The sequence below is a fragment of the Hymenobacter chitinivorans DSM 11115 genome (assembly GCF_002797555.1).
Classification (GTDB): Bacteria; Bacteroidota; Bacteroidia; order Cytophagales; family Hymenobacteraceae; genus Hymenobacter; species Hymenobacter chitinivorans.
Genome location: NZ_PGFA01000001.1, coordinates 1,661,754 through 1,777,096, shown reverse-complemented (window position 1 = coordinate 1,777,096; position 115,343 = coordinate 1,661,754). Strand labels below are relative to the sequence as shown.

Below are 115,343 nucleotides of genomic sequence, written 5' to 3'. Positions count from 1 at the left end.
GCTGGTAGCGGCCGTTCAGGATTTCGGCCACCGACGAGCCCAGGTTGTAGCTGGCCGGGTTCCACTGCCACTCCCGCAGCGTGTCGGCGTACCACCGGGCGCTATTGAGGTAGTTTTCAATCAGCCGGAAATCGGTCTGGTTATTTACCGACAGCTCCCCGACCGGGAACGTGCCCAGCTGCCGGCGCACCCGGGCTTGGTCCTTGGCTTCTACTTGGCGGCGGGCCGCGTTGGGCACCACCAGCAGGGAGTCGTAGCGGTGGTAGCCCTGGCTGCTGGCCCACTCGGGGTTGTAGTACCAGAGCGAGTCGATAAACTGGGTTTTAAACCGCTCGAAGTTGGCGTCGGCGGTGGGCGCTTCGGCCGAGCCGGCGTGCTGTTCCTGCCCGCAGGAGGCCAGGCCCAGGGAAGCCGCGCAGGCGGCCAGCAAGAGCAGTTTGGGAGTAGAAGTTGGGGTCATATAAGGGATTTAAAATCAAGAAAATGTAGGGCGCCTTAGCCGTTCGGAGGGGCCGCCAGGGCGTACCAGCCAAATCTAGCCGGTACGGTGGCGCAGCTATGGACAAACGAGGTTATGCGAAAGGGAGTAAGCTTATTAATCAGCAGTTGAGCAATGTCGCCACGCAACTTGAGCTGGGCATCCTGCTTCAGCTTTTGCCGCGTTTCGCGTCGGTCGTCCGCATTGGGAGTAGGGTCTTCTTCCAGCAACAATACTACCCGAAGGTCGGTGTCGTTTGCCAGTAGCGCGGGCGAAAATGGGCCAAGCTCCGGGTGGCGGCTCCGCGGCCATAGCGCCAAGGCGGCCACAGTATCAAGGGCTTTGCGCAGTACTTCCACGGCCAGCTCTCCCGAAAGCAGGCGTGGCCGGTTGGCCACGGCGTGGCCGCGAAAGTCCTTTACCTCTATCAACAGCAGCACGGGGGGCTGCTGGGGAGCGGCCACGACAAAATCGACGGCGGCCATATCGGTGCCGGTGCGCACTACCGGGCCGCGGTAGTACTGGCAATCATCGTATTTCAGCACCGACCACTCCAGCGGAAAGAAAAGCCGTAGCGCGCCCTCCTCAAATGTCTGCATCTTCCTGATTCAAGACGTTCAGGAACTTGTCCGACTGCTCCAACTCCGCATCCAGGGCCACGATATCGGGTAAGTGCTCCAGGTTGTCGGCAGCGGTGACGGTAGTAGCCTGGCCCGGCTCGGCACTCAGCCCGAAATAGCGCACCGGCGTTTTCAGCTCCCGCGAGAGAATGTGGAATTCCTTGAGCAGAAACAGGCTGTGCGTAGCCAGAATAATCTGGAAGCCCTGCCCGGCCAGCTGCACCAGCAGCGCCGCCAGCTTCTTGAGCAGCGCCGGGTTGAGGTTTGCCTCGGGCTCGTCCCAAAATAACGTAGCACGGGGCGTGAGGCTACCGTTGCTCAGCAGCTTTTGCAGCGTACCAAACTTGCGTAAGCCTTCAGCTACGAGGTTCATTTCCATGCGTTCTTCCTTCGGATAAACCAAAAAGAAAGAGCCATTCTGTTCCTCTACTTCTCCACCTAACAGTTTGGTTAGCGCTGAAATTGCTGCTGCTGCTGCTTGCTCAGGGTTCTGAAGGGCCAAACCACTGAGTTGGCCGAGTACATCCAAATATGTCTCATCCATCGGCAGCTTAAACTGGCGGGAAGCAGACAGCATCCACCCGAGCGTCAATACTTCTTTAGCCGGGATAAATACTGGTGGAGCAAACCATTGCACAACATTTTCCCAAGAGTTTAACCCAATATTGGACTCATGAGAACGGTTGGATTGAAAAGAAAGAACTCCTGGTGAATATGACTGATTATGAAAATCATATTCTATTCGAGCCTCTTGAGGTACTGCCTCCCGACGAATGAGCTGTCTTAAACGAGCGGGAGATGGCCGGAATACTGTGAGCAGCTTCTCGTGTATAGTTATTGTTTCCTCCTTTCGAGGTAGTGAAACATCGTTGGAATTATTGGATGCTTGATAATCTTCCAATAGATGCTTGCTTCCAAAACTATTTAACACCGCATACCCCAGCTTCAGCACGTGGCTCTTGCCTGTTCCATTCGTCCCCACAATAACATTCAGCCCGCGACTGAACTCAAACTCGGCCTCGGCGAAAACGGTGAAATTCTTAACGTGCAGGCGTTTTAACATGGTGCGAAGCTAAGGCTTTCCCGTCGTTACGCAGAACTCGCGACTGGGTATGGAGCTAACCCGCCGGCATAACCGCTACGGCAGTCATCTGTCACAAAAGTGGAAGGGCTGCCTAATCTTGTGACAACAACCTGTCACAAAGTACGCCTGTCACAATTTTTTTGTGACGCCGGTAATCTGTGACAAGTTGGTGTCACAAACTTTGCTAGCTTGAGAAAACTTGTGACACCGGCGCTACCGGCGGCATTTGTCTTCCCTATTTACTTATTGTTATGCCCCTCTCCTCCGGCCGCGGGCTGCTCCGTCAGCAGCTAGCCCTGTCCCAGCACGATTTGGCCATCTACCTGCGCGTGTCCCGTGAGCAGCTGGGGCAGGTCGAAATTGGCCGCCGCGGCCTGCCCCCGGTGGCTGCCGAACGCATGGCCCGCCTGCGCCAACTACTGGCGGTACCCCATGATTCGGTTCCTGCCGAGCCCCCGCTGACCCCGGCGGAAACCGACCCGGCGCACACCGCTAACATCGAGGTGGTCGACGAGATGCGGCGGCGCCTGCGGATCGTCCGGCACGAGGCCGGCAATGCGCGCTATGAGCTCAGCCTGCTCCGGGACCAGGCCCCGGCGCTGCGGCGGCGGGTGGCGGTGCTCAGGGCGCTGCAAGCCACGCTGCCCGCCGTGCCCCCGGCTGGGCAGGACGACCCCGACGGGTTGGACCGGCTCTGGTACGAGCACCACATCGACGTGGCGGAGCACAAGCTGACCAAGTGCGGCCGGCTGCCCCAGAGCCTGCTCGAAAACCGGATCCGGGCCCTGGACCTGGAAATTGCCACCCTGGAAAGTCTCCTGCCCCCGGCCCCGGCGGAATAGTCTTATCAGGAATGGCAGTAGCGCGAACTTTGTAGTTCGCGTGGCTGAACGACCATCGTTGCAACGATTCTAACGGCGTGGAGCACGCGAACTACAAAGTTCGCGCTACTACTGCTGTTGATTGAGACGCAAGTAGGCGTCTCTACCGCGGCCTGCCGCGCATTTATTACCTTCGCCCTATGTCCCGCCTCCTGTTTCTGCTGCCCGCCGCCCTGCTGGCTTGTTCCCAGTCCTCACCCGAAACCTCCCGCCCGCCCCTGCCCGACGGTCCGCCGGCCATTCCGGTGGAATCGGCGGGGAATGCCGGCCCGGCGGCCCAGACGCCCACGGGCAGCGGCCTGCTCGAAACCTTCGAGGCCGGTAGCAAGGGGGCCTACTCCACCGCCGATGAGACGCTGACCACCGGGGCCTGGCACTTTGAAGACGCCTTGATTGGCTCAGCCGACGAGGACCACAAGAACGGGCAGCACGCGGCCCGCCTGCGCAATCAGGGCAAGCTGCGGATGAACTTCGACGCCCCGGCCGGGGTGCGCAGCATCCGCATCAGCGCGGCGGCCTACGGCAACGACCCGGCCAGCACCTGGGAGCTGTGGGGCAGCGTGGACGGGGGGCGCAGCTTCCGCCGCATCGGGCAGCCGGTGCGCACCCAGGGCCCGCGCCTGGCGGTGAATACCTTCAGCGGGGGCACTACCAACCGCCTGCGCCTGGAAATCCGCAAAACCGGCGGCAGCGGCCGACTCAATATAGACGACGTGCAGCTCGAAACGACGGGCGGCAGCGTGGCCGCGGGCAATAGTAACGCCGGCCCCGCACCTACCCCGAGCAGCAGCGCCGGGCAAGGCACTTCCCTGCCACCGGCCACCACGCGCAAGGCCACGGCCGTGGTAACCAGCCGCGACGATAATATGGCCCTGGGCAACCCCAGCGGGGCTACCAGCAGCCCCGACAACCTGACCAACTACCTGCTCGTCAAGCCCCAGTTCAGCATCGGCTACAACGCCAACCGCGGAATTCCTACCTGGGTGAGCTGGCACCTGAACCGGGCCTGGATGGGCTCGGCCCCCCGCCAGGACGACTTCCGCCCCGACCCGGCCCTGCCCCGCGGGTTCTACGCCGTGACGCCGCGCAGCTACTCGGGCTCGGGCTTCGACAAGGGCCACAACTGCCCCTCGGCCGACCGCACCACCGAGCTGGACGACAACTCGGCCACTTTCCTGATGACCAACATGATTCCGCAGGCCCCCAACAACAACCAGCGCACCTGGAGCAGCCTCGAAGAATGGGGCCGCACCCAGGTGAGCCGGGGCCAGGAAATTTACGTCATTATGGGCAGCTACGGCAAGGGCGGCACCGGGGCCAAGGGCTTCACCACGACCCTCGACGGGGGCCGCGTGACCGTGCCGGCCCGGGTCTGGAAGGTGCTGGTGATTCTGCCCGAGGGCTCGGATGATCTGAACCGCGTGGCCACCCAGGCCCGCATCGTGGCCCTGGACACGCCCAACGACAACTCGGTCAGCGCCGACTGGAGCCAGTACCGCGTCTCGGTCGACGCCATCGAAAATGCCACCGGCCTGGATTTGCTCAGCAAGCTGCCCGTGGAGGTGCAGGCCCGCCTGGAAGCCCAGGTAGACCAGGGCCCGACGCGGTAAGCTGGATGCAGGAGCGCTACGTTATTCCGGATCCGAAGCCGCTGCCCTCGGCGGCGGAGCTGCTCGAACTGCTGCAAGAGTACCGGGAAGTAGGCTTTCGATACACTTTTCTGCCCGATGGGTATTTAGATAGGCTTTTCGAAACGCTGGAAAACCACGCATTCCGAAACTGGGACGCAGAATCCGGCGGGTTTATTACCATCATTCCGGCAGTGTCAACCCCCAGTATTCTAGCCCGCAAGGCGGCACTCTACGCCTGCGCCAAGGAGTTTCGGCGGCAGGCATTCGAGTTGATGGACGGGCTGTATGAGGCCCTATCCATCCCGCCGGAGAAACGGGATGATTGGAAAGGGCTAATGCGGACCAAGATGCTACATATCCGACGCGGGCAATCCAGCGGAGTCCTTAAAGCCGGCTGGTCATATTATCTGCACGGCTACGAATGCCTGTTTCGAAATAACCGCACCGGTCAGGAAATTGACGTCATTCTGATCAACTGCCCAGAATTTGGCTGCCTGGACCCCTGGTTCTTTCTGCAGTACATCAACACGACCAAGGAGTTCATCGAGCTCCGGGAGTGGCTGGGTAACGAGCATGAAAACGCTAAAAAGGTCTTGACCGTGCTAGCCAAAGCCGGGATGCTGAGTCAGCTCAGCTCAGCTCGGGACGACAGGCCCCTGTTTGCTCCCTAAGGCTGCGGCCAAATACGCTAAAATTCCTATATTTAGAGAAGGCCGCCGTTCTTGGCTTCACCTCTACACCAGTTGGGTATGCAGCGCCGCACTTTCGTCCGCACCACCTTGGCCGCCCTGCCCCTGGCCGCCGCCTTCCCCACCCCACGCTGGGCCGAGCGGAGCCCGAAAGGCTTTAAGATTCCGGCCGGGGAAGGGCGCTACCACGGGCACATGCAGCTCAAGGGCGTGAACCAGAACGTGCTGGACGTGAAAGTATCGGGCAAGGACACCAACGGCGACCTGGCCATTTTCGAGCAAACCAGCCTCTCCCAGGGCCGGGGCACGCCGCTGCACATTCACCCCCATCAGGACGAAATCTTTACCGTGCTCGACGGGGAATACGCCTTTCTGGTCGGCGACGACAAATACCGGCTCAAAACCGGCGACTCAATCTTCCTGCCCCGGCAGGTACCCCACGCCTGGACCCAGGTCAGCGCCCGGGGTAAGATGCAGGTGACCCTGCAACCGGCCGGCAAGCTGGAAGATTTTTTCGTGGCCATGGCCGCCTTCAAAACCGAGCCCACGCCCCAGCAGGTCGCCGACGTATTTGCCGCCTGCGACATGCAAGTAGTAGGCCCGCCGCTGAAGATTGACTGAGCTGCCTACCAGGCCAGGACAGCGCCGCCGGGCAGTTAAAGCAGTGGAATAACCTCCGCTATAGCCCCGCCGCAAGCCCCGCTAAAGCCTTGCTCATCAATAACAAAGCAGCAAAAAGCAGGGTAGAGCAAGGATAAACCTATATCCTTACGACCATGCGCGTATTCAAACAACTTCTGGCTGCCGGCCTGCTGCTGAGCCTGCCCGCCACCATCGGCTGCTCCCTCCTGAACTCGGGTTCGGGCGGCAGCGGCGCTTCCTCCACCTCGGGCTCCTCGACTTCGGGCAGCTCGATGGAAATCGAGGGCCTGCGCAGCGAAATCCGGGAGCAGGAGCGCGTAACCGAGGAAGCCAAGCTGCGGGCCAAGAGTGAGCAGGAGCGCCTCGAAGCCAAGCGCCACCAACTCAAAGCCGCCGAGCGGGAGCAGAAAGCCAACCAGGTCCGCTCCGGTAGCTAAGTGCGAAAGTTGCCGAAGCAGTTTTTCCGGAACATCGTTAGAGCGGCTCGCCAAAGTCTGGCGAGCCGTCTTCGTGCCAGGTGAAGGGCTTATAACGAATCTGCCGGGCCCAGCCGGCCCGGCTGCGGCGGGCGGCGTGGTAGATGATGTAGTCCTGGCCCCCGAGCTCCACGAACGACGCATGGCCGGGGCCGAAAATGGTGCTGGTTTTGGCAAATACCGGCCGGGGCTCCTTGCGCCAGGCGGCGGGGCTCAGCGGGTCGCCGCCGAGGTAGGTGAGCTGGCCCAGGCAGTAGTCGTCGGTCCAGCTACCGGAGGCCGAGTAGATGACGAAGGTGCGCCCCTGGCGCTGCAATACCTGCGGGCCTTCGTTGACGTAGGGGTAGCCCTGTTTTTCCCAGTCGTGCTCGGGCCTGGATATGCAGACCCTATCCGAGCTGATGGTCCAGGGGTTGCTCATCCGGGCAATGTAGAGGTTCTGGCTCACGTTGGTAGCCCCCTCCCAGCCCGACCAGAGAAAGTAGAGCTGCTCATCATCCAAGCGAAGCACGGTGCCGTCGATGGCCCACCGGTCGGTAGGCACTGCGAGCTTGCCCTTGAACTCGTACTCGCCCTGGGGGTCAGCGGAAATGCCCTGCAGGGCGTAGAGCCGCTCCTCGCCAAGCCGGGCGTTGTAGAGCGCGAAGTACACGTACCACTGCCCGTCGATGAGCTGCAGCTCGGGCGCCCAGATTTCCACGAACTCCGGCGTGGCACCCTGCAAGCCGGGCCACACTTCCACCAGCTCGGCGGCGGCCATGTCCTGCAGGCGGGAGAATTTCGCCACCAGAATTTTGCGCTTGAGCCGGTCCACGGTGCAGTAGTAGAGCTGGCCTTCGTGGCTAATCACCCAGGGGTCTTCGCCGTCGGGCACCAGCACGTGGGTTTGGTCGGCGCTGGGCGGCTGGGCCCGGGCAGCCCGGGTCAGCTCGTTGATTTCGGCCACCGTCATGGGCGCCAGCTGAGCTTCCTGGTAGATATGGTCGTCGTCGGGCGTGGACATGGGTTGAGCAGCTTTCTTGTCGGGCATTTTTACTCGTCTGTCATCCTGAGCTTGCGAAGGACCTTCCTCGCCTACCCCACCACGGCTCCTGCCAACGCGACAAAGCCCTTACTACCGCACGATGGAAGAGCTTCGTCACATTGAATGACGTTTGCCACGCAGGTGAGGAAGGTCCTTCGCAAGCTCAGGATGACAGAATAAATAACATCGGCACATGAGATTCCTCGTCTCTGCTTGAATTGCAGAATGCTCCGAATGACGTTCAGCTACATCGTTCTGACTGGGTCAACCACCCCGCCCTTCGGGCACCCCTCCTCATCAGAGGAGGAGAATAAAAACTGCTATTTTACCTTTTATGCTTCGCCCATCATCAGGCCTTCGATGGTGTGGCCCTGCACGATGGGCTCGAGCTCATCGACGAGGCGGCAGGTCAGGTGCTGGCGCAGACTCTCGGGCAGCGTGGCGTAGAAGCGGTGGGTGAGCTGCAGGTCGTGGCGCTCGGCATTGTTGGCCGTGGGCGCATCCACGCCCAGCACCAGGGCGGGCCGCGACTTATCCGAGTGGTTGGCCGTGCCGCGGTGAATGGTCAGGGCCGAGCGGGCGGAAATGTCGCCCATCTGGGGCATCTTGCGCTGGGCCCGGGCCTCGTAGCGCGGACTGTTCGTTTTGGGCGGAAACATCTCGTGCGCGAAGCCGACGGGCAAATCCCACTGGGTGCCGGGCGCAATTTCGAAGGGGCCCATGTCCTCGGTGACGTCGACAGTGGTCAGGTTGAAGGCCAGCGAGTTGAGCCGCCGACCCCGGATGGTGTCTTCGTTGGCGGGAAAGTCGCGGTGCCAGGGCTGGTTCATGGCCCCGGGCCCGGGCACGTCGAAGCCGATTTCCACGATTTTGTAGTCGGGCCCCAGCACAGCTTCGCACACAGTGGTTACCCACGGATGCGTGGCCAGCTCCACGAAGCCGCGGATGTTTTCGGGGTGAATTTCGACGTAGTGGCGCTTGGGGCCCCGACCCAGGGCGCCGCCGGGCCGCTGCAGGGCCTCAGCGTACAGCCGGGTGATGTCCTCGCCCAATTGCTGGGCCCACTCCCGACTGAAGGCGCCTTTGAGGCCAATAATACCGTCGCCGTAGAGGCCGCCCATAATCTGGGCAATGTCGTAGGTGGTCTGCACTGGGTTGGCTTTTTCCACTGTTTCCATGCTGCGCTGCGGTTAATACTACACTCGTTAGGGCCCGGCGGCCTCGCTCCTGGTGGGCTCATACCCGGCGGACATCTGCTTTCTAACGAGTTTTGCCGGTGGTGGGTGCCATTATAGCCCGTTTTTGGCCTAGCTCAACAGCGCCGGAAACAATAGGCTCTTCCGTATATTCGGACTGCTATCCGCCTCTTCTCCCCCCTTTGTCGATGCTACTCCGCCCCCGCCTGCTCAGGACGGCCGCCCGCCACTTTCCCACGTCCCTGGTCCTATTTGGCTTGCTGCTGGGCGCGGGGGCCTGCTCCACGGCTCACCTGCCCGCCACGGCGGCGCAAGTTCCGGCCGCCTATAAGCCAGTCGATGCGGCCCTGTACGCCACCATTGCCCGGCAAGACAGCCTGCTGTTCGTGGCCTTCAACCGCCACGACCTGACCCAGCTGCAGACCTACTTCGCCGACGACCTGGAGTTTTTTCACGACCGGGGCGGCCTGGCCAACTACGCGCAAACCATGCAGGGCTTCCGCACTATGTTTGAGCAGGCCCGCACCAACGGCCTGAACCGGCAGCTGGTGCCCGGCACGCTGGAAGTGTACCCCATCAGTGGCTACGGGGCCGTGGAAACCTATCAGCACCGCTTCTGCCACGTTGAAAATGGTAAGGACGACTGTGGCACGTTTAAGAACATGATGGTGTGGCGGCTGCGGGACGGGCAGTGGAAAATTACCCGGGTCGTCAGCTACGGCCACTAGCACTGTTCCAGCCAGGCTCCGGCTCCGTATCTTAGTCCACTCCGCTATGCTTCTAGCCCTGCCCGCTTCCTTCAATTGCCGCGTACTTGCCCTGCTCCTGCTGGCTTTGCTGGCGCCCCCCGGGGCCCGGGCCAAGTGCATGAGTACGGGCCTGAGCTTCTGGCCCCGGAGCCAGACCATTCGGCAAAATTCCCTGCTGGTCGTGGATGCCTACTACCAAAGCCAGGTTCTTCTCACAGGACTAGGCACTACGCACGAGGCGTTTTTGCGCGCCGGCGACCAGCGGATTCCGCTGGAGGTCGTGCAGCTGTTGCCCGGTGAGTTTGCGGTAACCCAGGCGGTGCTCCGGCCGCGGCGGCAGCTGGAAGTCGGGAAGCAGTATGAGGTAGTCATCGTCGCCGCGGGGAAAAAGGCCACGGGGAAAACCAATCTGGTATTCCAGCACCACCGGGGCAAGGCCGTGTATACCGTCGTGGCGGGCCAGGACGACACCGCGCCCCAATGGCTGACCTTACCTACCGAGAAAGGTCAGCAATACCAGGAATTTGGCTGCGGCCCGGAAGTATCGGTCGACTTCATGGGCCGGGTGCAGGATGACTCGGAGTATCTGGTTAAGGCCACGGTGCAGAATCTGACTACCGGGCAAGCAACCAGCTACTACCTCCACCCCGACGAGCAGGGCACGATTTACATCGGCCACGGTATGTGCGGCGGCGCGTTTCGGCTGCAAAACGGGAAGTCGTACTCCGTCACGTGTGCCCTCATGGATGCGGCCGGCAACACCACGGCCTGGACCCAGCCGGCCCTGCCGTTCACCGCGCCCGTGCCCAACCATAAGGCTCTGGTAAAGCCCGAGCCCCGCTTACCCGGCGAGTAAAGTGCCAAGCCGTCCGCGTAAACACGCTACCTTTTTAAGGCCCGCCTCTTTGGAACTTGGAAAGGAGCTCCGGGCTGCACTATTCCGCCGCAGCCAGCTTGTGGGTACAATGCCGCTTGAGCCTAGCCGCCGGCACCTATAGAGACGAAACCAGCACCGGGTACCGGGCCGGCTCATGCGGCGACAGGTGGCTTGTAGCCCGGGTAGAGCCAGTCTTCGGGCGGAAATTAGCGTCGTCGGCGGGCATGTTTTTTATCTGTTTGAAATAAAGCACCAAGCACCAACGAATTACGCCCAGGTGAACGGCAGTACGCCTTACTACGTGTGCCGTAAGCGTATTGACCCTGCGCAAAAGGCTAACCGGCCGGCTTTTATCCCATTTAAAAGCTTGCTTTCTCCAATTCAGACGGAATAAATTAGGGCACAATACTCCTCCTTCGCGGGCCTCTGGTATACTGTCGGCTGATTTTTGGCCGCCCCGGCTACCGGGCCCCGAATGCTTCCTAAGTCACTACCAGTTGCCCCGGGCTTATCGGGCGGCTGCTCCTTCCCACCCTTTCCCGTTTAGCTATGACGTCCCGTCGTGCCTTCGTAAAGTCCGCGGCCTTGTTGTCGGCCGGCGCCCTGATTTCGCCCACCCTACTGGCGGCGCCCAAACAGTACATCGGCCTGCAGCTCTACACTGTGCGCGAGGCCATGCAAAAAGACCCGGCCGGGACGCTGGCCCACATTGCCAAGCTGGGCTACACCTCGGTAGAAGGCGCGACTTACACGGGCAGCCAGAAGTTTTACGGCATGGAACCCGCCGCCTTTGCCAAGCTGCTCAAGCAAAACGGGCTAATTATGCCCAGCAGCCACTACCGCCTGGGCGAGGAACCGGAAAAGGGCCAACCCGTGCTGGGCACCATGCTCCATGGCTGGGACAAAGCCGTGGACGATGCCGCCCAGGCCGGCGTGAAATATATGGTGTGCGCCTACCTCTCGGAGGCCGAGCGCGGCAATTTGGACCACTATAAGTATGTAGCGGAGCAGCTCAACAAAGCCGGGGAGCGAAGCAAAAAGGCCGGCATCCAGCTCTGCTACCACAACCACGACTTCGAATTCGCGGCCCAGAACGGCCAACTGCCCTACGATTTGCTACTCAGCAGCACCGACAAGAGCTTAGTGCAGATGGAGCTGGACCTGTACTGGGCCACCAAGGCCGGCCACGACCCGGTGGCCCTGTTTACGAAGCACCCCGGCCGCTTCCCGCTCTGGCACGTGAAGGACATGGACAATACGCCCAAGCATGACTTCACCGAAGTAGGCAGCGGCACCATCGACTTCAAACGCATCTTCGCCCAGGCTAGCAAAGCCGGCTTGAAGTACTTCTTCGTGGAGCAGGACCAAACCCCCGGCTCCCCCTTCGACAGCATCCAGAAGAGCATCACCCACATCAAGCGCAGCTTGGTGTAGTTGTCAGTTGTCAGTTGTCAGTTGTCAGTAAATAAGAAAGTTAGAACGACCTAACAACTGACAACCAGCAACTGACAACTAAAAATCCGCCCTACCATTTCCCACCCTTTTTATGGAAAAGAATACCTACGACGCTATAGTCATTGGTTCCGGTATTTCGGGCGGCCTGGCTGCCAAGGAATTGACTGAGAAAGGTTTGAAAACCATTCTGCTGGAGCGGGGCCGCAACGTGGAGCACATCAAGGACTACGTGAATGCCAACAAGGCACCCTGGGAGCTGCCCCACCGCGGGGGCAAAACCCAGCAGATGATGGCCGACCACCCCGTGCTCAAGCGCGACTACACGCTCAACGAAAGCAACCTGGAGTTCTGGGTCGATGAGCGGGAAAGCCCCTACGTGGAGGTCAAGCCCTTCGACTGGTTTCGGGGCTACCAGGTGGGCGGCCGCAGCCTGATGTGGGGCCGGCAGTCGTACCGCTGGAGCGACTACGACTTCGAGGCCAACGCCAAGGACGGAGTGGCCGTGGATTGGCCCATCCGCTACAAGGACCTGGCCCCGTGGTACAGCTACGTGGAAAAATTTGCGGGTATTAGCGGCAACCGGGACGGCCTGCCCCAGCTGCCCGACGGCGACTTTATGCCGCCCATGGAAATGAACTGCGTGGAAAAGGACGTGGCGGCCCGCATCAAAAAGAACTACAAAAACCGCCACATGGTGATTGGGCGCACGGCCAACATTACCGTGGCGCATAATAACCGCACCAACTGCCAGTACCGCAACAAGTGCTGGCTGGGCTGCCCATTCGGAGCTTACTACAGCACCCAGGCAGCTTCCTTGCCCGCTGCCGTGGCCACCGGAAATCTGACGCTGCGGCCGTTTTCGATTGTTACCAAAATCCTCTACGACAAGGATACGAAGCGGGCCAAGGGCGTGGAAGTACTGGACGCGGAAACCAACCAGACCTACGAGTACTTCGCCAAAATCGTGTTCCTGAACGCCTCCACCCTGAATTCGGCTTGGGTGCTGATGAACTCGGCCACCGACGTGTGGCCCGAGGGCCTGGGCAGCAGCAGCGGGGAGCTGGGCCACAACCTGATGGACCACCACTTCCGGGCCGGGGCCCACGGCGAGATGCCCGGCTACGAAGACAAGTACGTGTACGGCCGCCGGGCCAACGGTATTTACGTGCCCCGCTTCCGCAACCTGTTTGGCGATAAGCGCGACTACATCCGTGGCTTTGGCTACCAAGGCGGGGCCGGCCGGGAAGGCTGGAGCCGGGAAATTGCCGAAATGAGCATCGGCGGCGACTTGAAGGACGCGCTGTCGGAACCCGGCAACTGGACGATGGGCCTGGGCGCGTTCGGCGAAACCCTGCCCTACCACGACAACCGCGCCTTCCTGGCCAAGGACAAGAAGGACAAGTGGGGCCTGCCCGTGCTGGCCCTCGACGCCAGCATTCGGGACAACGAGCAGAAAATGCGCATCGACATGATGCAGGACGCCCAGGAAATGCTGGAAAAGGCCGGCCTCCAAAACGTGAAGACCTACAACAACGGCTACGCCATGGGCGGCGGCATCCACGAAATGGGCACCGCCCGCATGGGCCGCGACCCAAAAACCTCGGTGCTCAATGCCCACAACCAGGTTTGGGACGCCCCCAACGTGTACGTCACCGACGGGGCCTGCATGACCTCCTCGGCCTGCCAGAACCCGTCGTTGACTTACATGGCCCTCACCGCCCGCGCCGTCGACCACGCGGTAAGTGAGCTGAAAAAGCAAAACGTCTAATCCGTACCACGATGAACAGAAGAGACGCCCTGGCCCGGGTAGCTATTATCATGGGCGGCACGCTTATCGGCGGCGAGTATTTTTTGAGCAGCTGCTCCTCGCCCGCCGAAGAAAAGGACCAGAAGGCCACGGCGGCCGTCAAAAAGGAAAAGCCCTTGCTGAGTCCGGACCAGGTGGCTTACCTGAACGAAGTCGGGGAAACCATCCTGCCCACCACCACAACGCCCGGGGCCAAAGCCGCCGACGTGGGCTCGTTCATGGCCGTTATGGTAAAAGACTGCTACAAGCCCGCCGACCAGCAGATTTTCCTGCAGGGCCTGACGAAACTCGAGCAGGCCAGCAAGCAGAAAAACGGCAAAGGCTTCCTGGAAAGCACCCCGGAGCAGCGCACGGCCCTGCTCACGGCCCTGGATGCCGAGCAAAAGCAGTACAGCAAAACCAAGACCCTGGAAGCGCCCAACCACTACTTCCGTATGCTCAAGGAGCTGACCTTGCTGGGCTATTTCACTTCCGAAGTGGGAGCCACCAAGGCCCTGCGCTACCTGCCCGTGCCCGGCAAATACGACGGCTGCGTGCCCTACAAAAAAGGCGACCGGGCCTGGGCCACCACTTAAGTTGGTAGTTGGTAGTTGCTCGTTGTTAGTTGTCAGAAGAACTGTATCAGCTACTAACAATCAACAATTGACAATCAACATCTAATCCTGAATGAAACTACGACTAGCCATGATAGGTGGCGGGCAGGGCGCCTTTATCGGGGCCGTACACCGCCACGCCGCCGCCCTGGACGGGCTCTACGAGTTGGTAGCCGGGGCCTTTAGCAGCGACCCGGAAACTTCCCGGGCGAGCGGACAGCTGTTGGGCCTTCAGCCCGAGCGGGTGTATGGTTCCTACGAGGAGCTGATCCAGCGCGAGAAAGAGCTGCCGGCGGCGCAGCGGGTGCAGGTCGTTTCCATCGTGACGCCCAACCACCTGCACTTCGCCCCGGCCAAGCTGGCCCTGGAAAACGGCTTTCACGTCATCCTCGACAAGCCCATGACCTTTTCTTTGGCCGAAGCCAAGGAACTGCAGGCCGTAGTCGAAGCCAGCTCCGCCCGCTTCTGCCTGACCCATACCTACACCGGCTACCCCATGGTGAAAGAAGCCCGGCAGCTGGTAGCTTCCGGGGCGCTGGGCAACATCCGCAAGGTGTACGTGGAGTATCCGCAGGGCTGGCTGAGCACGTTTGAGGAAGGCTCGGCCAACAAGCAGGCCGCCTGGCGCACCGACCCCAGCCGCAGCGGCGTGGCCGGGGCCATGGGCGACATTGGCACCCACGCCTTCAACCTGCTCGAGTACGTCACGGGACTCAGCGTCAGCCAGCTCTGCGCCGACATCCACACGGTAGTACCCGGCCGGCAGCTCGACGACGACGGGGCCGTGCTGCTGCGCCTCACGAGCGGGGCCAGCGGCTTGCTGGTGGCTACGCAGGTGGCGGCCGGGGAGGAAAATAACCTGCGCCTGCGGGTATACGGCGAAAAAGGCGGCCTGGAATGGCAGCAGACCGACGCTAACACCCTGCTGGTAAAGTGGCTGGACCGGCCCACCGAAATCCGCCGGGCGGGCACGGGCTACGTCAGCTCCTACGCCCGTCACAACACCCGCACCCCGGCCGGCCACCCCGAAGGCTACCTCGAAGCCTTTGCCAACCTCTACCGCAACTTCGCCCTGACGCTGCAGGCCGACCTGACCGGCGCCCCCGCCCCGCCCGAAGCTCTGGACTACCCCGGCATCGAGGAAGGCGTACGGGGCATGGCCTTTATTGAAAACGTCATTGCCTCGGGCCGCTCCGAGCAGAAATGGACGGACTTTACCATCTAAGCCGCGCATGAAAACCATTAAGGGACCCGCTATTTTCCTGGCCCAGTTCATTTCCGACCAGCCGCCCTTCAACAGCTTGGAAAGCATCTGCGCCTGGGCCAGCGGTATGGGCTTCAAAGGTGTGCAATTGCCCACCCTGGACAAACGCTTTATCGACCTGCAATTAGCGGCCGAAAGCCAGACCTACGCCGACGAACTGAAGGGCAAAGTGCAGGCCGCTGGGCTGGAAATCACCGAGTTGTCGACTCACCTACAGGGGCAGCTGGTGGCCGTAAACCCCGTCTACGATTCGCTGTTCGACGGCTTCGCGCCCGAGGCGTTGCGCGGCAACCCCACGGCGAGGCAAGCGTGGGCCGTGCAGCAGCTCAAGTACGCGGCTAAAGCTTCGCAAAATCTGGGGCTGACCGCCCACGCCACCTTTAGCGGGGCGCTGCTCTGGCCCATGGTGTACCCCTGGCCCCAGCGTCCGGCCGGCCTCGTCGATACGGGCTTTACCGAGCTGGCCCGGCGCTGGCTGCCCATCCTGCAAACCTTCGACGAGTGCGGGGTGGACGTGTGCTACGAGGTGCACGCCGGCGAGGATCTGCACGACGGCATCAGCTACGAAATGTTCCTCGACAAGGTGCAGCACCACCCCCGGGCCTGCCTGCTCTACGACCCCTCCCACTTCGTGCTCCAGTGCCTGGATTACCTGGAGTACATCGACCTCTACCACGAGCGAATCCGGGCGTTTCACGTCAAGGACGCCGAGTTTAACCCCACCGGCCGGCAGGGCGTGTACGGGGGCTACCAGAGCTGGGCCGACCGCGCCGGCCGCTTCCGCTCCCCCGGCGACGGGCAGGTCAACTTCAAAGCTATTTTCAGTAAGTTGGCCCAGTACGACTACCCCGGCTGGGCCGTGCTGGAGTGGGAATGCGCCCTGAAACACCCCGAGGACGGCGCCTGCGAAGGGGCCACGTTTATCAAAGACCACATCATCCGCGTCACCGACAAGGCCTTCGATGATTTTGCGGCTTCCGGCATCGACGAAGCCAAAAACAAAACCCTGCTGGGCCTTTAATTACCGCTGTATACCCATGAAAAAAGTCTTCCTATTCCTGAGCTTCGGCGCATTATTGGCGGCCTGCTCTTCCGGGTCGGAGAAGAAAGCCAAGGACGAATACACCCTGGCCGGCTCCGAGGAAACTCTGGCTACCGACTCGACTACTGGCGCTAACCTGACGGCCGTGGCCCACCAGCCCCAGATTGATACCAGCGCCACCAAAATCGGGACCGGACCCACGGGCGGAGCCGTTGCCAAAGGCGCCAAGCTCATCGAGGGCAGCGACTGTCTGGGCTGCCACCGCGAAAACGAGAAGCTCCTGGGCCCCGCCTATAAAGCCGTGGCCGAAAAATACCCCAGCAACGACGCCAACGTCAGCATGCTGGCCGGCAAAATCATCAAGGGCGGCAAGGGCAACTGGGGCGACGTGGCCATGACGCCCCACCCCGGCCTCTCGGAAGCCGACGCCCAGGAAATGGCCCGCTACATCCTGAGTTTGCGGTAGCCGTTTTCCACTAACTCGGTTCTTCTCGCCTGTCATCCTTGATCTGCCGGTCATGCAGCGTAGCGGAGTGAAGGACCTTCCTCGCCTACCCCACTGCAGCTAAATGCCAACGTGAAATGCCCTTTGCTCTAACAAGGATAGAGGGCTTTGGTACTTTGAATGAAGCTTGTCACTGAGGCGAGGAAGGTCCTTCGGCTCGGCCTCAGGATGACAGAGCTAACAACGGACAACTAACGACTAACAACTACGCTTCAACCCCACCGCCCATGAATACCACCATCCGCATCAAGCTGTCCATCATGATGTTTCTGGAGTTTTTTATCTGGGGCGCGTGGTTTGTAACGCTGGGCACCTACCTGCTGCGCAACCTCTCGGCCACCGGCACTCAGGTGGGCGTGGCGTTTCTGACCCAGTCCATCGGGGCCATTGTGGCGCCCTTTATCATCGGGCTCATTGCCGACCGATTCTTCTCGGCCCAGAAGATTCTGGGGGTGCTGCACCTGGCCGGGGCGGCCCTGCTCTGGCACGCCTCCACCGCCCCCGACTTCAGCTCCTTCTACCCCAACATCCTGACCTACATGATTCTGTACATGCCCACGCTGGCTTTGGTGAACTCCATTGCCTTCCGGCAGATGCAGAACCCGCAGAAGGAGTTTGCCACCATCCGGGTGCTCGGCACCCTGGGCTGGATTGTGGCCGGCCTCACTATTGGCTGGCTCAACTGGGAGCAAAGCGGCAGCCTGCAAAGTACCTTTCTGATGGCGGCTGGGGCCTCGGCGTTGCTGGGTGTGTTTAGCTTTACCCTGCCCGCTACGCCGCCCGTCAAAACCGGGCAGGCCAGCTCGTTAGGCGACATGCTGGGCCTCGACGCCATTGGGCTGCTGAAGAACCGCTCCTACCTGATTTTCTTTCTGGCCTCCATTGCCATCTGCATTCCGCTGGCCTTTTACTACGGCTTTACCAACCCCTTCCTCAACGAGGTGGGCATGAAGGCCGCGGCCGGCGTGCAGAGTTTGGGCCAGGTGTCGGAGCTGCTGTTTATGCTCCTGATTCCGGTATTTTTCAGCCGGCTGGGCGTCAAGAAGATGCTGGCCATCGGCATGGGCGCCTGGGTCATGCGCTACGTGTGCTTCGCCTACGGAAACGCGGAAAGCAGCTACTGGATGCTGATTGCCGGCATCGTGCTGCACGGCATCTGCTACGACTTCTTCTTCGTCACGGGCCAGATTTACACCGATAACCTGGCCGGGGAGCGGTTCAAAAGCTCGGCCCAGGGCTTCATTACCCTGGCTACCTACGGCGTGGGTATGCTCATCGGCACCCTGCTCTCGGGCCGCATCTTCGACGCCTACCAAACCACGCCCACGACCCACGACTGGCGCATGATCTGGCTGATTCCCGCCGGCATTGCCGTCGTGGTGCTGCTGCTGTTCCTGCTGCTGTTCCAGGACCGCGCCCAGCCCCAGACGGCAACTGCCGAGGCCCCGGCCCTGGATGCCGCTCCCACCCTGGCCCAAGCCAACTAGCGGCCGTGGCTACCTGGAATCGGCGGGCGGCGGTGAAAGGGCTGCTGGCGGGCACCGCGGCCGTAAGTGCGCTGGGTGTGGCCGGGGCCTGCGTCGCCGAGGGTAAAAAGGCCGACCAAGCTCCGCCGCTGAAGGGCAATATCAAGCAGTCGGTGTGCCGCTGGTGCTTTCAGGATCTGCCCCTGGACCAGCTCTGCGCGGCGGCTAAGGCAATGGGCATCCGGGGCATCGATTTGGTGGGACCTCAGGATTGGCCGACGCTGCAGAAGTATGGCCTCGACTCGCCCATGTGCAACGGGGCCGAAATCAACCTGACCGACGGCTTCAACGACCCGCAGTTTCACGCCCGCCTGCAAAAGCAGTACGCCGAGATGATTCCGCGGGTGGCCGCGGCCGGCTACACCAACCTGATTTGCTTTAGCGGCAGCCGCCGGGGCTTGTCGGATGCGGCGGGCTGGGACAACTGCGTGCGGGGTCTGGCGCCCTTGCTCAAGCTCGCCCAGCAGCACAAAGTAGTGCTGGTCATGGAGCTGCTTAACAGCAAAGTCGACCACAAGGACTACCAGTGTGACCGGACAAGCTGGGGCGTGGAGCTGGCCCGTAAGCTGGATTCGGAGCACTTCAGGCTGCTCTACGACATCTACCACATGCAAATCAACGAGGGCGACGTTATCCGCACCCTGACCCAGCACCACGAGTACATTGCCCACTACCATACCGCCGGCGTGCCCGGCCGCCACGAACTCGACGACCAGCAGGAACTGAACTACCCGGCCATCATGCGGGCCATCCAGGTCACCGGATTCAAAGGCTACGTGGCCCAGGAATTCATGCCCCGCCAGGCCGATAAGCTGGCGTCCCTGCGCCAGGCCGTGCAGCTCTGCGACGTATAAACCCACGGTTTTTATCTTGCTCCCTCCGACTCTGCCCTGACCCCGCCCCGTATGAAGCTGCCCCTCCCGCTGCTGTTGTCCGCCTTTCTCCTCGGCTTTTCCACCATGACCCAGGCCCAGCAAACCGGCCAGCCCGAAGCCACCGAAGTGTGGGAGCCGGTGCCCAAAACCGTTACGGCCAGCCCCAACTTTACCCCGCCGCCCTCCGACGCCGTCGTGCTCTTCACCGGCAAGGACCTCCGCCAGTGGGTTTCGACTGATGACCACACGGCCCCGGCCCGGTGGAAAGTAGCCGGCGGCCTGCTCACCGTCGACAAGGCCACGGGCAACATCGAAACCCGGCAGGCTTTTACCAACTACCAGCTTCATGTGGAATGGCGGGTGCCGGCGGGCATCAGCGGCACGGGGCAGGCCCGCGGCAACAGCGGCATTTTTCTGGCTTCGCTCGGCAAGGGCGACCTGGGCTACGAGCTGCAAATCCTGGATTCCTACCAGAACAAGACCTACGCCAACGGCATGGCCGGCAGCATCTACAAGCAGCATATTCCGCTGGCCAACCCCGCCCGCAAGCCCGGCGAGTGGCAAAGCTACGACGTGCTCTGGACCGCCCCCACTTTCAAACCCGACGGCGCAGTGCTGACCCCGGCCCGCGTAACGGTGCTGTTCAACGGCGTAGTCGTGCAGCAGAACGTGACGCTGGCCGGCCCCACGGTCTACATCGGGGCGCCGCGCTACGAGCAGGCCCACGGCCCGGCCCCCATCAAGCTGCAGGCCCACGGCGACAAGAGTGAGCCCATCAGCTTCCGCAACATCTGGGTGCGGGAGCTGTAAAGTCGGCAGCCGTTAGTGACAGGTTTTAGACGGCAAGCCCGGGCCGCGCCTATTTAAAATACTGGGCGTACTGCTTGGGCATGGCGTCCAGAGGCTTGATCATAATGCTTTTGTAGTAGACTTCGGCCGCCTCGCTCTGCAGCTGAATCTTGCCGTGGGTCAGGGGCTGGCGCTGGCCGTTTACGACGAAGGAGGAGTTGTCGACGGCCAGCACCACGTGGCCGTTGACGAGGTGAATGCTCTTGCCGTTCACGTTGATCAGCTCCAGCTCGTTCCATTGGCCGTTGGGCAGCTCGTAGTTGGCCGCGGCCTGGCAAAAGCCTTTGCCGCCCTTGCCCATCGTAACCGGGGCGGCGGCGGGATTAAACTTGAGCGTGTCTTTCGTAGCGTCGAAGGAGGCGCGGATGTCGGCGGCCGAGTTGGCAATGCACCAGAAGTCGCCCATGGCGTTGCCCTTCTGGTGCTCCGAGACCTGGAATTCCTGGCTTAGCATCCAGCTGTGCCAGTAGTCGACGCCGCACTCCCCCTGGCTGTTGTAGAGGATGCCACTGTCGCGGGGCTCGTCGAGGCGGGGCACCCATTTCTTGCCGCCCCACTTCACCTTGAGCTTGAGGTCGTAGTTACTGTAGTCCTGTTTGGTAAACACGCAGCCGTAGATTTCCCCGCTGATGCGCAGCACCGGCTCCCCATCCTGCATTGCCACGGAGAAGACATTCGCCTCGTTCTTGTCGTAGCCGATGGGCGGAATCACCTGACCCTGGGCATCGGTGGGTGCCTGCCCCCGGTAGCCGAGCTGGTGCCGGTAGCTTTGAAACGTGCGCCACTTGCTCAGCTTCTGGTCGAGCAGGGGCTCCCAGCCCTTGGCCGGGGTAAACGAAACGGAAGTCAGCAGCAGCGTAGCACCCAGCACGAGGGCCGTGGATTTTCTCATCGGAGGAAGTGGGTAGGTTTTTTTGGGTGTTCTAATCTACTGGTTTTGAGTTAGGGCAAGTAGCTGGCGGCAAGATTTGTCGAAAATCAACCTGCGGCCTGATGATACTACGCCTGTCATCCTGAACGCAGCAAAGCGGAGTGAAGGACCTTCCTCGCCTACCTCACCGAAGTTTATACCAATGTACCAAAGCCCTTACTACCGCATAGTGAGAGGGCTTTGGTACATTAAAAAACACTTGTCACATAGGTGAGGAAGGTCCTTCGTCGCCGCTTAATACGCGGAATGCTCAGGATGACAGAGGAAACAAAGACCTCAACCACGCCCTTAGCCAGCGGTGAAATCGGCCAGCAGGCGCAGGCAGACCGGGGCAGGCAGCTCCGCCGAGAAGCCGGTGGGCGTGAGCTGGCCGGTTTTGGGGTCGACGTGGTAGCTGAAGATGCTGTTGGAGTTCTGGTTGGCCACCAGCAGCAGACGGCCGTCGGGTGCGAGGGTGAAGTTGCGCGGGGTTTTGCCCTGGGTGCTGGCGTGCTGCACCACACTCAGCCGGCCGCTGCCTTTATCCACGGCCAGCACCACGATACTGTCGTGCCCGCGGTTGGAGCCGTATACGAAGCGGCCATCGGGCGAGACGTGGATGTCGGCGCAGTAGCTGGTTTCGGCGTAGCCGGCGGGCAAAGCCGACACCGTGTGCAGCTCGGTGAACGTACCCTGGGCCGCGTCGTAGCTCAGGGCCGTGACGGTGGAGTTCAGCTCGTTTATCACGTAGGCCCAGCGGCCGCCGGGGTGAAAGGCCAGGTGGCGGGGCCCGGCCCCGGGTTGGCCTGTAAAGGCCGTTTGGCCCGGCAGCTGGGGCAGGCCGGTGGCCGGGTTCAGCGCGTAGCTCAGAATTTGGTCGTTGCCCAGGTCCACGGCCAGCGCAAAGCGGCCGGCGGGGTCAGGCAGGATGCAGTGGGCGTGGGGCTTGTCCTGGTTTTTGTGTGGCCCCGAGCCCTGGTGCTGGTCGACGACGGCGGCCGGGGCCAGCTGCCCGCCCGCCTGCACCGGCAGCGCGCCGATGGTGCCGCCGCCGTAATTGGCCACCAGCACGGCTTTATCCCCCGGCGTCAGGCTCACGTAGCACGGCCCCGCCCCGGCCGAGGGCTGCTCGTTGAGCACGGTCAGGGCGCCGCTGCGCTGGTCGATGCCAAAGGCGCGGACCGCGCCGCTGCCGTTGCCCGGCACCTCCAGGGTGGCGTAGAGGTAGCGGTGGTCAGTGGAAAGGGTCAGGAAGCCCGGCTTCACCCCACCCCGAAAACCCGCCACCCGGGTCAGGGCGCCGGTGCGCGGGTGCAGGCGGTAGAGAAAAATATTGTCCTGCTCAGCCGGGCCGTAGGTGCCGATGTAGAGCAGCAGTTCCTTGCTGGCCGCTGCGGCCTGGCTCGTGACGCAGGCCGCCAGCAGCGGGCCGGCCGCCACCAGGACGGTACGTTGGAGAAAGCTGCGGCGGGTAATAGTCGGATTCAGCGTCATAAGCAAAGGAAGTAGCAGAAGCCGCCAATATACGCAAGCCGCCGGGTGCGACAACCTGCATCAGGCGCGCGACGAGCTACGGCGAGCGTGCGAGAGGGATGGTCGGCCGTGCGACGCCCCGTGACGCGCGTGCGAAGGGCCGTGACGCGCGTGCGACACCCCGTGACACCCGTGCGACGACCTGTGTCAGCCGTGCGACGAGCGTGACGGCCGTGCCAGAGGCTTGGATCGGCGTGCGAGAGGCTTGGATCGGCGTGCGACAGATACTACCACGGCTGCGACAGTCCAGGGACGCGTGGGGACTATCTTGTGCCCCTTTGGCCGGCGGCCGAAATGCAGCAGGCACCGCCCGCTACACTGCCGCCGGCCATAACGCGGCCCTTCCCAAGCTGTGCTACGCAGGAAAAAGTCGTTACTTGGGCCCCATCCTTCCTTTCAACCACCCCAGCATGGCCCAGCAAGCCCAGCTTCAGAACGAAGCCGCCCGCCAGTATTCCTTCCTGGCCGAAATGTACCAGGACTCCTACTTCCCCAATAACCTCGTCGATAAGGGCAAGGCCATTCTGGTGCAGCTGTGCTTCGACATCGAGCAGCAGCAACCCAAGAGTCTGGAGGAGCTCTACGCCCTGACCCACGCCGCCACCGACCAGTTCAACGACCTGCAGGAGGAGTTCTACGAAGCCGACAGCGAAATTGAAACCGCCGCCCGCGACTGTATCGGCACCGACTTTGACTTCGTTGCCACGGCGTATGGGTTTGAGGCCGACATTGAAGAGCTGATTGCCACGCGGGACTGGTGAGGGATTAATCGGGCCAAGTCATCTTCAATCAGCGCCCAGGTCCCTCCCCCGGCAGTCGCTCGGCTGTGCCGAGTGATGACTACGCGTGAGCAGCTCTGCTGCGAATTGCACCGCACCAGCAGAACGACCACGCGGCGCGGGACGCTCGGGGCGCAGCCCCTCCAGCATAGTGAGTCACTCGGCAATAGCCGAGCGACTGCCCGGTGCCGAGCGACTGCCAGGTTTGCTGAGCAAAGCTTCCTAAAAGGCTTTAGCAACGCTCAAAGGCGACTTATCCACCTTCCTTTCCTACCTTCCCGGCTTCAACCCCGAAGCTGATGAAACTGCCGCTCCTTCTTGCCCCGCTCCTGCTGGCCGCTACTACTACCTTCGCTCAGAAAGCCGCGCCGGCCGAAAACCTGGTGCAGTACGCCCGGCCCATCATCGGGACCCAGAAGATGGGCCACACCTACCCCGGGGCCACGGTGCCCTTCGGCATGGTGCAGCTCTCCCCCGATACCGACACGCTGCTCTACGCCAAGGACGGCAAGTACAACCCCGACATTTACCGCTACTGCGCCGGCTACCAGTACGACGACCCCACCATCGTGGGCTTCAGCCACACCCACTTCAGCGGCACCGGCCACTCCGACCTCGGCGACTTCCTGGTAATGCCCACCACGGGGCCGCTGCAGCTCAACCCCGGTACCGCCCAAAAGCCCGAATCCGGCTTCCGCTCCCGCTTTTCGCATAAGAACGAAACCGCCGAGCCGGCTTATTATAAGGTCAAGCTCGACGACCACAACATTGGGGTGGAGCTGACGGCCACGACCCGCGTGGGCATGCACCAGTACACGTTTCCGAAGTCCGACCAGGCTCACGTCATTCTGGATTTGATGGCGGGCATCTACAACTACGAGGACAAGAACACCTGGACTTACGTGCGCGTGGTGAATGACTCGCTCATCACCGGCTACCGCCAAACCAACGGCTGGGCCCGCACCCGCACGCTGTACTTTGCCATGGCCTTTTCCAAGCCCTTCAAGCAGTACGGCTACCGTAATTATTCCAAAAAGCAGGTTTACCGCGGGTTCTGGGGCAAGTTTGACCAAGCCCACAACTTCCCCGAAATGGCCGGGGAGCAGCTGCGCGCCTACTTCGACTTTAATACTACTGAAGGCGAGAAAATCAAGGTAAAGCTGGCCCTCTCGCCGGTCAGCCAGGAAGGCGCGGTGGCGAATATGCAGGCTGAGCTGCCGGGCTGGAACTTCGAGCAGACCAAGGCCCAGAGCCAGGCGCTGTGGCAGCAGGAGCTGAGCAAAGTCACGATTCAAAGCCCCAAAAAGGACGATAAAATCAACTTCTACACCGCCCTCTACCACACCTTTCTGGGCCCCACCGTGTACCAGGACGCCGACGGGCAGTACCGGGGCCTCGACCAGAACAACCATAAGGCGGAAGGCTTCACCAACTACACCACCTTCTCGCTCTGGGACACCTACCGCGCCCTGCACCCACTCTTCAACCTGGTGCAGCCCAAGCGTAACGCCGACATGATTCAATCCATGCTGGCCCACTACAGCCAGAGCCCCGAGCACATGCTGCCCGTGTGGAGCCACCACGCCAACGAAAACTGGTGCATGATTGGCTACCACAGCGTCTCGGTTATTGCCGATGCCGTGCTCAAGGGCAATGCCACCTTCGACGCCAACAAGGCCCTGGACGCCTGCGTGGCCACCGCCCGCCACGATTCCTACGACGGCGTGGGCTTCTACCGGCAGCTGGGCTTCGTGCCCGAAGACAAAAACTCGTCGTCAGTGAGCAAGACCCTGGAGTACGCCTACGACGACTGGTGCATTGCCCAGATGGCCCAAAAGCTCAATCGGCCCGATATTTACCAGGAGTTCAGTAAGCGGGCCTTGAACTATAAGAACGTGTACGACCAGCGCATCGGCTTTATGCGCCCCCGCCTGGCCGACGGCTCCTTCCGCAAGGAATTCGACGTGCTCAGCACCAACAACCAGGGCTACATCGAGGGCAACTCCTGGAACTACAGCCTCTACGTGCCCCAGGACCCCAAAGCGCTGATCCAGCTCATGGGCGGCTCGAAGCGCTTTACCGAGCACCTCGACTCGCTCTTCACCATGCACCTGCCCGACAAGTTCTTCGCCGAAACCGAGGACATCACCCGCGACGGAATCATCGGCAACTACGTGCACGGCAACGAGCCCGCCCACCACGCGGCCTACCTCTACAACTGGACCGAGCAGCCCTACAAAACTCAGCAGCGGGTGCGCATGATTCTGCCCAAGATGTACCGCCCCACCCCCGACGGCCTCGGCGGCAACGACGACTGCGGGCAGATGTCGGCCTGGTACGTCTTCTCGGCCCTGGGCTTCTACCCCGTGGCCCCCGGCTCAGCGGAGTATGCCCTGGGCAGCCCCGCCATCCACGGCGCCACGATGCAGCTCGAAAACGGCAAGACCTTCCGCATCACCGTCAAAAACCAAAGCGACAAAAACGTCTACGTGAAGGAAGCCCGCTTAAATGGGCAGAAGCTGACCCGACCGTTTTTGAATCATCAGGATATTGTGCAGGGCGGGGAGCTGGTGTTTACGATGGCCGGGAAGCCGTAATAAATGGCTTAGACTTGTAGGTAAGGATGATTGAGAAATGAAAAAGGGCCTTTTATTATATGCTGCTGCCGTATTTAGTATATGGATATTTCATGTGCTGGATTATGCCTATGCAACTAAGTTGAAAGCCCCTTTTTATAGCACCCACTTTTCAGAAAAGAGGTTTGTGCGGTTCCAGGGTACGGATGTAACGCACATTGAATATGAATTTGATGGCAGCGAATTGCAGCGGGTAAACGACGGCTTGAACACTATTGACATGGAGTCATTCCACCGAATTAGCAATGACCATGTGGCTGATGTTCAATATAGGGATAAGAACTATTCGTATACCATTCACGATGGTGAAGAAAAGTATATAATCAGACACAAGCCGTAATAGCAGCTACTCATCTGCATAGCCCTCACCGGCGCGCGTTTGGCAGCCCACGCCAATGAGGGAATACCCGAGAAACCTGGCATCCTTCGCCACAAGTGTAGCGGGGCACCCGAGAAAGTCAGGGTGGTCCGCTACAGTCTTTCCAGACCGGCCTAGAAACTTCGGATGCCTCACTACACTTGTCCCGGACCGGTCGAGAAACTTCGGGTGCCCCGGCACAGGTGTTCCGGACCGACCTAGAAAGTTAGGATGGCCTAGCACACCTGTTCTGGGGCATCCGAGAAAGTTAGGGTGGTCCGGAACAGGTGTGCTGGGCTGACCTGGAAACTTCGGGGGCTCCGGAATGGGTGGCGCAGCCTGCCGCGAAACCTGGGGCCAGCCCTACGATGAGGGCGCACCTCCCCTGCTGTATTAAAGGCGGGCTGGGAATAGCTGGGGCTCGGGGGTCGAAAGGTCCTGCTTACTTTTGCGCCTTGGCACCCTGAACCCGGGGTGTGCCCCTGCCCCCGCTATGAACCGCATTGACCGCCTCTTTGGTATTACCACCCTGCTGCAAGCCAAAAAGTACGTGCCGGCCGAGCAGCTGGCCGAGCAGTTTGGTATCAGTGTGCGCACGGTGTACCGCGACATTAAGGCCCTGGGCGAGCAGGGTATTCCGGTGAGCTTTGAGCAACACAAGGGCTACTTTCTGGTGCAGGGCTACTTCCTGCCGCCGGTGTCCTTTACCCCCGAGGAAGCCAACGCCCTGGTCCTGCTCGAAACCATTGCCGCCACCCTGGCCGACGCCTCCATTCAGGCCCAGTACTCGGCGGCCCTGACCAAGGTGAAAGCCGCCCTGCGCGAGCGGGACCGGGACCGGCTCGAACAGTTTACGAGCCGCATCAAAATGCACCTGCCCGAGTACTTCCGCGGCCCGGCCGACTACCTGGCCGCGTTGCAGTCGGCGCTGGCCGACCGGCGGGTGATTGACATGGAGTACTGCGACAAAGCCGGACAGAGCAGCCGGCGCCTGGTGGAGCCCATCGGGCTGGCGTTTTACAACCTGGCCTGGCACCTGATTGGCTGGTGCCAGCTGCGGCAGGACTACCGCGACTTTAAAGTGGCCCGCATCCGGCAGCTCACCGCCACCACCCGGCCCTTTACCAAGTCCGACCACCTCCTGCTCACCGAGTACATTGCCGGCCTGAACCTGCCCTACGTGCCGTAATTATTTTTTCGGGGCGGAATTCGGACTGCCATAGGGTTGTCAGTGGGCGGGCGGAGCTTTGGGGCATCATTCACTTTTTACCGAATACCCCCATGAAATTCGACTCCATCCGCGTAATTACCAACGACCTGCCCCGCCTGGTACAGTTCTACGAGCAAATCAGCGGGCTGCCCGTGCGGCAGTACACCGAAGACTTTGCCGAGCTCCAGACGCCCACCGCCACGCTGGGCATCGGCAGCACGCGCACTCTGCAATTTGGCGGTCAGCACGTGGTCCGTGCCGCCCATAACCACTCGGCCATCCTCGAATTCCGGGTCGCCGACGTGGACGCCGACTACCAGCGCCTGGCGCCCATGCTTGGCGAGGCCCTGGTGCAGGCGCCCACAACCATGCCCTGGGGCAACCGCTCCCTGCTTTTCCTCGACCCGGACGGTAACCTGGTCAACTTCTTCGCCCCCGTTACCCCCGAAGCCCGGCAGCGCTACGACGGGTAAGTGCCGCAAGGTCGGGCACTGACTACCCGGTGCCGCACCGCCCTACCTGAAGCCCGCCGGGCTACTTTAGCTTACCCGGGTACTCCGAAAAACGTCGGGGTATTCGGGTAAGCTTATGTTGGTTATCGGAAAAACAGCACCCCGCTCGGGAAACGTTTCGCGGGTACTTCGCCAAACGTCGGGGTATCTGGGAAACATTTCCTGGGTCGTTGCGGAAAGCGCGGGGTAGCCGGGAAACGTTGTGTGGGGTTTTGGTAAAAGCGCGGGGCCACTTATTGTCTGCTAGTAGGCAGACTGGTACTTTAGCCAGCCCGAGGAAGATTCGTGTCGTTGTATTGCCTTCAGTACGTATCCGTTACCCCGCTACTATGGAATCTTCCCCCGTTCTTACGGCCGCACCCGTCACGCCCCTCGGCACCAAGCCCCACTACGCCATCCTCGACGGCCTGCGGGGGGTGGCGGCCCTCACGGTGGTGGCCTTTCACCTCTGTGAGCCCCACGCCACCAGCCACCTCGACCAGGTCATCAACCACGGCTACCTGGCCGTGGATTTTTTCTTTCTGCTCTCGGGCTTCGTTATTGGCTACGCCTACGACGACCGGTGGGGCCGGATGACGCTCAAGGAATTCTTCCGCGCGCGGCTGGTGCGCCTGCAGCCCATGGTGGTGCTGGGCATGGTGGTCGGGGCCCTGTGCTTTTACTTTCAGGCCTCGCCGGTGTGGCCCGGTATAGCCGGGGTACCGGTTTGGAAGATGCTGCTGGTGATGCTCGTGGGCTTTACCCTGCTGCCCCTGCCGGTGTCGCTGGACATTCGGGGCTGGCACGAGATGCACCCGCTCAACGGGCCGGGCTGGTCGTTGTTTTACGAGTACGTGGCCAACCTGCTTTATGCCCTGGGCGTGCGCAAGTTCTCCAACACCGCCCTGGGCATCCTGGTGGCCCTGGCCGGCGCCGCCCTGATTCACCTGGCCGTGACCAGCCAGGCCGGCGACGTTATCGGGGGCTGGTCCCTGGACCCCGAGCAGCTGCGCATCGGCTTCAGCCGGGTATTGTTCCCGTTTTTTGCCGGGCTGCTGCTCTCCCGGGTGGCTCCGCTGGCCCGGTTTACGTCGGTGTTCCTGCTGTGCAGCGGCTTGCTGTTGCTGGTGTTGGCCTTTCCCCGGGTGGGCGGGGCCGAGCAGGTGTGGCTCAACGGCCTTTACGACTCGCTGAGCATCGTGGTGGTGTTTCCCCTCATCGTATGGCTCGGGGCCAGCGGGCAGATTGCCGGCGCCCGGTCGGCCCGGCTCTGCAAGTTCCTGGGCGACATTTCCTACCCTATCTACATGACCCACTTCCCGCTCATTTACATCTATACCGGCTGGGTAGTGGCGCACAAACCTCCGTTGGGCCAGGCCGTGCTGGTGGCGGTGCTGGTTTTTGTTACGGCCGTGGGGCTGGCCTACGCCAGCTTGAAGCTGTACGATGAGCCGGTGCGGCGCTGGCTGAAAACCCGGTTTATGGAACGTCGCGCCGCGTAGGTCTTACCGCTGCCCAGAGGCGGCAGAGGGATGCTCTGCTACCAAATTCCAGAATACCAAAAGCCCCACCATCGGCTCCTAAGGGCCGGCGGTGGGGCTTTTACGTGGTGGCAGGCTAGGGCTTACAGGTTCGGGGTGAAGCTGGGTACCGAGGTGCCTTTGTTCTTGTTGCGGTTGTAGAGGTAAGCCGCGCCGGCAGCCAGCAGGGCGCCGGTGGCTAGCTTACGGCCCATGCCCGCGGGGCGGGCGGCAGTGCCATACGTACCGGCGGCCGGGTTGCCGCCGCCAAAAGTGCGAAACAGGCCCGACAGCAGGCCTCCCATAGTACCGCTCGGGCGGTCAGAACCGAATATGCTCATGATTGACAAGGGAAGATGGTGGAGCCCTTTGGTACGCAAGCAGCCCCGCGGTGGTTATCCGGCGCGGCCATTGCTTACGGGTAGTTGGGCGCCGGCGCAGTGGTTTGACAGTACCCCGGGCCCTGTCTAGCTCTGCCAGGTTTTCGGCAGGACCTGGCAGAGTTCTGGAGATGCCACCGAAGTTTTCACGGGCACTCTCCAGAGTTCTGAAATACCCACCAAAGTTTTCACGAAGGCCCGGCAGAGTTCTGGAAGGCCCACCGAAGTTTTCATGAGGGCCTGGCAGAGTTCTGGAAGGCCGGCCGGAGTTTTCGGGAGGGCCTAGCAGAGTTCTGGAGAGGCCACCGAAGTTTTCGGGAGGGTCTGGCAGAGTTCTGGATGGTCTTTCGAGGTTTTGAAGAGCCTTATTCCGACTCCTGGAAGGCCCACCGCGGTTTTCCGGGGTATTTCCTTGGGTTGGGTCCGGGCTTTCCGAAAACCGGGGCGGGGGCCTTCCGCTACTGCGGCACGGCACTGGCGTGGGCTTCCACGGCTTCTATTTCCTGGTCGGTGCTGCTGTCCTTGGTTTCGGGCACGAAAAACCAGTAGAACAGCAGGCCCAGCCCGCCAATGGCGGCCAGGGAAGCAAAGCCGATGGGGTAGCCAAAGTGCTTGACTACGAAGCCCCCCAGGATGCTGCTCAGGGCCGCGGCCAGCCCGATGGCCGAGTACACCACGCCCTGCAGCAGGTTGAAGCGGCCGGTGCCCTTGCTCAGGTCGGCAATCATCAGGATGCTGAGCACCCCGAACAGGCCGGCCCCGATGCCGTCGAGCAGCTGGATGGCGGTCAGGGCGTAGGGGTTGTCGATAAAGGCGAAGAGCAGGGCCCGCACCGGCAGCAGCAGATAGGCCAGCACCAGCACTTTCTTGCGGCCGTTTTCGGCGGCCCGGCCCGCGTAGTTGGCCACGAACACCATCACGCCCTGGGCAATGATGATGGCCGCCGACAGGTACAGGGACGAGTTCTGGGGGTCGACGAGGCCCATTTTCTGGCCTACCAGCGGCAGCATGGCCCCGTTGGCCAAATGAAATAAAGCCATAGCCACCGTAAAGACCAGGATTTTCCGGTTCGAGAGCAGCGTTTTGACCCCGGCCGCATCGGCTTCTTTTTCGTCTTTTTCGGCGCCCCGGGCCAGGCAGTGGTCAATGTCCTGCTCGCGGATGATGAACACGGCCGCCACCAGGGCCAGGCACTGGGCAATGGAGAAGTAGAAGATGCCCTCGTAGGAAATAAACCGCCCGATGAGGCCCGCGGCAATGGCGGCCAGCATGTTGCCCAGGTGGTTGCAGCTCTCGTTGCGCCCGATGCGCTGGGCAAGCAGCGAGTGGCCCACGATGCCCAGGGTAATGGCCGCCACGCAGGGCGCGTACACCGACTGGGTGAGGCCCACCACCAGCTGGGAAACGAGGATGGGGGTAAAGCCCGTGCTGAGCACCACCACCAGGCAGCAGGCGGCAATGATGAGAGAAGCCCCCACCAGCAGCCACCGCTTGTAGGTGGTCCGGTCGATGAGGGCGCCGGCGGGGGCCTGCACCAGGATGCCCACGATGCCGGGCGCGGCAATGACGATACCGATTTCGTCGGGCTCCCAGCGGCGCACCGTCAGCAGAAAAACCGACAGGTAGACCCCCACCCCGTCCTTGACATCGGCCATCAGCAGGCTCACCCAGTCGAGGCCTTTCACACTCCGCCCTTGCGCTTCCATAGCTCCCCCCGGTATAGTTCTACGCCCCTTTTAACGGCGGCTACTTGGGGAGGATATGGTCGGGATTCGCAGACGATGAGCTTGTTACGCCCACTGAAACAGAGCTCTAACCCATGCCGGGAAGCGGCAACGCAGGAGTTCTGGCGGCGGACTCAATTGCGTGGAAGACACGGAAACGGCCCCGGCGGCGTTGGGCCTGGTAGGTGGGCCCGAACACACGCTCTACCTACCGCCCAGCCATGCAGCACCTGGTACATAATACGGGTATCGTCGTCAGCGGCTTTCGGCTGCCCCCGTTCAAGCTTACTCCCGGCAAGTGCATCCGCATATACGTGCCCAATTTTTCGGTCCTCAACGAGCCGCTCGGCGCTGATCTGGCCCTGGAGCTCATCGCGCTGCTGCGGGGCCAGAGAGCAGGGGCCGGCCTCGCTCTGGCCGACCCCCTACCCTATGCCCGCAACTTTCCCCTGACGTTCTGGGAGTCGTTGCTTTTTCCCATCTCCCTGCGCACGTATCTGCACCGCAAATGCCAGGTATCGTACCCGCAGGCCGACGAGGTTCTGCGGAGGCTGAGCATTCCCCCGGCCGGCCGGTGGGGCTCGATTGGGCTCGGCCGGCAGCGCATGGCCGTTACGCTGGCCCTGCTGGCCCGGCACGAGGCCGTGGTATTCGATTATTATGGGCTGAGCCCGGTGAGTACGGAGCAGCTCAACGTCCTTATCACCCAGGAGCTGGCGCAAGGGAAATGCCTGATTGGGTTTGACAACGCCCAGTACATGGAGCCCACGGAGCCGGATGCGGGCTTCGAACGAATTGTCCTGGAATACGTGGGCGAGTAAGGGGCCGGGCCGGGTTATTGGGCGCGGCGCTTTTCGTCCTCGGCCCCGGAGCGGCGGGTGGTGGAGGTGAGCTTGTCGTTGCCCAGCCGCCAGCCCAGCGACAGGGTAACGACCCGGGAGTCGCGGCGCAGGTAGAGGTCTTCCTGGTAGTTGTTGTAGTTGGAGCGGGCCCGCAGCGGGGTGGTCAGCAGCACGTCGGTGGCGGCCAGCTTGAGGGTGGCTTTCCGGTCCCAGAGGGCTTTTTGCACGCCCAGGTTGAGCTGCCCGTAATCCTGGAAGAGGAAGAAGCCCACGCGCTGCCGGGAGTAGTAGTTGCCGCTCAGCTCGGCGCCCCAGCCCTTGCCGAAGGTAAACGTGCTATTGCTGCTGAGCGTGAAAGCGCCCTGCCCGCGGTTGAGGGCGGTATTGGCCAGGGTGCCCTGGTAGTGGATGTAGAAGAATACGGCGTTGTTGTACACGTTCCACCACTTGGCCGGGGTCAGCGGGGCCGTCAGGGTCAGGGCCCCGTAGTGCTGGCGGTTCAGGTTCACGTACATCGACACGGTGGACGTGCGCGACTCGGGCTGGGCCACGTCGGTAATCGGGTCCTGGGTGAGGCTGTAGCTCAGGGTGGCGGTAAATTTCTGCTGGAAGGTGTGGGCCACTTCCAGGTTGTAGCTCGTTTCGGGGCGCAGCTCGGGGTTGCCCTTGCCGGTGGTGGTAGGGTCGACGACGAAGCGGAACGGGTTGAGCTGCCGGTACGAGGGCCGGTTGATGCGCCGGCTCAGGGCGGCCGTCCACTCGTGCACCGCGCTGGGCGTGTACTTCACCGAGGCCGTGGGAAAGAGCTGGTAGTAGTCGCGCCGGAAGTTGTCGGCCGCCACCACCTGCTCGCCGGTGGCGTGGGTTTGCTCGCCGCGCAGGCCCGCCTGCAGGTTCAGCTTGCCCGCCGTGTGGCTCAGGTTGACGTAGGCGGCCGAAATCAGCTCGTCGTAGCGGAAGCGGTTGGTGCGGCCCTCGTCGACGGTGGTGATGCCCTCCTGGGTGTTGAGAAACAGGATGTCGTTGTCGGAAAACACCCGGCTGGCCTTGGCCCCGGCTTCCAGGGTGGTTTTCTCGCGCAGGGCCTGGGTGTAGTCGACTTTGGCCGCCTGAATCACCAGCTCGCCGGTCTGGTCGCCGTTGAGCAACGTCGGGGGCCGGCCCGCCTGCTCATTGAATGTCGTCAGGCTTTGCAGGCGGTGGGTGTAGTAGCGGGCGTAGTCGAGGTCGGCCGTCAGCTCGGGCTTGCCCACTTTGGCGGCGGCAAAAACGTGCTTGAAGTTGAGGTTGGCCGTGATGTTGGGGTTGTAGCCCAGCCCCGTGCCCTGGGCCGTGTAGTAGTCGGTGAGCTGCCCGCCGCCGTCGTAGAAGTAGCTCGTGTTGCTGCTGCTGCCTCCGGGCCGGGGGTTGGGCACGGCAAAGCCCGTGACGACGCCGCCCAACCGGGTGTTTTTCGACAGGTCCACGTCGGCCCCGGCCCGCCAGATCAGGAAATGGTCACTGCCGGTTTGGGTGTTGCGCTGGTCGGCCACGCCCACGAGCTCCGGCTGCCCGTCCCGGGTTTCGTAGAAGCGGCGGTAAGTGTTGCGGATGCCCAGGTTGCTGCGCCGGGTGTAGGTGGTGGAGGCAAACAGGTTGAGGCCCGGCTGGCGGTGGTTGCCCGCGGCACTGGTCGTGAACCGGCCGAACTGCCCGCGGCCGTAGCTGACGTTGCCGCTGCCGTTGGTGCCCTGGCGCTGGTCCTTTTTGAGCTTGATGTCGATAATCCCGGCGCTGCCCTGGGCATCGTACTTAGCCGGCGGACTCGTAATGAGCTCAATGCTCTTGAGCTGGTCGGCGGGCAGGGCCCGCAGGTAGTCGGCCAGCTCGGCGCCGGTCATGGGCTGGCGCTTGCCGTCAATCATAACCAGCAGGCCCTGCCGCCCACGCAAGGCCAGGTTGTCGTTGGCGTCCACCGTCACGCCCGGGGCCCGGCTCAGCACTTCCAGCGTGGAGTTGCCGGTGGCCAGCGTCGAGCCTTCCACGTTGACCACGGTGCGGTCGGCCAGCCGCTCGTACAACGGCTTTTGCCCCACCACCTGCACTTCCTTGAGCTGGGTGGCCGCATTCACGCGCAGCGTAAGGGTGGGCCCGGCGCTGCTGCCGGGCAGCTCGAAAACGGTGCTCCAGGCCCGGTTATAGCCCACCTGCGCCGCCGACACCCGGTACTTGCCCGCCGCCACCTGCTCAAACCGGTACTCACCCCGGGCGTCGCTAAACTCGGTTTTGAGTAGCGTCGAGTCGGCCGCCCGGTGCAGGGTCACGGTGGCGTAGTCGATGGGGGCGCCGGCCTCGGTCTGCACCCGGCCCGTGGTGATTCCCGGGTTTTGGGCCAGGGCGCCGGAAGCGGCCAGCAACGGCAGCAGCCCGGCCACCAGGCACCACGTTACGCGGGGAAGGGCGGAGTAAAAGTAGTTTTTCACGGTGCGGCAGTGGTTAAGGCTGGGGAGGTTCGGAACGGGCAATACTTTCCCGCGGCGCCAAAAAATGGCGTCGAAAGGGAGTAGAAATCGGTAAGTGGTAAGAATCAGACCCTGCGCAGCCGGGCTGGCAAGGAGAAATTCAGGCGTAGACACTGCGCCACCCGGGGAAGGTTACAGCCCGGCGCAACTTTTTTTCGCAGCAGTCAAACGGCGGGGTGGCCGGCCGCTTTTCAATTCCACTGGCCCCGCCGGGCCAGCGCGAAGAAAGGCTGTCAACCCGCCGCAGTTGGGAAATACCGCTTAATTTGGGCACCGCTAGCCTCTACCCCACTTCACCCTATGAAATCCTACCTCCTGCTGGCCTTGCTGGCGCTTACCACTACTGCCCAGGCCCAAACCGGCCCCGTCAAAGTTGAAGTAAAGCAAACCAACGGCCGTTACGAGCTGCTGCGCGGCGGCAAACCCTACTTCATCAACGGCGCGGGCGGCGGGCAGTTTCCCGAGCGGGTGAAGGCCTACGGCGGCAACTCCATCCGCACCTGGAGCACCGACCACGCCGATAAAGTCCTGGCCGAAGCCAACAAGAACGGCCTCACGGTGATGGTGGGCCTCGACGTGGCCCGGGAGCGGCACGGCTTCGACTACAACAACCCGGCGGCCGTGGCCCAACAGCTGCAGAAGGTGAAGGCCGAGGTGCTCAAGTACAAGGACAACCCGGCGGTGCTGTTCTGGGGCATCGGCAACGAGCTGAACCTGGAGTACACCAACCCCAAAGTCTGGGACGCGGTGCAGCAGATTGCCCAGATGATTCACGAAGTCGACCCCAACCACCCCACCAGCACCGTGCTGGCCGGCCTCAATCAGAAGGAAGCCGACTACATCAAGGCTAAGTGCCCGGCCGTGGATATTCTGAGCATCAACACCTACGCCGGCCTGGCCGAAATACCGCAGCAGGTGCGCAAAACCGGCTGGACCGGCCCCTACGTGGTGGCCGAGTGGGGCCCCACCGGCCACTGGGAAAGCCCCGTCACGTCCTGGAAAGCCTCGGTGGAGGAAACCAGCAGCCAGAAAGCCGCCGTGTACCAGAGCCGCTACGAAGCCTCGGTGGCCAAAGACAAAACCCAGTGCCTGGGCACCTACGTGTTTTTGTGGGGCCAGAAGCAGGAACGCACGCCCACCTGGTACGGCATCTTCACCGAGGACGGCAAGGAGTCGGAAGTGGTGGACGTGATGCAGTACCTGTGGAGCGGCAAGTGGCCCCAGAACCGCGCCCCGCATTTGGCTTCCTTCACGCTGAACGGCAAGAAAGCCACCGACAACGTGTATGTGCAGCCCGGCCAGAGCGTGCCCGTGGTAGCCGCCGTGTCGGACCCCGACAAGGACCCGCTCACCTACCGCTATGAGCTGCTGCCGGAAAGCACCGACCTGAAAACCGGCGGCGACCGGGAAAGCCGCCCCGCCGCCATTCCGGGCCTGCTGCCGGCCGGCGCCAAAGGCCAGACGACGCTGCAGGCCCCGACCCAGGAAGGCGCCTACCGGCTGTTCGTGTACGCCTACGACGGCAAAGACAACGTGGCTACGGCTAATATCCCGTTTTACGTGAAGGGGAAATAAAGCTTCCCAACGTATAGAATTGAACCCGTGAGCTTATTCACCATGAAACGTGGGTGGCCCCGCAACCAGCACCTGCTGCTGGTTGCGGGGCTTACGTCCCTCCTGTTTGTAGCAGATGTTACCACTCCCCTGAACATCAATAGCCTGCAGCTGAGTTACCTGGTGCTTGTCGTTGCTTTACTGTCCGCAGTTACCTATTTGTGCCGGGCCTTATTTGCTCAGCACCGAGCCGCTTACACCGGAACCGTACTCGTGCTGGCGGTTCTCCTCAGCTTGGTGGAGTTCCTGTTCATCTACCGCGGCGGTTGGCATACGCAGTCCATTAATTACGTAAATCGGGAGTCCGCCAATACGGTCATCGAATTCCAAATGAAAGACGTTGGCGCTTTTGGCTACCAGAAACGTACCGTTGAGAAGCTGAAGCTGCTGCCAGGAATAAGCTGGATGAAGGAAACTGACCCCGAAAAGGTTGATACGCTGCTTTGGCAACCGGTAAACATCGACGTAAATGAGCTAGGCCTTATATACCCTTAAATATATACTTAGATTACCGAGCAAAAACCAATACTTCGACATGTCCTTCACCCTCCGCCCCTGGCGCCCCGACGACCTTGCCAGCCTGATCAGCTACGCCAACAACCCGGAAATTGCCCGGTTCATGACCGACCAGTTTCCCCACCCCTTCACCGAGGAAAAAGGCCGGGACTTTATCGACTTTGCCACCGGTCATACGCCCCAGCGCATCTTTGCCATCGAGGTGGATGGGCAGGCGGCGGGCGGCATCGGCATTCACCCCCAAGCCGACGTGCAGTGCAAAAACGCCGAGCTGGGCTACTGGCTGGCCCAGCCGTTCTGGGGCCGGGGCATCATCACGCAGGCCATTCAGCAGGTCGTGGACTACGGCTTCCGCACCTTCGACATTACCCGCATCTTCGCCCGGCCCTACGGTACCAATATTGGCTCCCGGCGCGCCCTGGAAAAGGCCGGCTTCGTGCTGGAAGGCCAGTTTGAGAAGACCTTGTTCAAGAACGGCGAGTTTCTGGACGAGCTGGTGTATGCCGTGCGCAAAACAACGAATGGGCAAACTCCGGACTAGCCGAAATTTGCCCATTCGCAGGAGCCTGGCCGGGCTAGGCAGAACCGCCTTTACTGCGGCCGAGGAGCGTAGATCTGCTCCAGAATTTTGCGGCCCACCAGCGGCCGGTAGTGGTCCTGCTCGTAGTAGTTGCCGACTTCTTTGGTAAACTCGTTCACGCCGCTGTAATCGTGAATGTGGCTGGCCCCGAACGTGCGCTGCAACAAGGCCAGATCCGCCGGATTGAGCTGCTGCTGCTTGAAAAGCGGGCTGATGACGATGTGGTAGTTGGTATTGTGGCGCTTGAAAATGTTGCGCATTGCCACCAGTTGCCGCAGCTGCTCGGGCCCGATTACGGCATCCGAAACCCCAGCCTTGCGGGCCAGCCGCAACGAGCGGTTGCGGGCGTAAAAACCCACCGAGTCACGCTTGATTTCGGCGTTGATATCGGGCAGCACCATGTCGTTGGTCACCGGGTCGTAGTAGATGCGGCGGTCTTCCAGAATCCCGAACATCTCGGGCGTAAACTTGCCGGTGACGCGCTGCTTGAGGTACTGAAAAAAGAAGGTATCGGAAAAGTACGCCTTCAGGAAAGCTAGCTGGAAGGCAAACGAAAAGTCGCCCGTCGTGCGCGGATCTTTGCGGTAAATATGGTTGTCCACGTCGCCCACCATTTTCAGCAGTTCCTGGTCGCAAATAATGAGCACGTTTTTTAGGCTGGAGTTGTGCTGCTCAACAAACTGCAGCTTCTGCCCCACCCCGTACAGCGACTCGCCGGAGGCATCGTAGTGAAAGGCCAGGGAGTCGCCGGTGTACTTCACCCAGTCGCGGGTCAGGAAGCTCATCGTGCGGGAGTTGCCCAGAATAAAGCTGCTGTAGGGCCGCTGCTGGTAGGTGTTCAGGTACATCTGGGTGCTGATGTAGTCGCGGTTGGGCACCACGGTCAGCGGCTCATCAAACTTTTTGTAGTCGTACAACACCCGAAATGGGTCAAGCACAAAGTAGCTCACCACAATCGGCAGGTAGGGAATGACCAGCAGCAGCGACTTGAGCAGCAACCGACTAACCGCCTTGGTGTCGGAGGCGGGCTTGGCAGTAGAGACAGAGGCCATGGCTAGAATTGAAAGTAAATGAATTGTACGTGCTCAAAGGCCCCCAGCAAGACGATATAGAGCACGATGCCCTGGTAAATGGCCCAGCGCACGGGCGTGCTCTGCCGCACCAGCCAGTTGTTGATAGAAAGCCGGAATTGGGCTTTTTCCACGGCAAAGAGCAGAATCAGGGCCCCCAACAGCGCCAGCCACTCGGTGCGGGTGTAGAATATCTTGACGGTGGACAGGCCCGTGAATACGGTATCCTTCCAGTAGGCCGAGCTGGTCGTGAACAGGTTGTTGATGACGTAACCGGCATCCTGCAGGGTATTGGCCCGGAAGAAAATCCAGGCAAAGGCGACCAGCACGTACGTGAGGCCCGTGTTGAGCAAGGGGTTATTGAGAAAGTGCAGATTGGTGCGCTCAATAAAGGCAATGCGGCGGGCCTTGGTCAGCCGGCCTACCACCAGGAACAAACCGTGCAAAGCGCCCCAGACAATAAAGGTCCAGTTGGCCCCGTGCCACAAGCCGCTCACCATAAAGACGATAAACGTGTTCAGGCAGGCCCGCAGCAACGGAACGCGGTTGCCGCCCAGGCTGATGTAGAGGTAGTCCTTAAACCACGTGGACAGAGAAATATGCCAACGGCGCCAAAACTCCCCTACACTTTCCGAAAAGTAAGGCCGGTCGAAGTTTTTCATCAGCTCGAAGCCCATCACGCGGGCCGCCCCCAGGGCCATGTCGGAATAGCCGGAAAAGTCGCAGTAAATCTGGATGGAGAAGAACAGCGTGGAAACCAGCACGGGCAGGCCGTGGAAGTCGTGGGGATTGTTGTACACGGCATTCACCATGTAGGCCAGCCGGTCGGCAATGACGACCTTCTTGAACAAGCCCCAGGCCATCAGACGCAGGCCGCTCACCACCCGCCGATAGTCGAAGTATTGCTTTTCGTGAAACTGGTGCAGCACGTTCTGGGGCCGCTCAATAGGGCCCGCCACCAGTTGGGGGTAAAACATGACGTAGAGCGAGTATATCCCGAAATGTCGCTCGGCGGCCTGATGGCCCCGGTATACCTCAATGGTGTAGCTCATGGCCTGAAACGTGTGAAATGACAGGCCGATGGGCAGAATAATAGCGAGCAGCGGCAGCGAGGCAGTGGGGTTGCTCAGGTGCAGCAGCGCATTAACGTTGTCAATAAAGAAGTTATAGTACTTAAAGACGGCCAGCACCCCGATGTTGGCCACCAGGCTCATGGCCAAATAGAACTTACGCTGGGCCCCTTGGGCATTTTCAATCATAATCCCGGCGATGTAGTCGATGACAATCGTCAGGAACAGAATTAGAATATAGGCCGGAATAAAGGCCATGTAGAAGGCACAGCTCGCCAGCAGCAGATGGAGCCACCGGAAGCGGTGCGGCAACAGAAAGAACAGAATTGTTACGAGCGGAAAGAATACGAGAAACTCGAACGAGTTAAAAAGCATGCAATGGGTAGATTTTTTTCAAATTGGACACAAAGCTACCAATAAAGGGCGAGCAAGGACCAGATCCACTGGAACAATTGCGGACTTGTTCGGCAACCAAGTACCTGTCGATATATAGCCCCAATTGATTATAAAGCGCCTTTTGAGCGTCTCACGCTTGCCAATTCGTTTTAGCAGGGCACTCGTTTTGCACGCTGGTCCGGTCAACAAATGGTCCCGCTGAGTGATTTAAATATTATAATAATTCCGAGAATATAGAACGTAGCCAAAACGGCTGCCCGGCCGAGAGAAACTCAGCCGGGCAGCCGTCGAATGGTAGTTAAGACGAAGGTAATTACATCTTCCCGGCCAGTTGGGTCAGGCTTTTGGCAGCCTGGGTAAACTCCGAGGGCACCATCACAATGGTGGTAGTATTGTTGTCGATGCCGATTTCGGAAAGCATCTGCAAACGGCGCAATTCCAGGGCAATAGGGCTTTCCTCCATTTGTTTAGCACCCTGGGTGAGCTTGATGCTGGCTTCCAGCTCGGCTTCGGCCTTGATGATGCGGGCCCGCTTCTCGCGGATGGCTTCGGCCTCCCGGGCCATGGCCCGCTGCATGGACTCGGGAATCTCCACGTCCTTGATTTCCACCATCTCAATCTTGACGCCCCAGGGTTCGGTGGCGGCATCGACCAGGCCCTGCAGGGTGGCGTTGATTTGCTGACGCTCTTTGAGCACGTCGTCGAGCTGGTGCTGCCCGATAATGTTGCGCAGGGCCGTGACGGAGAGCTGGTAGACGGCCTGGTTGAAGTTGGCCACCTTGATAATAGCGCCGGCCGGATCCACGACCCGAAACCAGAGCACGGCATTCACCTTGATGGTCACCGAGTCCTTGGTAATGGTTTCCTGCTGCTCCAGGTCCACGGTTTTGGTCCGGATATCAATGGTTTGCTGCCGCTCGATAAAGGGGATAATCCAGTAGAGCCCGGGGCCGCGGGTGCCCACAAACCGGCCGAGCCGAAAGACAATGGCCCGCTCGTATTCCTGGGCGATGCGCAAGCCCAGCAGCAGAAAAACGACGAGGATGATAAGAACGGAATAGAGTGACATGGCAGAAGAATTAAAGGCGCAGAAAATACCGCGTTGCCGACTTGGCAACACGCGCCGTGCCAGCTTCCCACCCCTGGCTGCCGACCTGCCTTGCCCGCGTTGAAACGCCATTTATATCTAACTCCGCCCTTTTTCGCGAGCTGCACCCGTTTCCGCACCTTATCATTTTGGAGTGGCCTACTTCCTGTTTTGGGGCACCCGAAAAAGCATCGGCCCACTGCCGGATTGGGCAGTGGGCCGATGCGTTTCACCAACTAACCGGTTTTTTGAGCCGATGTCGATTAGCGGGAGAACTTCGAGTCTTGCGGTGCCGGGCGCCGGCCCCGGGTGTCGTAGGATAGATAATCCGCGCCCTTTATTAGCTTATTCCCTTTCGAGAAGCTGTGCGTCACCACGGCCGTATCCTGCGGACTGGTGCGCGTGAAGTACACCATCCGGGTTTCGGTCACCGAGTCTCCGTTTAGCACGGCCGGCAGCGAATACAGAATGAAATCCAGGGAGCCATCGGGCAGGTATTCCCGCCAGTAGGTGTCCCGGCTTCCAGGGTTCGGGTAGTAAAAGTCGGCCTGGAGCTGGCCTTGTTTCGAAAGCCGCTGCCAGTGCCCGTAGGGCGTGAATTTGTACGTCTTACCCCCACGTGATTCCACGCGCAACGGGCCCTGATCGTAAGATGAATGCCACACGTCCTGGTAGGCCTTATGCACCTTGCCAACCGTATCTCCCCGGGCCAGAATGGCCTTTTCGGATGCGGTGAGGTGACGGCGAAATTCGCCGTCCTGGAAATTGGGGCCGAGCGGAATATGCTGGAGCAGCAGGATACTGCCGCCCACCACGCCCAGCGTTACCAGGGCAATGGTCAACGTCTCATTCATACGACAGAGCGGTTTGGGATGCCGAAAACTGGTTGCTTACCGCTTAGGTTTCGGTCAGCACGGTTTTGAAGCCGGCCAGTTTGCCATCGGTGGTCCGGCCCAGGGCGTAGGCTTGCACCTGGGGGCCGGTGCCCACACGGTATACTTTGGTTTCGTCCAACTCCTGCTTCAGAAACATCTGCAGGGCCTTGTAGCGGTTCGCAAGGGCCGGGTCGCCCAGCACCCCGTCGTCGGCGGTGTGGTTGCGCAGGAACTGCATTACGTCCACCGTTTCAACCTTGGTACCAGCCGGCTGGCCCGTGAGCTGCAGCAGCTCGGCGTCGGTCAGCGCCCCGGCTGGCGCGGCGAAGCTGACTACTTCCAGCGGTGCGTCCGAATCACTGACGAAGTGCAGGCCCTTGGTCAGGCTTTGGAGCTGCTGACTGGTGGCGTCAGTAGCGGCCGGAGCGGCGGAAGCTTCTTTGTTTTCGGTGGTTTCATTGGCTTCGATGGTTTCCCGCTCGGCCTTGCTGGCCAGGGGTTTCACCTCGTTATTCTGGGCGGAGGTGCCGCCAGCTTTGGGCACCTGGGCACTGATGGCAGCGGCCAGCTCATTCATGCGCCGCTCTTCCACCTTGATTTTGGGGTTGGCAAAGTTCATGTCCGCCACCTTGGTCATCGGAATCAGGTGAATGTGGGCGTGGGGCACTTCCAGGCCAATAACAGCTACCCCAATTCGCTTGCAGGGCACGGCCTCCTTCACGCCCTTGGCCACGCGCTGGGCAAACTGGTGCAGGGCCGCCAGCTCGTCGGGAGCCATGTCGAAAATGTAGTCGACCTCGCGCTTGGGAATCACCAGCGTGTGGCCTTCCACCAGGGGCGTGATGTCGAGAAAAGCCAGGTGGTGCTCGTCTTCGGCAACTTTATAGGCGGGCAATTCGCCCGAAACAATGCGGGAAAAGATGGAAGGCATCTGTGAATGAGTGAGTAAGTGAATGAGTGAGTTAACGCAGGAGTGGGCAAGCGAAGTATTGTTCCAGTACTTCGCTCATTCACCTGCCCATTAACTGCTGGCCAAAGTACGGGGCAAAACGCAAAAGGGCGAAGCCGCCGGCTTCGCCCTTTTGTGTAGGAATGAAAACTCACTCATTCACCACTTCACTCATTCGCCACCTAGCGGCTTACTTCCAGGATTTGGAATTGCAGCTTGCCGGCGGGCACGGTGATTTCGGCCGTGTCGCCGGCCGACTTGCCGAGCAGGCCTTTGCCGATGGGCGACTTCACCGAAATCTTGCCCGCGGCCAGGTTGGCTTCTTCCTCGGCCACCAGCAGATAGTCGAGAATCATGTTGTTCTTCAGATTCTTGAGCTTCACTTTGCTCAGAATCAGCACCTTGGTCACGTCCATGTTGGTATCGTCGATAACGCGGGCGTTGCCGACAATTTCTTCCAGCTTGGAGATTTTCAGTTCCAGCAGGCCCTGTGCTTCTTTGGCGGCATCGTACTCGGCATTTTCGCTCAGGTCGCCTTTGTCGCGGGCTTCGCGCAGGTCCTCAGCTGCTTTGGCCCGGCCGCGGATTTTGAGGTCCTGCAACTCGTCTTTGAGCTTTTGCAGGCCTTCGGGGGTATAGTAATTTACGGTAGCCATGTCGGGGGATGGGTTTGCTAAAAAACAAGGAGAACGGTCAGCGGGGCCGACCGTTCTCCGGAACAGGTTTAAGACAAATATACGAACCCGCGGGAATTTCTGCTAGTGGGCCGCTCCCGCCCCGCGCAGAAATTCTCCGATTTTACGGGCCAGCACCTCATTTATACGGCGGTACGACTGAAAGCTCCAGCCCCCGATGTGGGGCGAAAAAATGACGTTGGGCGAGGTCTGCAGGAAGTCCAGGTTGGTCCGCTGGGTTTCCGTGAGCGTGGCCAGCTTTTCGTTTTCGAGCACGTCGAGGGCGGCGCCCCGCACCTGTCCGCTCTGCAGGCCGCGCACCAGGGCGGCGTGGTCGAGCACCTCACCCCGGGCCGTATTCAAGAGCCAGATCGGGTTGCGGAAGCCGCCCAGCAGCTCATCGTTCACGAAGTGCTTGTTGGCCGCCTCGTAGGGAATGTGGATGCTCAGCACGTCGGCCCGCTCCTGCAGCTCCCGCAGGCTCACCGATATGGCGTTATGGTCGCCGGGGTGGTCGGGGTTTCGGTCGTGGGCCAGCACGGTGCAGCCGAAGTTGCTCAGGCGCTTGGCAAAAGCGGCGCCCATGTGGCCGTAGCCCAGGATACCGACGACTTTGCCGGCAATTTCCTCGCCCCGGTTGGCTTCGCGCTGCCAGAGGCCCTGGCGCACTTCCCGGTCGGCCCGCACAATATTGCGAAACAAGGCCAGCAGCAAGCCCAACGTGTACTCCCCCACCGCGTCGCGGTTGCCTTCCGGCGCGTTGAGCAGCGTCACCTTGGCCGCCGCCAGGGCCGCTTCGTCAATATTGTCGACCCCGGCCCCGGCCCGGGCCACGTAGCGCAGGTGCGGGCCGTGGGTTAGCAGCTCGGCGGTGATGCGCAGCTTGCTGCGCACAATCAGGCCATCATAGGGCTGGGCGGCCAGGGCGGCCGGAATTTCGGCCGCTTTCAGATCGGGCCGGAAGTGCAGCGTCACGCCCAGGGGCTCGAGCAGCTCGGGCAAGGACGGGTGCATTTCATCGACGCAGAGGCAGAGCGAGGCGGCAGCGGCGGGGCGGCGGGCTTGACTAGGTTCGGGAGGCAGGGCAGGTTCACTCATCCTTACAGCGGGGTTAGCGAAGCTTATTCTTCTTCAGTTTCGTCGACTACGTTCTTTTCGCGCCGGGACTTAGCATTGTTCACCGACGGCGGAGCAATAACGCGGTGCTGCTCCACGTGTTTGGTCAGCTCCACGAAATCGGCCACGCTGAGTTGCTCGGCGCGCTTCTCAAATACGGGGTTGGTTGTCGCCTCGGCCCCCATGCCGAAGGGCTTCAGGGCGTTGCGCAGGGTTTTGCGCCGGGTCTGGAAGGCCTGCTTCACCACCTGGAAAAACAGTTTCTCGTCGCAGCCCAGATGCTCGGTGGCGTTGCGGGTAAGCCGCACCACCGCCGACTGCACCTTAGGCGGGGGAATAAAGACGTGGGGCGGCACGGTAAAGAGCATTTCCACGGTGTAGAAAGCCTGCAGCAGCACGCTCAGAATGCCGTAGGTTTTGGAGCCCGGGGGCTCGGCCAGCCGGTCGGCCACTTCCTTCTGAATCATGCCCACTACCTCGCGCACCTGCTGGCGGTGGGCCAGCACCTGGAAGAAAATCTGGCTGCTGATGTTGTAGGGAAAGTTGCCGATAATAGCCAGCGGCTGCTCGGGAAAGAGCTTACTGAGGTCCTGCTTCAGAAAGTCGGCCGACAGAATGCGGCCTTCCAGGGCCGGAAAGTTGCGGCCCAGGTACTCCACCGATTCCCGGTCAATTTCGACCACCGTGGTGCGGTATTCCGGGTGCTTGAGCAGGTCGCCGGTCAGCACGCCCATGCCCGGCCCGATTTCCAGCACTTCCGTCACGCCGTCGGGCAGGCGCAACGACTCCACGATGCGCCGCGCAATGTTAGGGTCGGCCAGAAAGTGCTGGCCTAAATGTTTTTTGGGGCTAACGTGGTCCATGTTGCAGAAATGTGCGCCGATGCAGCGTAAAAGGAAAAAGAAAGAGCCGCCGCTGCCGTTGGGAAGATAAAGGAGTCGAACCGCCCGGTTCGGGGTTCTTATACTTCAGTTCTACCAAAGGCTGCCTACCTTGCGCGCCCTAACTCGCCCCAAAGATACGCCCGTCTATGTCGATTCAACTAGCCACCGCCGCTGCCCTGCCCGAGCACGCCACCGCCGTCTTCCTGCTGCCCGCCGGCACCAAGGAACTTCCCGCGCCTATCCAGGACCTGCACGAGGCTGCCCGCCAGTACGTTGCCACGCAGCTCGCCGCCGACAACAAGCTGATTACGGTCAACCACTTTTCCCACCAGCACTACTTCGTGGTAGCCGCCGAAAAGCCCACGGTGCACCTCACGGCCGAAGCCGTGCGCAAAAGCGGCCACCAGCTCCACGCCCAGCTCAAGGCCGCCAAGGTAGCCGAGCTCTACGTGCAGGACTTGTCGGGCCACGCCGATTCGACCCTGGCCCTGGCGCTGGTGGAAGGCCTGGCCCTGACGGCCTACCAGTTTGAGGGCTACAAAACCGACGAGAAATCCAAGGAAGCCGCCGCGCTGACCCGCATCCACGTGGTGGGTGGCGCTACCGACAAGGAATTGCAGGAGCTGGATGGCGTACTACAGGGCGTGTTCCTGGCCCGGGACCTGATTAATATGCCGCTCAACAAGCTCAACGCCGAGCAGTTTGCCGAGCGCATGGCCACCGCCGGCGAGGAAGCCGGTTTTCACACCGAAATCCTGGATTTGGTCCGCATCGAGGCGTTGCGCATGGGCGGCCTGCTGGCCGTGAACCAGGGCAGCCCCGAGCCGCCTACGTTTACTATAATGGAGTACAAGCCCGAGGGCGCCACCAACGCCAAGCCTTACGTGCTGGTCGGCAAGGGCGTGGTATTCGATACCGGCGGCCTGAGTTTGAAGCCTACCCCGGCCTCGATGGACATGATGAAGTGCGACATGTCGGGCGGGGCGGCCGTAACCGGCGTGCTGTACGCCTTGGCCAAAAACCAGGTTCCGCTCCACGTCATCGGCCTGGTACCCGCCACCGACAACCGCCCCGGCGGCCTGGCCTTTGCCCCCGGCGACGTGCTGACGATGTACAGCGGCCTGACCGTGGAAGTGCTCAATACCGACGCCGAAGGCCGCCTCATCCTGGCCGATGCCCTGGCGTTTGCCCAGAAATATGACCCCGAGTTTGTAGTCGATATTGCCACGCTTACCGGCTCAGCGGCCCGCGCCATCGGCAAGGAAGGCATCGTGGCCATGGGCACGGCTTCGGAAGACCAGATGGCCGAGCTCAAGAAGTCCGGCAACCGGGTGCACGAGCGGGTCGTGGAATTCCCGATGTGGGAGGAATACGCCGAGCACATCAAGTCCGACATTGCCGACATCAACAACCTGGGCAAGGCCGAAGCCGGCGCCATTTCGGCCGGTAAGTTTCTGGAGCGTTTCACCGGCGGCTACCCCTGGGTTCACCTCGACATTGCCGGCCCGGCCTACCTGCTGGCCCCCGACTCCTACCGCGGCAAAGGCGGCACCGGCACCACCGTGCGCCTGCTGTATGATTTCCTCAAAAACCGCGCGTAGTCAGCTGCTCGTCATGTCGAGCAACGCGAGACATCTCGCGGGCTGACGTTGTAATGGCATCCGTCATGCTGAGCGGAGCAACGCGCAGTCGAAGCATCTCTCCCGCCAAAGTAATCCATTACCATTGCAGTAGAGATGCTTCGACAAGCTCAGCATGACGTTCCTAATTAATCCAGTACCAAGCTTCTCCCCCAAGCACCAAATCCCATGAGTACTCTTCCCCGCCTCGGTATTTCAGTTGGCGACCTAGCCGGTATCGGGCCGGAAATCATTTATAAAACCCTGCTCGACAGCCGCCTGCTCAAGTACTGCACGCCGGTGGTCTACGGTACGGCCACGGTGCTCTTCGACGATTTTCCCGCCGATAAGCAGCAAAGCGCGCCCCTCACCTTCCGCCAGGTACGCTCCGCGGCCGACATTGACCCCGGCAAGCCCAACGCCGTGACCTGCTGGGACGAAGACTACACCCTCACACCCGGCCAGCCTACCGCCGCCTCGGGCCGCGCCGCCCGCGAATCGTTGCTGGCCGCCGCCCGCGACCTGAAGGCCGGCCTGCTCGACGGCCTCGTCACGGCGCCCATCAGCAAGGAAAACACCCAGTCCGATGAGTTCCGCTACCCCGGCCACACCGAGTTTCTGACCAGCTTCTTCGACGCGCCCGAAAGCCTGATGCTGCTGGCCAGTGAGGACCTGCGCGTAGCCACCGCCACCGGCCACATGGCCCTCAAAGACGTGCCCGGCCGCCTGACCAAGGAGCTGCTCACTACCAAGCTGCGGATTCTGCTCAAGTCGCTGAAAGGGGATTTTGGCATCGACAAGCCCCGGGTGGCCGTGCTGGGCCTCAACCCCCACGCCGGCGAAAAAGGCCTGTTGGGCTCCGAGGAAGCGGATACCGTGACGCCCGTCATCGAGCAGCTGCTCAGCGAAGGCCACCTCGTGTACGGCCCCTTCCCGGCCGATGGCTACTTCGGCACCAGCCAGTACCGCTCCTTCGATGCCACCCTGGCCTTGTACCACGACCAGGGCCTGATTCCGTTCAAAACCATTGCCTTCGAGCGGGGCGTCAACTTCACGGCCGGCCTCTCGGTTATCCGCACCTCCCCCGACCACGGCACGGCTTACGGGCTGGCCGGGCAGTTTAAGGCCGACGAAACCTCCTTCCGCGAAGCCGTTTACATGGCCTGCGACCTGATTCGGCAGCGCCAGAAGTATGCGGGGCTCAAGCCGTTAGTACCCGGCCCGGCGCCGCGGGGGGGACGCACGGAGTAGGCATTGTTTCGCTTTGGAATAGATTCTTTTCAAAAGCGAAATTTTGTTTGCCAAATCAAAACTGTGTTGTAGCTTTGCAGCTCCTAAGCGGGTAAGTGTTGCCCGCGCCAACCCGTTTTAACTCCTGTTGCATGCTGCTCCACACTCCTGCTGACTATCGCACGGCCCTACGCCGCCTCGATGCGCTGGCAGCGGCTGGAGTAGAAGGCAATCCGGCGCTGGAAGCCGAGTTTCGGGAGCTGATTGTGGCCCTGGATGCGTACGAAGGCCAACTAGGCTTGCTGCCCATCCCGACGCTGCCGACCTCTTTGGCCGAGATGATCGAGCTGAAGCGGCAGCAGATGCGCCTCAAGCAGAAGGAGCTGGCCGAGCTGCTGGAAGTGCCGGCCGGGCGCCTGTCCCAGATCCTGAGCGGTAAGCGCCGCGTCACGCTGGACCTCGCCAAGCGCCTGTACGAGCGGCTCAATATTCCCTCCGACTTCATCCTCAAGAACGCCTGACCGCCCCTCCACTCGGCTTTCTATTTTCTTAAAGCGGGTAAATCTTTCTACTTTTGCCCCCTTGCAATAAATTCCCTGTGAAAAAGGACTCGCAATACGACTTGAACATTGCCAAGCTGGCCAGCAAAACGCACCATTTCGCGTTTGAGCTCGGCCCGGCTTTCTTTGAGCAGTTCGAGCAGAACCTGATCCAGGAAGGCCAGCTTCACGCCGACGTGGACCTGACCAAGACGGATCTGCTCATCACCCTGGATTTCCACATCTTCGGCACTGTGCGCCTGATCTGCGACCGGAGCCTGGACGAGTTCGACCAGCCCATCGACGTGCGCCACTCCCTGCGGGTGCGTTTCGGCGACCAGAACCTGGAGCTCGACGACGACGTGCTGCAAATCACGCCCGAAACCCAGACCCTGCCCATTGCCCAGCACTTGTTCGACTACATCGGCCTGGCCATTCCCATGAAGAAGCTGCACCCGCGCTTTCAGAATGAGCCCGACGAAAACCCCGATGCCGAAACCAAGCTCATCTTTACTACCCGCCAGCCCGGCGACCCGGAAGATGACGACGAAGGCACCGACCCCCGTTGGGATGCCCTGCGCAACCTCAACTAAGGCCCCGGTTCCGGCATTTCTGATTCAATAAATTCAACTTTTAATATTTCCCCTTACCCATGGCACATCCTAAGCGCCGTCAATCCTCGACCCGCCGCGACAAGCGTCGCACCCACGACAAGCTGACCCCCAAAGCAGTAACTATCTGCCAGAACACGGGTGAGCTGCACTTGCGTCACAAGGCGTACGTAGTAGATGGCGACCTGTACCTGCACGGCAAAGTAGCTATCAAAGACTACGCTCCCGTAGCTGCCGCGGCTCCTGCTTCCGACGAAGAATAAGCCCCGTGCTGCCGGCTTCGGCCGGCCCGCCTTCCCGACTCCCTACCCCTTGACACCTCGTACATGAAGATAGCCCTGGACGCAATGGGAGGCGATTTCGCCCCCCAGGCTGCCGTGGACGGCGCCGTGCTGGCAGCCCAAAAGCTTGCCGGCGCGGCTCAGATTGTGCTCATTGGCCAGGAAGATGCCGTGCGCCCCTTGCTCCAGCAGCACGGGGCCGCGGCCGACGGCCTGATTCTCGTGGCTGCCTCGCAGATCATCGAGATGGGTGAGCACCCTGCCAAAGCCTACCAGCAAAAGCAGGACTCCAGTATAGCCGTCGGCTACCGCATGTTGCACAACGGCGAAGTAGAAGCCTTCTGCTCGGCCGGCAACACCGGCGCCATGCTCGTTGGCGCGATGTTCAGCGTGAAGCCCGTGTCGGGCGTGATGCGCCCGGCCATTGCCAACTTTGTTCCCAAGCTCAAAGGTGGATTCGGCATCCTGCTCGACGTGGGCGCCAATGCCGAGTGCAAACCCGAGATGCTGGAGCAATTCGGCGAGTTAGGCTCGCTCTATGCCCAGTACGTGCTGGGCATTGAGCACCCCAAAGTGGGCCTGATGAACCTGGGCGAGGAAGAAGGCAAAGGCACGGCCAATACCCAGGCCGCGCACCAGCTGCTGAAGGTGAACCCCCATATCCACTTCATCGGCAACATCGAAGGGCGCGACCTGTTCAACGACAAGGCCGACGTAATTGTCTGCGACGGCTACACGGGCAACGTGGTGCTGAAAATGGCCGAATCGGTGTACGACATCCTGGCTGAAAAGCAGATGCACGACCCCTTCTTCGACAAGTTCAACTACGAAGCCATTGGCGGCAGCCCTATCCTGGGCATCAACGACAACGCCATTATCGGGCACGGCGTGAGCACGCCGGAAGCTATTTGCAACATGCTCTTGCAGGGCTACCAAATGGCTAAATCCGGCATCGCCGACCAGATAAAAGACACTTTCAAGTCCTAGCGACTAAGTCCGGCTGAGGCCGGACTTTTTTTGCCTATTTTTCCCGTTTCCCCGAATGAAAATCACTGCTGCCATAACCGGAGTGGGTGCCTACGTGCCCGACTACGTGTTGACCAATCAAGAGCTCGAAAAGATGGTGGACACCACCGACGAGTGGATTACGACGCGCACTGGCATCAAGGAACGACGAATTCTGAAGGGCGAGAACCAGGGCACTTCGGTCATGGGCATCAAGGCCGTGCAGCAACTGCTGGACAAGACCGGGACCCGGGCCGAGGACATTGACCTCCTCATCTGTGCCACTACCACCGGCGACATGGTGTTTCCGGCCACGGGCAACATTATTTCGCACGGCGTAGGCGCCATTAACGCTTTCAGCTACGACGTGCAGGCCGCCTGCTCGGGCTTCCTCTTCTCATTGGCCACCGGCGCGCAGTTCATTCAGAGCGGCATGTACAAGAAGGTTATCGTCGTGGGTGCCGACAAGATGTCGAGCATCGTGGACTACACCGACCGTTCCAACTGCATTATCTTCGGCGACGGAGCCGGTGCTGTATTGCTCGAACCCAGCACCGACGGCTATGGCATTCTGGACCAGGTGTTGCGCACCGACGGCAAGGGGGAAAACTACCTCTACCAGAAAGCCGGGGGCTCGCGCCGCCCGCCGTCCATCGAAACGGTTACCAACCGGGAACATTTCATATACCAGGAAGGCGCTACGGTCTTCAAGTTTGCCGTAACTAACATGGCCGACGTGGCCGCCCAGGTTATGGAGCGCAACAACCTCACCAAGGAGGATGTAGCGTGGCTGGTGCCCCACCAGGCCAACAAGCGCATCATCGACGCCACGGCCAACCGCATGGGCGTGGGCCCGGAAAAGGTGATGCTCAACATTCAGCGCTACGGTAACACGACCAACGCCACGATTCCGCTGTGTTTGTCGGACTATGAGCAGCTGCTGCACAAGGGCGACAACCTGGTGCTGGCCGCTTTCGGGGGCGGATTTACCTGGGGCTCCATCTACCTTAAATGGGCCTACGACCCCAAACCTGACCCGCAACACGCGTAGATAGGCGGGCTGGACGCGGAAAACTCCTATACTTGCACTCCCAACGTGCCGCCCCGCCACTCTCCGGGACGGCACGTTGCGTTTCCGCCCAGTACCTGAAATCCTGAAACTTAAGTAGGTAGAGCGTTTAGCCCGTTTCCGTCGTCTAGCCTCTTCCTGTCAGCATATTCCTCTCCAAATTCCCAAGCATGGCCACTACCGCAGATTTTCGCAACGGTCTGGTACTCGAGTACAACAATGACCTCTACGTCATTACCGAATTCCAGCACGTGAAACCGGGCAAAGGTCCCGCCTTTGTGCGCACCAAGCTCCGCAACATCAAAACCGGCAAAGTGCTGGACAACACCTTCAACGCCGGCGTGAAAGTAACCACGGCCCGCGTGGAGCAGCGGCCCCACCAGTTCCTCTACAAGGACGACTACGGCTACACGTTCATGGACAACTCGACCTTCGAGCAGGTGTCCTTGCCCGAGGCCATGGTGCCCTTCGCCGACCTGATGAAGGAAGGTCAGGAAGCCACCATCCTGTTTCATGCCGAAACCGAGCAGCCCCTGACGGCCGAACTGCCCACCACCGTGGAGCTGATGGTGACCTACACCGAGCCCGGCCTGCGCGGCGACACCGCTACCAACACGCTGAAGCCCGCCACGGTCGAAACCGGGGCCCGCATTCAGGTGCCGCTGTTCATTGAGCAAGACACCAAAATCCGCGTCGACACCCGCGACTACTCCTATGTCGAAAGAGTCAAATAAGCAGCCGAAACACCCCACCGAAGCCGCCATGAAAGCCAAAGAACTCCAGGACCTGATTGATTTTATCGCCAAATCAGGGTTGAACAAAGTCAACATCGAAACCGAGGAATTTAAAATCTCGGTGCAGCGCGAGCCCAATACGAAAGTGGTCAGCAGCCACGTAGCCGCCGCCCCGGCGCCGGCCCCGCAGGCAGCGCCGGCTCCGGCCGCCGCGCCAGTTGCCGCTGCGCCGGCCGCCGCTGCTCCCGCTGCCCCGGCTGCCGCCAGCAGCAACCATCAGCCGCTGAAAGCCCCGATGATTGGCACGTTCTACCGCAGCAGCGGCCCCGAGGCTCCGGCTTTCGTGAACGTGGGCGACGTAGTGGAGAAAGGCCAGGTTATTTGCATCATCGAAGCCATGAAGCTCTTTAACGAGATTGAAGCCGAAGCGTCGGGCCGCATCGTGAAGGCGCTGGTAGAGAATGCCACGCCGGTCGAGTACGACCAGCCCCTGTTCCTGATCGAGCCGATGTAATTTGAGAACCGAGAAGTAAGAGCTTAGAGCTGAGACTGAACCACGGAAAACCCCGTCTAAAGTCTCAGTTCTAAGCTCTTAGTTCTTCCATTCCACCCCAGACCTGTGTTTAAGAAAATACTGATTGCTAACCGGGGCGAAATTGCGTTGCGCATTATTCGTACCTGCAAGGAAATGGGCATCAAAACGGTGGCCGTTTACTCTACTGCCGACAAGGAAAGCCTGCACGTACGCTTCGCCGACGAGGCCGTCTGCATCGGGCCGCCCAGCAGCGCCCAGTCCTACCTGAACATCCCGACGCTGATTGCGGCGGCCGAAATCACCAACGCCGACGCCATTCACCCCGGCTACGGCTTCCTCTCGGAAAACGCGGAGTTCTCGCGCATCTGCCAGGAAAACAACATCAAGTTCATCGGGGCCTCGCCCGAGATGATCAACCAGATGGGCGACAAGGCCTCGGCCAAAGCCACCATGATTAAAGCCGGCGTGCCCTGCATTCCCGGCTCGGTGGGCCTGCTCGACTCGCTGCAGGATGCCCTCAAGATTGCCCACAAAATCAAGTACCCGGTGATCCTCAAGGCCACGGCCGGCGGGGGCGGCCGCGGCATGCGCGTGGCCCACAACGACGAGGAGCTGGAAAAAGGCTGGAACGACGCCCGCACCGAAGCCAAAGCGGCCTTCGGCAACGACGGCATTTACCTGGAGAAATACGTGGTAGAGCCCCGCCACATCGAAATCCAGATCTGCGGCGACCAGTACGGCCACGTATGCCACCTCTCGGAGCGCGACTGCTCGATTCAGCGCCGGCACCAGAAGCTGGTCGAAGAGGCTCCCTCGCCCTTCATGACCGACGAGCTGCGCGAAAAGATGGGCAAAGCCGCCATTGCCGGCGCCGCGGCCATCAACTACGAAGGCGTGGGCACCATCGAGTTCCTGGTGGATGCCAACCGTGACTTCTACTTCATGGAGATGAACACCCGGATTCAGGTGGAGCACCCCGTGACGGAGGAAATCATCAACTACGACCTGATCAAAGAGCAGATTAAGGTGGCAGCCGGCGTCCCGATTTCGGGCAATAGCTACTACCCCAAGATGCACGCCATGGAGTGCCGCATCAACGCCGAGGACCCCAAGAACGGCTTCCGCCCCTCCCCCGGCAAAATCACCGTGCTCCACATTCCCGGCGGCCACGGTGTGCGCGTCGATACCCACGTGTACGCGGGCTACACCATCCCGTCGAACTACGATTCGATGATTGCCAAGCTCATTACCGTGGCCCAGACCCGGGAGGAGTGCATCGTGAAGATGAAGCGCGCGTTGTCGGAGTTCGTGGTAGAAGGCGTGAAAACGACCATTCCCTTCCACCTCGCCCTGATGGACAACGCCGACTTCAAAGCCGGTAACTTCAACACCGGTTTCCTGGAGTCCTCGTTCGACTTCTCGACGCTGTAGGGTTCCGGTTTCCGGTTTCCGCTTTGCCTAAAGCCGCTCATTCCACGCTGGAATGAGCGGCTTTTGTGTATCTATACTTATGACCTATCCGGATCAGGTTGCCGGCTGCATACTTGGCGGGGCCATTGGCGACGCCTACGGCAGCAGCTACGAGCAGGCAGCCGCCCAACCAGCAGTCAATACCTACTACCCTTTCGGTCGGCCCGCCGCCAAGCCCTTCTGGGCTATTACCGACGACACCCAGCTTACCCTGGCCACCTGCGAGGCCATTGTGGAAGCGGGCAGTGTAAAGCCGGAGGTAATTGCCCGAAGATTTCTGACCTACTTCCAGGCGCGTAAGCTGACTGGGCTGGGGGCCGGTACGCTGGGGGCACTGCGGGAACTGGCCGCGGGCGGGCACTGGAGCCAAACGGGGCGCAAGGGCGAATCCGGGGCCGGCAACGGGGCGGCGATGCGCATTGCCCCACTGGCCCTGGTGCCCGGGTCGGTGGCGCGCAGTACCGTGGAAGACGTCTGCCGCATTACCCACCAGCACCCGGAAGCCTACGTCGGGGCCCTGGCCGTGTTTCTGAGTATCCGGGCCGGGCTGGATACCGCTGGCCCAAGCCTGCCGGAACTGCTTCCGTTTATTATCGACCAGCTTCCCGATACGCTCGTGCGTGACCGGCTGCTGGAGCTGCGGGCGGCCGGCAGCTGGAGCTTGCCCGAACTAGCGGCCCGCTTCGGCAGCAGCGGCTACGTCGTCGACTCGGTGCCGCTGGCTTTGGTGGCCGCTAGTCGGGCGGAACAGCTGGGCTTTGTAGGGATGCTGCAGGAGCTGGTGCAGGCCGGCGGCGACACGGACACCAACTGCTCCCTGGCCGGGCAGATTGCCGGCACCTGGTTGGGCACTACCGGCTTGCCGCCGCAGCTGCTGGCCCAGTTGCAGCAGCTACCCGATTATCCTTGGATGCAGCGCAGCGTGGCGCAGTTTGCTGGTGCCGAGCTACTCTGATTGGCGGATTTGATGGGAAACGAATCCAAGTTGCGGCCTTTTGCCGGGTTGCTAAGTACTTGACAGAAGAAAAATTCAGACTTTTTCCGCATCCTTCAGGGTTATACTAAACCCATTTAGCAACAATTATTTCTTGCGTAATTTATTACGATTACTTCCTCAAAAACAACAACTCAACTAGCTAACTAACTTGAAATTGCAAATTCCGTATTGAAAATGACTTTTTATTAACAATACCGAAATCATGTTGCATCATTTTTAGAATATTGCTTTATACTTGCCCTACAATTCTGCACTAACCAAAACTCCCACAGTATGAACAATCTTACCGCAGCGGCCCTTACGGGGCTGCTTGCCGCAGGCATGCTTTTGCCCTCCTGTACTAAGGACGGCGTCCAGCCCGGCTCCACTTCCTTGCCCGTAGCGGCGGCCACTACCAACAGCGCCGTTGCCGTCAATGGGGTGATGATGCAGGCCTTTTATTGGGACGTGCCCACTTCCACTGCTTCCGGCACATGGTGGCAAAACCTGGGCGCCAAGTCCCAGGAGCTGAGCGACGCGGGCATCACGGCCCTGTGGCTGCCCCCGGCCTACAAAGGTGGCAGCAGCACCGACGTCGGCTACGGCGTGTATGACCGCTACGACCTGGGCGAGTTCAACCAGAAAGGCACCGTAGCCACCCGCTACGGCACGATTAGCCAGCTGCAGTCGGCCATTACGAGCCTGCACGGCAAGGGCATTCAGGTGTACGAGGACATGGTGATGAACCACCTGACCTGGGCCGACGCCCAGGAAACGGTGAACGGCAACACGGTCTACACCCGGTTCAACTACGCCGGCCGGGGCAGCACCTACAGCACCTACCGCTGGAGCTCGGCTAACTTTACCGGCACCCAGCAGGCCCCCAACAACGGCTGGTACCAGTGGAAAAGCTGGGACTTCCAGCCCTACGCCAACAACGACGCCTACGACAACCTGCTGGGCTCGGAAATTCAGTACAACGGCAACACCGCCAACCAGAACGAGACCATCAACTGGGGCAACTGGATTACGACTAAGCTCAGCCTGGACGGCTACCGTCTCGACGCCACCAAGCACATTTACACGCCCTACGTGAACCAGTGGCTGGACGCGGTGAAGGGCACTTCGGGCCGCTTTGCCGTGTCGGAGGCCTGGTTCCGCAACCTGACGGACCTCAACAACTACGCCGCCGCCACCGGGGGCCGCACCAGTTTGTTTGACGTGCCTCTGCACTACACTTTCCAGGACATGAGCAACGGCAACGGCAGCTGGGACATGCGCGGGTTGCAGTTTGCCGGCTTCACCGAAGCCAACGGGGCCCTGTCGGTATCCTTCGTCGATAACCACGACACCGACCAGCAGGGCGGCGCGCTGTACTCGCCGGTTACCAACCTCAAGATGCTGGCATACGCCTACATCCTGACCCGGGCCAAAGGCTACCCCTGCGTGTTCTACCGCGACTTTTACGAGTACGGCCTGGGCGCCCAGATCAAGAAGCTCATTGCCATCCGCAAGGCCAACGCCTACGGGGCGGCCAACGAGTACACCACCGTCAATGACACCGACGTGTACGCCTACTCCCGCGCCGGCGACTCGACCCACCCCGGCTTGCTGGTAATGCTCAACGACGGCAGCACCGGCCGCTCCAAAACCATTACCACGCCCTTTAAAAGCGCCACGCTGACCGACAAAACCGGCAACAGCACCGCCACCGTCACCACCGATGCCAACGGCACGGGCGTGTTCCCCGTCAATGCCCGTAGCTACTCGGTGTGGGTGCCCGGCACTGGCGCCACGACCCCGCCTACCACGGGCACCACGGCAGTTTCCTTTAACGTGACCTACAGCGGCACCGTCTCGGGCCAGGATGTGTACGTGCTGGGCAACACCGCCCAGCTCGGCACCTGGAACACGGCCAACGCCATTAAGCTCAGCGGCGCCACCTACCCCGTCTGGAAAGGCACCATCAATCTGACCAGCGGCACGGCCGTGCAGTACAAGTACATCCGCAAGGACGCGGCCGGCAACGTGCTCTACGAAGGCGGCACCAACCGCAGCTTCACGCCCAGCGGCACGAGCATGACGCGCACCGAAACCTGGCAGTAAAGAGTTGATAGAGTGAGGTGAATGCAAAAGGTCCGGCTACTGCTAGTCGGGCCTTTTCATTTTCAGGCAGCTCTACTTCTGCGGTGGACTTGGCCCGCATCGGACTCCTCTGGCCGTTTCTTCCCTCCTTCCCCGGTAGAGGACCGGGCGCGGGCGTTTTACAACGACTTGTCGTCAGCTTTGCGAAGCCTCTATGCGCTGGCCTAGGGCACCGAACGTTACTTCGGGCAAAGCGTAAGGACCCAGGATACGCACCGGCTGAGCATCGGGCTCCCCAAACTCCGTTTCACTATCATCGGCCAGGTAGCTCACGCCCTGCCGGAACACGATGTCGTAGTACGGGTCGTGGGGCTTGTCGGGGTGGGTGAAGGGCACGAGCACGGCCAGGTCGAAGCGCGCCGAAAGCTGCCGGCCCAGCCACAGGGCCCGGGCTTCGTCGTCGGCGCCGGGCGTGCGGTAAATGGCCAGGTGCCAGCCATACTCCGGCACCTCGGCGGGCAGGGCTTCAAAGAAAATATGCGTTGGATTACTGGAATCGAATTCCACGGGTGCTTCCTCGCCCAGCAACAGCGCCCACGGAAACACCGTTAGGCCCAGCATGGCTTCCTGCAAAAACGCCTGAATCTGCGCGTCGGGCAACTCCTGGCTGAGGTACGTTTCTTCCATTGCCGGCAGGGTTTTGCCTACGGTTAGCGCCGCATTTGCCGAGGTGGCTAGCGAGGCTCCCAGAGCTCCAGCTTGTTGCCGTCGGCGTCCAGGATATGCACGAATTTGCCGTAGTCGTAGCTGACAATATCGTCGAGGATGGTTACCCCGCTGGCTTGCAGCTGATCAACCAACGCCTCGATATGCTGCACCCGGTAGTTGATCATAAACTCCTTGCGGGAAGGAGCGAAATAGTCGCTGCCGGTTTGGAAGGGGCTCCATTGCAGGGAATGCACCTCGTCGGGCCGCTCCACGCTCCGGGATTCGAAGGTCGAGCCCCATTCGTTGACGTCCAGACCCAAGTTGCGGGCGTACCAGTCCCGGGTTTGCTGGGGGTTGTCAGAGAAAAAGAAGATACCCCCGATGCCAGTCACCTTCGGGGTAGAGTCGGCGGCGACGGGAGTTGGGGCAGGGTTGGGTTGCTGGTCTTCCACGGGGGTCTGGTTTGGAGGTAAGGAGCCGCAACTTATCATTCCTGGCTTCGCCCCGCAACCCGGTGACCCATTGATTTACAGCACCTAGCGATTTTGTCGCAAACCACCCGGGCGGGCGTAAAAAAGGCCGGCTTGGCAGCCGGCCTTTTTTACTTCGTTTAAAATCAGCTACGTTTTGTTGCCAGTTCCGTGCCTGGTGTAGAGACGCATAATTGCGTCTCGTCGTTGAACGACAATCGTTATTACGGCGCAGCCGATGAGACGCTATGCGTCTCTACAGCTTTCCCACGCCCTTAGGCATTCACCGGCGGACTATTCGTCTCGATTTCGGTGACCAGCTCCTCGTACCATTCTTCCCCGTACTTGCGCACCAGGGGTTCCTTGAGAAACTGGTAAATCCGCACGCCCAGAGTAGCGCCGAAGCTACAGGCCGGGTTGCAGATGTTCCACCGGTCGTAGTTCAGGGCCTCGAAGTCTTCGTACTTGGTAATGCGAATCGGGTACAAATGGCAGCTGATGGGCTTTTTGAACGTGGTGACGCCGGCCAGGTAGGCCTGCTCGATGCCGCACTTCAGGATGCCCCGCTCGTCGTACAGCGCGTAGGCGCACTCCCGGTCGTTGATGGTGGTGGTGCTGTAGTCGCCTTCCCAGTCCTTGATATAGAGGCCCTGCTGCTCAATGGCCTGCTGCCCGGCCTCGGTAATGAAGGGTTTGATCTTGTGGTACTCGTCCTGCAGAATCTGCAGCTCGTGGGCCTCCAGCGGGGCCCCCAGGTCGCCTTCCACGCAGCAGGCGCCCTTGCAGGCTTCCAGGTTGCAGACAAAGAAATTGTCGCGCACGTCGTCGGAGATGACCGTATTCTGAATGATAATCATGGAATTGCAAAGAAGCGAACGGCAAAGATACTTCTCTTTAAAACCGAATTATCAGTTCTTGCATTCAAATTATCAGCAGAAAAGCCAGACCCACGAAACCCAGTACCAGCAGGTGGGCCAGGAGGCTGCCTTTCACAAACCCGCTCCGGTGGCCTAAAAGGAACAAGAGCAGCATGGCCGCGCCCCATAACAGCCCCACCCCGAGCAGCAGCACGCCAATGAGGAGCGGGGTGCCCGGATTGCACATGTCGGCCAGGGGCAGGTAGAAGGCCAGAGCAATGCTACTGAACAGGCTAACGGCATAAAAAGCCATAGCCAGCCCAAAGCCCGTAACCGAAGAATCGACGCTTGAGGCGGCGGAAGAAACCATCTGTATGGCGGTAACAGTTGCTATAAAAGGGAAGGTAACCAAAGAATTTAGTATTACTACTTCCTTACTTTTCAGCTTGGCTGCTGAAAGTAGTACCTTTGCAGACTTAGCCGAGGCGCTGATTTACTTGACGAATGGCATTAGATTACAACAAACTCCTGAACCCCTCCCAGGCCGCCGCGGTGCTCCAAATCGACGGCCCCTGCATGATTATTGCCGGTGCCGGCTCGGGCAAAACCCGCGTGCTGACCTACCGCATTGCCAACCTGCTCGAGCAGGGCGTCGACCCGTTCAACATCCTGGCCCTGACCTTTACCAACAAGGCCGCCAAGGAAATGCGCGCCCGGATTGAAAAGGTCGTGGGCCCGGAGGCCAAGAACGTCTGGATGGGCACCTTTCACTCGGTGTTTGCCAAAATCCTGCGCTCCGAGGCCGACAAAATCGGCTTCCCCCGCCACTTCACCATCTACGACACCCAGGATTCCAAGACGCTGATTACCCAGATCGTCAAGGAAATGGACCTGGACGACAAGCTCTACAAGCCCAACATGGTACTGGGCCGGATTTCGGCGGCCAAGAACAAGCTGATTTCGGTGCAGCAGTACCTCAACGACCCGGTTATCCGCCAGGACGACGACGCGGCCCTGCGGCCCAAAATCGGGGCCATCTACCAGCAGTACCACGCCCGCTGCTTCAAGGCTGGCGCCATGGACTTCGATGATCTGCTCTTCAACACGAACGTGCTCTTCAAGGACCACCCCGACGTGCTGAACAAGTACCAGAACATCTTCAAGTACGTAATGGTCGACGAGTATCAGGACACGAACTATTCGCAGTACCTGATAACCCGCAAGCTGGCGGCTAAGGAGCGGAATATCTGCGTCGTGGGCGACGATGCCCAGAGTATCTACGCCTTCCGCGGGGCCGACATTACCAACATTCTCAACTTCGAGAAAGACTATCCCGAATTGCAGGTGTTTAAGCTGGAGCAGAACTACCGCTCCACCAAGAACATCGTGAAGGCCGCCAACTCGGTCATCAAGAACAACAAGGCCCAGCTGCGCAAGGACGTTTTCTCGGAAAACGAGGAAGGCACCCTGATTGAGGTCATCAAAGCCGCCTCCGACAACGAGGAAGGCAAGCTGGTGGCCAACAGCATCTACGAGGACAAGATGAATCAGCATCTGTCGTACGATGACTTCGCCATCCTCTACCGCACCAACGCCCAGAGCCGGGCCATGGAAGAAGCCCTGCGCAAGCTCAACATCAAGTACAAGATTGTCGGCGGCCTCTCGTTCTACCAGCGCAAGGAAATCAAGGACCTGGTGGCCTACCTGCGCCTGACGGTCAACCACAACGACGAGCAGGCCCTGCGCCGGGTTATCAACTACCCCAAGCGCGGCATCGGCGACACGACCATCAGCAAGCTCATCAACACGGCCGAGGCCAGCAACCACTCGCTCTGGGAAGTGGTTAGCAACGCCAATTCCTTCCTGACGGCGCGCATTGCCAACCCGATTGAGACCTTTGCCGAGCAGATTAAGAGCTACGCGGTGCTGGCCGGCAAGGAAGATGCCTTCGAGGCGGCCAAGTTCATTGCCAAGAACTCGGGCATGATTGAGGAGCTCTACGCCGACAAAAGCATCGAGGGCCTGAGCCGCTACGAGAACATCCAGGAACTCCTCAACGGGGTAAAGGCCTACACCGAAGACCCCGAGCGGGAAGACAAGAGCCTGGCTTCCTTCCTGCAGGACATTGCCCTCGTCACCGACGCCGACACCAAGGACGCCAAGGACGAAGGCGAGGCCGTGACGATGATGACCATTCACTCGGCCAAGGGCCTGGAATTCCGCAACGTCTACATCGTGGGCATGGAGGAAAACCTGTTTCCGAGCCAGATGATGATAACCTCCCGGGCCGATTTGGAGGAAGAGCGGCGCTTGTTCTACGTGGCCATCACCCGGGCTGAGAAGAAACTGACCCTGAGCTACGCCACGTCCCGCTACCAGTGGGGCAACCTGCGCAGCTGCGAGAAAAGCCGCTTCCTCGACGAAATTGACCCCCAGTTCGTCGATTTCAAGTTCTCCTCCGCCGGCCCCGGCGAGTCGCCGTTTGGCCACGTGGTGGAGCGCCGCTCGAACCTAATTCCGCCTGCGCCCCGTAAGACAGTGGCCAAGGGCTACACCCCACCCGCTGACTTCCAACCCTCCGACACGAGTAACCTGCAAACGGGGCAGCGCGTGGAGCACCCCAAGTTCGGCTTCGGCAAAGTCACCAAGCTTGAAGCTCAGCAAGGCTCCACCAAGGCCATCATCGAGTTCGAAGAAGTCGGCGAGAAGACGTTATTGCTGAGTTTTGCGAAATTGCGGGTGCTGAGCTAGCCGGAACCGCGTAACTTGACCGGCTTACCGCCGTTTGCCGATTGGCTACTCGTTGTACATCAGCACCTTGAGGGTAGCCCACTCTCCTACTTCTTGACTTAACCAGCTGCTTTTCAGAGCGGCTACGCCTTTTTCCTAATGGCATTACCTTCGCCTTTTAAACACGAGCTGCTGCTGCGCGAATACGGGCAGAGCACCTACGAGCTGATTCAGCAGCTGCGCACGATTGAAGATCGGGAGGAGCGCACCAAGCGGGCCCAGCAGATTGTGCAGCTCATTTTCCGCCTCAACCCCGCCCTGCGCGAGCAGCCCGACGCCCAGGCCAAGGTCTGGAACCACGTCTTCGAAATGACTGATGGGGAGCTGGACGTGGACAGCCCCTATCCCCTGCACGCCCTCGACATCCTGGCCAAGCAGCCGGCCCGCGTGGCCTACCCCAGCAAGTCGCCCAAGCTCAAGCCCTACGGCCGCAGCGTGGAAGTCATGATTGAGCAGGCCCTGGCTATGGAAGACCCCGCCGAGCGGGAGCAGGCCACCATTGCCATTGGCCGCACCATGAAGTTTTTGTACCGCTCCTACAGCAAGGAAAACGCCAAGGACGTGACCATCCTCAAGCACCTGCGGGAGCTGTCGGGCGGCCAGCTGGAGCTGGACCCGGCTCAGGTGGATGCCAATAACCTATTTGACTTTGCCCCCGCGGCCGGTGGCCGGCCCACGCCCTTTATCGTGCCCCAGCCCCGCGCCGAGCGGGCCGAACGCGGGGACCGGGGCGACCGGGGCGACCGGGGTGACCGGGAAGGTCGCCGGAGCGGCGGCAACAACAACCGCCGCGACAAGCAGCGGCGCGGCGGCAAAAAAGGTCGCCAGGAGCCCCAGCAGCCCCCCCAGTAAGTATTTTAGTTGTTCGTTGCTTGTTGTCCGTTGTCAGGCTCTAAAGGCTCTAACAACGAGCAACGAGCAACGAACAACTAGTCGGGGCCTTACCAACGGACAACGAACAACGAACAACCAGTTACTACATGGCTTCATTTGAAGTAATCGGCGGCCATCCGCTGAAGGGTGAAATCGTGCCCCAGGGCGCTAAAAACGAGGCCCTCCAAATCCTGTGCGCGGTCCTGCTCACCTCCGAGCCCGTCACCATCAGCAACATTCCCGACATCCGCGACGTGAACAAGCTCATCGAGCTGCTGCGCGACATGGGCGTCAAGGTTGGCAAGCTGGCTACCGACACCTACCGCTTCCAGGCCGACGCGGTAAACCTGGACTACCTCGACTCCGAGCAATTCGTGGCCCAGGGCCGGGCCTTGCGCGGCTCGGTTATGATTCTGGGTCCCATGCTGGCCCGCTTCGGCAAGTGCCAGCTGCCCAAGCCCGGCGGCGACAAAATCGGCCGGCGCCCCATGGATACGCACTTCCTGGGCCTCGAAAAGCTGGGCGGTAAGCTCACCCTGGAGGGCACCGACTTCTACCGCATCAAGGCCGAAAACGGCCTGCACGGCACCTACATGCTGCTCGATGAAGCCTCGGTAACCGGTACGGCTAACATTGTGATGGCCGCCGTGCTGGCCCAGGGCACGACTACCATTTACAACGCCGCCTGTGAGCCGTATTTGCAGCAGCTTTGCAAAATGCTGGTGCGCATGGGCGCTAAAATCAACGGTATCGGCTCCAACCTGCTTACCATCGAGGGCGTGGAAAGCCTGGGCGGCACCGAGCACCGCATGCTGCCCGACATGATTGAAATCGGCTCCTTCATCGGCCTGGCGGCCATGACGGGCTCCGAAATCACCATCAAAGACTGCCAGGTCCCCGAGCTGGGCATCATCCCCGACACATTTCGCAAGCTGGGCATCCAGCTCGAAGTGCGCGGCGACGATATCTACGTACCGGCCCAGGACCACTACGAAATTGCCACCTACCTCGACGGCAGCATTCTAACCGTGTCGGACCACACCTGGCCCGGCCTCACGCCCGACCTGCTCAGCATTGTGCTCGTGGTAGCTATTCAGGCCAAAGGCACCGTGCTGATTCACCAGAAGATGTTCGAGTCGCGCCTGTTCTTCGTCGATAAGCTCATCGACATGGGCGCCCAGATTACGCTCTGCGACCCGCACCGCGCCATCGTTATTGGCCTCGACAAGCGCAACGCCCTGCGCGGCATCAGCATGACCTCGCCCGACATCCGCGCCGGCGTAGCCTTACTCATTGCCGCCCTCTCGGCCGACGGCCGCAGCGTGATTGACAATGTGGAGCAGATTGACCGCGGCTACCAGTTCATCGACAAGCGCCTGAACGCGCTGGGCGCCCAGATTCGTCGTCTCTAAGCGCCGAATTACCAGTTCTGCGAAAAGCCCGGCTTTAAATAAAGTCGGGCTTTTTTGTGGGCATACTAGCCGAAACTGCTCCGGCGTTAGCTACCTGAACGGAAGGCCAGAGGCGGTTGGAATCTACTCACTCTCAAACCTCTTGCCCCATGCCCACGCACACCTGGAAATTGCTCGTTTTGCTGCTTTTCACGGCCGCCTGCAGCTCGAATAAGTCCGAACAAGCGGCAGTAGCTGACGAAAAAATGGTAGTGAATGAACTGATGGAAGCACCCTCCGTCGAAATGGCCAGCATGGCTCCACCACCGGCACCCGAAGCTCCCCAGCAAACTGAAATCAGCGGCGACGACCAGCCCGACTCACCGGAGGCCAACGAGCCGATTCGGGTGACGGCCGCGCCGGGCACTACCCGCAAGATTATCTACCACGCCAACGTGCGCGTCAAAGTGCAGGACCTGGCCCGGGCCAACGCCCGCATGGACAGCCTGACCCGCGCCTTCGGGGCCTACGTGTCGGATGCCTCCGAACGGCGCGAGGACGGGCAGTGGGAGCACCAGATGACCATCCGGGTGCTGCCCTCCCGCTTCCCGACGCTGCTCAGCCGCCTCAATGGCCTGGGCACCCTGGAGTCGAAGACGCTGGGCACCGACGACGTAACGGCCGAGCACGCCGACGTAGCGGCCCGCCTGGCCACTAAGCGGGCCCTGGAGCAGCGCTACATTGCCCTGCTCAAGCAAGCTAAAAAGGTGTCGGAAATGCTGGAAATCGAGGGCAAAATCGGGGAAGTGCGCGCCGACATTGAAGCCACCGAAAGCAAGCTCAAAACCCTGAACGACCAGGTTGCCTATTCTACCATCACCCTCTCCTACTTCCAGGTTATTACGCTCAAAACCCCGGACGCCCCGGTTCTTTCCTTCGGCAGCCGCCTGGTGCAGGCCTTTTACAGCGGCTGGGAGCTGTGCACCAACCTGCTGCTGGGCCTGGTCACGGCTTGGCCGCTGTGGATTCTGGTACTGGTTATTGGCTGGAGCATCCGGGTGTGGCGCCGCCGCCTGGCCGCGCGGGAGTTGGTTAGCTAACAACCACTACCGGGTTATAGAGACTTTCCTTCTCCAACCCGTCAGAAGCCTCGGCCGGTAGGTCGAGGCTTTTTTGTGCTTGAAAACCCGGCTGGCAGCGCACCAATCAGTTTTTTATCCAGGCAGGGACCATGAAAAAAGTCTTTGCCAGCCCAGACTTACTATTTGGTTGGCTAAGGCAACGATATGAAAATCAAGCATGGAAGCCGGCATGTAGATTCCTGGCGTACCTTTAGAGTGCCTAAAACCAGGCTTTCTATTTTACTCTCTCTTTTTCATGTTAATTTCTACTTTGCGACTCGGCGGGTTGCTGCTGTTGTTGCTGCTAGCTCCGCGCATTTGGGCCCAACGGCTGGCCGCCGGTGATACGCACAACCTGGTCATCCACCCGGACGGCACGCTCTGGGCCTGGGGCGACAACCAAGCCGGGGAACTGGGCGATGGTAGCCAAAGTACCCAGCCCCGTCCGGTGCCAGTAGGAACCGCCACCTGGCAAACCGTCGCCGCGAATTCCCTCTACTCGGCCGGCATCCGCTCCGATGGCACGCTCTGGACCTGGGGCCGTAATACCTACGGCCAGCTCGGCGACGGCACCACTTACGACGTAGCCGTTCCGCAGCAAGTGGGCACAGCTAGTACCTGGGCCAGCGTGGCTTGCGGCTTCAGCCACACCGTGGCCGTGCGCGCCGACGGCACGCTCTGGACCTGGGGCCGCAACAACTACGGCCAACTCGGCAACGGCAGCTCCAGCGGCACCATTGTTCAGCGCACCCCGGTGCAGGTGGGCACTGCCACTACCTGGCGCAGTGTGAAAGCGGGTATCTACCACACCCTGGCCCTCAAAGCCGATGGCACGCTCTGGGCCTGGGGCGACAACTCGCAGTACCAGCTGGGCGTCAACGGCGTGCAGCAAAATACGCCCGTGCAGGTCGGCACCGATGCCAACTGGGTGAGTATAAGCGCCGGATCATATTTCTCCCTGGCCCTCAAGGCGGATGGCACTCTGTGGAGCTGGGGCGAAAATGGCGCCGGCCAGCTCGGCAGTGGCACTACTGCCACCCGGTACTCTCCCACGCAAGTCGGCACAGCTACCACTTGGCGCAGTGTGGCGGCCGGCAACGCCCACTCAGTGGCCGTGCGCCGCGACGGGACGCTCTGGACCTGGGGCTACAATGGCAACGGCCAACTCGGCAACGGCACCCGCGGCGACACCAAACAGCTCGTGCCCACCCAGGTAGGCACAGCTACGAGCTGGGCAAACCTAGCCGCCGGCGAAGACCACACGCTGGCCCAGCGGGCGGATAACTCGATTTATGCCTGGGGTATCAACCAACGCTCCCAAATCGGCCAGGGCTTCCCTTTTACCTCCTCCTTCAACCAGGTAATAGAATATTTCGGCGTCACGAGCTGGAGCCAGGTAAACGCCGGCTACTACACCTCACTTGCCCACAGCGGCACGAATACGCTCTTTGGCTGGGGCGCGAATGGCAACGGCCAGATCGGCAATAACTCAACCTCCGACTATAATACGCCCGTACCCGTCCCTGTCTCGTCCTGGCAGAGCACGGCCACCGGCTCCGCCCATACCGTAGGAGTAAAAACCGATGGCAGCCTCTGGGGCTGGGGCGATAACCGGCAGGGCCAAGCGGGCATTAGTAATTATCAGTACTACTACACGCCCATTCGGATTGGCAGCGCCACCACTTGGAAAACCGTGGCGGCAGGCTACGCCCACTCGGCCGGCGTGCGCACCGACGGTACGCTCTGGACCTGGGGGCGCGACAACGACGGGCAGCTCGGCAACGGCACGGCGACCGGCAATAGAAGCACTCCGCAACAGGTGGGCTCCGGCACGACCTGGGCCCGCGTGGCCTGTGGGGCCAGCCATACCGCAGCCATTCGGCAGGACGGCACGCTCTGGGCCTGGGGCAACAATGCCAGCGGCCAGGTGGGCACCGGCAGTGCCGGCGGCTTGGAGCAGGAACCCGTGCAGGTAGGAACGGCCACCACTTGGGCCAGCGTAGCCGCGGGCACGTCGTTTACGGTAGCCGTGGGTAAGGATGGCAGCCTCTGGGCCTGGGGCGACAATCAGTACGGCCAACTCGGCGACGGTACCACCACCCCGCGCCCTAGCCCCGTGCGCATTGGTACGGCCAGCACCTGGGCGGGCGTGGCCGCGGGCTACGGGCACGTGGTGGCCCTGCGCACCGATGGCACACTCTGGGCCTGGGGGCTGAATGCTAACGGCCAACTCGGCAACGGCACGACGACCAACCGCCTGGTACCGCAGCAGGTAAGCAGCCTTGCTAGCTGGACGGACGTTTCGGCGGGCAGTTACCACACGCTGGCCGTGCGGGGCGGAACGCAGCTCTGGTCGGCTGGGCTCAATGACCACGGCCAGCTGGGCCAGACGCCCGTCATTCCGGTGCCCACGCTGGTTCCCAACGGCGGCCTGACTCTGGCGGCCACTGCCACCGCTCCTCCGGCCGGTTGGGCGCTGGTTCCCAACCCCGCGCACGACCAAGTACAGGTGCTCGGCTTGCCGGCCTACTCACCGTCTGGATCTATGATGTGCGGGGCCAACTGGTACGTACCGCCGCCGCACCCAACATCTCAACCCGTGGGCTGGCCCCGGGCCTCTATCTGCTGCAGGTCGCGCCTATAGGTCAAGTCCCGCACACCCTACGCTTGGTGGTGGAATAGTCCCGGCCGGCCGTCACCCAAAGGCTCTTGCTTTAAAGCCACAAAAAAGCCCTTCTACTTAACTAGAAGGGCTTTTTTGTGGCTTTAAAGCAAACTAGTCAATGACCATGTCGACCACCGAGGTAACCAACGACAGGGCGACGCTGAAGATCAGGGCCGAAATGAAGCCGTCGAGCTTGAAGCCGGCCAGCAGCCAGTCGGCCAGCAGCACGATGACGGCATTGATGACCAGCAGAAACAGCCCCAGCGTCAGCACCGTAATCGGGAAGCCCAGAATCTTCAGAATTGGCTTGAGTACCGCATTCAGAATGGCCAGCACGATGACCAGCAGAATAGCATCGGTGAAGCCGCCCAAGTGGGCCCCGGGCAGGAAGCGGGCCAGCACGTAGGTGATGATGGCGGTTAGGAGCAGCTTGAGGAGAAAACCCATAGTTGTCGTGTGGTTGGAATGAGGAAGGGAAGGAACAGAAGCTCCACTAGGAACTCACAACCTTACGAAAAAATGGGCACTCCGTTGGCGCGGGCCTATTTCTCCGAAATCTTGGCTTTGATGCGGCCCTGGGACACGCCCATCCAGTGCGCCATCTGAAACAGCAGGCGGGCCCCCACAATGGCGTTCCACTCGGTGTCGCCGGGCGCTACCTCGTTCAGGTCGCAGCCGATGATTTCCCGGCCCGACTCCACAATCGTGCGAATCAGGTACAGAGCTTCCTCAAACTCCAGGCCGCCGGGCACGGGCGTGCCGGTGCCGGGGCAGAGCTTGGGGTCCAGCCCGTCGATGTCGAAGCTCAGGTAGACTTTGGGCGGCAGCTGGGCAATGATTTTGCCGCAGACCTTCTTCCACGACTTCTTGGCAAACTTCTCGTTCGACAAAAACCGGTTGTGGAACATCACCACCCGGCCCCCCGACTGGTCCACCAGCTCGGCCTCCTGCTGGCACAGGTCCCGGATGCCGACTTGCACCAGCTTCTTGACCTGGGGCAGCTGCAGGGCATTGTACATAATGGAGGCGTGCGAGTACTGGAAGCCTTCGTAGGCCGGCCGCAGGTCGCAGTGGGCATCAATCTGCAGTATGCCAAATTCCTCGTGCCGCTCGGCCAGGGCATGCATATAGCCCAGCGGCGTGCTATGGTCGCCGCCCAGCAGCACCACGCCCTTGCCAGCATCGAGGTAGGCCCCGGTTTTCTTCTGGAGGTATTCCACCAGGGCCTTGCCCCGCTCCGTCACCTGGGCCGGCACCGTGGCAAATTTCTGGGCCTTATTGGTCGGCTGCCCGGCTTCGAGCCAACCAATGTACTCGGCGGCCAGAGTGCGCAGATTGCGGCTTTCCTCGGCCACTTTCTCGTCCGGCTCTTCCATGGCCAACCCCATACGCCAGGCTTCGGGAATGTCGGGTTCGTAGAGGTCCACCTGCAGGGAGGCCTCCCGAATGGCTTCGGGGCCCTGGGCCGTACCACCGCGGTACGAAACGGTTACTTCCCAGGGCACGGGCACTACCACTACCTGGGCCTCGTCCACGGTGAAGGGTAGCCCGTACAGGCCGCCGGCACTGTCGCCGAGGGCGTTGGGGTCAAAAGCAGCAAGTTTTTTTTCCAGACTGGAAGCAGCCGATGAAGACATAAGCAAGAGAAAAACGTGAAAAGAATTCTGCGCAAGCAGCAGGAAACGAAGCTGTCCTACCTGATGCTAACCGGCCGGCCCGAAAAGGCAGACTCGGCACGCGCCGGATAGGACAGCAACAGGATGGGTGACTGAAATTACCCCATTGGGTTGCTTTCCTGGCCACCGAGAAAGTCATAGGTCCGGATAATGTCCAGAATCTTTTCGAAGGTATTCCGGTCGAAAAACAGCATCAGGGGCAGCTCCACCGAGTTTTCCTTGTCCGAGAACTGGGTAATAACCGAGAAAATCAGGGGCTGCACCTTGGGCTGGCTGGCAATCAGACTGGTCAGCGACGCGGCGATGTTGCCCTTGGGAGCCTTGGGCGGCGCCCCGTAAATTTTGGCCTTGAGAATATTAGCCAGCTGGGTGACCAGGGCGCCGGTGATGATGTTGCTGATTTCCAGCAACAGTGACTCCTGCATCTCATCAATCTGAATCGAGTCGGGCACCGACATGCGCAGGCAGACCCGCGAGAGGCGCTGCACGTGCTGGCCGGAGAAGAACATCAGCGTCGTGCCGTTGAACTCGCCCCGAATATCGGATTGAATAATGGCGTGAGTGCCTTCGAACTCGTGTACCTTATCCAGGATATTGCTCCCGGGCATAATGTCCAGATTCGGAACTTCCAGCAGCACCTTTTCCTGCGCGATTACGGCAAAGGAGTCAGCCGCACGGGCCAATCCAATGTTCAGAATCTCGCGGATAATATCACGCTCTAGTTCCGTCATGTGCAAATCCATAGGAGTGAGTCAAATGAAGGGGCTACCCGTTGCCGGAAAACCCGAATTTCGCATTACGTTGATTATGGTCGCTTGGCTAGAAAAAGTCGCGTGAGCGCCGGCACATCAATAACCAGGCAGACCTGACCGCTTCCCAGGAGCGTCACGCCCCCGAATAAGTCAATCATATCCAATGGTTTACTCATTGGCTTAATAACTATATCCTGCTGGCGCAGGAAACGGTCCACGATTAAGCCAAGCTTACGATTGTTGTAATTAACAATGATAATGTCCTGTCGGCCGGCCAGTTCCGATTTTACGGCGGGCAGCAGCGGACCATCATTGCTATGGAGGAGCTTGCGCAAATCTACAACGGGAATATTTTCCCCGAGCAAACGGGCCATCAGGATGCCTCCCACCACGTGCAGCTGCGTGGGCTGCAGCGACACAACAGAGTCGGTGTGCATCAGGGGAATGGCGTAGCTGCGCTCTTCCAGCTCAAAAAGCAAGGCGCCCTTGACGGCAATCGAGGTAGGCAGCACCAGGGTAAAGGTAGTGCCCTGCCCTAGCACCGAATCGACGCGCAGCTGCCCGCCGAGGGAATCAATGGCCAGTTTCACTACGTCCAGGCCCACGCCCCGGCCCGAAATATCGGTTACCTCCTTGGCCATGGAAAAGCCGGGTTCGAACAGGAAGGCCCGCACCGCATGAGCATCCAGGGACCGGGAAACCTCCGCCGACACCAACCCGCGCTCCACGGCCTTACGGCGCACTTGCTCCACGTCAATGCCCTTGCCGTCGTCGATTACCTGAATCAGCACGTCGTCGCGCTCCGTCTGGGCCGACAGCGTGAGGTTGCCCTGTTCCGGTTTGCCGGCCCGCTTGCGCTCCGCGGGCGTTTCCAGGCCGTGGCCAATAGCGTTACGCACCAGGTGCAGCAGCGCATCAGTGATGATTTGCAGAATGTTGCGGTCAATCTGGATATCCTGCCCGTTGATGGTCAGCTCCACTTCCTTCTTTTCCGCTACGGCCACGTCGCGCACTACCCGGGGAAACTTGTTGAACAAGGAGCCCACGTTTACCAGGCGCGCATCCATGACGCTGTATTGCAGGTCGTCGGCAATCCGGAACAAGTGGGAAGCAGCCGCCTGTAGCGCCGAGTTGCCAATTTCCTGGCTCAAGGTTAGGATCCGGTCCCGGTCGATAATCAGCTCACCGACCAGATTGAGCAGGTGGTCCAGCTTTTTAATCTGGATGTACACCAGGTCCGATAGTTCCAGTTTGCGCGAAGCATCCTCGTCGGAGTTTTTGTCGCTTTCGTCCTCCAGGATGGGCTCCTGCCCTTCCACCAGTAGGTCCAAATTATGCAGCAGCAAATCGGGGCTGGGGCCGGGCTCATCCCGGTCCACGCCGCGAATCATGCTGCCAATGGTATCGACGCCGGTAAAGAGCACAGGCACCAAAGACCCCGAAAAAGTGCGCTCCTTGCTGCGAATCAGGCCGAAGATGGTTTCCATCCGGTGGGCCACTTCGCCGATGTCGTTGAACCCCATGGCCCGGGCGTTGGCCTTGAGATTGTGCATCAGCCGAAACAGCTCGTTCAGGGCTTTCTCATCCGTCGGGTCTTTCTCCAACTCGCTGATGTGGCGACTCATAGCATCGTAATACTCGAGTGCCTCGGCCATGAAGATTTCCCGGTATTCCTCTTCCCTTGATTTCATCGAGTGGCAAACTGCGTGGATGAAGAGAAAGAAGAAGCCCGGTTGATGCGCAACTGCGTAGCCAACCGACCGATATAGCCCGCAATGTCGTGCAAAGGAGCTACGATGTTGGCGGCTCCGGTCTGAATAACGGACTTGGGCATGCCGAAAACGGCCGAAGAAGCCTCGTCCTGCGCAATAATCACCCCGCCGTGCTGCCGGATGGTGTGGGCCCCCTGGGTACCGTCGCGCCCCAAGCCGGTGAGGACAACGCCCAGCGTGTTGCGCCCTATCGTGTGCGCTACCGACTGCATCAATAAGTCTACGGACGGTTCGTCGAGCACTGGTCCTGTCTCGGTTGTCGTATCGGTGTGCCACGACTGCCACGGCCCCCGTACCAGGGAGCGGACTACCATGTTTTGTCCGCCGGGAGCTACGATAATCTTGCCTGCTTCCAGGGTTGTACCCGGCTTGCCCACAACAACGGGCAACGATGTAGCCCGCCGCAGACGGTTGACGAAGGATTCGGTGAAGTGTGCCGGTAAGTGGATGGCTACCAGCACGGCGCTCGTAAGCGAAGCCGGCAGTGCCCGCACGAGCGTTTCCACAGCCTGCGCCCCACCGGTAGAGCCCCCAATTACCGCTACGCCGCTCGGCGGTATTGCGATAAGCTGCCGTTTGGCCAGAGTAGGCCGCGAGGGCTGTTGACAAACGGCGCGAATCTTGGCGACCATCTGCTGGCGGCAGCGGGCAAATTCCGGATGGTCTTTGCTAGGAATCGGTTGGAGGTAATCCGCGACGCCCCACTGCGCCAGTTCCCGGGGTACCACCCGGCCAGCGGCCGTAGCGCTGTAGAGCAGCACCGGCACGGCCTGCTGCCGACTCAGGCGCTCCAAGCCCGCTACCTGATTTTCACTCGCAATAACCAGCCCCGGACGTAACCGGCGGGCCTGCGCTACTAGCTCCGAGGGGCTAGTTGCCGAGCCAACTACCCGCAAATCGGGCTCAGCGTGCAGCAACCTAGTCAGTTCCAGCCGCTCGAAAGCGGGCAGATCACCGAGCAAGAGTGTGAAAGGGATGGGAGAATTATGCACTGAGGGAATTAGAACGGGCGCGGCAGCGGCGTTTTTGATGTACTAAAGCAAGGGTAGTAGTAGCCTCAGCCCTGGGTTAGGCTTCAGCGGAACTAGAACCCTGATTCTGCAGGGCCCCCCCAACGATTTCGAGTACTTTCTCTTCGGAGAAGGGCTTTACGATGTACGCAGTGGCGCCACTTTCCAGGGCCTCATTGACAATTACCTCCTGCCCCACGGCGCTGCACATCACGACTTTCACTTCGGGCTGCTCCATACGAATGCCTTTGAGAACATCCAACCCGGTATTGTCCGGCAGAATCACATCCAGCGTGATAAGATCAGGCCGCGTTGCGCTGGCCATTTCCAGGGCTTGCTGACCGTTAGCAGCTTCCCCTACGACCTCGTAGCCGGCGTCGGTAAGCATATTCTTGAGCATCGTGCGCATGTAAAATGAGTCGTCCACGATGAGAATGCGGTTTTTCATACAGGGTAAGTCAGTGTGTCGGATGAGGGAAAGGTCAGTTGAAAATCAAGCGTGTGTACGGGGTGCTGCCGAGTAAGATTTTTTATTTCGGCTGCAGTTGCATGATTTCCGTGGGGGACAGCAGCTTGGGCATATCAAGGACAATGATGATGCGCCCATCCACTTTAGCGATTCCCTCAATGTATTTATCCTGGATGTTGATATCCTGAATGAATTCCGGGGTTTTTTCTAGGATTGAGAGCGGAATAGATAAGGGTTGCGGTACCTCCCGCACGACTATTCCAATGGTGTAATCTTTGGCTTCGATAGCCAGCGTGTAGCTCACGCCCGCCAACGGCTCACTGGCCGAGCGCAGCTTGAAGCGCTCCTCCAGGTCAATAATGGCAATGATGTCGCCGCGCAGGTTGGCAATACCCTTGACAAAAGAGGGAGTTTTGGGCATTCGAGCAATTTCGGGAGTAATAGTGACCTCCTTGACTTGCTCAATGCGAATGCCGTATTCCTCATCCCCCAGGCGGAACACGATAAGCTGGATGAGCTTATCCTGCTTAGCGGCTTTCTTTTCGCTGGTTTGTTCTGATTCAGGCATGCTGGAAACCTTATTGAGTGCCGCCACGAGGCATTGCGGCGGCACTCAAAATGTTAAACGAAATAAGTGGACTACTTGGCTTTCGACTTGGAACGGGCTTTGGGCGCCGCCTTACCGTTCTCGTTTTCGGGCTGAGCTGCTGCTTTCGCCGCACTCCGTCCCCGGCGGTTGGAGGCGGGGGCAGCTTCCCCATTCACTTCGGGCTTGGGAGCGGAAGTTGGAGCTTCGGCTGCCGCTTTACGCGCCGCCTTACGTGCCGGAGCACTAGCCGCACCGCGCCGTGGCTCGGGGGCGACGGGGGAAGCTACGGCCCGGCGCGGGGGTCTTTCCCGGGTTGCGGCCGGCGCGGCCACCGCGGCGGGCCGGGAAGCCGGCCGCTGCACACTCATGCGGCGTAACCCAACCCGGATAGGCTCCGGCTCGGGCTCAGGCAGCATATCTTCCATCAGCTGGAAGGCCGATAGGCCCACCTGCAGATCGTCCGCAATGTCGGTCAGGTTCTGGCTGGAGGTCGTCAGTTCCTGCATCGACGAGGAGAGCTGCTTGGCGGTGCTGGCCACTTGCTGGGTACCGGAGGCGGTTTGCTCGGCAATGGCTACCACTTCCTCCACGTACTTCACTACGTCGCCAATCGAAGTTTTCTGCACCTCGGTGGCCGTGAGAATGTCGCGGGAGGTGCGCAGGGTTTCGCCGCTGGAGGTGGCAATGTTCTTAAAGGCGCTGGACGCTTCAAACGTGGCGTTCTTGCCTTTCAGAACTCGGCCTTCCATGGTCGAAATTGCGGTAGCAGCCGAGGTGGTGTCTTTCTTAACGTCCTCTACCAGGGTCGCAATTTCCGAGGCCGACTTGCGGGAGCCCTCGGCCAGCTTGCGGATTTCTTCGGCTACTACGGCGAAACCACGGCCGGCTTCCCCGGCGCGGGCGGCTTCGATGGCAGCGTTCAGAGCCAGCAGGTTGGTCTGGGAAGCAATGTCGGTGATAACGCCCAGCGACTTGCTGATTTCCTGGGAGCGGGTACTTAGTACTTCGATGGTTTTGCTGGTCTGGGCGGCAGCGTTGGAGATTTCCTCCATGTTCTTTACCACCTCGGCCACCGTTTTCAGACCGAGCTGCGAGGTTTGCTCACCCAGAATAGCCGATTTGTTCACGATGTCGGCCTTGCCAGCCGTTTCCTTCGTGGCCTGCATGATTTCTTCAATCAGCTTAAAGGCCTGGTCGGTTTTCAACGCCTGGTTCTGAGCGCCTTCGGCCATCTGCTGCATAGCCAAGGCCACGTCAACCGTTACCCGGCTCATTTCCTGGCCTTTGGCCGCCATTTCCTCCGACGATTCCCCTACAATCTGCGACGAGTCGTTGATTTCGCCGAGCAGCTCGTTGAGGTTTTCCACGGCGATGTTCAGGGCGTTCGACATGGCGAGAATGTCGCCAGCGGTCTGAATCTCTACTTTTTGGGTCAGGTCACCTTCCGAAATGGCGCGTACCACGCGGGATACTTCGAGTACCGGGGAGGCAATGGATTCGATCAGGTCGTTGAGCGTATCCACAATTTCCTTCCAGCTACCCGATACCCCACCTACCGTGGCGCGTTCGGTCAGCTTGCCTTCTACCCCGGCCACTTTGGCCACGCGGCTTACTTCCAGGGCGAGGCGGTTCAGGTCGTCCACCATGCGGTTGATGGTGTCGGCGAGTTCGGCCACTTCGCCTTTGGCTTCGAGGCGAAGCTTCTGGGTCAGGTCACCCTGCGATACGCCGGTTACGACCTTCACAATGCCTCGTACCTGAGTGGTCAGGTTGGCCGCCATCGTGTTTACGTTGTCGGTCAGGTCCTTCCAGATGCCCGATACGTTGGGCACGTTGGCCTGGCCGCCGAGGCGACCTTCAGTACCTACTTCCTGCGCCACGCGGGTTACTTCGCCGGCGAAGATGTTGAGCGAGTCCACCATCCGGTTGATGTTGTCCTTCAGGTCGAGCAGCTCGCCCTTAACATCAACGGACACTTTCTGGCTGAGGTCGCCGCGGGCTACGGCGGTGGTTACGTTGGCAATGTCGCGCACCTGCGAGGTGAGCGAGGCGGCCATCGTGTTTACGTTGTCGGTCAGGTCTTTCCAGGTGCCGCGCACGTTGGGCACCACGGCCTGGCCACCGAGGCGACCTTCCGTGCCTACTTCGCGGGCCACGCGGGTTACTTCGTCGCCGAACGTGTTCAGCGAGTCCACCATCTGGTTCAGGTTCTCCTTCAGCTGCAACAGCTCGCCACGCACATTTACCGTCACCTTCTGGCTCAGGTCGCCGCGGGCTACGGCGGTGGCCACGTTGGCAATATCCCGCACCTGAGAAGTCAGGTTCGAGGCCATGGTGTTTACGTTGTCGGTCAGGTCCTTCCAGGTACCCGAAACGCTCGGCACGTTGGCCTGGCCGCCCAGAATACCCTCGGTACCTACTTCACGGGCCACGCGGGTTACTTCGCCGGCGAAGATGTTGAGCGAGTCCACCATCTGATTCAGGATGTTTTTCAGGTCGAGAATCTCGCCTTTCACATCTACTGTCATCTTCTGGGTCAGGTCACCTTTAGCTACGGCGGTAGCTACGTTGGCAATGTCGCGCACCTGAGAAGTCAGGTTGGCGGCCATCGTGTTTACGTTGTCGGTCAGCTCTTTCCAGGTACCCCCAACGCGGGGCACGTTGGCCTGGCCGCCGAGCTTGCCTTCGGTGCCTACTTCGCGGGCCACGCGGGTTACTTCGTCACCGAAGATGTTCAGGGAGTCCACCATCTGGTTCAAGATGTTCTTGAGCTCCAGGATTTCACCCTTTACGTTTACCGTCATCTTCTGCGACAAGTCGCCGCGGGCAACGGCGGTAGCCACGTTGGCAATGTCCCGCACCTGAGAAGTCAGGTTCGAGGCCATGTAGTTTACGTTGTCGGTCAACTCCTTCCAGACGCCAGCTACGTTCGGTACCGAGGCCTGGCCACCGAGTTTACCTTCGGTGCCTACTTCCTGGGCCACGCGGGTTACCTCGCCGGCGAACAGGTTGAGCGAGTCCACCATCTGGTTCAGGTTCTGCTTCAACTGCAGCAGCTCACCCTTTACATCGACGGTGATTTTCTGGCTTAGGTCGCCGCGGGCAACGGCGGTAGCCACGTTGGCAATGTCCCGCACCTGAGAAGTCAGGTTCGAGGCCATGTAGTTTACGTTGTCGGTCAACTCCTTCCACACACCAGCTACGTTCGGTACGCTGGCCTGGCCGCCGAGGCGACCTTCGGTGCCTACTTCCTGGGCCACGCGGGTTACCTCGCCGGCGAACAGGTTGAGTGAGTCCACCATCTGGTTCAGGTTCTGCTTCAACTGCAGCAGCTCGCCCTTTACGTCAACCGTAATCTTCTGCGACAAGTCGCCTTTGGCTACGGCGGTGGCTACGTTGGCAATGTCCCGCACCTGACTCGTCAGGTTCGAGGCCATGTTGTTTACGTTGTCCGTGAGGTCTTTCCATACGCCCGACACGTTGGGCACAATGGCCTGGCCGCCGAGTTTACCTTCGGTACCTACTTCCTGGGCCACGCGGGTTACCTCGCCGGCGAACAGGTTGAGCGAGTCCACCATCTGGTTCAGGTTCTGCTTCAGCTGCAGCAGCTCGCCCTTTACGTCAACCGTAATCTTCTGGGTCAGGTCACCCTTTGCTACGGCGGTGGCTACGTTGGCAATGTCCCGCACCTGAGAAGTCAGGTTCGAGGCCATCGTGTTTACGTTGTCGGTCAGCTGCTTCCACACCCCGCCCACGTTGGGCACCGAAGCCTGACCGCCGAGTTTACCTTCGGTACCTACTTCCTGGGCCACGCGGGTTACTTCGCCGGCGAACAGGTTCAGGTTGTCGATGGTTTTGTTGATGGTTTCGGCCATCACCTTGAAGTCGCCCGACACCGGAATCTGGAAGGTTTCATCCAGATTGCCCTTGCTGATGTTCTTGAGTACTTTGCCTACTTCCAATACCGGTACGGCAATGCTGTCGACCAAGCCGTTGATATTGTTAATCATGTCGCGCCAGAAGCCGGAGGCGTTTTCGGCCGAGGCCCGGGCTTTGAGGTTACCTTCTACCCCGGCAACCTTGGAAATGCGCGACACCTCGCCCCCTACCCCGCCGATCATCTCTACCATCGAATTGTAGGCTTCGGCAATTTCAGCGAAGATATCGTCGTTCTGCTTGGTGAGGCGCACCGACACGTCGCCCTTCTTAAAGGCGTCGAGGGCGTAGAGCACCCGGTTGAGCTGGTCGTTGACGTAGTCGGCCTCCTGGCTTTCCTCCGAGCCCCGCCCACTGCCGCGTTTGCGGGTAATGTCGGAACTGGTACGAGCGCCGGCGGGCCGCAGCAAAGTGCCGCGCTCGTAGGAAGGCGAAGAAGAAGTTGGTGTGGTCGAAGACGGGGAATCCTGCTCAGAGGCGTTATTTTCCGGCGTATTCGTATTCTTGGTAGTCTTACCTGAAGCCATACAAGGGGTGGGGTTGCGAAGCCTGGTGTAGAGAGGCGATGCTGTAAACCAGAAACACCACTGCTGAAGTTCCTAGACTTACAAAGGTAGCAAATACCGCTTTTTCCACCACATTTCGGAGGTTTTGTCGAAATGATTCTACAAACTGCCACCCAGTGAACTACTTGGCGGCGGACCGGCGTTTAAAAATCCTGATTCGGCTGCCCCGTGCAAACCCAGCTTCCGGCATAATTACTATCGACAGCGGTTGTGCACCGGATTATTCCAGCATCTTTGCGGCAAAATTCAACTTTTCCTCCCCCGCGGCCGTTTCCTAATCCGAACCCGTTTGTATCCCGCCCTCTCCTAACCTTATATGGTCAAAAATCTAGTCATCGTAGAGTCTCCTGCCAAAGCCAAAACCATTGAGGGTTACTTGGGCAAGGACTTTATAGTCAAATCCAGCTTCGGCCACGTCCGCGACCTGCCCAAGGATAATAATGCCATTGATATTACCAATGGCTTCAAGCCTACCTACGTCGTGTCGCCCGACAAGCGGGAAATTATTGCCCAGCTCAAGAAGCTGGCGAAGGAGGCCGAAACGGTGTGGCTAGCGAGTGACGATGACCGCGAGGGCGAGGCCATCAGCTGGCACCTGTCGGAAACCCTGAACCTGAACGAGGCCAAAACGCGCCGCATCGTATTTCGGGAAATTACCAAGAACGCCATTCTTAACGCCATCGACAACCCCCGGGAAATTGACCTGAACCTGGTTAATGCCCAGCAGGCCCGGCGCGTGCTCGACCGGCTCGTGGGCTTCGAGCTAAGCCCGGTGCTGTGGAAAAAGGTGAAGACGGGCCTGTCGGCGGGACGGGTACAGTCGGTAGCGGTGCGGTTTGTAGTGGAGCGGGAGCGGGAAATCAACCAGCACAAGTCGTCGTCGGCCTACCGGGTGACGGCGCGCTTCGACGCGGGCCGGGGTACGGTGCTGGAGGCCGAGCTGCCCACGCGCTTCAAAACCCAGCAGGAAGCCCAGGAATTCCTGGCCCGCTGCATCGGGGCTACCTATAAGATTGAGAACCTGGAGAAGAAGCCCGGCAAGCGCAGCCCCGCCCCGCCCTTCACCACCTCCACCCTGCAGCAGGAAGCCTCGCGCAAGCTGGGCTTCTCGGTGGCCCAGACGATGAGCGTGGCCCAGAAGCTGTACGAAGCCGGTAAGATCAGCTACATGCGGACTGACTCGGTGAACCTCTCGCAGGACGCGCTGGCGGCGGCCAAGGCCGAAATCAGCTCGACCTACGGCCCGGAGTATGCCCACACCCGCCATTTCAAAACCAAGTCGGCCTCGGCCCAGGAAGCCCACGAAGCCATCCGTCCCACCGACTTTGCCCTAGTGAAAGCCGGCTCCGACTCGGCTGAGCAGCGCCTCTACGACCTGATCCGGAAGCGGGCCATGGCCTCGCAGATGGCCGACGCTACGATTGAGCGCACCGTGGCGACCATTGGCATCAGCACCCAGCCTGGCACGCCGCTCACGGCCACGGGGGAAGTCATTACGTTTGAGGGCTTTTTGAAAGCCTACAGCGAGTCGAAAGACGAGGAAACCCTGGACGAAGAAGTCAGCACCGAGTCGTCGTTTTCGCGCGGCCTGCCGCCGCTGAACGTGGGCCAGGAGTTGCCGCTGCAGCTACTGCGCGCCACGGAGCGCTACTCCTCGCCGCCGGCCCGCTACACGGAAGCTTCGCTGGTGAAAAAGCTGGAAGAAATGGGCATCGGTCGGCCGTCGACCTACGCGCCGACCATCAGCACGATTCAGAAGCGGGGCTACGTGGAAAAAGACACCCGGGAAGGCAAGGAGCGTAAGTTTCACGTGCTGACCCTGGATGAGGACCAGGTGAAAATCGAGGCCAAAACGGAAACCTTCGGAGCCGACAAAGCCAAGCTGTTCCCCACGGATACGGCCATGGTGGTCAACGATTTTTTGGTGGAGCACTTCCCCATTATTATCGACTACCAGTTCACGGCCAAAGTCGAGGGCGAGTTTGACCTGATTGCCAACGGGCAGGAGCAGTGGGGCAAGATGCTGGCCGACTTCTACGGCACCTTCCACGAAACCATCGAGCGGGGCCAGGACATTGAGCGCAGCACCCTGGGCTCGACCCGGGAAATTGGCATTCACCCCGAAACCGGGCAGAAGCTGACGGCCCGCCTCGGCCGCTACGGCCCCTACGTGCAGATTGAACCCAAGGAAGGTGCCCCAGAAGGCGAAAAGGCGGTGTATGCCAGCCTGCGCAAAGGGCAGTTCATTGAGAATATAACCCTGGAAGAAGCTCTGGACTTGTTTAAGCTGCCACGCATCGTGGGTCAGTTTGAAGACAAGGACATGACGGCGGCTTTGGGACGTTTCGGGCCGTACATCCGCCACGACAGCAAGTTCTACTCCCTGACCAAGGAGCAGGACCCGCACACGATTACCGCCCAGGAGGCCGTTGACCTGATTGAGGCCAAGCGCAAAGCCGATGCCGAGCGTCTGATTAAGGACTTCCCCGGCCGTGAGGACGTGCAGGTGCTCAACGGTCGTTTCGGGCCTTACATCGTGGTGGGCAAGAAAAACGTGAAGATTCCCAAGGGTGAAGAGCCGGCCGAGCTGACGCTGGAACGCTGCCTGGAGCTGGCCGACGCCACGCCGGACAAGCCCGCCAAGGGTGGCCGGTTTGCCAAGAAGGCCGCCCCTGCCGCCGAGGATACGGCCGACAAGCCCGCCAAGAAGAAGCCGGCGGCCAAGGCTCCGGCGAAAAAAGCTACGGGTACGGCGACTAAGAAACCAGCCGCTAAAAAGCCGGCCGCCAAGGCTAAATAGCTGACTTTCTAATCCATAAAAAAAGCTCCTGCCAAAATCGGTGGGAGCTTTTTTTATGGCCGTAAAATTCGCAGTATGCGCCGCCGTTATAGAGCCTCATTCAGCTGCTGCGCCCCGTGAAAAAACCCGAATTCTGGCTCCTGCTTTTCCTGCCGGCCATGGCCCTGGCCCAAAGCAAAACTACCCCGGCCGCGACGGTGGCTGCTCCGGCACCGGCTAGCCAATACGCCTGGCTGAGTGCGGGCCAGTATAACGCCAAGCAGACGTTGGCCGCGCGGTTTGCGCCGCCGGTTGGAGCGGCCCGGGTACCGGCCCCGGCGGGTTCGTTCGGCGCCTGGCTGCGGTATTTGCCCCTGCTGCCGGCTGGCGCGGCCGTGCACCTGCACAATGGGCAGCTCAAGAACCCGCAGACCGTGCATGCCGCCGTGGTGCGTATTGACGTGGGGAGCCGGGACTTGCAGCAGTGTGCCGATGCGGTAATCCGGCTGCGGGCCGAGTATTTGTTTGGCCAAAACCCCGACAAAGTGCATTTTCACCTGACCAGCGGGCACGACATCTGGTTTTCGGACTGGTACGCGGGCAAAGGTTTCCGGGTGACTGGCGAAGAAGTAGAGTCCGTGGCCAAAGCCGTGGAGCAGCCAACCCACGCCGTTTTCCGCCGCTATCTGGACCAGATTTTTACCTACGCCGGCACCCGCTCGGTGGAACGGGAAATGCAGCCCGCCGCGCTGGCCACGCTGCAGCCGGGCGACGCTTTTATCAAGGGCGGCTCCCCGGGCCACGCGGTGCTGGTACTGGACGTGAGCATGAACCCACAGACGGGAAAGCGCTACTTTTTGCTGGCCCAGAGTTACATGCCGGCCCAGGAAATCCACGTTTTGCGTAATCTGCAGAACCCCAAGCTGAGTCCGTGGTACGAGCTGGACGAGAAGACCTGGCTGGAAACTCCGGAGTGGAGCTTCACTCCTACTCAGCTGCGGCGGTTTTAACTTCTGATAATCTGCTACGCTATGAAAAAGAAAATCGTGGTCCTGACTGGCGCCGGTATTAGCGCCGAAAGCGGCCTGGCGACGTTCCGGGGCTCGGACGGGCTCTGGGAGGGCCACCAGGTAGAAGACGTGGCCTCGCCCGAAGGCTGGGCCCGCAACCCAGAGCTGGTGCTCGAATTCTACAACCAGCGCCGGGCCGCCGCCCGGGCCGCCCAGCCCAATGCCGGCCACCTGGCCCTGGTGGCTCTGGAGCAAGATTTTGAGGTCGTCATCATTACCCAGAATGTGGACGACTTGCACGAGCGGGCTGGCTCCAGCCGCGTGCTTCATCTGCACGGCAAGCTGCTTGAGTCGCGCAGCACCCGCTTCGAGCACCTGGTTTACCCCATGACCTCGGACCGGATTGAGTTGGGCGACCAGTGCGAAAAAGGCCACCAACTGCGACCCAACATCGTCTGGTTTGGCGAAGCCGTGCCCCTGATGGAGCGGGCCATGGAGGAAACGGCCACGGCCGACATCTTCATGGTGGTGGGCACCTCCCTGCAGGTGTACCCGGCCGCCAACCTGGTGCACTACACGCCCACGGGCTGCCCCACCTACATCATTGACCCTAACCAGCCCGCGTTGGCCGCCCGGCCCAACCTGCATTTCGTGCGCGAACCGGCGACTATCGGGGTGCCGCGCGTGGCCGCCGAGCTGCTGCGGCAGGCCGATTAACATTCTGACAACGAAACTTCTATGGCTTCTGCTTTCGGCCACGCCTTGCTGGGCGCCACGCTCGGCAAACTCCTGCTTCCCGCCCGCCCTAACTGGCCCTGGTGGCTGCTGGCCGCCGCCTGTGCCGTCGTGCCCGACGCCGACGTGGTCGGCTTTAAGTTTGGGGTGGCCTACGCCAGCTTGTGGGGGCACCGGGGCCTGACGCACTCCATTCTGGCGGCGGTAGTGCTGGCCTCGAGTCTGGTACTACTAGCCCGAGTTTTGCGCCCGAAAAACCAGCCGCCCGCGGGTCGGCTCTGGCTGCTGCTGTTTCTGGCCACCGTGTCGCACGGTGTTCTGGACGCCATGACCACGGGCGGGCTGGGCGTGGCATTTCTGAGCCCGTTTGAGCAGGGCCGCTACTTTTTCGGGTTCCGACCCATTCAGGTGTCGCCCATCGGGGTGAAGCGGTTTGCCGGGGCGGCGGCCTTGCGCGTATTGCGCTCTGAGGCCATTTGGGTGGGTATTCCCTGCCTGCTGCTGTACCTGGGCCAGCGGGTTTTCGGCCCTTCCCCGGTCAATACCCGGAGCTGATGCACCCTGATGAGGTTTCTTGCGTACAGTAGAGAATACCTCTATTTCTACGATTCGCTTCCCTCATGCGAAAATCCTACCGTCTGCTCCTGGCAGCGCTGTTTACCACACTATCGGCTCCGCTTTTTGCCCAAACTCAGCCCGCTGCCCACGCTGTTTACTTACTTGGAAATACCGCCGGCGACGCCGTTTCGGAGTCTCACCTGCGGGCCCTGCGCCAGCAGCTGGAACAGGAGAAAGGCCCGTTTACCGTGGTGCACCTGGGTGATATTGCCGGCAACAAGGGCCTGAAAAAAGAGCCCGAAGCCGCTACCACCGCCCGCCTCGACCAGCTTATTGGCCTGGTGCAGGGCTTGCCCAACGGCCACATCTACTTCGTGCCCGGCGACAAAGACTGGGACAACTCGGGCCCCGACGGGCTGAAAAAGGTGAAGCGGCTGGAAGAGTATATCGAACAGAAGCTGCCCGGCCAGAATGCCTTTTTGCCCACCGGCGGCTGCCCCGGCCCCGAAATCATCGACGTGGCGCCCAACGTGCGTTTAGTGGCTATCAACTCGCCCTGGTGGACCCACCCCTACGACCGGCCCGAAGCCCCCGATACGGAGTGCAAGACCATGACCAAGGAGGAATTCCGGGAGCAGCTGCAGGACGTGCTCGACGATACCAAGGGTAAAAACGTGCTGGTGGTGGGTCACCACCCGGTGATGAGCAACGGCGTGTACGGCGGCCGGATTCCGCTGGGCCGCCACCTGTTCCCCTTTGACAACGGCGTCCCGCTACCGGTTTTTGGCTCGGTGTACGCGGCCTACCGCCAAAACGTGGGCACCCCGCGCGACCAAGCCAACCCGGCCTACAGCGACCTGCGCAAAAACCTGCTCAGCACCTTCAAGGACAACCCCGGCGTGGTGTACGCCGCCGCCCACGACTACAGCCTGCAGCTCACCCGCTTCGAAGACAACTACCACGTGGTGTCGGGCAGCTTCGCCGAGAAAGAGCACGTGGGCGCCAACTCCCGGGCATTGTACAACCAGGCCGAGGAAGGATTTTCCAAGCTCGAATACTTGGCCGACGGTACCGTCAAGTCCTACTTCTACACCTTCGCCAAAGACGGCGCTACGGCCCGGGAGGCGTACAATGCTACGCTGTTTCAGTCGGCCTGCACCGAGCCCCGCCTGCCAGGCGTGCCCGTCAATGCCTTTATTCCGGAGTGTCCCACGGCCCCGAAAGGCGTAGCGGCGCCCAAGCCCGACGCGCCCTTTCAGCCCACCGTTACCCTGGCGCCCGGGCCGCAGTACAAGGCCGGCCCCGGCAAACGGTTTTTCCTCGGCCCACTCTACCGCACCTCCTGGACCCAGCCGGTGGAAGTCAAAACCCTGGATTTAGCGGCCGAGAAAGGCGGTCTGCGCATCTTTGGCAAGGGCGGTGGCCGCCAAACCACCTCCGTTAAGCTCATTGCCGCCGACTCCTCCGAGTACGTGTTCCGCTCCGTGGATAAGGACGTGACCCGCATTCTGCCGCCCGAGCTGCGCAACTCCATTGCCGCCGACGTACTGCGCGATATTACCCCCACGGCCCACCCCTACTCGGCTTTGGTCACCGGCTCCCTGCTCGACCAGACCGATATTCTGCACGCCCGGCCCCGCCTGTTTGTATTGCCCGACAATAGCCAGCTTGGCCCCTACCGCCAGGATTACGCCGGGTTGCTCGGCACCCTGGAAGACCGGCCCGTGGACCCCAAGCCCAATCTGCCCGGCTTCGGCGGGGCCGACGAGGTGCGCCGCTCGTTCAGCTTTTTCCGCCAGCTCTACAAAGACCACGACAACCAGGTCGACGCCGTGGCGCTGGGCAAGGCCCGGGCTTTCGACATGCTCGTGGCCGACTTTGGCAAGCACGAGGATAACTGGAAGTGGGCCGGCTACAAGCAGGGCAAAAAGACCATTTTCCGCCCCATTCCGCGCGACCGGGACCAAAGCTTTACCCTTTGGAACGGCCTGCTGACCTACATTGCCAACCGCGAATGGGCCGTGCCTAGCATCGAAGACTTCCAGGCCGAATTTCACGACCTGGAAAGCCTAAACTGGCCCGCCCGTCACCTCGACCGGTTTTTGCTCCAGTCCCTGACCCGGGACCAGTGGCAGCAGATTGCCAAGTACATGCAGGAGAAAATCACGCCGGCGGCCATCGACCAGTCGACGGCCCAGCTGCCCAAGGAAGTGCAGCCTATTTCGGGCAACGACCTGAACCGCAAGCTGAAGGCCCGGATTCAGGAACTGCCCAAGGCCCTGGACGACTACTACCTGATGCTGGCCAAGCGCGTGGACGTGGTGGGCTCCAACAAGGCCGAAGTGTTCCAGGTAACCCGCCTCGACGACGGCAAAGTGCGGGTGCAGATGTTCGACAAAGCCAAAGACTCGGACCAAGCCAACGGCGAGGCCCTGTTTGACCGCACCTTCGACCCTAAGGAAACCGACGAAGTGGCCCTCTACGGCCTCGACGGCAAGGACATTTTCACCGTGACCGGCCAAGCCCGCCACAGCGTACTGGTGCGCATCATCGGCGGCGACGGCAAAGACCGGATAACGGACGAGTCGAGCGTGAGCGGGCTGCGCACCAAAACCAAGGTCTACGACCTGACCGATACGGAGCTGAAGCCGAGCAAGGAAACCGACAACCACACTTCTGACAAGCTGGCCGTAAACCGCTACGACCGGGAAGCCTTCGAGTACGACGGCTACAACCCGCGCGCCACGCTGATTTACAACCAGAGTGACGGGTTTGGGGCCGGGGCCGGCTTCGACATCGTGCGCCAGGGCTTCCGCAAGCCCGGCTACAAAAACCTCTACGGCTTCGACGTGCAGGGCTCCACCAACGGCAACTTTCAGGTGGCCGTAAATATGCGCCACCGCCACGCCATCAAGGACTGGGATATCGGGGCCCGGGCTGAATACGGCAACTTCTTCCAGTTCTACAACTTCTTCGGCCTGGGCAACAACACGACCAAGGACGAGGGCCTCTACGACGCCAACTTCTATAAGGCCCGCTACAAAGGCTACATTGCCAACGTGTTTACCGAGAAGGTATTCCTCAACCGCAGCGTGTTCCGCTTCGGTCCTACTTACGAGCAGTACCAGTCCAATTTCGCCGACAACAGCCTGCTGGGTGAGCGGAATACCCAGCAGCCCCTGCCCACCGACCGGCGCCCCAACACCGCTTTCCAGCGCCTGCTGGGCCTCAACGCCCTGCTCGACCTGGACCTGCGCGACCGGCAAACCTTTGCCCGCAAGGGCTTCCGCCTGCGGGCCCAGCACGACAGCTACCACCAGCTCAACCGCACCGAGGGCAACTTTGGCTTGACCCAGCTCTTCGGCGAGTACTACGCCACGGCTCGTCTGGGCATTCCCGTGACGTTCGTGGTGAAGGGCGGCGGGGCCAAAAACTACGGCAACGACGACGAAATTCCGTTTTACAAGTTCACCAGCCTGGGCCAGCGCGAAAACCTACGCGGCTATTACCGCAACCGTTTCACCGGCGACGCCAGTGCCTACCTGAACACCGAAATCCGCCTGGCGTTGGGCCGGGTGCAAAACAACTTCCTGCCATTCTCGTACGGCGTGTTCGGGTTCTACGACCAGGGCCGCGTCTACTTCAAGGGCAACTCGCCCGGGGGCTGGCATACCGGCTACGGGGGGGGCTTCTACATTGCTCCCGTCACCGACCAGCTGGCCCTGTCCGTTTCCTTCCAAAACTCCGTGGAGCAAACGGCGCTGATTCAGTTCGGCGTCGGCTTCCGGATCGACCAATAGTTAAGTTGTCCATACTAAGCCCGGTCTACTAAGGCCGGGCTTTTTTATGGGCTTTCTTTTCCTCTTCCAACCAAAACTGTCCCAACTGCCGTAGTATTCGGCTAGCCTACTTTTGGCAAACCCGTATCTTTGGCCTCTTCATTCACTCCTTTTCCCGCGCTGCATGAACTATCCGCTCCTGAAACTGGCTGCTATTGATATTGGGTCGAATGCTGTACGGTGTCAGATTTCAGCGGTGTTGCACTACGGCGACCGGTACCGGCTCAAGCGCGTGGAATACGTCCGCTACCCGCTCCGCCTGGGCGAAGACGTGTTTGCCACCGGCCGCATTTCTCCGGCCCGGGAAGACAAGTTCGTCAAGTTTCTGCACGCCCTCAAGCTGCTGATGGAAGTGCACGACGTGGCCCACTACCTGATCTGCGCCACTTCGGCCATGCGCACGGCCGCCAACGCCCCCGAAATTGTGGCCCGGGTGCAGAAGGAATTGAACATGCCCATTCAGGTTATCGACGGGCAGGACGAGGCCTTCTACATCAACCGCGTTATCGAGCACCTGCTGGAGGACAACAAGCACTACCTGCACATCGACGTGGGCGGGGGCAGCACCGAGTTCAACATCTACCACGACCGGCGCAAAGTAGCGTCCCAGTCGTTCGAAGTGGGCTCCATCCGGCGCATGCAGCAGGAAGAAAGCGGGTTGTCGAACGACGCGCTGAACGGCACCTGGCAGCGCATGGAAGACTGGGTGCGGGAAAACGGCCGCAAGTACCACGTCACCCGCGCCATCGGCACGGGCGGCAACATCAACAAGCTCTACAGCCTGGCCCAACCCTCGCTCGACAAGCCCGTCACGCGCCGCCGCATCGGCACGATTCTAAACAACCTGACCAAGATGACGATGGACGAGCGGGTGAATGTGGCCATGCTCAACCCCGACCGCGCCGACGTCATCGTGCCCGCCGGCCAGATCTACCTCTCGGCCATGGAATGGGCCAACATCAACCAGATGATCGTGCCCGACATCGGCCTCAAGGACGGCATGCTCCAAACCCTGTTCGAGCAGCACTTCGACGAAATTGACCCGCTCAACGAAAACGCCGACCATTTGCCCCTGGCTACCGTCCCGGGCCGCACCAACGGCATGGAATAACAAAAAGGCCGGCTGCATTAATGCAGCCGGCCTTTTTGTAGTTGTCAGTTGCTCGTTGTCAGAAGGAAGAACGACCTGACAACTAACAACTAACAACTGACAACTACTTACGGGCTCACGAATTGGCGAAGTCGGCCTTCTCGTCGGGCTCTCCTTCGACCAGGGCCTGCACTACGGCAACCTCCTGGGCAGTTTGCTCGGTTAGTTCTTCCAGCTCGTCTTCCTGGGCTTCGGCGCAGGCTTCGGCTAGCTCGTTGGCTTCCTCTTCGGCCAGTATCGCCGCGGCCGCGTCGTCGGCTTCTTGCTTGTTGCGGCGTACTTGTTGGAAGAGCAGGTGCAACAAGCCTTCCGGGGTGGCCGTGGCCAGGCGCTCCTCGTCGCGGCGGTAAAAGTCGCGGTGCACGTTCACAATTGGCTCGTTTTCGGCGGGGCGGTTGCGCACGTAAGCCCCGTCCTCGCGCATGAGGTAGGAGTTCTGATTATCAAGTAGATTGAGCATCAGAATGCTGATGGCCTCGCGCTTGAGCTGGGGGTTCACAATCAGGAACAGGGCCTCGATGCGCCGGTCGAAGGAACGCACCATGATGTCGGCCGAACCGGCGTAGACTTTCGGGTTGCCGGCCTGGTGGAAGTAAAACAGACGGGAGTGCTCCAGCAAATCACCCACGATGCTGCGCACCTCGATATTCTCGCTCAGCCCCGGCCGCCCCGGGCGCAGGCAACAGATGCCCCGGACCACAAAGCGAATCGGCACCCCGGCCTTGGAAGCTTTATAAAACTCGTCGATGAGCTCTTTGTCTTCTAAGGAGTTCATCTTCATCACAATGCCGCTGGGCAAGCCTTTTTTGGCGTTGCGCACTTCCTCCCGAATCAGGTGAATGATCTGCTGACGCATGTCCTTAGGCGCCGTAATCAGGTATTCGTAGTCGTCGGGCTGGGAGTGGCCGGTTATTACGTTGAAGAATTCCGACACGTCGTGCCCGTACACGTCGTTGGTGGTGAGCAGGCTCACGTCGGTGTAAATCTTGCTGGTCTGCTCGTTGTAGTTGCCCGAGCCGATGTGTACGTAGCGCGTCACCTTCTCCCCTTCCTTGCGGATAATCATGAGCATCTTGGTGTGCGTCTTGTACTTGCTCACCCCGTAAATCACGAAGCAGCCGGCCTTTTCCAGCCGGGAGCCTTCCCGGATGTTGCGCTCCTCATCGAAGCGGGCCTTTACCTCGAACAAGACCGACACGTGCTTGCCGTTCTCGGCGGCCTTGAGCAGAGCGGCCGTTACCCGCGAGTCGTCGGCCAAGCGGTAGATAGTTTGCTTGATACCCAGCACGTGCGGGTCCTCGGCGGCCTGCTCCAGCAGCCGCACCACCGGCTCGATGCTGTTGTAGGGGTGGTGGAGCAGCACGTCGTGGTGCTTGAGGAACTCGAACAGATTTTCCTCGGCCCCGTCGGGCAAGCTCAGCGGCGTCACCGGCGCCGGCTGCCGCGTCGATTTACCCCGGAAGTTCGGGTGCTTCAAAATCTGCAGCAGGCCCTTCATGTCGATGAGGGAGTTGATGACGAAGACGTTGCCGTTATCAATCTTCCACCGCTCCTTGAGCACGGCCATCATCACCGGCGAGGCGTCGTTTTCAACTTCCAGCCGTACGACCCGGCCCTTCTTGCGGGTTTTGAGGCCCACCTGAATTTCCTTGATGAAGTCCACGTCGATGTCGTCCGACTCTTCCAGGGTAAAGTCGCCGTTGCGGGTAATGCGGAACAAGTCGGCCGACACGATTTCCACGTTGCGGAACAGCTTGGGCAGGTTGGCCCGCACTATTTCCTCGATGGGCACGAAAATGACCTTGTCCTTGCGCGTGAGCTCAAAGAAGCGCGAGAGGTTCTGCGGAATCTGCACGAAGGTGAGCCGCTCGTGACCGTTGTCCATCACGCTGTCGGGCCCGGTGCGGGTTACCACGCCGAAGATAAGCATCTGGTTCATCATCAGCGGGAAGCCGTGGTAGGAGTCGTACACCATCGGCGTGAGCAGCGGGAAAATGGTGTTTTTGAAGTAGCCGTCGGCCTTCTTCAGCTCCAATTCCGTCAGCTCATCCATGCGCAGAATGTTGAAGCCGCTCTTTTCAAATTGGGGCTTCAGCTCGTTCTGGTAGGTCAGGGACTGGTCATTCACGAAGCGGTGGGCAAAGTCGAGCAGCTTGCGCCGAAACGGTAGCTCCCGCAGCCCGGAGTAGTCGACGCGCTCCTTGCCGTAGTCGAGGTAGTTATAGAGCGAGCCGACCCGAATCATGAAAAATTCGTCGAGGTTGGACGAGGTAATGGCCAGAAACCGCAGCCGGTCAAACAGGGTGCGGCTCGTGTCCTTGGCCATGTCCAGCACCCGGTAGTTGAAGCGCAGCCAGCTCAGGTCCCGGCTGATGTACTTGCTTTTGCGAATGAGGTCGGCGGATTTGAATAATTTCATGGCTCGGTGCTAATGCGGGCTAAGATACGCAGCTGGGCCGCGCAAAGGCGTATTTTGAAGGTAAGAAATAATGGCCGGGCTTTGATTTCAGCCAGCGCCCGAACCTCAACCGTGGTAGTCCGGCATCAGTGCGCCAGCCGCACTGTCTGTGCTGTCTGTGTTCCTCGAACGTTGTAGAGACGCGTATTCGCGTCTCGCCGTTGAACATCAGAAGCTAGGGCGTTCGAGGCAACGGCTGGGACGCGGCTTAGCCGCCTCTGTACCTAAGGTATTTGTTCGGCAAGCACAATAAAAAAGCCCGCGGGAAGCGGGCTTTTCTACTACTTGGTGCTTATACGTCCAGCTTGGCGTATTTGGCGTTTTTCTCAATAAAGTCGCGGCGGGGCGCTACTTCGTCGCCCATCAGCATGGAAAACAAGTGGTCGGCCTCCACGCCGGAGTCCACGTCCACGCGCTTCAGGGAGCGGGTATCGGGCTGCATGGTGGTGGTCCAGAGCTGCTCGGCGTTCATCTCGCCCAGACCTTTGTAGCGCTGCACGTTCACCGTTTCGGGCTTGCCGCGGCCCATTTCCTCCTGGGCGGCCATGCGCTCCTGCTCGGTCCAGCAATACCGCTCTTCCTTGCCGCGCTTCACCAAGTACAGCGGCGGCAGGGCAATGTAGATGTAGCCTTTCTCGATCAGCTCGGGCATGTAGCGGAAGAAGAAGGTCAGAATCAGCGTCCGGATGTGCGAGCCGTCGATGTCGGCGTCAGTCATGATGATGACCTTGTGGTAGCGGAGCTTGTCCAGGTTCAACGACCGGGTGCTGCTGCCGTCGTCCTCGTCGGTCTTCTTCTCGAAGCTCACGCCGAGTGCCGTAATCATGTTCCGGATTTCCTCGTTCTCGTAGATGCGGTGCTCCTGGGCCTTCTCCACGTTCAGGATCTTACCCCGCAGCGGCAGAATGGCCTGGAAGGCGCGGTTGCGGCCCTGTTTGGCGGTGCCGCCGGCCGAGTCTCCTTCCACCAGGTAGAGCTCACACAGCTCCGGATCCGACTCCGAGCAGTCGGCCAGCTTGCCGGGCAGGGAGTTGGAGCCCAGCACGGTTTTGCGCTGCACCATCTCGCGGGCCTTCTTGGCGGCTACCCGAGCCTTGGCGGCCAGAATCACCTTTTCAACGATGACGCGGGCTTCCTTGGGGTTTTCCTCCAGGTACTGGTTCAGGATTTCGCCCACCACCTGGTTCACGGCGCCGCTCACTTCGGAGTTGCCCAGCTTACCCTTGGTCTGGCCCTCGAACTTCGGCTCCTGCACCTTCACCGAAATAACAGCGGTAAGGCCCTCGCGGAAGTCGTCGCCCTGAATCTCGATCTTGGCCTTGGCCACTTCCCCCGATTTCTCGGCGTAGGCTTTCAGCACCCGGGTAATAGCCGAGCGGAAGCCGGCCACGTGGGTGCCGCCCTCGTGCGTGTTGATGTTGTTGACGTAGGAGAAGATGTGCTCCTGGTAGGAATCGTTGTACTGAAAGGCCACTTCCACCGGAATGCCCCGCTCGGTCGATACGTACACCGGCCGGGTCATCAGCACGGTACGGTTGGCGTCGAGATACTGCACGTACTCGGCCACACCGCCCTCGGAGAAGAACTCGTCGCGCTGCTCCTCGCCCCCGTCGGCCGGCGTGCGCAGGTCGGTGAGTACGATACGGATGCCGCGGTTCAGGTAAGCCAACTCGCGCAGACGGGTAGCAATCCGCTCGTAGGAGTAGATCAGGGTTTCGTCGAAGATGCTCGGGTCGGGCTGAAACCACACCTGGGTGCCCCGCTCGGTGGTGTCGCCGATCTGGCGCACGTCGTACTGGGGCACGCCGATGGTGTACTCCTGCTCGTAGATGTGGCCGTCGCGCTTAACCGTAACGTGGGTATGGGTGCTCAGCGCATTCACGCACGATACGCCCACGCCGTGCAGGCCGCCGGAGGTCTTGTAGCTGTTCTTGTCGAACTTGCCGCCGGCGTGGAGCACGGTTAGGGCAATTTCCAGGGCAGACTTGCCAAATTTCTGGTTGATGCCAACGGGAATTCCGCGGCCGTTGTCTTGTACTGAAATGGCGTTGCCCGGGTGGATGGTCACCTCGATGTGGTCACACTGCCCGGCCAGGGCTTCGTCGATGGAGTTATCGACTACTTCCCACACCAGATGGTGCAGTCCTTTGATGCCCGTATCGCCGATATACATGGAAGGGCGCTTGCGCACGGCTTCCAGGCCCTCGAGTACCTGGATGCTATCCGCGGAGTACTCGGCGCCGCCTTTTACTTCTTTCGTTTCGCTCATGTAAGACGCTATTATTTCAGCTTTCTACTAACATACAAAGATACCGATTTTATCCGGTTTTTGCCAGTATTTGCGGGTTTCAACCGGCTTTAGGCTCAACCAGACCCGTGAATTTGCCTGCTGGGCGAAAGAGTCTTTCCCAGCCTCCGCCGGAAGCATACAGCCCAGAGCGCGACTACCAAAAAAAAGCCCTTCCCCGGGTTAGGGGAAGGGCTTTTCAGCTTACTCGGGAAATGACTACTCAATCACCAGCTTCTGCTGAGCCACACCATTTTCGGTGCGCAGCTCCAGGGTGTAGAGACCTGCCTTCTCCTTGCTCAGGTTAATGGTAGCGTTCTGCGAGGCAATGGCCGTAGCATTCAGCTGCTGGCTGAGCACCTGCCGACCCAGGGCATCAAACACCCGCACGCTGGTACCCGCCTTGATGGCCGAGTTCAGCGTCAGAGCGAATACGCCCGAAGCACTTGGGTTGGGGTACACGGCCAGGGCTTTTTGCAACTCTGCGTTGCGGGAAGTACCCAGGATGGTGGCAGTAGCTTTGTAAACGCCACCGGCGCCGGTATCATCGGTGAAGCTACCTGCATAACCAGCAGTGCGGCTAGCGAAGCTAACCGACGTGTACTGCTTGTTGCGGTCGATGTCAATCCAGGTAGCACCGTTGTCTTTGCTGTAGGACGAGCCGTACTGCGCCAGGCTGGTGGGGCTAGCCACGTTGGGACCAACGCTGACAATCAAGTTAGTACCGGGTACGCTGGAAATATCGCTGCTGCCGAAGTTGCCGGTATAAGTACGGGGCTGCCAGGTAGTACCACCATCTGTGGTATATACCATAGTCAAACCATTATTGGCAATACCGTTGTTGGCATCAGTCATAACGATTGCGCTGATCTGGCCCGAAGACCCAAACGCCGGAATTGCGCTTGAAGCAGTCCACGTCAACCCACGGTCCGTAGACTTCAGAATACGAGCGGGCTTGCCGGTTGCGTCATCAGCCTCAAAGTGCGAAGTACCCGCCCAGATCGTGTTGCCAAGAGCAAAATACGAGCCTACCAGTCCGTATTCATGAGCATCAAGAGGAGTTGGCAGATTGGCAGACGGCACCCGGGTCCAGGTGGTACCACCGTTGCTGGTCGTGTACACTTCGAAGTAACCTGAGGTTGGGTCACCCAGCGTTACACCGTTGTTGGCATCGAAGAAATACACCCAGTTGGCAAAGCTACCCGGTGCGCTATACTGCGAAGAGGAAGTAACCTTCGTCCAGTTTTTGCCGGCATTCGTAGTCTTAAGAATCTCGCCGCCGGCGCCAAACTGGGCTACGTAGGCAGTGTTGGCATCCATAGCGTGGATGTTAGCCGCCTGATAACCGTTGGTACCGGTAATGGAGCCAGCCTGCCAAGAAACCCCGCCGTTAGCCGTGCGGGCGAAGTTATTAACTGGGGCATTAGCAACGCCACCTTCCCGCAGCAGTTGCCAGGCTACATCGTTGCTAACGGTGTAGATAGACGAACCATAAAAGCCCGGAGGGGTTTCCGGGTTGGTCGTGTTTTGCAGAACCCATTGCGCCTGCGCCGAAAGGCCCAGACCGCACAATAGTGACAGGGGGAGTAAGATTTTTTTCATTGGAAAAGAAAGGGTTAAGTAAAGAACTGAAAGGCAAGGGTGTTGCCTTAGGTGATACGGCTACTACGAAGATTACAACATCTTCGCCGCCCAAGATAGACCTTTCTCCCAAAAAATTCCACTCAATAGCTTGTTTTGGCCAAGTTACTGCGTCTTTACTGAGGCGGCGGACCGTTCAAACGACTTTTTTCAGTCGCTTTACGGTTGAGCTACCCGCGGGGACTCGCCAAAGCCAGTAGGCTGCCACCCAAGCAGTTTCTAACGCGCCACGCTTCTTGACAGGCATGGTGCACCCTGTAGAAGTCAAAGCCCAGTTGCCGCAAAACCAGGTGTGGGATGGTCGGAATAAACAGCCTCTACAACTTTTCGAGGTACGTAAAGTCGAATTGTCCTTTAGTCAAATCCACTGGAGCACTAAGCAGCCTACACCCCGTTGCATGGAATATTCCACTAACGCGCTTCGTGGCTTCATCAAACCTGGTTATTTCCACTTCTACACGCGCTGGGCTACAATCGGAGGAAAGCCAAGCAGTGCTATACTTGTCGTGGTAGGAGACATCGGCCGTCATCTTACCTACCGTTATAGAATAGGCGTCTAGGCTAACGCCGATGTACTCATTCTTAACTTGGGTGGGAAGGTAGATGAACAAGCTAACGTAGGGCTTAAAATCCCTGACTGGGGAATACCACACTTCCGCCTTGGTCATATCTATTGGAAAGGCGGCCCCATTCAGTTGAACAGCAGCCGTATTCACCGGCGGATAGACGGGCTGCGGGAGTTCTTCCTTGGAGGAACAGGCTGTCAGGCTCAGGAAACCAAACAGCCCGAGAAGTGCAGTTAGGGTATTCATTATTCACCAGCAATAGGTTAAGTCAATCCAAAGCTACCGTATCCGCTCATCAAAAGCGTACCCCCTGGAATGCCCATCACCCACTGCGCTTTTCGCGTCCGCTCTTTCCCTGAGCAGTTGGCCCCCAAGGTGGCTGAGCGAAGTCTTGAAACGGCCCTTAGACTATAGCAAGGGCATACTAGTAGGCACCAATAACAAATGAGTCACCCAACCCGAAGGCTGAGTGACTCATTTTTAGGGTACCCCGTAAGAGATTCGAACTCCTGACCTACTGCTTAGAAGGCAGCCGCTCTATCCAACTGAGCTAACGAGGCAAGGATGCAAACAGTAAGCCTGGCAAAGGTAGCGGAAGACTTCCGGCTTACAAAAAAAAGGCCTTCTGAGCGGGTCAGAAGGCCTTTTGGTTTCAATAGTTTGAAACAGATAACGTCGGGGTGGCAGGATTCGAACCTGCGGCCTCCTGCTCCCAAAGCAGGCGCGATACCGGGCTACGCTACACCCCGAAACAAACGGAGGTGCCCTCGATGAGAGGAACAACCCGATGAAGGGAAACTTTTCAGGATTCTGGCGTTCCAAGGCCCTGAAAAAACCCGTGGCGGAGAGAGGGGGATTCGAACCCCCGGTAGCCTTTAGAGCTACGGCAGTTTAGCAAACTACTGGTTTCAGCCACTCACCCATCTCTCCTAGACAAGCTCCCTTAGTGCTGTAAGGGTGTGCAAATATACGAGTAGAACGCAAAAACAAAGCTCCCCGGAAAAAAAATCTTCATTTTCGGGCACCGTGCGGCAGTTGCCGGAAACCTATCTTTACGCCCTACCCGGGCCGCCGGCCGCCGTTTCTGTATGAATCCTAACCAGTTGAGTTTAGAAGGAGCACGATGAATTGGGCCTATCCCTTTTCCTGGGCAGAGCTGCTGGGAGCAATATTTTTTTTAATTCTCTACGCCGGCTACGCCTTGCGCACCCGGCGCCTGGCTGCTCCCCTGGGGCAGCGTGGGTGGCGCTTGGGCTGGAAGCTGGCCCTGCGCCTACTGTATTTCCCGCTGCTGCTGCTGGCCTTGCTGGGCCCGGCCTACGGTGTCACCCAGCAGCCCGTGCGCACGGCCGGCAAGGACGTGTGGCTGCTGGTGGACCTGTCGCGCTCCATGGACGCGGCCGACGTGGCCCCCACCCGCCTGCAAAAAGTAAAGGCCGAGCTCAGCACGCTGATTAACCGGTTTCAGGCCGACCGGCTCGGACTCATCGTCTTTGCCGGGGATGCGGCGGTGCAGTGCCCGCTAACCTACGACCAAAGCGCCCTGCAACTGTTTTTGAATACGCTCGAAACAAACCTGGTGGCCGCGGCCGGTACCGACCTGGCCCCCGCCCTGGAGCTGGCTCTGGCCCGCATGAGCGCGACGCCCCAAGTGGCGGGCAGTCCGGCCCGGGTGACGGCCCTGGTGCTAGTAAGCGACGGGGAGGACTTCGGCGAAAACCTGGAGCCCACGCTGCGGGTGCTGGCCCGCTCGGGAGCCCGCCTCTTTAGCATGGGCGTCGGGACGCTGGAAGGCGCCCGCCTGCCCCGCCCGGCCGGCTCGGGCTACTTAAAGGACGCGCGGGGCCGGGAAGTGGTGAGCCGACTGAACCCAACGGCCCTGCGCCGCCTGGCCGAGCAAACCAACGGACAGTATTTTGAACTAACCGACCGGCGCAATGAATTTCCCTTGCTGGTCAATGCCCTTAACCGCATCGAGGGGCAGGCCGAGCAAGTGCGTACGGTGGCCGTGGCCGACAACCGTTACCGCTACCCGCTGGCACTGGCCCTGCTGCTACTAGCGCTGGATATCCTATTGACCATAAAAGTGATTCGCCCGTGAGAGTTCTAGTAGTAGTGCTGCTGCTGGCGCTGCCGAGCTGGGCCAGCCTGACCCGCATCCGGGACCGGAACGAGGCTCTATTGGCGGCGCAGACAGCCTATAGCCGCGGGGAGTTTACCCAGGCCGCCCAGCTCTACCGCCGGGCCGTGGAGAAGCTCGGGGCCCAGGATGAAGCTGTGGTGCTCAACACCGGCCACGCGTTTGCCCGGGCTGGTCAGGTGGCCCAGGCGCGGGCCTACTATGGGCGGCTGCTGGCCAGCCGGGCCCCGGCCGTACGCAGCGTGGCCCGGCAACAGCTGGCCGTGCTGGCGGCTCAAAAAGGGGAATACGCTCAGGCAGTAAGCTTGCTGCGCCAGGCCCTGCTGGCCGACCCCACTAATAAGAGTGCGCGCTACAACTACGAGCTGCTGCGCGACTTCCTGGCCCGGCGCCCGAACGAGCCCCAAATGCCTCCGGCGGCAAAACCGCAACCGGACGCCAACCAGCCCGGCAAAGACCAGCAACCAAATCGGCAGCCGGATACCCGCCCCGGCCAGGACAAGCAAGGCCAACGCAACGACCCCACCCAGCCCGAAGACCCGCGTAACCAGGCCCAGCCGCGCCCTGACCCAGCTGGCCAGCGTAACCCAAACCAGCCCCAGCCCGGCGCCGGCAGCCAGGCCGGGGAGAATTTCCAGCCTGGGCAGGGCCCGCAGCAACGCGTAGCTCAGGGTGCGCGGCCCGGCAGCACCCGCGGCCTGGACTCGGGAGCCGGGGCCGAAGCCAACGGAGCCCGGAGCCCACAAGCCGGCAGTGAGCAGGCTACGCTCAATGATACCCAGCTGCAAACCCAGCGGGAGCGGCTGCAGCAGATGAACCTGAGCCCGGGCCAGGCCCGGCAGCTGCTGGATGCGTTGCGCACGGCCGAGGAGCAGTACTTACAGCAGATGCCCCGCCGTTCAGCCCAGAAACCCGACCCCAAAAAACCAACGTGGTAATACAACCTCGGCAAACAACGCGGGCCGGCTACAGGTTTGGCAAACGGTGATGGGTCGGCCTCTGCCTAATTGCTCGGCGGAAACGGCCGGGCTGGCTGCAAGCAGCGCAATTCGTACTTTTAACCCGTCATTCACCCAAAACTCCCACCCTTACCCTTTATGCAAACCAAGGAAGTATATATCATTTCGGCCGTGCGCACGCCCATCGGCAGCTTTGGCGGCAGCCTGGCCTCGTTGTCGGCTACCGAGCTGGGCGCCATTGCTCTGAAAGGCGCGCTGGAAAAAGCCGGCGTCGATGGCCAGGAAGTTGACCAGGTGATTATGGGCAACGTTATTTCGGCCAACCTGGGCCAGGCTCCGGCCCGGCAGGCAGCCAAGAAAGCCGGTCTGCCCGACACGGTGGAGTGTACCACCGTAAATAAAGTCTGCGCCTCGGGCACCAAGGCCATCATGTTTGCCGCCCAGGCCATCATGCTGGGGCAGTCGGACGTGATTCTGGCCGGCGGCATGGAAAGCATGTCGAACGTGCCTTACTACCTCGACAAGGCTCGTTTTGGGGCCAAGTACGGCCACAGCCAGATGATTGATGGTCTGATGAAGGACGGCCTCTGGGACCCGTACAACGATTACGCCATGGGCAACGCGGCCGAGCACACGGCCAAGGAAATGGGCTTTACCCGCGAGCAGCAGGACGAGTTTGCCATTGAGTCGTACACGCGCAGCGCCAAAGCGGCCAAGGAAGGCAAAAAGAAAGACGAAATCGTGCCCGTAACCATCGAAAGCCGCGGCAAAACCACGGTCATCGAAGACGACGAGGAATATCTGAAAGTAGACTTCACCAAAGTAGCCGGCCTGCGCCCCGCCTTCACCAAGGACGGTACCGTAACGGCGGCCAACGCCTCGACCTTGAACGACGGAGCCGCCGCCATCCTGCTCATGAGCAAGGAAAAGGCCGAGGAGCTGGGCGTAACGCCGATTGCCAAAATCCGCGGCTTCGCCGATGCCGAGCAGGCCCCGGAGTGGTTTACCACCTCCCCTTCCCTGGCCATTCCCAAGGCCCTGAAAAATGCCGGTGTGGACGCCAGCGAAGTGGATTTCTACGAAATCAACGAGGCTTTCTCGGTGGTATCGTTGGCCAACAACAAGCTGCTGAACCTGGAAGGCACCAAGGTTAACGTATACGGCGGGGCCGTGTCGCTGGGCCACCCGCTGGGGGCTTCGGGGGCGCGCATCGTGACCACGCTGCTGAACGTGCTCAAGAACGAGGGCGGCAAAATCGGGGTGACCGGCATCTGCAACGGCGGCGGTGGCGCCTCCAGCCTGGTCGTGGAACGCCTCTAGTACCCGGCGGCGCCGCTGCCTGAAGCCGCGCCGTTTGTTTGATCTGGTGAAAAGCCGCTCTTCTATATAGAGCGGCTTTTTATTTGCTATTTCGTTTCGGCAAACTAAAGCCTACTGGCTTGGCGTTTGCAGACCGGGCGCAAACTAGCCAAAGCTGGATCCGCTTTTTTCTCCTTATTGATGACAGTGAACAAGTTGTTTTCTTTTCGATTCGCGCTGCTGGCCGCCGCAGGGCTGCTTACCACCCAAGCTGCCCAGGCCCAGAAGCTGCGCCGCCTGGTGTCGTATTACGACTCGACCAACACCCAGAAACGGGAAGTATACTCGGCCCTGGTGGCCGGCGACACCGTGCTGGAAGGTTCCTACAAACGATTTTACCGCTCCGGCAAGCTGGAAGCCCAAACCCGCTACGCCGGCGGCAAGCGCGACTCGGCCTACGTGGAATTTCATCCCAGCGGGCAGCGCCGCCTGGAGGTGACCTACAGCCAGGGCACGCGCCAGGGCCCCTTCAAGACCTACTACGAATCGGGCAAGGTGGCCCAGGAAGGCACCTACGACAACGACCAGCCCACCGGCACGCTGCGCTACTACCATCCCAGCGGCGAAATCAAGCTCGAAACGACGCTCACCAACGGGCAGCCGGCCGGCGTGGTCCGGGAGCTGTACCCGACGGGCAAGCCCAAGGCCGAAATAACCTACCAGAACGGGCAGGCCAATGGGCCGGTGAAAACCTACTTCCCCAACGGGCAGCTGCAGAGCGAAGCTACCTTCAGCCGCGGCCTGCTGGCGGGCCCCTACAAAACCTACTACGACAACGGGCAAGTGGAAACCGAGGTGCTGGCCGACCGCACCGGCCGGGGCAGCTACCGCAGCTACTACCGCTCGGGCAAGCTGCGCACCGAGGGCACCTACGTGGCGTCGGCACTGAATGGGCGGGCCGTGAAAAACCCGCTCGGCGACGATTTAACCAAGCAGGCCCACCAGATGGCCGGCGGCACGGCCAACCTGGAAGGTCCGGCCAAGGCCTACTACGAAAGCGGGGCCGTGAAAAGCAAAATGACCTACCGCAACGGTGTGCTGACCGGTACCCAGCAGGATTTTTACGAATCGGGCAAGCCAGAGCAAACCATTGAGTACGCCAACCAGGGCCGGGACCGGAAAATCACGCTCTACTACGAGGACGGCATGGCCAAGGGCGAGCAGCAGTACAAGAACGGGCAGCCCAACGGCACTTGGCGCGTCTTCTACCCCGGCGGCAAGCAGGTGCAGACCCAGGAAATCTACGTCAACGGCAAGCTCAGCGGCGAGAAGCTGACTTACTTCGACAACGGCACCGTGCAAAGCAAGTTGACGTATGAAAATGGCCGCCCGGTGGGCGTAGGTCGCGAATTTTACGGCTCGGGCAAGCTGAAATCCGAAACTACGTACGTGAAGGGCCTCAAGGCCGGGCCGTTTAAGCAGCTGCGCGAAGATGGTACCACCGAAATCAGCGGGGCTTTCCGCAACAATAAGGAAACCGGCCTTTGGACCTATTTCGGGCCCGATGGTAAGACCGTGACCAAAAAAGTAACCTTCCGCAACGGCCAGGAAGTAAAGGCCGGCAAGTAGGAGCTTTTTTGAAGCCAATCGGGGCCATTGTCCCCCATTACATCCCCGTTGCTCTGCTCAGGCTGCAGAGTGACGGGGATTTTTATTTGCTTTTATATCCCTGACATACAATTAGTTACCTGATATTTAGAACACTGAATATAAAAAAAGTTCCCGCTCTAGGCAGCCCTTTGGCCCTGGCTTCCATCTTATTACCGTGCTGCAAGTAATAGTGCATGGTGGTTCCCGCAAACTACAATTTGCCAGATTTTTTCCCCTGTAAATGCAAGGATTTTCAAGCAAATGAAAATAAATTTTAAAACTACCTTGCATCACATAGTACCATATGTTACCTTTGTCATGTTCTTCCACTCTGCCTGACGGGGAAACGGTCTAAAGGCCGCCTCCGGGCCCACCGCCACCGGAGTGGCCCCACTACTCTGGGGCGCCTGCCCCTCGGCATGTTGCGCAAGCAGCTCCTGCTGGGGCCAGAACCTACCTGCTCATTGCGTTGACCGGCCTACTCGTCCGGAACAGAACCGCGGCTGTTTGGACGCGCACTGGCTGGCCTTTGTCTTCACTCATCCTTTTCTCCTGTCCCTGCTATGAAAACTCCCTTCGCTTTCCGTGCCCTCGCCGTGTTTATGTTCGTTGCCCTGCTGATTTCTAGCGTGCAGGGTTCCTCCACTCCCACGGCGCACTGTGGCACCCTAACTGGGGTGCTGCGCGATGCCGACACCCATGAGCCCATTCCAGGCACCAATGTGGTGCTGGTCACTAGTACCGGTAACCGCCTGGTATGCAGCGCTAAAACCCGACCAGACGGCACTTTCCGCCTCATCAACGTGCCCTTCGGTAGCTACAAGGTGCACACCACCGTGCTGGGCTACCAGCTGCAGCAGCCTACTGTGGCCTTCAACGCCAAGCAAGCCCACGTGGCCCTGGGCACCCTGAGCCTGCAGCCTCTTAATTCCCAGCTGTTAGCTTTTTCTGCCTCCGCCCGGTAACCATCCGCAAGTAGCGCAGTTACCCGGTTGTTGATCAACGCTTAGCCCCTGGTACGCCGCTTTTTACCGGTCGTCTTTCCCCGCTTTTCCTTCTCTGGTACGCTTGCCTTTTTGGTCGGTCGCGGGTGCGGCTGCCCGGTACTTTCCCCACTCTTTTCACTTTCTGAGCTATGAAAACTTCCCTGATTTCCCGTCTGAGCCTGCTGGCAGTTGTATTTGGTTTGTCTATCTCGGTGGCCTCGGCCCAGCCAACTATTTACACCGAAGATGCTAAACAGCCCGGCATGGGCTACTGGACCATCGAAACCGACGCGGCCCATCACGACTACAGCATTGTGCGCTTCTACACGGCGAGCCACGAAAAAATCTACGAGGAACGCCTGGATGAGCTGTGTTTGGACCCTAGCAAAGGCACCACCGCGTGCCGCCGTACGGCCCGCATGCTCAACTCGGCCCTGGTGCAGGTGCAGCGCACCCGCAACACGTCGATGATTTCAAACGGTCTGGGCCTGAACCGCCGCGTGCAGCGCACGTACGCCACCCGCTAGTCGGCCCCGGCCCGGCATTATAACCACTTATCGGCTGGCTGCGGACGCTTATGCAGAGGCTCCGCAGCCGGTTGGTAAGCCGGTTGGGAAAGCTAAATGGTTTGCTCCTGTCCCGTTAGCCGCTGCTGGCTACTTAGCATATAGTTGTTTTACAATCGGTTATCCAACCAATATCGTAAGACAATTATTTTTTTGAGAAGGTACCTTGCGTTACATAGTACCTTTTAGTATGTTTGTATCAGTTATTCGTTTCTCCCTTTCCCGCCGCCTGCCCAACTGGGGCAATCTGGCACCGGCCATCCCCAACTTACTGCCTAGCGGCAGTTCCCAATGCTTCGTGGCTACTGCCGCGCGGCCGGACAGTTGGCAATGGTTGCCGGTTTCCGAAAGGCCTTTTTAGCTTCTACTCCCTTCCTGCGCAAAGGAAGCCCAGCGGATCCGCGGCCGCCTGGATGGGCTCTGCCTTGCCTGGTTTTTCACTCACACTCCTTCTTGTCATGAACTTCTCCTCTGCTTTTAGCCGGGCGCTGCGGTGCCTGGGGTTGCTTGTTACGCTCCTGCCCCTGGGTTTGCGGGCCCAAAATCCCGGCGCGGGGCCGGGTTCGGTAGCCGGTACCCTGCTCGATAACAGCAACGGTCAGCCCCTGCCTTTTGCCAACGTAGTGCTGCTGCGGGCCCAGGACTCCACCTTTGTGGAAGGCACCCAAACCACTGAAAACGGCACTTTTACCCTCGACAAGGTAGCCCTGGGCAATTACCTGGTGCGGGCCACCGTGCTGGGTTACCAGCCCCTGCGCCGCCCGGTGAGCCTAACCGCTGCCGGTCCCGCCGCTAAGCTGGGCAGCCTGAAGCTGCTGAGCACTACCACCCAGCTGGCCGGCGTGACGGTGCAGGGGGAGCGGGCCGCCGTGGTCGACAACCTGGACAAAAAGGTGATTAACGTGGAGAAGGACCTGAGCAGCGTGGGCGGCACGGCCGTAAACGTGCTCCAGAACGTGCCCTCCGTGTCGGTAGACCAGAGCGGGACGGTGAGCATGCGCGGCAGCAGCAACATTACGGTGCTCATCGACGGCAAGCCCAGCGGGGCGGCCAACGGCGGCACCGGTACCCGCCTAGAGCAGATTCCGGCCAGCGCCATTGAGAAAGTGGAGGTTGTGACCAATCCGTCGGCCCGCTACGACGCGGCCGGCTCGGGCGGGGTGATTAACATCATTCTCAAAAAGCAGCGCAAGGACGGCTGGAACGGGCAAGCGACGGCCAACCTGGGGACGGCCGACAAGTACAACACCTCCCTGAGCCTGAACCGCCGCCGCGGCAAGGTGAACGTCTTTGGCAGCTACAACGCCCGTGACGACCGGTACCGCCAGCAAAATAACGTGGACCAGACCGTGGTGCTCGACAACCAGACGATTTTGCTGCACCAGGAAGGTCGGGGCCAGCGCCACAACAGCAACCACGAGGGCCGCGTGGGCCTGGACTACACCATCAGCCCCGAGCAGAGCCTTACTTTTACGGCCGAGCCCCAGGTAAACCGCGGCCGGAATACGGCCAGCCAGCAGGCCATCCTGAACGGGGAGGCCCAGCAAAACACCCAGCGGGTACCGGAAAACGTGAATACCCTGGATTTGTCGACCGATTACCGCCGCACCTGGGCTAAGCACAAGGGCCGGGAGCTGACCGCCAACCTGGGCTACACCAACCTGTGGGCCGACGTAATGGTGGCCCAGCAGCTGACCACCGCCAGCCAGGCCGAGCCCGAGTGGCAGCAGGACCTGGGCGTGCGCCTCAAGGCCGCGTACGGGCAAGTCGATTACACCCACCCGCTGGATTCGGTGAGCCGCTTCGACATGGGCCTCAAAGGACAGTGGCAAACCAACCACGGCACCGACGACTACCTGGTGCAGAACACCGACCAGCCCTGGAGCTACACCCGCATTGCGGACCGCTCGGTGGCCTACACCTTCCAGGAATACCTGCAGGCCGGCTACGCTACCTACCAGCTGCAGCGCGGCAAGTGGAGCTACCAGGGCGGCGTGCGGGCCGAATACACCCACACCCAGGGCAACGTAGTGGGGGGCCAGGGCGCCTTTAACCTCAACTACCTCAACCTGTTTCCCTCGGCCACGGTGGTGCGCACCCTGCCCGGCGACCAGCGCCTGCAGCTCAGCTACGCCCGCCGCCTGAACCGCCCCAACTTCATGCAGCTGCTGGCTTTCCCGCTCTACCAGGACCAGCGCAGCTACCGCCTCGGCGACCCCAGCCTGCGGCCCGAGTACATCAACGCCTTCGAGGTAGGCCACCAGGTGTCGATGGGCGGGGCCAGCCTGAACACCACGGTATTTTTTCGCCAAACCAACAACGCCATTCAGCGCATCCGGGAAGTGGATGAGGAAGCTACCCGCCTCAACGGCGCCGCCGGCGTGGTAACGGCCGAGCGGAACCGCAACTTCGGCCAGACCCAGAGCTACGGCCTGGAAATGAGTCTGAATCAGCCCCTGGCTAAGTGGTGGCGCCTGACGGCCAGCGGCTCGCTGTTTCGCAACTCGGTAACGGCCCTGGCCAACACCGAAGCCAGCCGCCGCAACCTGACCGGCACGGCCCGCCTGATGAACAGCTTTACGCCCCTGCCCAAGCTCGACGTGCAGGTAACGGGCACCTACCGGGCCGCCGTCATCACGCCCCAGGGCCGCCTGCTGCCCCAGGGCGGCATCGACGTGGCCCTGCGCCAGAAGCTGTTCAACGACCGGGGCGCCCTTACGCTGCGGGTGAGCGACATTCTGAACACCCAGCGCCAGCGCATCGAGGCCTTCGGCGACAATGGCTTCCGCGCTACCTACCTCAACAAGTACGAAACGCGCGTCGGCTACCTGGGCTTCAGCTGGTATTTCGGCTCCAACAAGCCCCCGAAGAAGATTGAGTCGGCGCCCCAGGGCGGCGGTGGCGGCTTCGGCGGCTAAGCCGGCCCAGCACCCGGCGGCTTGCCAATCGGTCCTTCTGAGTACGCCTTGGAAGGACCGATTGACAACCAGCCCAACCAGCAAAAGCCGGGAATTTTGCAACCTGGCTTTATAGTAGCTAATCAGTATATTTTCGCTCCCGAATTATTCCCTCTTACCATCGTTCCTCCGAGTTTCATGAAAACGACAACTTGGCTTGCTGCCCTATGCGCTGGCCTGAGCCTGACTACCAGCGCTATGGCCCAGCCAACTACTACATCGGACAGCGTAGATGCCTTCGTGCGGGCTCGGATGCAGCAGCTGCGCATTCCCGGTTTGCAGTTGGCCGTGGTACACCACGGCAAAATCGTGAAGCTGGGCGAATACGGCCTGGCCAACGTGCAGGACTCGGTGCCCGTGACCCGCCGCACGATATTTCCGATTAATTCCATTACCAAGGCTTTCACGGGCGTGGCCGTGATGCAGCTCGCGGAAGCCGGCAAGCTGGACGTGGGCGCCCCTATCGGTCAGTATTTACAGGGCCTGCCGGCCGCTTGGCAGGGCGTGACTATCCGCCAGCTGCTGACTCACACCTCCGGCCTGCCCGACATTATGCCCGATGACACCCAGGTAACGGCCGACGAGCAGAAAGCCGCCTGGGCCGCCGTGCAAACCAAGCCGTTGGAGGCCAAGCCCGGGGAGAAATTCAGCTACAACCAAACCAACTACCTGCTGGTGGGTAAGCTCATCGACCAACTCAGCGGCAAGCCGTTTACGCAATTCATCGAGGAGCGCCAGATCCAGGCCGCCGGCCTGCGCCGCACCACCTTCGGCGATGCCCTCAGCGTGGTACCGCACAGCGCCCGGGGCTACTCCTATTTCTTCTCCGTGGACGGGGAATTGCAGCGCACCAAGGAGCTACACAACATGTTCGAGGTGTTTGCGCCCATGCTACGCACGGCCGCCGGCCTCAACTCGACGGCCGAGGAAATGGCGGCCTGGGTGCTGGCCTTGCAACAGGGCAAGCTGCTGCAACCCGCCAGCCTGACCACGCTCTGGACGCCCGCCCGGCTCACCAACGGCACCACCGCCGGCTTCAGCAAGCAGCTCAACGGCTACGCCCTGGGCTGGCCCACCGTGGCCCGCCCCGAGCACCGGGCCGTGGCGCCGGTAGGCGGCGGCCGCTCAACCGTGTTTCTCTACCCCGACGACGACCTGGCCGTGGTGGTGCTCACCAACCTGACGGGTGCCAACCCCGACCGGTTCGTGGACGAGCTGGCCAGCTACTACGTGCCCGATATGCGCCTGGCCAGCGGCTTTGGCCTGCCGCCCGCGCTGCGCAGCCTGCACAATGAGCTCCGGAAGCGCGGCTTCGACCACGCCTTGGAGCTGGTGCGGCAGCAGCAAAAGAAGAACCCCGGCTACCAGCTGCCCGAAGCCGAGGTGAATGCCTGGGGCTACAACCTGCTGCGGCAGAATCAGGCCCGGCAGGCCCTGGAAATCTTCAAGCTGAACGTGAGCCTCTACCCCAAGAGCGCCAACACCTACGACAGTCTGGCCGAAACCTACCAGGAGCTGGGCAACAAGCCGCTGGCCGCGAAAAACTACCAGCAGGTGCTCAAGCTCGACCCGCAAAACCGCAACGCCGCCGCCCAGCTCAAAGCGCTGCAGTAAACCAGGATATTGGCATACAAGGCCGCGGCACCTGCCGCGGCCTTGTACGTTTTCTGGGCAGGGCAGCAAGTATTCGGAGTACTTTTGGGTTTCACCCGCGTTGCCGCTTGTATGTACCCCGCCCTGGCTTTTCTCTTCCTGTTTTTTGCCGGCGGCCTGGTGCCCGCCAACCGGCAGTTTCGGCAGACGCCGGGCGGAATTCCCGTCTTTGTGGTATCCAACGGGTTTCACACCGACATTGTGCTGCCCCTGCTGGAGCCCCGCACCGGCACCGACTGGCTGCCCCAGCTCGGGCAGCCCCAGCTCACGGCCCGGTTTGCCCAGTACCGCTACGCGGCTTTCGGCTGGGGTAGTGAGCGGTTTTACCTCGAATCGTACGGGGGCCACCTGCCCAAACTCGGCACCATTCTGCGGGCCGTGGGGCCGGGCCGCACCCTGATGCACATCGACTTTTACGAAGGCGCCCCCCGCCCCGGCCGGCACGTGGTCAGCCTGCAGATTTCCGAAGCCGAGTACCGCCGCCTGACCGAGCTGATTCAGCAGTCGTTCCGGCCCGACAGCACCGGCCGGCCCGAGCTGCGCAACGCGGCCGGCTACACCCCCGACGACTTCTTTTTCCGGGCCCGGGGCCGGTACCACGCCCTGCGCACCTGCAACGACTGGACCAACACCACCCTGCGCCGGGCCGGGCTGCGGGCGGCCCTCAAAGCGCCGCTGGCCGGCAGCGTGCTGTTTCAGACTAGGCGCAGCCGCCTGCCCAAGACCACCGAGTAAGCTCGTCCCTAGGCGTATTTTCTTGCCAACAGTCCAAATTTCCTTGCTTAATACCAAGTCCTAAGCAGAATACCACACGTATCAGGAACCCGGCTGCTAACTGTGGAGGCCGGCCCACCAGTACGCGTTGTTGCTATGCTTGATGTTCATCGTGAGGAATTGCCCAAGAGCTACCTGCTGGTGCTGGCTCCTTCCCACCACGCTACCGATGAAATCAAGCTGACGCGGGCCCTGCACCGGGCCAGCCGCAGCCCCAAACCGGCCATCTGGGTCGACTGTAGCCTGCTCGACCACCTCTCGGCCGAGGCCATCGACCTACTGCTGGCCTACGCCTACCTGCTGCACTGCCAGAACCGCCGCTTGGTGCTTTGCCACGTGCCCGACAACGTGCGCCACCATTTCCTGGACCTCGACGCCGAATCCCAGCCCCTCGTAGTGCCTTCCCTGCTGGATGCGGAAACCATTGGCGGAATGGACCCCGGCTCGTTTGCTCCGCTCTGAAAAGCCGAAAGCCGACTGAGTTGCAGTCGGCTTTGGCAATAACGCAACGGCTGGCAACCGCCATTACCAACCAGTAATGCGGGGCTAGCTTCAGCGGACAGCGTACACGCGCTGCACCCGGCGGTTTTGGCCCAGCTGCAGGGCCAGCATGGTCGTGGTTTGGCGGGCCGTGGCGGGGTCGCGCAGCACTTGCTGCAGGGCCAGGTTGAGCTGCCGGGTAGTGGCCCGGCAGGGTCCGGAGTCTTTACTTAAGCCCAGGCACAGGTTGTCGATCCGCTCTTCGTAGATGAGTTGGTTCTGGTCGTTGAAAAAGCGGATAATGGTGTAGTCGCGGGTGGTCAGGTTGGTTTCCACGTTCCAGTAGCCCCCCGTGGGCAGCGGGGCCGCAGCTCCCGCCAAGGCGACGCCCAGCGCCAGCATCAGCAGGCTCAGGCGCACGAGTACGTACGTTTTCATAGCAAGATCAGTCGAAGGCAAGGCAGCAGATGGGCGCCCGCAGGCGCGGCAGGGAGGCAGGCCGCCAGCAGCATGACCGGCGCGGGGGAGCACGAATGACCGAACCCAAGATACAATGGGGCCGGGCGGAAGTATTGGATAAAAGCGACACGGCCCCAAAACAGCCTACGAAACCCGGGCCGCGGCGTGGTACTGCTGCAGGTAGTGGCCGGGCGCCTCACCCGTGAAACTGCGAAACTCCCGGATGAAGTGGGCCTGGTCGAAGTAGCCGCACTGGTAGCTGATATCGGGCCAGGGTAGCAGGGGCTCCTGCTCCAGCAGCTGAAATACGTGGTTGAAGCGGGCAATGCGGGCGTAGAGCTTGGGCGTAATGCCCACCTCGGCCACGAAGCGCCGCTCCAGCTGCCGCCGGCTCAGCTGGGCAGCCCGGGCCAGGTCTTCCAGGGCTACCTGCCCGTGCTGGTTTCGAATAGTGGCCGCCACCGGAGCCATGGCGGCCGGCCGCGGCGGCTCCCGCCGAATGTGGCGCCGCAGCAGCTCCTCAGCCGCCGCTACGGGCGCCAGCGGGCTTTGGCGCACGCACCAGGCCAGCTCCCGGGCAAAACGCTGAATGGGCCCGGCGGGGTCGGCGGGCTGGGGCCCGGCCACGGGCTGGCCAAACAGACTGTAAAAGCCCGTGGGCTGCAAATACACGCCCAGCAGACCCACCCGGCTGCCGGCGGGCGGATACAGCTGGCGGCGGGTGGTAAAGCCCAGCAGCTCCACGACCGGTCCGGCCGCGGGGCCCGGTGCCGCGCCCGGCTCGGGGTAGCCCAGCACGTGAATCCCGTTGATCAGGCCCAGCAACACCGGGGGCCGGCCGGGCGCGGCCGTGGCGGCTTCGTAATCCCAGAGGGAGTACTGCTCGACGTAGGGGGCTAGTTCCGGGGCCGGAGGAAAAGACTGAACGTGCATGATGTAAGGGGCGGGCCACCCACGCCGCCGCCGCCGACCCGCGCAATGCCAACCCGATGAAGATACGACTTCCGGGGCCGCCGGGCATTGTAGAAAAACGGCAGCGGGGCCCACATGATGATGTGAAACCCGCCGGCCCGGCCTTGCCCGATTGTTGCTGGCAGAAGTCAGCCGGGGCGTTGTACCTTCGCGCCATCATTCCGCATAACACCCGATGAGCGTTCAGAAACCCAGCATTCCGAAAGGCACCCGCGACTTTGGCCCGGCCGTGGTGGCCCGCCGCAACTATATTTTCGGCATTATCCGCCGCACCTTCGAGAAGTTCGGCTACGCCCCCCTGGAAACCCCGACCCTGGAAAACCTGTCGGTGCTGACCGGCAAATACGGCGACGAGGGCGACCAGCTCCTGTTTAAAGTCCTCAATTCGGGCGACTTCCTCAAGGACGTCACGGTCGAGGATTTGCAGAACGAGGACGGCAAAGCCACCCGCCGGGTGCTGCCCAAAGTGGCCGAAAAGGGCCTGCGTTACGACCTGACGGTGCCCTTCGCCCGCTACGTGGTTATGAACCGCGGCACGCTCACGTTCCCCTTCAAGCGCTACCAGATTCAGCCCGTGTGGCGCGCCGACCGGCCCCAGCGCGGCCGCTACCGGGAGTTTTACCAGTGCGACGCCGACGTAGTGGGCACCGATTCGCTGCTCTGCGAGGCCGAAATCGTGCTGATGATGAGCGAGGTGCTGAACGCGCTGGGGTTGACGGACTATACCATCAAAATCAACCACCGCGGGGTGCTGCGCAACATTTACCAGGCCCTGGGCAGCGAAGCCCGCGAAACGGACCTGTTCGTGGCCATCGACAAGCTCGACAAAATCGGGCGTGACGGGGTAACCAAGGAGCTCCTGGAGCGGGGCTTTTCGGCGGCGGCCGCCGAGCAGTTGTTTGGCCTGCTGGCCGTGGAGGGCTCGTTTACCAACAAGCTGGACAAGCTGCGCACCGCTTTTGGCGCCGCCCAGGTGCCCACCGATGCCCCCGACGCCTACAAGGGCTTGCAGGAGCTGGGCCAGGTCGTGGACTTCCTCACCAGCTTCGGCTTCGAGCAGTTCGAACGCCTCGAATTTGACCCGACCCTGGCCCGGGGCCTCTCCTACTACACGGGCTGCATCTTCGAAATCAAGATCAACAACGTGAACATGGGCAGCGTGAGCGGCGGGGGCCGCTACGACAACCTCACGGGCGCCTTCGGCCTGCCGGGCGTGTCGGGCGTGGGCTTCTCCTTCGGCGTCGATCGGCTCTACGACTGCCTGGAGGAGCTCCAGCTCTTCCCCGAAAGCGCCGCCGCTACCACCCGCTGCCTGCTTACCAACTTCGACGCCGAGGGCATGCGCCAGCTGCTGCCGGTGCTGCGGGAGCTGCGGGCGGCCGGGGTGCCGAGCGAAATGTACCCGGAAAGCAAGAAGCTGGCCCAGCAATTCAAGTACGCCGACGCCAAGGGTATTCCCTACGTGCTCATTCAGGGCCCCGAGGAGCGGGCCGCGGGTCAGTTCAAGCTCAAGGAGCTGCGCACCGGCGAAGAAAAAACCCTGACGCTGGCCGAAGTGCTAGCCACGCTGGCCTAGTTTCGGCGGGCCGGCCGCCGCGGCGGCAAACCCACCGGCTGAGTACCAGAATGCGTCGTGGAGGCTTCCGCGACGCATTCCGCGTTTTAGAGCGGCCCGCTGAACGCTCCGCAACGCGTTCCGCATTTTGGAATGGCCTGCGGAACGTTCAGCGGGCCGCTCCTCATTTTAGAATGCGTTGCCGAACCTGATTTTATCCATTCCGAAACGCGGAATGCGTCGCGGAAGCTGATTTTACGCATTCTAAAATGCGGAATGCCTTTTGACAGCCGTTAGGGCTTGTTTCCGCGCAGTCGCTCGGCTATTGCCGAGTGACGATTACGCGTGAGCAGCTCTGCTGCGAATTAATCCGCGCCGCTAGAACGGCCACACGGCGCGGGACGCTCGGGGCAGAGCCCCTCTGCATAGGTGTCACTCGGCACTAGCCGAGCGACTGCGCAGAATGCTTTCCGGCAGCCGTCGGTGGGGCTGGCCGGGCAAATTGCGCGGGGACGTGGCCGGTTCCAAAAGATTTGAGGAACTTGCCAGCCACCCAAGTTTTTCTTTTCACCCACCCGCATGCCTGCCGACGTTTTCTACCTCGACCCCTCCACCCACCTCGATTTACCAACCCTGCGCCAGCTGCTGGCCAGCCAGCAAACCGTCAAGCTCAGCCCCGCCGCCACCCAGCGGATAACGGACTGCTACAACTACCTGCACAACCGCCTGCGGGAATCCGACGCGCCGGTGTACGGCATCAATACCGGCTTTGGGGCCCTCTGCAACACCGGCATTGCCCCCGAGGAGCGGCAGCAGCTGCAAGTGAACCTGATGATGTCGCACGCCTGCGGCACGGGCGAGGAAGTGCCCGCCGAGCTGGTGCGCCTGATGCTGCTGCTCAAGGCCCAGAGCCTGAGCTACGGCCACAGCGGGGTGCAGCTGGCCACCGTGCAGCGCCTGCTCGACTTCTACAACCGCGGCATTCTGCCGGTGGTGTACCAGCAGGGCTCCTTGGGCGCCAGCGGGGATTTGGCCCCCCTGGCTCACCTGTGCCTGCCTTTGGTAGGCCTGGGTGAGGTGAATTACGAAGGCTACCGCCTGCAGGCCGCCGATGCCCACCACCTCTTTAGCTGGACGCCCATTACGCTCGAAGCCAAGGAAGGGCTGGCGCTACTCAACGGCACCCAGTTTATGCTGGCCTACGGCGTGCACGGCCTGCTGCGGGCCGAGCGCCTGGCCCAGGCCGCCGACGTCATCGGCAGCCTGTCGTTGGAAGCCTTCGACGGCCGCGCCGAGCCCTTCGACCACCGCCTGCACCAGATCCGGCCCCACGCCGGGCAGCTTCAAGTGGCCGAGCGGATTCGGGGCTTTTTGCAGGGCAGTGAGTTGCAGCAGCAGCCCAAAACGGCCGTGCAGGACCCCTACTCCTTCCGCTGCCAGCCCCAGGTGCACGGCGCCTCCCGCGACGCGCTGGCCTACGTGGCCCAGGTGTTCGAAACCGAGTGCAACGCCGTAACCGACAACCCCAACATCTTCCCCGACGACGACCTGATTCTTTCCGGGGGCAACTTCCACGGCCAGCCCCTGGCCCTGGCCCTCGACTTTCTGGCCATTGCCGTGGCCGAGCTGGGCAGCATTTCGGAGCGGCGCACCTACCAGCTCATTGGCGGGCAGCGTGGTTTGCCACCTTTCCTGGTGGCCGAGCCAGGTTTGAACTCGGGCTTTATGATTCCACAGTACACCGCCGCCGGCATCGTGAGCCAGAACAAGCAGCTCTGCACCCCGGCCTCGGTGGACAGCATCGTGAGCAGCAACGGGCAGGAAGACCACGTGAGCATGGGCGCCAACGCCGCCACCAAGGCCCGCCGGGTCCTCGACAACGTGGAGCAGATTCTGGGCATCGAGCTCCTGAATGCCTGCCAGGCTCTGGCTTTCCGCCGCCCGGCCCGCACCTCGCCCCAGCTGGAGCAAGTGGTAGAAGCCTTCCGCGAGAAGGTCAAGTTCGTGAGCCGGGACCGGATCCTCTACCCCGATCTGCACGCCGCCGCCGCCTTCGTGCGTGGCTACGAGTGGCCATAGGCCGGGGCGGCCAG

At 60.8% G+C, this 115,343-nt stretch carries 96 protein-coding genes and 3 tRNA genes (1 of these 99 only partly in view); 60 read left to right on the top strand and 39 right to left on the bottom strand.

Annotated features, from left to right (window positions below; translation table 11 throughout):
* The 3 genes in view from CLV45_RS07375 to CLV45_RS07365 are tightly spaced (at most 35 nt apart) and all read right to left on the bottom strand, a layout consistent with a single transcriptional unit that may run on beyond the window.
* Positions 1–460: the 5' portion of a DUF885 domain-containing protein gene (locus tag CLV45_RS07375; RefSeq protein WP_100335716.1), read on the bottom strand. 1,325 nt of this gene lie to the left of the window's left edge; only the first 460 of its 1,785 coding nucleotides appear in the window; the start codon lies at positions 458–460; its stop codon lies beyond the left edge, outside the window.
* Positions 461–495: 35 nt separating this feature from the next.
* Positions 496–1,077, bottom strand: coding sequence for a hypothetical protein (locus CLV45_RS07370; protein ID WP_157807346.1), 582 nt, complete (start codon positions 1,075–1,077; stop codon positions 496–498).
* A complete protein-coding gene (locus tag CLV45_RS07365) occupies positions 1,064–2,161 on the bottom strand; it encodes an AAA family ATPase (RefSeq protein ID WP_100335714.1) in 1,098 nt (365 codons plus the stop codon). The genes CLV45_RS07370 and CLV45_RS07365 overlap by 14 nt, the downstream gene beginning before the upstream one ends.
* Before the next feature lie 272 nt (positions 2,162–2,433).
* On the opposite strand from CLV45_RS07365, the gene CLV45_RS07360 reads away from it, so the two are divergent.
* The 5 genes from CLV45_RS07360 to CLV45_RS07340 all read left to right on the top strand — a co-directional run bounded on the left by CLV45_RS07360 (position 2,434) and on the right by CLV45_RS07340 (position 6,462).
* Positions 2,434–3,024 carry a helix-turn-helix domain-containing protein gene (locus CLV45_RS07360; RefSeq protein WP_100335713.1) on the top strand — a complete coding sequence of 197 codons (591 nt, stop codon included), beginning with the start codon at positions 2,434–2,436 and terminating at the stop codon, positions 3,022–3,024.
* 179 nt (positions 3,025–3,203) lie between these two features.
* On the top strand, positions 3,204–4,673 hold the full coding sequence (locus tag CLV45_RS25315; RefSeq protein WP_100335712.1) for a DNA/RNA non-specific endonuclease: 1,470 nt from the start codon (positions 3,204–3,206) through the stop codon (positions 4,671–4,673).
* A 5-nt stretch (positions 4,674–4,678) separates the two neighbouring features.
* Positions 4,679–5,365 (top strand): DUF6896 domain-containing protein, encoded by a 687-nt coding sequence (locus tag CLV45_RS07350; protein WP_100335711.1) that lies wholly within the window; start codon positions 4,679–4,681, stop codon positions 5,363–5,365.
* 78 nt (positions 5,366–5,443) lie between these two features.
* A complete protein-coding gene (locus CLV45_RS07345) occupies positions 5,444–6,004 on the top strand; it encodes a cupin domain-containing protein (RefSeq protein WP_100335710.1) in 561 nt (186 codons plus the stop codon).
* A gap of 155 nt (positions 6,005–6,159) precedes the next feature.
* On the top strand, positions 6,160–6,462 hold the full coding sequence (locus tag CLV45_RS07340) for a hypothetical protein (protein ID WP_100335709.1): 303 nt from the start codon (positions 6,160–6,162) through the stop codon (positions 6,460–6,462).
* A gap of 37 nt (positions 6,463–6,499) precedes the next feature.
* On the opposite strand, the gene CLV45_RS07335 is transcribed toward CLV45_RS07340, so the two are convergent.
* The gene (locus tag CLV45_RS07335; protein ID WP_157807345.1) at positions 6,500–7,504 is read right to left on the bottom strand and encodes a glycoside hydrolase family 43 protein; all 1,005 of its coding nucleotides are present in this window, start codon (positions 7,502–7,504) and stop codon (positions 6,500–6,502) included.
* 353 nt (positions 7,505–7,857) lie between these two features.
* Positions 7,858–8,703, bottom strand: coding sequence for a phytanoyl-CoA dioxygenase family protein (locus tag CLV45_RS07330; protein ID WP_100335707.1), 846 nt, complete (start codon positions 8,701–8,703; stop codon positions 7,858–7,860).
* Between the two features lie 206 nt (positions 8,704–8,909).
* Between CLV45_RS07330 and CLV45_RS07325 the strand changes: the two genes are divergently transcribed.
* From CLV45_RS07325 to CLV45_RS07275, 11 genes are all read left to right on the top strand, one after another.
* Entirely contained in the window at positions 8,910–9,449 is a 540-nt protein-coding gene (locus CLV45_RS07325; protein ID WP_100335706.1) for a nuclear transport factor 2 family protein, read from the top strand.
* A 46-nt stretch (positions 9,450–9,495) separates the two neighbouring features.
* Positions 9,496–10,326 carry a hypothetical protein gene (locus CLV45_RS07320; RefSeq protein WP_100335705.1) on the top strand — a complete coding sequence of 277 codons (831 nt, stop codon included), beginning with the start codon at positions 9,496–9,498 and terminating at the stop codon, positions 10,324–10,326.
* 570 nt (positions 10,327–10,896) lie between these two features.
* Positions 10,897–11,781, top strand: coding sequence for a sugar phosphate isomerase/epimerase family protein (locus CLV45_RS07315; protein WP_100335704.1), 885 nt, complete (start codon positions 10,897–10,899; stop codon positions 11,779–11,781).
* A 112-nt stretch (positions 11,782–11,893) separates the two neighbouring features.
* Positions 11,894–13,570 (top strand): GMC oxidoreductase, encoded by a 1,677-nt coding sequence (locus CLV45_RS07310; protein WP_100335703.1) that lies wholly within the window; start codon positions 11,894–11,896, stop codon positions 13,568–13,570.
* 11 nt (positions 13,571–13,581) lie between these two features.
* Positions 13,582–14,184 carry a gluconate 2-dehydrogenase subunit 3 family protein gene (locus tag CLV45_RS07305; RefSeq protein ID WP_100335702.1) on the top strand — a complete coding sequence of 201 codons (603 nt, stop codon included), beginning with the start codon at positions 13,582–13,584 and terminating at the stop codon, positions 14,182–14,184.
* A gap of 91 nt (positions 14,185–14,275) precedes the next feature.
* Positions 14,276–15,427: a Gfo/Idh/MocA family protein gene (locus tag CLV45_RS07300; RefSeq protein ID WP_100335701.1), complete on the top strand. Its 1,152-nt coding sequence runs from the start codon at positions 14,276–14,278 to the stop codon at positions 15,425–15,427.
* Positions 15,428–15,434: 7 nt separating this feature from the next.
* Positions 15,435–16,487 carry a sugar phosphate isomerase/epimerase family protein gene (locus CLV45_RS07295; protein WP_100335700.1) on the top strand — a complete coding sequence of 351 codons (1,053 nt, stop codon included), beginning with the start codon at positions 15,435–15,437 and terminating at the stop codon, positions 16,485–16,487.
* A gap of 16 nt (positions 16,488–16,503) precedes the next feature.
* A complete protein-coding gene (locus CLV45_RS07290; protein WP_100335699.1) occupies positions 16,504–16,974 on the top strand; it encodes a c-type cytochrome in 471 nt (156 codons plus the stop codon).
* A gap of 266 nt (positions 16,975–17,240) precedes the next feature.
* The gene (locus tag CLV45_RS07285; protein WP_100335698.1) at positions 17,241–18,500 is read left to right on the top strand and encodes a nucleoside permease; all 1,260 of its coding nucleotides are present in this window, start codon (positions 17,241–17,243) and stop codon (positions 18,498–18,500) included.
* 5 nt (positions 18,501–18,505) lie between these two features.
* Positions 18,506–19,393 (top strand): hydroxypyruvate isomerase family protein, encoded by an 888-nt coding sequence (locus tag CLV45_RS07280; protein ID WP_100335697.1) that lies wholly within the window; start codon positions 18,506–18,508, stop codon positions 19,391–19,393.
* A 51-nt stretch (positions 19,394–19,444) separates the two neighbouring features.
* On the top strand, positions 19,445–20,224 hold the full coding sequence (locus CLV45_RS07275; protein ID WP_100335696.1) for a 3-keto-disaccharide hydrolase: 780 nt from the start codon (positions 19,445–19,447) through the stop codon (positions 20,222–20,224).
* A 49-nt stretch (positions 20,225–20,273) separates the two neighbouring features.
* Here the strand turns inward: CLV45_RS07275 and CLV45_RS07270 are convergent, their stop codons facing one another.
* Together CLV45_RS07270 and CLV45_RS07265 are read right to left on the bottom strand one after the other, a co-directional pair.
* Complete coding sequence (locus CLV45_RS07270; RefSeq protein ID WP_100335695.1) at positions 20,274–21,155, bottom strand: 3-keto-disaccharide hydrolase; 882 nt, start codon at positions 21,153–21,155, stop codon at positions 20,274–20,276.
* A 327-nt stretch (positions 21,156–21,482) separates the two neighbouring features.
* Positions 21,483–22,667, bottom strand: a complete 1,185-nt coding sequence (locus CLV45_RS07265) for a lactonase family protein (protein WP_100335694.1) — start codon at positions 22,665–22,667, stop codon at positions 21,483–21,485.
* A gap of 449 nt (positions 22,668–23,116) precedes the next feature.
* Between CLV45_RS07265 and CLV45_RS07260 the strand changes: the two genes are divergently transcribed.
* The 5 genes from CLV45_RS07260 (at position 23,117) to CLV45_RS07235 (ending at position 29,682) form a co-directional block, all read left to right on the top strand.
* The gene (locus CLV45_RS07260; protein WP_100335693.1) at positions 23,117–23,467 is read left to right on the top strand and encodes a DUF5713 family protein; all 351 of its coding nucleotides are present in this window, start codon (positions 23,117–23,119) and stop codon (positions 23,465–23,467) included.
* Positions 23,468–23,784: 317 nt separating this feature from the next.
* Complete coding sequence (locus tag CLV45_RS07255) at positions 23,785–26,082, top strand: GH92 family glycosyl hydrolase (protein WP_100335692.1); 2,298 nt, start codon at positions 23,785–23,787, stop codon at positions 26,080–26,082.
* A gap of 890 nt (positions 26,083–26,972) precedes the next feature.
* Entirely contained in the window at positions 26,973–27,668 is a 696-nt protein-coding gene (locus CLV45_RS07245; RefSeq protein WP_100335690.1) for a helix-turn-helix transcriptional regulator, read from the top strand.
* 92 nt (positions 27,669–27,760) lie between these two features.
* Entirely contained in the window at positions 27,761–28,162 is a 402-nt protein-coding gene (locus CLV45_RS07240) for a VOC family protein (RefSeq protein WP_100335689.1), read from the top strand.
* Positions 28,163–28,530: 368 nt separating this feature from the next.
* Entirely contained in the window at positions 28,531–29,682 is a 1,152-nt protein-coding gene (locus CLV45_RS07235; protein WP_100335688.1) for an acyltransferase family protein, read from the top strand.
* Between the two features lie 122 nt (positions 29,683–29,804).
* Here the strand turns inward: CLV45_RS07235 and CLV45_RS07230 are convergent, their stop codons facing one another.
* Both CLV45_RS07230 and CLV45_RS07225 read right to left on the bottom strand, forming a co-directional pair.
* A complete protein-coding gene (locus tag CLV45_RS07230; protein WP_157807344.1) occupies positions 29,805–30,041 on the bottom strand; it encodes a hypothetical protein in 237 nt (78 codons plus the stop codon).
* A gap of 497 nt (positions 30,042–30,538) precedes the next feature.
* A complete protein-coding gene (locus CLV45_RS07225) occupies positions 30,539–31,786 on the bottom strand; it encodes an MFS transporter (RefSeq protein ID WP_100335686.1) in 1,248 nt (415 codons plus the stop codon).
* Between the two features lie 239 nt (positions 31,787–32,025).
* Here CLV45_RS07225 and CLV45_RS07220 point away from each other — a divergent pair, with 239 nt between their 5' ends.
* The gene (locus CLV45_RS07220; protein ID WP_100335685.1) at positions 32,026–32,625 is read left to right on the top strand and encodes a hypothetical protein; all 600 of its coding nucleotides are present in this window, start codon (positions 32,026–32,028) and stop codon (positions 32,623–32,625) included.
* Between the two features lie 14 nt (positions 32,626–32,639).
* On the opposite strand, the gene CLV45_RS07215 is transcribed toward CLV45_RS07220, so the two are convergent.
* On the bottom strand, positions 32,640–35,108 hold the full coding sequence (locus tag CLV45_RS07215; RefSeq protein ID WP_245882776.1) for an outer membrane beta-barrel protein: 2,469 nt from the start codon (positions 35,106–35,108) through the stop codon (positions 32,640–32,642).
* A 339-nt stretch (positions 35,109–35,447) separates the two neighbouring features.
* On the opposite strand from CLV45_RS07215, the gene CLV45_RS07210 reads away from it, so the two are divergent.
* Genes CLV45_RS07210 through CLV45_RS07200 form a run of 3 tightly spaced genes read left to right on the top strand, consistent with a single transcriptional unit; the run spans position 35,448 to position 37,818 of the window.
* The gene (locus CLV45_RS07210; protein WP_100335684.1) at positions 35,448–36,722 is read left to right on the top strand and encodes a glycoside hydrolase family 2 TIM barrel-domain containing protein; all 1,275 of its coding nucleotides are present in this window, start codon (positions 35,448–35,450) and stop codon (positions 36,720–36,722) included.
* A 27-nt stretch (positions 36,723–36,749) separates the two neighbouring features.
* Positions 36,750–37,256 carry a hypothetical protein gene (locus CLV45_RS07205; protein ID WP_157807343.1) on the top strand — a complete coding sequence of 169 codons (507 nt, stop codon included), beginning with the start codon at positions 36,750–36,752 and terminating at the stop codon, positions 37,254–37,256.
* Positions 37,257–37,296: 40 nt separating this feature from the next.
* Positions 37,297–37,818 carry a GNAT family N-acetyltransferase gene (locus tag CLV45_RS07200; RefSeq protein ID WP_100335682.1) on the top strand — a complete coding sequence of 174 codons (522 nt, stop codon included), beginning with the start codon at positions 37,297–37,299 and terminating at the stop codon, positions 37,816–37,818.
* Between the two features lie 50 nt (positions 37,819–37,868).
* Here the strand turns inward: CLV45_RS07200 and CLV45_RS07195 are convergent, their stop codons facing one another.
* The 8 genes from CLV45_RS07195 to rsmA all read right to left on the bottom strand — a co-directional run bounded on the left by CLV45_RS07195 (position 37,869) and on the right by rsmA (position 45,957).
* Entirely contained in the window at positions 37,869–38,909 is a 1,041-nt protein-coding gene (locus tag CLV45_RS07195; RefSeq protein ID WP_100335681.1) for a hypothetical protein, read from the bottom strand.
* A 2-nt stretch (positions 38,910–38,911) separates the two neighbouring features.
* Positions 38,912–40,372 (bottom strand): MBOAT family O-acyltransferase, encoded by a 1,461-nt coding sequence (locus tag CLV45_RS07190; RefSeq protein WP_100335680.1) that lies wholly within the window; start codon positions 40,370–40,372, stop codon positions 38,912–38,914.
* Between the two features lie 334 nt (positions 40,373–40,706).
* Positions 40,707–41,462 (bottom strand): slipin family protein, encoded by a 756-nt coding sequence (locus tag CLV45_RS07185; RefSeq protein ID WP_100335679.1) that lies wholly within the window; start codon positions 41,460–41,462, stop codon positions 40,707–40,709.
* A 281-nt stretch (positions 41,463–41,743) separates the two neighbouring features.
* Positions 41,744–42,334: a hypothetical protein gene (locus CLV45_RS07180; RefSeq protein ID WP_100335678.1), complete on the bottom strand. Its 591-nt coding sequence runs from the start codon at positions 42,332–42,334 to the stop codon at positions 41,744–41,746.
* A gap of 43 nt (positions 42,335–42,377) precedes the next feature.
* Complete coding sequence (locus CLV45_RS25535) at positions 42,378–43,286, bottom strand: nuclease A inhibitor family protein (RefSeq protein ID WP_157807342.1); 909 nt, start codon at positions 43,284–43,286, stop codon at positions 42,378–42,380.
* Positions 43,287–43,486: 200 nt separating this feature from the next.
* Positions 43,487–43,960, bottom strand: a complete 474-nt coding sequence (gene greA / locus CLV45_RS07170; RefSeq protein WP_100335677.1) for a transcription elongation factor GreA — start codon at positions 43,958–43,960, stop codon at positions 43,487–43,489.
* A gap of 102 nt (positions 43,961–44,062) precedes the next feature.
* Positions 44,063–45,076 carry an NAD(P)-dependent oxidoreductase gene (locus tag CLV45_RS07165; RefSeq protein ID WP_100335676.1) on the bottom strand — a complete coding sequence of 338 codons (1,014 nt, stop codon included), beginning with the start codon at positions 45,074–45,076 and terminating at the stop codon, positions 44,063–44,065.
* Between the two features lie 23 nt (positions 45,077–45,099).
* Positions 45,100–45,957 (bottom strand): 16S rRNA (adenine(1518)-N(6)/adenine(1519)-N(6))-dimethyltransferase RsmA, encoded by an 858-nt coding sequence (gene rsmA, locus CLV45_RS07160; protein ID WP_100335675.1) that lies wholly within the window; start codon positions 45,955–45,957, stop codon positions 45,100–45,102.
* A gap of 167 nt (positions 45,958–46,124) precedes the next feature.
* Between rsmA and CLV45_RS07155 the strand changes: the two genes are divergently transcribed.
* The 12 genes from CLV45_RS07155 to CLV45_RS07100 all read left to right on the top strand — a co-directional run bounded on the left by CLV45_RS07155 (position 46,125) and on the right by CLV45_RS07100 (position 58,153).
* Positions 46,125–47,579 carry a leucyl aminopeptidase family protein gene (locus CLV45_RS07155; RefSeq protein WP_100335674.1) on the top strand — a complete coding sequence of 485 codons (1,455 nt, stop codon included), beginning with the start codon at positions 46,125–46,127 and terminating at the stop codon, positions 47,577–47,579.
* A 207-nt stretch (positions 47,580–47,786) separates the two neighbouring features.
* Positions 47,787–48,848 carry a 4-hydroxythreonine-4-phosphate dehydrogenase PdxA gene (gene pdxA, locus CLV45_RS07150; protein WP_100335673.1) on the top strand — a complete coding sequence of 354 codons (1,062 nt, stop codon included), beginning with the start codon at positions 47,787–47,789 and terminating at the stop codon, positions 48,846–48,848.
* Positions 48,849–48,979: 131 nt separating this feature from the next.
* On the top strand, positions 48,980–49,348 hold the full coding sequence (locus CLV45_RS07145; protein WP_100335672.1) for a helix-turn-helix domain-containing protein: 369 nt from the start codon (positions 48,980–48,982) through the stop codon (positions 49,346–49,348).
* Between the two features lie 77 nt (positions 49,349–49,425).
* Entirely contained in the window at positions 49,426–49,959 is a 534-nt protein-coding gene (locus CLV45_RS07140; RefSeq protein WP_100335671.1) for a YceD family protein, read from the top strand.
* A gap of 59 nt (positions 49,960–50,018) precedes the next feature.
* Positions 50,019–50,240, top strand: a complete 222-nt coding sequence (rpmF, locus tag CLV45_RS07135; RefSeq protein ID WP_100335670.1) for a 50S ribosomal protein L32 — start codon at positions 50,019–50,021, stop codon at positions 50,238–50,240.
* A 63-nt stretch (positions 50,241–50,303) separates the two neighbouring features.
* Positions 50,304–51,245, top strand: coding sequence for a phosphate acyltransferase PlsX (plsX, locus tag CLV45_RS07130; RefSeq protein ID WP_100335669.1), 942 nt, complete (start codon positions 50,304–50,306; stop codon positions 51,243–51,245).
* Between the two features lie 55 nt (positions 51,246–51,300).
* Positions 51,301–52,314 (top strand): beta-ketoacyl-ACP synthase III, encoded by a 1,014-nt coding sequence (locus CLV45_RS07125; protein WP_100335668.1) that lies wholly within the window; start codon positions 51,301–51,303, stop codon positions 52,312–52,314.
* Between the two features lie 188 nt (positions 52,315–52,502).
* Positions 52,503–53,066 carry an elongation factor P gene (efp, locus tag CLV45_RS07120; protein ID WP_100335667.1) on the top strand — a complete coding sequence of 188 codons (564 nt, stop codon included), beginning with the start codon at positions 52,503–52,505 and terminating at the stop codon, positions 53,064–53,066.
* Between the two features lie 28 nt (positions 53,067–53,094).
* Entirely contained in the window at positions 53,095–53,580 is a 486-nt protein-coding gene (gene accB / locus CLV45_RS07115; protein WP_100336982.1) for an acetyl-CoA carboxylase biotin carboxyl carrier protein, read from the top strand.
* A 105-nt stretch (positions 53,581–53,685) separates the two neighbouring features.
* Positions 53,686–55,032 carry an acetyl-CoA carboxylase biotin carboxylase subunit gene (gene accC / locus CLV45_RS07110; protein WP_100335666.1) on the top strand — a complete coding sequence of 449 codons (1,347 nt, stop codon included), beginning with the start codon at positions 53,686–53,688 and terminating at the stop codon, positions 55,030–55,032.
* A 79-nt stretch (positions 55,033–55,111) separates the two neighbouring features.
* Positions 55,112–56,026: an ADP-ribosylglycohydrolase family protein gene (locus CLV45_RS07105; RefSeq protein ID WP_157807341.1), complete on the top strand. Its 915-nt coding sequence runs from the start codon at positions 55,112–55,114 to the stop codon at positions 56,024–56,026.
* Positions 56,027–56,389: 363 nt separating this feature from the next.
* Positions 56,390–58,153, top strand: a complete 1,764-nt coding sequence (locus CLV45_RS07100; RefSeq protein WP_100335664.1) for an alpha-amylase — start codon at positions 56,390–56,392, stop codon at positions 58,151–58,153.
* Positions 58,154–58,327: 174 nt separating this feature from the next.
* Here CLV45_RS07100 and CLV45_RS07095 read toward each other — a convergent pair whose 3' ends face one another.
* From CLV45_RS07095 to CLV45_RS07080, 4 genes are all read right to left on the bottom strand, one after another.
* Positions 58,328–58,819, bottom strand: a complete 492-nt coding sequence (locus CLV45_RS07095; RefSeq protein WP_100335663.1) for a hypothetical protein — start codon at positions 58,817–58,819, stop codon at positions 58,328–58,330.
* A 47-nt stretch (positions 58,820–58,866) separates the two neighbouring features.
* Complete coding sequence (locus tag CLV45_RS07090) at positions 58,867–59,292, bottom strand: VOC family protein (protein WP_100335662.1); 426 nt, start codon at positions 59,290–59,292, stop codon at positions 58,867–58,869.
* Positions 59,293–59,585: 293 nt separating this feature from the next.
* Entirely contained in the window at positions 59,586–60,167 is a 582-nt protein-coding gene (locus tag CLV45_RS07085; protein WP_100335661.1) for a DUF3109 family protein, read from the bottom strand.
* 64 nt (positions 60,168–60,231) lie between these two features.
* Positions 60,232–60,537, bottom strand: a complete 306-nt coding sequence (locus tag CLV45_RS07080) for a hypothetical protein (protein ID WP_100335660.1) — start codon at positions 60,535–60,537, stop codon at positions 60,232–60,234.
* A 134-nt stretch (positions 60,538–60,671) separates the two neighbouring features.
* On the opposite strand from CLV45_RS07080, the gene CLV45_RS07075 reads away from it, so the two are divergent.
* The 5 genes from CLV45_RS07075 to CLV45_RS07055 all read left to right on the top strand — a co-directional run bounded on the left by CLV45_RS07075 (position 60,672) and on the right by CLV45_RS07055 (position 68,986).
* A complete protein-coding gene (locus CLV45_RS07075) occupies positions 60,672–62,918 on the top strand; it encodes an ATP-dependent helicase (RefSeq protein ID WP_100335659.1) in 2,247 nt (748 codons plus the stop codon).
* A gap of 138 nt (positions 62,919–63,056) precedes the next feature.
* Entirely contained in the window at positions 63,057–63,809 is a 753-nt protein-coding gene (locus tag CLV45_RS07070) for a DUF4290 domain-containing protein (protein ID WP_100335658.1), read from the top strand.
* A 128-nt stretch (positions 63,810–63,937) separates the two neighbouring features.
* Complete coding sequence (gene murA, locus CLV45_RS07065) at positions 63,938–65,242, top strand: UDP-N-acetylglucosamine 1-carboxyvinyltransferase (protein WP_100335657.1); 1,305 nt, start codon at positions 63,938–63,940, stop codon at positions 65,240–65,242.
* Between the two features lie 149 nt (positions 65,243–65,391).
* Positions 65,392–66,321, top strand: a complete 930-nt coding sequence (locus CLV45_RS07060) for a DUF4349 domain-containing protein (protein ID WP_100335656.1) — start codon at positions 65,392–65,394, stop codon at positions 66,319–66,321.
* A gap of 277 nt (positions 66,322–66,598) precedes the next feature.
* Positions 66,599–68,986: an RCC1 domain-containing protein gene (locus CLV45_RS07055; RefSeq protein ID WP_100335655.1), complete on the top strand. Its 2,388-nt coding sequence runs from the start codon at positions 66,599–66,601 to the stop codon at positions 68,984–68,986.
* A 132-nt stretch (positions 68,987–69,118) separates the two neighbouring features.
* On the opposite strand, the gene CLV45_RS07050 is transcribed toward CLV45_RS07055, so the two are convergent.
* The 8 genes from CLV45_RS07050 to CLV45_RS07015 form a co-directional block, all read right to left on the bottom strand.
* Positions 69,119–69,454, bottom strand: a complete 336-nt coding sequence (locus CLV45_RS07050; RefSeq protein ID WP_100335654.1) for a phage holin family protein — start codon at positions 69,452–69,454, stop codon at positions 69,119–69,121.
* Between the two features lie 95 nt (positions 69,455–69,549).
* Positions 69,550–70,644, bottom strand: a complete 1,095-nt coding sequence (locus tag CLV45_RS07045; protein WP_100335653.1) for an agmatinase family protein — start codon at positions 70,642–70,644, stop codon at positions 69,550–69,552.
* 137 nt (positions 70,645–70,781) lie between these two features.
* Positions 70,782–71,414: a chemotaxis protein CheC gene (locus CLV45_RS07040; protein WP_100336981.1), complete on the bottom strand. Its 633-nt coding sequence runs from the start codon at positions 71,412–71,414 to the stop codon at positions 70,782–70,784.
* 74 nt (positions 71,415–71,488) lie between these two features.
* On the bottom strand, positions 71,489–73,126 hold the full coding sequence (locus CLV45_RS07035; protein ID WP_100335652.1) for a chemotaxis protein CheA: 1,638 nt from the start codon (positions 73,124–73,126) through the stop codon (positions 71,489–71,491).
* Complete coding sequence (locus CLV45_RS07030; RefSeq protein WP_100335651.1) at positions 73,123–74,169, bottom strand: chemotaxis protein CheB; 1,047 nt, start codon at positions 74,167–74,169, stop codon at positions 73,123–73,125. Before CLV45_RS07030 ends, CLV45_RS07035 begins: the two co-directional genes overlap by 4 nt.
* Before the next feature lie 106 nt (positions 74,170–74,275).
* Positions 74,276–74,665 (bottom strand): response regulator, encoded by a 390-nt coding sequence (locus tag CLV45_RS07025; RefSeq protein WP_100335650.1) that lies wholly within the window; start codon positions 74,663–74,665, stop codon positions 74,276–74,278.
* An 82-nt stretch (positions 74,666–74,747) separates the two neighbouring features.
* Complete coding sequence (locus tag CLV45_RS07020; RefSeq protein ID WP_100335649.1) at positions 74,748–75,254, bottom strand: chemotaxis protein CheW; 507 nt, start codon at positions 75,252–75,254, stop codon at positions 74,748–74,750.
* 71 nt (positions 75,255–75,325) lie between these two features.
* Positions 75,326–79,738 (bottom strand): methyl-accepting chemotaxis protein, encoded by a 4,413-nt coding sequence (locus tag CLV45_RS07015; protein ID WP_170061826.1) that lies wholly within the window; start codon positions 79,736–79,738, stop codon positions 75,326–75,328.
* 355 nt (positions 79,739–80,093) lie between these two features.
* Here CLV45_RS07015 and topA point away from each other — a divergent pair, with 355 nt between their 5' ends.
* The 6 genes from topA (at position 80,094) to CLV45_RS06985 (ending at position 89,809) form a co-directional block, all read left to right on the top strand.
* A complete protein-coding gene (gene topA, locus CLV45_RS07010) occupies positions 80,094–82,577 on the top strand; it encodes a type I DNA topoisomerase (RefSeq protein WP_100335648.1) in 2,484 nt (827 codons plus the stop codon).
* A gap of 116 nt (positions 82,578–82,693) precedes the next feature.
* Positions 82,694–83,566: a DUF4846 domain-containing protein gene (locus CLV45_RS07005; protein ID WP_100335647.1), complete on the top strand. Its 873-nt coding sequence runs from the start codon at positions 82,694–82,696 to the stop codon at positions 83,564–83,566.
* A gap of 21 nt (positions 83,567–83,587) precedes the next feature.
* On the top strand, positions 83,588–84,283 hold the full coding sequence (locus tag CLV45_RS07000; RefSeq protein WP_100335646.1) for an SIR2 family NAD-dependent protein deacylase: 696 nt from the start codon (positions 83,588–83,590) through the stop codon (positions 84,281–84,283).
* Between the two features lie 21 nt (positions 84,284–84,304).
* A complete protein-coding gene (locus CLV45_RS06995; RefSeq protein WP_100335645.1) occupies positions 84,305–84,856 on the top strand; it encodes a metal-dependent hydrolase in 552 nt (183 codons plus the stop codon).
* A 65-nt stretch (positions 84,857–84,921) separates the two neighbouring features.
* Positions 84,922–88,659 (top strand): hypothetical protein, encoded by a 3,738-nt coding sequence (locus tag CLV45_RS06990; RefSeq protein ID WP_100335644.1) that lies wholly within the window; start codon positions 84,922–84,924, stop codon positions 88,657–88,659.
* A gap of 163 nt (positions 88,660–88,822) precedes the next feature.
* Entirely contained in the window at positions 88,823–89,809 is a 987-nt protein-coding gene (locus tag CLV45_RS06985) for a Ppx/GppA phosphatase family protein (protein ID WP_211289914.1), read from the top strand.
* Between the two features lie 115 nt (positions 89,810–89,924).
* Here CLV45_RS06985 and ppk1 read toward each other — a convergent pair whose 3' ends face one another.
* From ppk1 to CLV45_RS06950, 7 genes are all read right to left on the bottom strand, one after another.
* The gene (gene ppk1, locus CLV45_RS06980) at positions 89,925–92,267 is read right to left on the bottom strand and encodes a polyphosphate kinase 1 (RefSeq protein WP_245882767.1); all 2,343 of its coding nucleotides are present in this window, start codon (positions 92,265–92,267) and stop codon (positions 89,925–89,927) included.
* A 331-nt stretch (positions 92,268–92,598) separates the two neighbouring features.
* Entirely contained in the window at positions 92,599–94,575 is a 1,977-nt protein-coding gene (gene gyrB / locus CLV45_RS06975) for a DNA topoisomerase (ATP-hydrolyzing) subunit B (RefSeq protein WP_100335643.1), read from the bottom strand.
* 237 nt (positions 94,576–94,812) lie between these two features.
* The gene (locus tag CLV45_RS06970; protein WP_100335642.1) at positions 94,813–96,195 is read right to left on the bottom strand and encodes a T9SS type A sorting domain-containing protein; all 1,383 of its coding nucleotides are present in this window, start codon (positions 96,193–96,195) and stop codon (positions 94,813–94,815) included.
* A gap of 356 nt (positions 96,196–96,551) precedes the next feature.
* Complete coding sequence (locus tag CLV45_RS06965) at positions 96,552–97,046, bottom strand: hypothetical protein (protein WP_100335641.1); 495 nt, start codon at positions 97,044–97,046, stop codon at positions 96,552–96,554.
* 240 nt (positions 97,047–97,286) lie between these two features.
* Positions 97,287–97,360: transfer RNA gene (locus CLV45_RS06960), tRNA-Arg, on the bottom strand.
* A gap of 115 nt (positions 97,361–97,475) precedes the next feature.
* Positions 97,476–97,549 (bottom strand) — tRNA-Pro (locus CLV45_RS06955).
* A gap of 90 nt (positions 97,550–97,639) precedes the next feature.
* Positions 97,640–97,730 (bottom strand) — tRNA-Ser (locus CLV45_RS06950).
* A gap of 193 nt (positions 97,731–97,923) precedes the next feature.
* On the opposite strand from CLV45_RS06950, the gene CLV45_RS06945 reads away from it, so the two are divergent.
* The 10 genes from CLV45_RS06945 (at position 97,924) to CLV45_RS06900 (ending at position 110,246) form a co-directional block, all read left to right on the top strand.
* On the top strand, positions 97,924–98,901 hold the full coding sequence (locus tag CLV45_RS06945; protein ID WP_100335640.1) for a VWA domain-containing protein: 978 nt from the start codon (positions 97,924–97,926) through the stop codon (positions 98,899–98,901).
* On the top strand, positions 98,898–99,878 hold the full coding sequence (locus CLV45_RS06940) for a tetratricopeptide repeat protein (RefSeq protein ID WP_157807339.1): 981 nt from the start codon (positions 98,898–98,900) through the stop codon (positions 99,876–99,878). The genes CLV45_RS06945 and CLV45_RS06940 overlap by 4 nt, the downstream gene beginning before the upstream one ends.
* Positions 99,879–100,037: 159 nt before the next feature.
* Positions 100,038–101,219 carry an acetyl-CoA C-acyltransferase gene (locus CLV45_RS06935; RefSeq protein WP_100335638.1) on the top strand — a complete coding sequence of 394 codons (1,182 nt, stop codon included), beginning with the start codon at positions 100,038–100,040 and terminating at the stop codon, positions 101,217–101,219.
* Positions 101,220–101,405: 186 nt separating this feature from the next.
* The gene (locus tag CLV45_RS06930; protein ID WP_170061825.1) at positions 101,406–102,827 is read left to right on the top strand and encodes a toxin-antitoxin system YwqK family antitoxin; all 1,422 of its coding nucleotides are present in this window, start codon (positions 101,406–101,408) and stop codon (positions 102,825–102,827) included.
* Positions 102,828–103,411: 584 nt separating this feature from the next.
* The gene (locus tag CLV45_RS06925; protein ID WP_100335636.1) at positions 103,412–103,813 is read left to right on the top strand and encodes a carboxypeptidase regulatory-like domain-containing protein; all 402 of its coding nucleotides are present in this window, start codon (positions 103,412–103,414) and stop codon (positions 103,811–103,813) included.
* A 170-nt stretch (positions 103,814–103,983) separates the two neighbouring features.
* Entirely contained in the window at positions 103,984–104,361 is a 378-nt protein-coding gene (locus CLV45_RS06920) for a hypothetical protein (RefSeq protein ID WP_100335635.1), read from the top strand.
* A gap of 497 nt (positions 104,362–104,858) precedes the next feature.
* A complete protein-coding gene (locus CLV45_RS06915) occupies positions 104,859–107,318 on the top strand; it encodes an outer membrane beta-barrel family protein (RefSeq protein WP_170061824.1) in 2,460 nt (819 codons plus the stop codon).
* Between the two features lie 177 nt (positions 107,319–107,495).
* Positions 107,496–108,971 carry a serine hydrolase domain-containing protein gene (locus tag CLV45_RS06910; RefSeq protein ID WP_100335633.1) on the top strand — a complete coding sequence of 492 codons (1,476 nt, stop codon included), beginning with the start codon at positions 107,496–107,498 and terminating at the stop codon, positions 108,969–108,971.
* A 111-nt stretch (positions 108,972–109,082) separates the two neighbouring features.
* Positions 109,083–109,745, top strand: coding sequence for a TIGR02117 family protein (locus CLV45_RS06905; RefSeq protein WP_100335632.1), 663 nt, complete (start codon positions 109,083–109,085; stop codon positions 109,743–109,745).
* 135 nt (positions 109,746–109,880) lie between these two features.
* Positions 109,881–110,246, top strand: coding sequence for a hypothetical protein (locus CLV45_RS06900; protein WP_157807338.1), 366 nt, complete (start codon positions 109,881–109,883; stop codon positions 110,244–110,246).
* A gap of 90 nt (positions 110,247–110,336) precedes the next feature.
* Here the strand turns inward: CLV45_RS06900 and CLV45_RS06895 are convergent, their stop codons facing one another.
* Both CLV45_RS06895 and CLV45_RS06890 read right to left on the bottom strand, forming a co-directional pair.
* Positions 110,337–110,702, bottom strand: a complete 366-nt coding sequence (locus tag CLV45_RS06895) for a hypothetical protein (RefSeq protein WP_100335630.1) — start codon at positions 110,700–110,702, stop codon at positions 110,337–110,339.
* A 165-nt stretch (positions 110,703–110,867) separates the two neighbouring features.
* Entirely contained in the window at positions 110,868–111,656 is a 789-nt protein-coding gene (locus tag CLV45_RS06890; RefSeq protein ID WP_100335629.1) for an AraC family transcriptional regulator, read from the bottom strand.
* A gap of 214 nt (positions 111,657–111,870) precedes the next feature.
* Between CLV45_RS06890 and hisS the strand changes: the two genes are divergently transcribed.
* Together hisS and hutH are read left to right on the top strand one after the other, a co-directional pair.
* The gene (hisS, locus tag CLV45_RS06885; RefSeq protein ID WP_100335628.1) at positions 111,871–113,271 is read left to right on the top strand and encodes a histidine--tRNA ligase; all 1,401 of its coding nucleotides are present in this window, start codon (positions 111,871–111,873) and stop codon (positions 113,269–113,271) included.
* A 558-nt stretch (positions 113,272–113,829) separates the two neighbouring features.
* Positions 113,830–115,329, top strand: coding sequence for a histidine ammonia-lyase (hutH, locus tag CLV45_RS06880; RefSeq protein ID WP_100335627.1), 1,500 nt, complete (start codon positions 113,830–113,832; stop codon positions 115,327–115,329).
* Positions 115,330–115,343 lie beyond the last annotated feature (14 nt).

Bases quoted from the DNA above. Each gene is read 5' to 3' on its own strand.
- CLV45_RS07370 (WP_157807346.1), bottom strand. From the start codon at position 1,077: ATGCAGACATTTGAGGAGGGCGCGCTACGGCTTTTCTTTCCGCTGGAG.
- CLV45_RS07365 (WP_100335714.1), bottom strand. From the start codon at position 2,161: ATGTTAAAACGCCTGCACGTTAAGAATTTCACCGTTTTCGCCGAGGCC.
- CLV45_RS07360 (WP_100335713.1), top strand. From the start codon at position 2,434: ATGCCCCTCTCCTCCGGCCGCGGGCTGCTCCGTCAGCAGCTAGCCCTG.
- CLV45_RS25315 (WP_100335712.1), top strand. From the start codon at position 3,204: ATGTCCCGCCTCCTGTTTCTGCTGCCCGCCGCCCTGCTGGCTTGTTCC.
- CLV45_RS07350 (WP_100335711.1), top strand. From the start codon at position 4,679: ATGCAGGAGCGCTACGTTATTCCGGATCCGAAGCCGCTGCCCTCGGCG.
- CLV45_RS07345 (WP_100335710.1), top strand. From the start codon at position 5,444: ATGCAGCGCCGCACTTTCGTCCGCACCACCTTGGCCGCCCTGCCCCTG.
- CLV45_RS07340 (WP_100335709.1), top strand. From the start codon at position 6,160: ATGCGCGTATTCAAACAACTTCTGGCTGCCGGCCTGCTGCTGAGCCTG.
- CLV45_RS07335 (WP_157807345.1), bottom strand. From the start codon at position 7,504: ATGTCCACGCCCGACGACGACCATATCTACCAGGAAGCTCAGCTGGCG.
- CLV45_RS07330 (WP_100335707.1), bottom strand. From the start codon at position 8,703: ATGGAAACAGTGGAAAAAGCCAACCCAGTGCAGACCACCTACGACATT.
- CLV45_RS07325 (WP_100335706.1), top strand. From the start codon at position 8,910: ATGCTACTCCGCCCCCGCCTGCTCAGGACGGCCGCCCGCCACTTTCCC.
- CLV45_RS07320 (WP_100335705.1), top strand. From the start codon at position 9,496: ATGCTTCTAGCCCTGCCCGCTTCCTTCAATTGCCGCGTACTTGCCCTG.
- CLV45_RS07315 (WP_100335704.1), top strand. From the start codon at position 10,897: ATGACGTCCCGTCGTGCCTTCGTAAAGTCCGCGGCCTTGTTGTCGGCC.
- CLV45_RS07310 (WP_100335703.1), top strand. From the start codon at position 11,894: ATGGAAAAGAATACCTACGACGCTATAGTCATTGGTTCCGGTATTTCG.
- CLV45_RS07305 (WP_100335702.1), top strand. From the start codon at position 13,582: ATGAACAGAAGAGACGCCCTGGCCCGGGTAGCTATTATCATGGGCGGC.
- CLV45_RS07300 (WP_100335701.1), top strand. From the start codon at position 14,276: ATGAAACTACGACTAGCCATGATAGGTGGCGGGCAGGGCGCCTTTATC.
- CLV45_RS07295 (WP_100335700.1), top strand. From the start codon at position 15,435: ATGAAAACCATTAAGGGACCCGCTATTTTCCTGGCCCAGTTCATTTCC.
- CLV45_RS07290 (WP_100335699.1), top strand. From the start codon at position 16,504: ATGAAAAAAGTCTTCCTATTCCTGAGCTTCGGCGCATTATTGGCGGCC.
- CLV45_RS07285 (WP_100335698.1), top strand. From the start codon at position 17,241: ATGAATACCACCATCCGCATCAAGCTGTCCATCATGATGTTTCTGGAG.
- CLV45_RS07275 (WP_100335696.1), top strand. From the start codon at position 19,445: ATGAAGCTGCCCCTCCCGCTGCTGTTGTCCGCCTTTCTCCTCGGCTTT.
- CLV45_RS07270 (WP_100335695.1), bottom strand. From the start codon at position 21,155: ATGAGAAAATCCACGGCCCTCGTGCTGGGTGCTACGCTGCTGCTGACT.
- CLV45_RS07265 (WP_100335694.1), bottom strand. From the start codon at position 22,667: ATGACGCTGAATCCGACTATTACCCGCCGCAGCTTTCTCCAACGTACC.
- CLV45_RS07260 (WP_100335693.1), top strand. From the start codon at position 23,117: ATGGCCCAGCAAGCCCAGCTTCAGAACGAAGCCGCCCGCCAGTATTCC.
- CLV45_RS07255 (WP_100335692.1), top strand. From the start codon at position 23,785: ATGAAACTGCCGCTCCTTCTTGCCCCGCTCCTGCTGGCCGCTACTACT.
- CLV45_RS07245 (WP_100335690.1), top strand. From the start codon at position 26,973: ATGAACCGCATTGACCGCCTCTTTGGTATTACCACCCTGCTGCAAGCC.
- CLV45_RS07240 (WP_100335689.1), top strand. From the start codon at position 27,761: ATGAAATTCGACTCCATCCGCGTAATTACCAACGACCTGCCCCGCCTG.
- CLV45_RS07235 (WP_100335688.1), top strand. From the start codon at position 28,531: ATGGAATCTTCCCCCGTTCTTACGGCCGCACCCGTCACGCCCCTCGGC.
- CLV45_RS07230 (WP_157807344.1), bottom strand. From the start codon at position 30,041: ATGAGCATATTCGGTTCTGACCGCCCGAGCGGTACTATGGGAGGCCTG.
- CLV45_RS07225 (WP_100335686.1), bottom strand. From the start codon at position 31,786: ATGGAAGCGCAAGGGCGGAGTGTGAAAGGCCTCGACTGGGTGAGCCTG.
- CLV45_RS07220 (WP_100335685.1), top strand. From the start codon at position 32,026: ATGCAGCACCTGGTACATAATACGGGTATCGTCGTCAGCGGCTTTCGG.
- CLV45_RS07210 (WP_100335684.1), top strand. From the start codon at position 35,448: ATGAAATCCTACCTCCTGCTGGCCTTGCTGGCGCTTACCACTACTGCC.
- CLV45_RS07200 (WP_100335682.1), top strand. From the start codon at position 37,297: ATGTCCTTCACCCTCCGCCCCTGGCGCCCCGACGACCTTGCCAGCCTG.
- CLV45_RS07195 (WP_100335681.1), bottom strand. From the start codon at position 38,909: ATGGCCTCTGTCTCTACTGCCAAGCCCGCCTCCGACACCAAGGCGGTT.
- CLV45_RS07190 (WP_100335680.1), bottom strand. From the start codon at position 40,372: ATGCTTTTTAACTCGTTCGAGTTTCTCGTATTCTTTCCGCTCGTAACA.
- CLV45_RS07185 (WP_100335679.1), bottom strand. From the start codon at position 41,462: ATGTCACTCTATTCCGTTCTTATCATCCTCGTCGTTTTTCTGCTGCTG.
- CLV45_RS07180 (WP_100335678.1), bottom strand. From the start codon at position 42,334: ATGAATGAGACGTTGACCATTGCCCTGGTAACGCTGGGCGTGGTGGGC.
- CLV45_RS25535 (WP_157807342.1), bottom strand. From the start codon at position 43,286: ATGCCTTCCATCTTTTCCCGCATTGTTTCGGGCGAATTGCCCGCCTAT.
- greA (WP_100335677.1), bottom strand. From the start codon at position 43,960: ATGGCTACCGTAAATTACTATACCCCCGAAGGCCTGCAAAAGCTCAAA.
- CLV45_RS07165 (WP_100335676.1), bottom strand. From the start codon at position 45,076: ATGAGTGAACCTGCCCTGCCTCCCGAACCTAGTCAAGCCCGCCGCCCC.
- rsmA (WP_100335675.1), bottom strand. From the start codon at position 45,957: ATGGACCACGTTAGCCCCAAAAAACATTTAGGCCAGCACTTTCTGGCC.
- CLV45_RS07155 (WP_100335674.1), top strand. From the start codon at position 46,125: ATGTCGATTCAACTAGCCACCGCCGCTGCCCTGCCCGAGCACGCCACC.
- pdxA (WP_100335673.1), top strand. From the start codon at position 47,787: ATGAGTACTCTTCCCCGCCTCGGTATTTCAGTTGGCGACCTAGCCGGT.
- CLV45_RS07145 (WP_100335672.1), top strand. From the start codon at position 48,980: ATGCTGCTCCACACTCCTGCTGACTATCGCACGGCCCTACGCCGCCTC.
- rpmF (WP_100335670.1), top strand. From the start codon at position 50,019: ATGGCACATCCTAAGCGCCGTCAATCCTCGACCCGCCGCGACAAGCGT.
- plsX (WP_100335669.1), top strand. From the start codon at position 50,304: ATGAAGATAGCCCTGGACGCAATGGGAGGCGATTTCGCCCCCCAGGCT.
- CLV45_RS07125 (WP_100335668.1), top strand. From the start codon at position 51,301: ATGAAAATCACTGCTGCCATAACCGGAGTGGGTGCCTACGTGCCCGAC.
- efp (WP_100335667.1), top strand. From the start codon at position 52,503: ATGGCCACTACCGCAGATTTTCGCAACGGTCTGGTACTCGAGTACAAC.
- accB (WP_100336982.1), top strand. From the start codon at position 53,095: ATGAAAGCCAAAGAACTCCAGGACCTGATTGATTTTATCGCCAAATCA.
- CLV45_RS07105 (WP_157807341.1), top strand. From the start codon at position 55,112: ATGACCTATCCGGATCAGGTTGCCGGCTGCATACTTGGCGGGGCCATT.
- CLV45_RS07100 (WP_100335664.1), top strand. From the start codon at position 56,390: ATGCTTTTGCCCTCCTGTACTAAGGACGGCGTCCAGCCCGGCTCCACT.
- CLV45_RS07095 (WP_100335663.1), bottom strand. From the start codon at position 58,819: ATGGAAGAAACGTACCTCAGCCAGGAGTTGCCCGACGCGCAGATTCAG.
- CLV45_RS07085 (WP_100335661.1), bottom strand. From the start codon at position 60,167: ATGATTATCATTCAGAATACGGTCATCTCCGACGACGTGCGCGACAAT.
- CLV45_RS07080 (WP_100335660.1), bottom strand. From the start codon at position 60,537: ATGGTTTCTTCCGCCGCCTCAAGCGTCGATTCTTCGGTTACGGGCTTT.
- CLV45_RS07075 (WP_100335659.1), top strand. From the start codon at position 60,672: ATGGCATTAGATTACAACAAACTCCTGAACCCCTCCCAGGCCGCCGCG.
- CLV45_RS07070 (WP_100335658.1), top strand. From the start codon at position 63,057: ATGGCATTACCTTCGCCTTTTAAACACGAGCTGCTGCTGCGCGAATAC.
- murA (WP_100335657.1), top strand. From the start codon at position 63,938: ATGGCTTCATTTGAAGTAATCGGCGGCCATCCGCTGAAGGGTGAAATC.
- CLV45_RS07060 (WP_100335656.1), top strand. From the start codon at position 65,392: ATGCCCACGCACACCTGGAAATTGCTCGTTTTGCTGCTTTTCACGGCC.
- CLV45_RS07055 (WP_100335655.1), top strand. From the start codon at position 66,599: ATGTTAATTTCTACTTTGCGACTCGGCGGGTTGCTGCTGTTGTTGCTG.
- CLV45_RS07050 (WP_100335654.1), bottom strand. From the start codon at position 69,454: ATGGGTTTTCTCCTCAAGCTGCTCCTAACCGCCATCATCACCTACGTG.
- CLV45_RS07045 (WP_100335653.1), bottom strand. From the start codon at position 70,644: ATGTCTTCATCGGCTGCTTCCAGTCTGGAAAAAAAACTTGCTGCTTTT.
- CLV45_RS07040 (WP_100336981.1), bottom strand. From the start codon at position 71,414: ATGACGGAACTAGAGCGTGATATTATCCGCGAGATTCTGAACATTGGA.
- CLV45_RS07035 (WP_100335652.1), bottom strand. From the start codon at position 73,126: ATGAAATCAAGGGAAGAGGAATACCGGGAAATCTTCATGGCCGAGGCA.
- CLV45_RS07025 (WP_100335650.1), bottom strand. From the start codon at position 74,665: ATGAAAAACCGCATTCTCATCGTGGACGACTCATTTTACATGCGCACG.
- CLV45_RS07020 (WP_100335649.1), bottom strand. From the start codon at position 75,254: ATGCCTGAATCAGAACAAACCAGCGAAAAGAAAGCCGCTAAGCAGGAT.
- CLV45_RS07015 (WP_170061826.1), bottom strand. From the start codon at position 79,738: ATGGCTTCAGGTAAGACTACCAAGAATACGAATACGCCGGAAAATAAC.
- topA (WP_100335648.1), top strand. From the start codon at position 80,094: ATGGTCAAAAATCTAGTCATCGTAGAGTCTCCTGCCAAAGCCAAAACC.
- CLV45_RS07000 (WP_100335646.1), top strand. From the start codon at position 83,588: ATGAAAAAGAAAATCGTGGTCCTGACTGGCGCCGGTATTAGCGCCGAA.
- CLV45_RS06995 (WP_100335645.1), top strand. From the start codon at position 84,305: ATGGCTTCTGCTTTCGGCCACGCCTTGCTGGGCGCCACGCTCGGCAAA.
- CLV45_RS06990 (WP_100335644.1), top strand. From the start codon at position 84,922: ATGCGAAAATCCTACCGTCTGCTCCTGGCAGCGCTGTTTACCACACTA.
- CLV45_RS06985 (WP_211289914.1), top strand. From the start codon at position 88,823: ATGAACTATCCGCTCCTGAAACTGGCTGCTATTGATATTGGGTCGAAT.
- ppk1 (WP_245882767.1), bottom strand. From the start codon at position 92,267: ATGAAATTATTCAAATCCGCCGACCTCATTCGCAAAAGCAAGTACATC.
- gyrB (WP_100335643.1), bottom strand. From the start codon at position 94,575: ATGAGCGAAACGAAAGAAGTAAAAGGCGGCGCCGAGTACTCCGCGGAT.
- CLV45_RS06970 (WP_100335642.1), bottom strand. From the start codon at position 96,195: ATGAAAAAAATCTTACTCCCCCTGTCACTATTGTGCGGTCTGGGCCTT.
- CLV45_RS06965 (WP_100335641.1), bottom strand. From the start codon at position 97,046: ATGAATACCCTAACTGCACTTCTCGGGCTGTTTGGTTTCCTGAGCCTG.
- CLV45_RS06945 (WP_100335640.1), top strand. From the start codon at position 97,924: ATGAATTGGGCCTATCCCTTTTCCTGGGCAGAGCTGCTGGGAGCAATA.
- CLV45_RS06935 (WP_100335638.1), top strand. From the start codon at position 100,038: ATGCAAACCAAGGAAGTATATATCATTTCGGCCGTGCGCACGCCCATC.
- CLV45_RS06925 (WP_100335636.1), top strand. From the start codon at position 103,412: ATGAAAACTCCCTTCGCTTTCCGTGCCCTCGCCGTGTTTATGTTCGTT.
- CLV45_RS06920 (WP_100335635.1), top strand. From the start codon at position 103,984: ATGAAAACTTCCCTGATTTCCCGTCTGAGCCTGCTGGCAGTTGTATTT.
- CLV45_RS06915 (WP_170061824.1), top strand. From the start codon at position 104,859: ATGAACTTCTCCTCTGCTTTTAGCCGGGCGCTGCGGTGCCTGGGGTTG.
- CLV45_RS06910 (WP_100335633.1), top strand. From the start codon at position 107,496: ATGAAAACGACAACTTGGCTTGCTGCCCTATGCGCTGGCCTGAGCCTG.
- CLV45_RS06905 (WP_100335632.1), top strand. From the start codon at position 109,083: ATGTACCCCGCCCTGGCTTTTCTCTTCCTGTTTTTTGCCGGCGGCCTG.
- CLV45_RS06900 (WP_157807338.1), top strand. From the start codon at position 109,881: ATGCTTGATGTTCATCGTGAGGAATTGCCCAAGAGCTACCTGCTGGTG.
- CLV45_RS06895 (WP_100335630.1), bottom strand. From the start codon at position 110,702: ATGAAAACGTACGTACTCGTGCGCCTGAGCCTGCTGATGCTGGCGCTG.
- CLV45_RS06890 (WP_100335629.1), bottom strand. From the start codon at position 111,656: ATGCACGTTCAGTCTTTTCCTCCGGCCCCGGAACTAGCCCCCTACGTC.
- hisS (WP_100335628.1), top strand. From the start codon at position 111,871: ATGAGCGTTCAGAAACCCAGCATTCCGAAAGGCACCCGCGACTTTGGC.
- hutH (WP_100335627.1), top strand. From the start codon at position 113,830: ATGCCTGCCGACGTTTTCTACCTCGACCCCTCCACCCACCTCGATTTA.